Annotated in this window: 86 protein-coding genes and 4 tRNA genes (2 of these 90 cut by a window edge); 63 read left to right on the top strand and 27 right to left on the bottom strand. The window is 65.3% G+C overall.

Annotated elements, in window-relative coordinates; all coding sequences use genetic code 11:
- On the top strand, window positions 1-701 hold the 3' portion of the coding sequence (locus QW845_RS07885) for a lytic transglycosylase domain-containing protein (RefSeq protein ID WP_315801042.1). The gene continues 325 nt to the left of window position 1, outside the view; only the last 701 of its 1,026 coding nucleotides appear in the window; its start codon lies off the left edge, out of view; its stop codon occupies window positions 699-701.
- 289 nt (window positions 702-990) lie between these two features.
- A complete protein-coding gene (locus QW845_RS07880) occupies window positions 991-2,166 on the top strand; it encodes a DUF2336 domain-containing protein (RefSeq protein WP_315801041.1) in 1,176 nt (391 codons plus the stop codon).
- A 170-nt stretch (window positions 2,167-2,336) separates the two neighbouring features.
- Here QW845_RS07880 and QW845_RS07875 read toward each other — a convergent pair whose 3' ends face one another.
- The 5 genes from QW845_RS07875 to QW845_RS07855 form a co-directional block, all read right to left on the bottom strand.
- Window positions 2,337-2,921 carry an Hpt domain-containing protein gene (locus QW845_RS07875; protein ID WP_315801040.1) on the bottom strand — a complete coding sequence of 195 codons (585 nt, stop codon included), beginning with the start codon at window positions 2,919-2,921 and terminating at the stop codon, window positions 2,337-2,339.
- Window positions 2,922-3,045: 124 nt separating this feature from the next.
- Window positions 3,046-3,591 (bottom strand): response regulator, encoded by a 546-nt coding sequence (locus QW845_RS07870; RefSeq protein ID WP_172107934.1) that lies wholly within the window; start codon window positions 3,589-3,591, stop codon window positions 3,046-3,048.
- A 123-nt stretch (window positions 3,592-3,714) separates the two neighbouring features.
- Window positions 3,715-4,494 (bottom strand): NAD kinase, encoded by a 780-nt coding sequence (locus QW845_RS07865; RefSeq protein WP_315714654.1) that lies wholly within the window; start codon window positions 4,492-4,494, stop codon window positions 3,715-3,717.
- A 161-nt stretch (window positions 4,495-4,655) separates the two neighbouring features.
- Window positions 4,656-6,803, bottom strand: a complete 2,148-nt coding sequence (locus QW845_RS07860; RefSeq protein ID WP_315801039.1) for an adenylate/guanylate cyclase domain-containing protein — start codon at window positions 6,801-6,803, stop codon at window positions 4,656-4,658.
- An 18-nt stretch (window positions 6,804-6,821) separates the two neighbouring features.
- Window positions 6,822-7,505 carry a hypothetical protein gene (locus QW845_RS07855; RefSeq protein ID WP_315801038.1) on the bottom strand — a complete coding sequence of 228 codons (684 nt, stop codon included), beginning with the start codon at window positions 7,503-7,505 and terminating at the stop codon, window positions 6,822-6,824.
- 238 nt (window positions 7,506-7,743) lie between these two features.
- On the opposite strand from QW845_RS07855, the gene QW845_RS07850 reads away from it, so the two are divergent.
- Window positions 7,744-9,336 carry a S10 family serine carboxypeptidase-like protein gene (locus tag QW845_RS07850; protein ID WP_315801037.1) on the top strand — a complete coding sequence of 531 codons (1,593 nt, stop codon included), beginning with the start codon at window positions 7,744-7,746 and terminating at the stop codon, window positions 9,334-9,336.
- Between the two features lie 17 nt (window positions 9,337-9,353).
- Here QW845_RS07850 and QW845_RS07845 read toward each other — a convergent pair whose 3' ends face one another.
- Window positions 9,354-10,742: a serine hydrolase domain-containing protein gene (locus tag QW845_RS07845; protein ID WP_315801036.1), complete on the bottom strand. Its 1,389-nt coding sequence runs from the start codon at window positions 10,740-10,742 to the stop codon at window positions 9,354-9,356.
- Window positions 10,743-10,888: 146 nt separating this feature from the next.
- Entirely contained in the window at window positions 10,889-11,434 is a 546-nt protein-coding gene (locus tag QW845_RS07840) for a tetratricopeptide repeat protein (protein WP_315801035.1), read from the bottom strand.
- A gap of 290 nt (window positions 11,435-11,724) precedes the next feature.
- On the opposite strand from QW845_RS07840, the gene QW845_RS07835 reads away from it, so the two are divergent.
- From QW845_RS07835 to QW845_RS07820, 4 genes are all read left to right on the top strand, one after another.
- Window positions 11,725-12,066 (top strand): hypothetical protein, encoded by a 342-nt coding sequence (locus QW845_RS07835; RefSeq protein ID WP_315801034.1) that lies wholly within the window; start codon window positions 11,725-11,727, stop codon window positions 12,064-12,066.
- 161 nt (window positions 12,067-12,227) lie between these two features.
- The gene (locus QW845_RS07830; RefSeq protein WP_315801033.1) at window positions 12,228-12,674 is read left to right on the top strand and encodes a hypothetical protein; all 447 of its coding nucleotides are present in this window, start codon (window positions 12,228-12,230) and stop codon (window positions 12,672-12,674) included.
- Window positions 12,675-12,957: 283 nt separating this feature from the next.
- Window positions 12,958-13,671, top strand: a complete 714-nt coding sequence (locus QW845_RS07825; protein ID WP_315801032.1) for a porin family protein — start codon at window positions 12,958-12,960, stop codon at window positions 13,669-13,671.
- A gap of 218 nt (window positions 13,672-13,889) precedes the next feature.
- Window positions 13,890-14,129, top strand: coding sequence for a DUF6719 family protein (locus QW845_RS07820; protein WP_315737532.1), 240 nt, complete (start codon window positions 13,890-13,892; stop codon window positions 14,127-14,129).
- Window positions 14,130-14,356: 227 nt separating this feature from the next.
- Here the strand turns inward: QW845_RS07820 and QW845_RS07815 are convergent, their stop codons facing one another.
- Entirely contained in the window at window positions 14,357-14,602 is a 246-nt protein-coding gene (locus tag QW845_RS07815; RefSeq protein WP_315801031.1) for a hypothetical protein, read from the bottom strand.
- Between the two features lie 180 nt (window positions 14,603-14,782).
- Between QW845_RS07815 and QW845_RS07810 the strand changes: the two genes are divergently transcribed.
- Entirely contained in the window at window positions 14,783-14,890 is a 108-nt protein-coding gene (locus QW845_RS07810; protein WP_041750859.1) for a hypothetical protein, read from the top strand.
- 67 nt (window positions 14,891-14,957) lie between these two features.
- On the opposite strand, the gene QW845_RS07805 is transcribed toward QW845_RS07810, so the two are convergent.
- Complete coding sequence (locus QW845_RS07805) at window positions 14,958-15,470, bottom strand: hypothetical protein (RefSeq protein ID WP_316237696.1); 513 nt, start codon at window positions 15,468-15,470, stop codon at window positions 14,958-14,960.
- A gap of 319 nt (window positions 15,471-15,789) precedes the next feature.
- Between QW845_RS07805 and QW845_RS07800 the strand changes: the two genes are divergently transcribed.
- The 3 genes from QW845_RS07800 to QW845_RS07790 all read left to right on the top strand — a co-directional run bounded on the left by QW845_RS07800 (window position 15,790) and on the right by QW845_RS07790 (window position 17,942).
- Window positions 15,790-16,377, top strand: a complete 588-nt coding sequence (locus QW845_RS07800; RefSeq protein ID WP_315801029.1) for a TetR/AcrR family transcriptional regulator — start codon at window positions 15,790-15,792, stop codon at window positions 16,375-16,377.
- 211 nt (window positions 16,378-16,588) lie between these two features.
- Window positions 16,589-17,251 carry a DUF3313 domain-containing protein gene (locus QW845_RS07795; protein ID WP_315801028.1) on the top strand — a complete coding sequence of 221 codons (663 nt, stop codon included), beginning with the start codon at window positions 16,589-16,591 and terminating at the stop codon, window positions 17,249-17,251.
- A gap of 94 nt (window positions 17,252-17,345) precedes the next feature.
- Window positions 17,346-17,942 carry a DUF2147 domain-containing protein gene (locus QW845_RS07790; protein WP_315801027.1) on the top strand — a complete coding sequence of 199 codons (597 nt, stop codon included), beginning with the start codon at window positions 17,346-17,348 and terminating at the stop codon, window positions 17,940-17,942.
- A 53-nt stretch (window positions 17,943-17,995) separates the two neighbouring features.
- Here QW845_RS07790 and QW845_RS07785 read toward each other — a convergent pair.
- Both QW845_RS07785 and QW845_RS07780 read right to left on the bottom strand, forming a co-directional pair.
- Window positions 17,996-18,070: transfer RNA gene (locus QW845_RS07785), tRNA-Thr, on the bottom strand.
- Window positions 18,071-18,263: 193 nt separating this feature from the next.
- Window positions 18,264-18,728 carry a hypothetical protein gene (locus tag QW845_RS07780; protein ID WP_315801026.1) on the bottom strand — a complete coding sequence of 155 codons (465 nt, stop codon included), beginning with the start codon at window positions 18,726-18,728 and terminating at the stop codon, window positions 18,264-18,266.
- 370 nt (window positions 18,729-19,098) lie between these two features.
- On the opposite strand from QW845_RS07780, the gene QW845_RS07775 reads away from it, so the two are divergent.
- Complete coding sequence (locus QW845_RS07775; protein WP_315801025.1) at window positions 19,099-19,560, top strand: hypothetical protein; 462 nt, start codon at window positions 19,099-19,101, stop codon at window positions 19,558-19,560.
- Between the two features lie 67 nt (window positions 19,561-19,627).
- The gene (locus QW845_RS07770) at window positions 19,628-20,086 is read left to right on the top strand and encodes a hypothetical protein (RefSeq protein ID WP_315801024.1); all 459 of its coding nucleotides are present in this window, start codon (window positions 19,628-19,630) and stop codon (window positions 20,084-20,086) included.
- Between the two features lie 57 nt (window positions 20,087-20,143).
- Here the strand turns inward: QW845_RS07770 and rlmB are convergent, their stop codons facing one another.
- Window positions 20,144-20,974 carry a 23S rRNA (guanosine(2251)-2'-O)-methyltransferase RlmB gene (rlmB, locus tag QW845_RS07765; protein WP_315801023.1) on the bottom strand — a complete coding sequence of 277 codons (831 nt, stop codon included), beginning with the start codon at window positions 20,972-20,974 and terminating at the stop codon, window positions 20,144-20,146.
- Window positions 20,975-21,191: 217 nt separating this feature from the next.
- Here rlmB and QW845_RS07760 point away from each other — a divergent pair.
- From QW845_RS07760 to QW845_RS07730, 7 genes are all read left to right on the top strand, one after another.
- Window positions 21,192-21,277, top strand: a tRNA-Tyr gene (locus QW845_RS07760).
- Window positions 21,278-21,851: 574 nt separating this feature from the next.
- The gene (locus QW845_RS07755) at window positions 21,852-23,381 is read left to right on the top strand and encodes a TolC family outer membrane protein (protein ID WP_315801022.1); all 1,530 of its coding nucleotides are present in this window, start codon (window positions 21,852-21,854) and stop codon (window positions 23,379-23,381) included.
- 251 nt (window positions 23,382-23,632) lie between these two features.
- Window positions 23,633-25,816 (top strand): type I secretion system permease/ATPase, encoded by a 2,184-nt coding sequence (locus tag QW845_RS07750; protein WP_409997890.1) that lies wholly within the window; start codon window positions 23,633-23,635, stop codon window positions 25,814-25,816.
- Between the two features lies 1 nt (window position 25,817).
- Window positions 25,818-27,152 (top strand): HlyD family type I secretion periplasmic adaptor subunit, encoded by a 1,335-nt coding sequence (locus tag QW845_RS07745; RefSeq protein WP_315801020.1) that lies wholly within the window; start codon window positions 25,818-25,820, stop codon window positions 27,150-27,152.
- Between the two features lie 601 nt (window positions 27,153-27,753).
- Window positions 27,754-28,434 carry a transglutaminase-like cysteine peptidase gene (locus QW845_RS07740; RefSeq protein ID WP_315801019.1) on the top strand — a complete coding sequence of 227 codons (681 nt, stop codon included), beginning with the start codon at window positions 27,754-27,756 and terminating at the stop codon, window positions 28,432-28,434.
- Window positions 28,435-28,514: 80 nt separating this feature from the next.
- Window positions 28,515-28,865: a hypothetical protein gene (locus tag QW845_RS07735; RefSeq protein ID WP_315801018.1), complete on the top strand. Its 351-nt coding sequence runs from the start codon at window positions 28,515-28,517 to the stop codon at window positions 28,863-28,865.
- A 411-nt stretch (window positions 28,866-29,276) separates the two neighbouring features.
- Complete coding sequence (locus tag QW845_RS07730) at window positions 29,277-44,333, top strand: VCBS domain-containing protein (protein ID WP_315801017.1); 15,057 nt, start codon at window positions 29,277-29,279, stop codon at window positions 44,331-44,333.
- Between the two features lie 110 nt (window positions 44,334-44,443).
- Here QW845_RS07730 and QW845_RS07725 read toward each other — a convergent pair whose 3' ends face one another.
- Window positions 44,444-44,923: a hypothetical protein gene (locus QW845_RS07725; RefSeq protein WP_315801373.1), complete on the bottom strand. Its 480-nt coding sequence runs from the start codon at window positions 44,921-44,923 to the stop codon at window positions 44,444-44,446.
- Window positions 44,924-45,157: 234 nt separating this feature from the next.
- On the opposite strand from QW845_RS07725, the gene QW845_RS07720 reads away from it, so the two are divergent.
- Window positions 45,158-47,056, top strand: coding sequence for an acyltransferase family protein (locus tag QW845_RS07720; protein ID WP_315801016.1), 1,899 nt, complete (start codon window positions 45,158-45,160; stop codon window positions 47,054-47,056).
- Here QW845_RS07720 and QW845_RS07715 read toward each other — a convergent pair.
- The gene (locus tag QW845_RS07715) at window positions 47,053-48,954 is read right to left on the bottom strand and encodes an acyltransferase family protein (protein ID WP_315801015.1); all 1,902 of its coding nucleotides are present in this window, start codon (window positions 48,952-48,954) and stop codon (window positions 47,053-47,055) included. The genes QW845_RS07720 and QW845_RS07715 overlap by 4 nt on opposite strands.
- Window positions 48,955-49,326: 372 nt before the next feature.
- Here QW845_RS07715 and QW845_RS07710 point away from each other — a divergent pair, with 372 nt between their 5' ends.
- The 3 genes from QW845_RS07710 to QW845_RS07700 all read left to right on the top strand — a co-directional run bounded on the left by QW845_RS07710 (window position 49,327) and on the right by QW845_RS07700 (window position 51,401).
- Entirely contained in the window at window positions 49,327-50,133 is an 807-nt protein-coding gene (locus QW845_RS07710) for a hypothetical protein (protein WP_315801014.1), read from the top strand.
- 159 nt (window positions 50,134-50,292) lie between these two features.
- Window positions 50,293-50,904, top strand: coding sequence for a TMEM175 family protein (locus tag QW845_RS07705; protein WP_315801013.1), 612 nt, complete (start codon window positions 50,293-50,295; stop codon window positions 50,902-50,904).
- Between the two features lie 423 nt (window positions 50,905-51,327).
- A tRNA-Gly gene (locus tag QW845_RS07700) sits at window positions 51,328-51,401 on the top strand.
- 137 nt (window positions 51,402-51,538) lie between these two features.
- Here the strand turns inward: QW845_RS07700 and QW845_RS07695 are convergent.
- Complete coding sequence (locus QW845_RS07695; protein WP_315801012.1) at window positions 51,539-51,862, bottom strand: hypothetical protein; 324 nt, start codon at window positions 51,860-51,862, stop codon at window positions 51,539-51,541.
- A gap of 83 nt (window positions 51,863-51,945) precedes the next feature.
- The gene (locus tag QW845_RS07690) at window positions 51,946-52,902 is read right to left on the bottom strand and encodes a LysR family transcriptional regulator (RefSeq protein WP_315801011.1); all 957 of its coding nucleotides are present in this window, start codon (window positions 52,900-52,902) and stop codon (window positions 51,946-51,948) included.
- Window positions 52,903-53,009: 107 nt separating this feature from the next.
- On the opposite strand from QW845_RS07690, the gene QW845_RS07685 reads away from it, so the two are divergent.
- The 8 genes from QW845_RS07685 (at window position 53,010) to QW845_RS07650 (ending at window position 62,402) form a co-directional block, all read left to right on the top strand.
- Window positions 53,010-53,891, top strand: coding sequence for an NAD(P)-dependent oxidoreductase (locus tag QW845_RS07685; protein ID WP_315801010.1), 882 nt, complete (start codon window positions 53,010-53,012; stop codon window positions 53,889-53,891).
- A gap of 10 nt (window positions 53,892-53,901) precedes the next feature.
- The gene (locus tag QW845_RS07680; RefSeq protein ID WP_315801009.1) at window positions 53,902-55,431 is read left to right on the top strand and encodes an aldehyde dehydrogenase family protein; all 1,530 of its coding nucleotides are present in this window, start codon (window positions 53,902-53,904) and stop codon (window positions 55,429-55,431) included.
- A 75-nt stretch (window positions 55,432-55,506) separates the two neighbouring features.
- Window positions 55,507-56,463: an N-carbamoyl-D-amino-acid hydrolase gene (locus tag QW845_RS07675; protein WP_315801008.1), complete on the top strand. Its 957-nt coding sequence runs from the start codon at window positions 55,507-55,509 to the stop codon at window positions 56,461-56,463.
- Window positions 56,464-56,688: 225 nt separating this feature from the next.
- Window positions 56,689-58,290 carry an ABC transporter substrate-binding protein gene (locus QW845_RS07670; protein WP_315801007.1) on the top strand — a complete coding sequence of 534 codons (1,602 nt, stop codon included), beginning with the start codon at window positions 56,689-56,691 and terminating at the stop codon, window positions 58,288-58,290.
- A gap of 12 nt (window positions 58,291-58,302) precedes the next feature.
- On the top strand, window positions 58,303-59,244 hold the full coding sequence (locus QW845_RS07665; RefSeq protein WP_315801006.1) for an ABC transporter permease: 942 nt from the start codon (window positions 58,303-58,305) through the stop codon (window positions 59,242-59,244).
- Window positions 59,241-60,158: an ABC transporter permease gene (locus tag QW845_RS07660; RefSeq protein ID WP_315801005.1), complete on the top strand. Its 918-nt coding sequence runs from the start codon at window positions 59,241-59,243 to the stop codon at window positions 60,156-60,158. Before QW845_RS07665 ends, QW845_RS07660 begins: the two co-directional genes overlap by 4 nt.
- A gap of 283 nt (window positions 60,159-60,441) precedes the next feature.
- On the top strand, window positions 60,442-61,431 hold the full coding sequence (locus QW845_RS07655; RefSeq protein ID WP_315801004.1) for an ABC transporter ATP-binding protein: 990 nt from the start codon (window positions 60,442-60,444) through the stop codon (window positions 61,429-61,431).
- A complete protein-coding gene (locus QW845_RS07650) occupies window positions 61,428-62,402 on the top strand; it encodes an oligopeptide/dipeptide ABC transporter ATP-binding protein (protein WP_315801003.1) in 975 nt (324 codons plus the stop codon). Before QW845_RS07655 ends, QW845_RS07650 begins: the two co-directional genes overlap by 4 nt.
- A gap of 600 nt (window positions 62,403-63,002) precedes the next feature.
- Here QW845_RS07650 and QW845_RS07645 read toward each other — a convergent pair.
- Window positions 63,003-63,410, bottom strand: coding sequence for a hypothetical protein (locus tag QW845_RS07645; protein ID WP_315801002.1), 408 nt, complete (start codon window positions 63,408-63,410; stop codon window positions 63,003-63,005).
- A gap of 329 nt (window positions 63,411-63,739) precedes the next feature.
- On the opposite strand from QW845_RS07645, the gene QW845_RS07640 reads away from it, so the two are divergent.
- The 5 genes from QW845_RS07640 (at window position 63,740) to QW845_RS07620 (ending at window position 69,126) form a co-directional block, all read left to right on the top strand.
- Window positions 63,740-63,958 (top strand): hypothetical protein, encoded by a 219-nt coding sequence (locus QW845_RS07640; RefSeq protein ID WP_315801001.1) that lies wholly within the window; start codon window positions 63,740-63,742, stop codon window positions 63,956-63,958.
- 188 nt (window positions 63,959-64,146) lie between these two features.
- The gene (locus QW845_RS07635) at window positions 64,147-65,121 is read left to right on the top strand and encodes an AraC family transcriptional regulator (protein ID WP_315801000.1); all 975 of its coding nucleotides are present in this window, start codon (window positions 64,147-64,149) and stop codon (window positions 65,119-65,121) included.
- A gap of 236 nt (window positions 65,122-65,357) precedes the next feature.
- Window positions 65,358-66,269 (top strand): AraC family transcriptional regulator, encoded by a 912-nt coding sequence (locus tag QW845_RS07630; protein WP_315800999.1) that lies wholly within the window; start codon window positions 65,358-65,360, stop codon window positions 66,267-66,269.
- 509 nt (window positions 66,270-66,778) lie between these two features.
- Window positions 66,779-67,150 carry a tRNA-binding protein gene (locus tag QW845_RS07625; RefSeq protein ID WP_315800998.1) on the top strand — a complete coding sequence of 124 codons (372 nt, stop codon included), beginning with the start codon at window positions 66,779-66,781 and terminating at the stop codon, window positions 67,148-67,150.
- Window positions 67,151-67,170: 20 nt separating this feature from the next.
- Window positions 67,171-69,126, top strand: a complete 1,956-nt coding sequence (locus QW845_RS07620) for an alpha amylase C-terminal domain-containing protein (protein WP_315801372.1) — start codon at window positions 67,171-67,173, stop codon at window positions 69,124-69,126.
- Between the two features lie 85 nt (window positions 69,127-69,211).
- Here the strand turns inward: QW845_RS07620 and QW845_RS07615 are convergent, their stop codons facing one another.
- Window positions 69,212-70,141, bottom strand: a complete 930-nt coding sequence (locus QW845_RS07615; RefSeq protein ID WP_315800997.1) for a sugar kinase — start codon at window positions 70,139-70,141, stop codon at window positions 69,212-69,214.
- Window positions 70,128-71,165 carry an SPFH domain-containing protein gene (locus tag QW845_RS07610; protein ID WP_315800996.1) on the bottom strand — a complete coding sequence of 346 codons (1,038 nt, stop codon included), beginning with the start codon at window positions 71,163-71,165 and terminating at the stop codon, window positions 70,128-70,130. Before QW845_RS07610 ends, QW845_RS07615 begins: the two co-directional genes overlap by 14 nt.
- Window positions 71,166-71,272: 107 nt before the next feature.
- Between QW845_RS07610 and QW845_RS07605 the strand changes: the two genes are divergently transcribed.
- Window positions 71,273-72,013: an NUDIX hydrolase gene (locus tag QW845_RS07605; protein WP_315800995.1), complete on the top strand. Its 741-nt coding sequence runs from the start codon at window positions 71,273-71,275 to the stop codon at window positions 72,011-72,013.
- Window positions 72,014-72,151: 138 nt separating this feature from the next.
- Here QW845_RS07605 and QW845_RS07600 read toward each other — a convergent pair whose 3' ends face one another.
- On the bottom strand, window positions 72,152-72,727 hold the full coding sequence (locus QW845_RS07600) for a hypothetical protein (protein ID WP_315800994.1): 576 nt from the start codon (window positions 72,725-72,727) through the stop codon (window positions 72,152-72,154).
- Window positions 72,728-73,097: 370 nt separating this feature from the next.
- Between QW845_RS07600 and QW845_RS07595 the strand changes: the two genes are divergently transcribed.
- Window positions 73,098-74,324, top strand: a complete 1,227-nt coding sequence (locus tag QW845_RS07595; RefSeq protein ID WP_315800993.1) for a CaiB/BaiF CoA-transferase family protein — start codon at window positions 73,098-73,100, stop codon at window positions 74,322-74,324.
- 164 nt (window positions 74,325-74,488) lie between these two features.
- On the opposite strand, the gene QW845_RS07590 is transcribed toward QW845_RS07595, so the two are convergent.
- Window positions 74,489-74,734 carry a hypothetical protein gene (locus QW845_RS07590; protein WP_315800992.1) on the bottom strand — a complete coding sequence of 82 codons (246 nt, stop codon included), beginning with the start codon at window positions 74,732-74,734 and terminating at the stop codon, window positions 74,489-74,491.
- 33 nt (window positions 74,735-74,767) lie between these two features.
- Window positions 74,768-75,436 (bottom strand): TetR/AcrR family transcriptional regulator, encoded by a 669-nt coding sequence (locus QW845_RS07585; protein ID WP_315800991.1) that lies wholly within the window; start codon window positions 75,434-75,436, stop codon window positions 74,768-74,770.
- Window positions 75,437-75,662: 226 nt separating this feature from the next.
- Between QW845_RS07585 and QW845_RS07580 the strand changes: the two genes are divergently transcribed.
- Window positions 75,663-76,898, top strand: a complete 1,236-nt coding sequence (locus QW845_RS07580; protein WP_315800990.1) for an acyl-CoA dehydrogenase family protein — start codon at window positions 75,663-75,665, stop codon at window positions 76,896-76,898.
- Between the two features lie 227 nt (window positions 76,899-77,125).
- Window positions 77,126-78,184 (top strand): phosphotransferase family protein, encoded by a 1,059-nt coding sequence (locus QW845_RS07575; protein WP_315800989.1) that lies wholly within the window; start codon window positions 77,126-77,128, stop codon window positions 78,182-78,184.
- A 114-nt stretch (window positions 78,185-78,298) separates the two neighbouring features.
- Here QW845_RS07575 and QW845_RS07570 read toward each other — a convergent pair whose 3' ends face one another.
- Window positions 78,299-78,577, bottom strand: coding sequence for a hypothetical protein (locus tag QW845_RS07570; protein WP_315800988.1), 279 nt, complete (start codon window positions 78,575-78,577; stop codon window positions 78,299-78,301).
- Window positions 78,578-79,637: 1,060 nt separating this feature from the next.
- Window positions 79,638-80,423 carry an SDR family oxidoreductase gene (locus QW845_RS07565; RefSeq protein WP_315800987.1) on the bottom strand — a complete coding sequence of 262 codons (786 nt, stop codon included), beginning with the start codon at window positions 80,421-80,423 and terminating at the stop codon, window positions 79,638-79,640.
- A 145-nt stretch (window positions 80,424-80,568) separates the two neighbouring features.
- On the opposite strand from QW845_RS07565, the gene QW845_RS07560 reads away from it, so the two are divergent.
- Both QW845_RS07560 and QW845_RS07555 read left to right on the top strand, forming a co-directional pair.
- Window positions 80,569-81,276, top strand: coding sequence for a histidine phosphatase family protein (locus tag QW845_RS07560; RefSeq protein ID WP_315800986.1), 708 nt, complete (start codon window positions 80,569-80,571; stop codon window positions 81,274-81,276).
- 152 nt (window positions 81,277-81,428) lie between these two features.
- Window positions 81,429-82,196: an SDR family oxidoreductase gene (locus tag QW845_RS07555; protein ID WP_315800985.1), complete on the top strand. Its 768-nt coding sequence runs from the start codon at window positions 81,429-81,431 to the stop codon at window positions 82,194-82,196.
- A 294-nt stretch (window positions 82,197-82,490) separates the two neighbouring features.
- Here QW845_RS07555 and QW845_RS07550 read toward each other — a convergent pair whose 3' ends face one another.
- Window positions 82,491-83,726, bottom strand: a complete 1,236-nt coding sequence (locus QW845_RS07550; RefSeq protein WP_315800984.1) for a serine hydrolase domain-containing protein — start codon at window positions 83,724-83,726, stop codon at window positions 82,491-82,493.
- A gap of 150 nt (window positions 83,727-83,876) precedes the next feature.
- On the opposite strand from QW845_RS07550, the gene QW845_RS07545 reads away from it, so the two are divergent.
- Window positions 83,877-83,952 (top strand) — tRNA-Trp (locus QW845_RS07545).
- A gap of 89 nt (window positions 83,953-84,041) precedes the next feature.
- On the opposite strand, the gene QW845_RS07540 is transcribed toward QW845_RS07545, so the two are convergent.
- Complete coding sequence (locus QW845_RS07540) at window positions 84,042-85,235, bottom strand: ABC transporter substrate-binding protein (RefSeq protein WP_315800983.1); 1,194 nt, start codon at window positions 85,233-85,235, stop codon at window positions 84,042-84,044.
- Between the two features lie 386 nt (window positions 85,236-85,621).
- Between QW845_RS07540 and QW845_RS07535 the strand changes: the two genes are divergently transcribed.
- The 15 genes from QW845_RS07535 to QW845_RS07465 all read left to right on the top strand — a co-directional run bounded on the left by QW845_RS07535 (window position 85,622) and on the right by QW845_RS07465 (window position 110,025).
- On the top strand, window positions 85,622-87,487 hold the full coding sequence (locus QW845_RS07535; RefSeq protein WP_315801371.1) for an invasion associated locus B family protein: 1,866 nt from the start codon (window positions 85,622-85,624) through the stop codon (window positions 87,485-87,487).
- A gap of 288 nt (window positions 87,488-87,775) precedes the next feature.
- Window positions 87,776-87,967, top strand: a complete 192-nt coding sequence (secE, locus tag QW845_RS07530) for a preprotein translocase subunit SecE (protein WP_315800982.1) — start codon at window positions 87,776-87,778, stop codon at window positions 87,965-87,967.
- The gene (gene nusG / locus QW845_RS07525) at window positions 87,967-88,524 is read left to right on the top strand and encodes a transcription termination/antitermination protein NusG (protein ID WP_009031827.1); all 558 of its coding nucleotides are present in this window, start codon (window positions 87,967-87,969) and stop codon (window positions 88,522-88,524) included. The genes secE and nusG overlap by 1 nt, the downstream gene beginning before the upstream one ends.
- A 383-nt stretch (window positions 88,525-88,907) precedes the next feature.
- Complete coding sequence (gene rplK, locus QW845_RS07520; RefSeq protein WP_012045056.1) at window positions 88,908-89,336, top strand: 50S ribosomal protein L11; 429 nt, start codon at window positions 88,908-88,910, stop codon at window positions 89,334-89,336.
- A 6-nt stretch (window positions 89,337-89,342) separates the two neighbouring features.
- On the top strand, window positions 89,343-90,035 hold the full coding sequence (rplA, locus tag QW845_RS07515; protein WP_315754183.1) for a 50S ribosomal protein L1: 693 nt from the start codon (window positions 89,343-89,345) through the stop codon (window positions 90,033-90,035).
- Between the two features lie 76 nt (window positions 90,036-90,111).
- Entirely contained in the window at window positions 90,112-91,062 is a 951-nt protein-coding gene (locus QW845_RS07510; RefSeq protein ID WP_315800981.1) for an NAD(P)-dependent oxidoreductase, read from the top strand.
- A 214-nt stretch (window positions 91,063-91,276) separates the two neighbouring features.
- A complete protein-coding gene (locus tag QW845_RS07505; RefSeq protein ID WP_315800980.1) occupies window positions 91,277-91,741 on the top strand; it encodes a (2Fe-2S)-binding protein in 465 nt (154 codons plus the stop codon).
- A gap of 2 nt (window positions 91,742-91,743) precedes the next feature.
- Entirely contained in the window at window positions 91,744-93,927 is a 2,184-nt protein-coding gene (locus QW845_RS07500; protein ID WP_315800979.1) for a xanthine dehydrogenase family protein molybdopterin-binding subunit, read from the top strand.
- On the top strand, window positions 93,924-94,571 hold the full coding sequence (locus tag QW845_RS07495; protein WP_315800978.1) for an Isoquinoline 1-oxidoreductase subunit: 648 nt from the start codon (window positions 93,924-93,926) through the stop codon (window positions 94,569-94,571). The genes QW845_RS07500 and QW845_RS07495 overlap by 4 nt, the downstream gene beginning before the upstream one ends.
- A 686-nt stretch (window positions 94,572-95,257) precedes the next feature.
- Entirely contained in the window at window positions 95,258-95,776 is a 519-nt protein-coding gene (rplJ, locus tag QW845_RS07490; protein ID WP_315801370.1) for a 50S ribosomal protein L10, read from the top strand.
- A 60-nt stretch (window positions 95,777-95,836) separates the two neighbouring features.
- Window positions 95,837-96,214, top strand: coding sequence for a 50S ribosomal protein L7/L12 (gene rplL, locus QW845_RS07485; protein ID WP_172108050.1), 378 nt, complete (start codon window positions 95,837-95,839; stop codon window positions 96,212-96,214).
- A 548-nt stretch (window positions 96,215-96,762) separates the two neighbouring features.
- Window positions 96,763-100,881: a DNA-directed RNA polymerase subunit beta gene (rpoB, locus tag QW845_RS07480; RefSeq protein ID WP_315800977.1), complete on the top strand. Its 4,119-nt coding sequence runs from the start codon at window positions 96,763-96,765 to the stop codon at window positions 100,879-100,881.
- A 131-nt stretch (window positions 100,882-101,012) separates the two neighbouring features.
- Entirely contained in the window at window positions 101,013-105,212 is a 4,200-nt protein-coding gene (gene rpoC, locus QW845_RS07475) for a DNA-directed RNA polymerase subunit beta' (protein WP_315800976.1), read from the top strand.
- Window positions 105,213-105,550: 338 nt separating this feature from the next.
- Window positions 105,551-107,614 (top strand): FAD-dependent oxidoreductase, encoded by a 2,064-nt coding sequence (locus tag QW845_RS07470; protein WP_315800975.1) that lies wholly within the window; start codon window positions 105,551-105,553, stop codon window positions 107,612-107,614.
- Window positions 107,615-107,700: 86 nt separating this feature from the next.
- Complete coding sequence (locus QW845_RS07465) at window positions 107,701-110,025, top strand: ABC transporter ATP-binding protein (RefSeq protein ID WP_315800974.1); 2,325 nt, start codon at window positions 107,701-107,703, stop codon at window positions 110,023-110,025.
- Here QW845_RS07465 and QW845_RS07460 read toward each other — a convergent pair.
- Complete coding sequence (locus tag QW845_RS07460) at window positions 109,953-111,185, bottom strand: NAD(P)/FAD-dependent oxidoreductase (protein WP_315800973.1); 1,233 nt, start codon at window positions 111,183-111,185, stop codon at window positions 109,953-109,955. The two genes, QW845_RS07465 and QW845_RS07460, sit on opposite strands and share 73 nt — an antisense overlap.
- Window positions 111,186-111,834: 649 nt before the next feature.
- Here QW845_RS07460 and rpsL point away from each other — a divergent pair.
- The 4 genes in view from rpsL to tuf are tightly spaced (at most 39 nt apart) and all read left to right on the top strand, a layout consistent with a single transcriptional unit that may run on beyond the window.
- Entirely contained in the window at window positions 111,835-112,206 is a 372-nt protein-coding gene (rpsL, locus tag QW845_RS07455) for a 30S ribosomal protein S12 (protein WP_006611834.1), read from the top strand.
- 30 nt (window positions 112,207-112,236) lie between these two features.
- Window positions 112,237-112,707, top strand: a complete 471-nt coding sequence (gene rpsG, locus QW845_RS07450) for a 30S ribosomal protein S7 (protein WP_006611835.1) — start codon at window positions 112,237-112,239, stop codon at window positions 112,705-112,707.
- A 33-nt stretch (window positions 112,708-112,740) separates the two neighbouring features.
- The gene (fusA, locus tag QW845_RS07445) at window positions 112,741-114,813 is read left to right on the top strand and encodes an elongation factor G (protein WP_315800972.1); all 2,073 of its coding nucleotides are present in this window, start codon (window positions 112,741-112,743) and stop codon (window positions 114,811-114,813) included.
- Between the two features lie 39 nt (window positions 114,814-114,852).
- Window positions 114,853-115,343, top strand: the beginning of a protein-coding gene (tuf, locus tag QW845_RS07440; RefSeq protein ID WP_006611837.1) for an elongation factor Tu. The gene runs 700 nt beyond the window's last position; only the first 491 of its 1,191 coding nucleotides appear in the window; it begins with the start codon at window positions 114,853-114,855; its stop codon lies off the right edge, out of view.

The following is a 115,343-nucleotide window of genomic DNA, read 5'->3' as shown; positions in this document are numbered from 1 at the left end:
CGATCATGAAGCTGCGCGACGACCCGCAGGCGTCGTCCGCCATGGCCGCTGCGCTCACGCAATCGAACAGCTTCCAGCTCACCGGCAAGATCGGCCGCCGGCCGACCGATGCCGAGCTCTACATGGCGCATTTCATGGGCGTCGGCGGCGCCGCGAAGCTGATCACCAGCGCCCGGGAGACGCCGAACGCATCGGCTACGCAGATGTTTCCCGGTGCCGCCGCGGCCAACCGGCCGATCTTCTACGATCGCGACGGACAAGCCCGCAGCGTGTCCCAGGTCTATGCAGTCCTGAACACGCGCTATGCCGGCGCCGCCAATTCCTCGGCCACCCGGGGCGCGCTTGCGCTCTACGGTGGGACGAATGTCGCGGCCAATGCGGCCGGCGGCGGCGCGCTACCGACGACCGACACCGCAACCTTCCTGTCGATGTTTCCGGATGCGCGCGGCTCATCCCGGGCCGGCGCCTCGACGACGGCCGACGCATCGGCCGTCAACCGTCCGGCGGATCCGATGTTTCGTTCGCTATTCCAGGTCGACGGCCAGTCGAGCCAGGCGGTCTCGCCAACCGTGCGCGAGTTGTGGGGCCATTCATCGGTTGCCAGTGCGACCCCGCCGGAGGGCGGCAGCAACGATGCCAGCGGCAATGGTCAGCGCAGGCTCGACCTGTTCAGCGATCCGCACGGCACCTTCTCGGGCTGATGCGCCGGCGCAGGCGGTCGCACGCGTCGCTGAACCATTGATGAAAAAGAACTATTTTTGACGTCCCGCCGCGGCTCGCACCGTCGGCGGCGGCCGCATTTCCCCCGTCGGATTACGGCCAAATGAGGCGTTGAGTGGTATCATAGTATAGAAATAACCTGTCGCCTTAACAAAACATCAACAAAACCAGCTACTTATGGTGAACGCTTTGTTAAGCGTCGTGGTTTATTTTCGGTGCTGTTGAGGCCCTCGTGGCCTTTGTCTGCAAGTTGCGTAAGCCGGAAAGACCATGATCGTTCGGCAGTTTCTCAGTTGGGTCAGAACCGCACCCGCCGGTGAGCGGGCAGAGGCCACCAGGGCGCTCGCGCGGGCGTGGTTGTTGTCGGATCTCTGCGACGAGGATCGCGGCGCCGCGGAGGGCGCGCTCCTTATGCTGTTGGACGATCCGTCGCCGCTGGTGCGGCAGGCGATGGCGGAGGTGTTCGCCCGCTCGGAGGAGGCGCCGGCCGCCATCGTCCAGGCGCTCGCCACCGACCAGGCTTCTGTCGCCGCCATCATCCTCGAATATTCGCCGCTGCTGATCGATGCCGACCTCGTCGACATCGTCGCGACTGGTAACTCCGAAACCCAATGCGCGATCGCGCGCCGCGTCGGCCTGCCGGCGCCGGTGTGCGCAGCGATCGCCGAGGTCGGCAGCGCCGCTGCAGCGCTCGAGCTGATCGAGAATGCTTATGCCGAGCTGGCGCCGTTTTCCTGGGACCGCATCGTCGAGCGTCACGGCCATCTCGCCGCCATCCGCGAAGCGATGCTGGTGCTGGACGATCTGCCGGCCGCGACGCGCGCGGCGCTGGTCGACAAGCTCTCAGAGACACTGGCGCAGTTCGTGGTCGCCAGGAACTGGCTCAGCGCCGACAGGGCAGGGCGCATCACCAATGAGGCGCGCGACCGCTCGACCATCACCATCGCGGCGCGCTCGCGCGGCGAGGAGCTGCGCGGGCTGGTCCAGCATCTGCGCGCAACCTCGCAACTCACCGCGGGTCTGATCCTGCGCGCGCTGCTCTCCGGCAATGTCGAATTGTTCGAGATCGCGCTGTCGGAGCTCGCCGACATGCCACGGGCGCGGGTGGCGGCGCTGCTCAACGATCGCGGCCGCGCCAGCCTGCAGGGGCTGCTGCGCAAGGCGGGCATTCCCGACACCACCTTCGACGCCTTCAGCATCGCGCTCGAGGTCTGCCGCGAGAACGGCTTTGCCGACACCTTGAGCGGGGCAGCGATCCTGCGCCGCAAGATGGTGGAGCGCGTGCTCACCCATTGCGCCACCGACCGCGACGCGGCGGCGCCGCTCTTGATCCTGCTGCGCCGCTTCGCCACCGAATCCGCGCGCGACGAGGCCCGTGAGTTCTGCGACGAGGTGATGGCCGAGGATTTCGTCGCCGGGCTGGAGTTCGGACTGATCGCGGCGTGAACCGTGTGCGCTGCCGTAGGGTAGGCAAAGGCGCGTCGCAGATATTGCCACGTTCGAGCGCGCGGGGGCGTCGTGCCCACCGACTTGCTGCAAAGACTGCCGATCCATGATGGGCACGCGACCGCCGCTTTGCGGCGGCGCTTTGCCCATCCTACGTGATCGCCATCCGATTACGGCTGATCGCTCGGCACGAGGCTCGGCGCCAGGATCGCTTCGAGATGCTCCGGCCGGTTGCGGTTGACCTGGATCAGATAGTCGTCCGCCACGCGGCGCAGCCGGCGGCTCAGTTCGCCTGCGACCGTCGCGCTGTCATACTTCGTATGATCATGCACGATCGCCTGGATCGCGTTGACGTGATGCTCGAACAGCTCGGCCGGGACCTTTTCGAGATCCGGCGCGTGCTCGATGATCCGGCAAAGGCTGTCGGCAACCTCGGCGGCGGCGGGATAGCCGAAGGTCGCGGCGTCGCCCTTGATGTCGTGTGCCGCGCGGAACATCTCCTCGCAGGCATCGTCGTCGAAGCCGGTCTTGAGGACTGCTGCATAGGCTTTCGTCAGGCGATCGGCCTCGGTGTCCATCCACGACTTGAACTCGCCGGACAGCCCTTCGAGCGCGGCTTCGGCACGCGCGATCGGATCGTCGAGATCCTTCTCTTCGGCGCGACGCAGCACCTTCTTCAGCGGATTGGGCTGGGTGATGACGTGATGCGAGGCGTAGGTCTTGACTTGGATCGCCGGGGTCTTGTCTTTTGCCATCTCGATATCCCCTGATGATGCCGACCAGCGCACTTCGACGCATCGCCCCGATTCATATCCGAGGAGCTTGGAGCGCTGGGCGCCGATCCCCGGATTGCGTTAACGCCGGCTCACTGCCGCGCCCCTAAACTGCGGAGCGCGCTTTATCCAGAAGTGACGGCTGCTGGAAAATCTCCGCCTCGCCGCCGATCCGGCGCTCGGGCCCGATATAGGCCGTGTTGGTGTTGCGGCGCCGGTCCGGGCCGAAATAGGTCTTTGTCTTGATGAAGGGGCGCGGATTGGCGACCACGTTGAGGATGCGCTGATACAGGCCTTTGGCCGAGATCGGCTTGGCGAGGAATTCCGTCACGCCGGCGTCGCGCGCGACGGTGACCCGGCGCTTCTCCGAATGCCCTGTCAGCATGATGATCGGCGCGTAGGGATTGCCCTTGGCTTCCGGCTGCCGGATCATCTGCGCGAGCTCGAGGCCGTCGAAGATCGGCATTGCCCAGTCGGTGATGACGATATCAGGCGAGAAATGAGTGTACATCTCGAGAGCGGTCGCGCCGTCCTCGGCCTCGTTGACCTCGCGGGCGCCGAACGAATGCAGCAATGTGCGCAGGATGCGGCGCATGTGCGGGTTGTCGTCGCAGACGAGAAAGCGCAGCTTGTTGAAGTCGATGCGATACATTTGGGCCGGCCCGGAGGGATCACCGGTGAAGGTGGTCAACGCGCATTAACCATACGGAGCCGCGGGTTAACAAAGCGTTGCGCGGGGCGGCTGAGGCGCAAAAAGGCGCGGACAACCGAGATGTCAGTAGCCGAACTGCTCGCTCAGGATCCGCTCTTCCAGGCTGTGGCCGGCGTCGAACAGCATCCGCATCGAGATCGTCTTGTCGGAAAGCACCTCGACCCGCTGGACGTTGCGGACCTCGTCATGGTCGGCCACCGCCGCGACCGGCCGCTTGTCGCCTTCGAGCACCTCGATGATCACATAGGCGGTGTTCGGCAGCAGGGCGCCGCGCCAGCGCCGCGGCCGGAACGCGCTGATCGGCGTCAGCGCCAGCAGCGCGGCGTTGATCGGCAGGATCGGGCCCTGCACGGAGAGATTATAGGCGGTGGAGCCCGCGGGCGTCGCGACGAGCACGCCGTCGGCGATCAGCTCCGGCATGCGCTCGCGCTCATCGATCAGGATGCGCAGCCGCGCGGTCTGTGCCGTCTGGCGGAACAGGTAGACCTCGTTGATGGCGTGGTGGATGTGAACGACGCCTGCAGCATCCGTCGCCCGCATCAGCAGCGGATGAATCACCGATTCCTGTGCCGCTTCGAGCCGTCCATGCAGATCGATCGTGCTGAATTCGTTCATCAGGAAGCCGACCGTGCCGCGATGCATGCCGTAGATCGGCTTGCCCGAGCGCATGTGGTCGTGCAGCGTCTGCAGCATCAGGCCGTCGCCGCCGAGCGCGACCACGACGTCCGCCAGGTCCGGATCGGAGTTGCCATAGAGCGCGGAGAGCTGCGTCAGCGCGGCCTGGGCCTCGGCACTCGGACTCGCAACGAAGGCGATCCGCTCATATCGCTTGGACGTGGTCATGCGTCGCAGGGCTCGCTGGTCGGTTGGCCGGTAACAGGCGCCGTGTCGTCTAGCCGACCTTGCCCGTGCTTGTCCATCGCGGCCGGTATCCTGGGGCAATGGGGCCGCGGTGAGGCTGATGTGGCCAGGACATACGCGCACGCGCGGAAGTCATCGGGGCGTCATTTTTCCTGCAGGCTCCGCACGGGATCCCAGGACGAGGAGCCGGTCCCCAGGGTTGCTTTCGCCCGCTCGGCGAAGACGCGGCTCGGAGGATCGCTCGGTGCGCCCCGCGCGAAGCAGTCGGCCGCTTGCGGCAGCTCGCGGGCGCGCCAATGCGCGAGGCCTGTGGCATAGCCGGTCAGGAGGACCTGTTCCTCCGGCCTGAGCTCGGCTGCGCGGCCATGCAGCTCGTAGATCTTCAGCGACTGCTCGCGACCCTTGACCCGGATGGTGTCGAGCTCGCGCCAGGCGAACTCGGTGCCGGCGAGCGTCACCGTGCTCTCGGAGGCGATGATCGTGGTGCCATAGAACTTGTTGGCGCCCTCGAGCCGCGAGGCGACGTTCACGGCGTCGCTCATCACGGAATAGTTGAAGCGGCGCTGCGAGCCGAAATTGCCGACCAGCGCGGCGCCGCTGTTGATGCCGATGCGCTGTGCCACCTTGATGCCCTGGAACGCCGTCGACGTATTGTTGAGCTCGGCGAGCTTCGCCTTGCAGTCGAGCGCCGCGCGCGCCGCGCTGCGCGCATGATCGGGATCGTCGAGCGGAGCGCCGAACACGGCGACCACGGAGTCGCCGATGTATTTGTCGACATAGCCGTCGTGGCTTTCGATGACGTCGGTCATGGCCGAGAGATATTCGTTGGTGAGGGCCATGAGCTGCTCCGGCGTCATCTGCTCGGCGAGGCGCGAGAAGCCCTCGATGTCGGAGAAGAACACGGTGACCTCGCGGGTCTCGCCGCCGAGTTGCGGCAGCCGGCGCGAAGCGAGCATGCGGTCGATCTCGTGCGGTGCGAGGTAATAGGCAAAGCTCTTCTGCAGCAGCCTGCGGTCCTTGTCGGTGACCATGAAGCGATAGCCGGTGGTCGCTGCCAGCGCGAGCACGCCCGCTGCGAGCGGCTCCGCCAGGGGCAGCGCGTAGGCATGGTCGAAGAGAGCGGTTGCGAGCACGGTGTAGAGCAGGGCGACCACGGCCAGGATGGCCGCTGCGGAGGCGGGCCGCAGCAGTCGGGCGAGCAGCGCGGCAAGCAGCGCGATGGTTGCGGCGATGGCGTAGATCGCAGGGCGTCCGAGTTCGGTTGCCGCGTCCTGCCGCACCAGATTGTTCACCGCCGTGGCGTGGATGTAGACGCCGGCAATGGTGCTGCGGGCGAACGTCTCGGCGATCCTGCGCTCGTCCAGCACGCAGCGCGGCCGCCGCGCGCCCTCGGCGCGGGTTGCGAAGCGCTTCGAGGTGAGCCGCCGATCCTCGATCCCGACGGTGCCGAGCAGGACGACCTTGCCGGCGAACTCGCGGCGGAAATAGTCCTTGTCGCCTTTCAGCGCGCAGGCGCGCAAGTCGGCGAACGAATAGGTCGGAATGTCCTGGGCCCCGCCGGCAAAATTCAGGGTCATGGTGCTCGGCACGCTGCCGGGCACCTTGTACGCACCGAGTGTGACGCCGTCAGCGGCAATGAGCGGCGCGGTGCCGGTTGCGCGCCCCGCCAGTTCCAGCGCCATGCTCGGGACGGCCTTGCCGTCGACCGACAGCGTCAGCGGATGGCGGCGGACGACATCGTCGCTGTCAGTATAGGTGTTGAGCGGACGAAGGTTCTGCTGTTGGCGCACCGCGATGCGCTGGCCGGGTGCGGGCAGGATCGGCGGCTCGGCAAAGATCTCGCCCAGCACCACCTTGCCGCCGGCGGCCGCGGCAGCGAGCGCGCGCAGGAAGTCGCGATCGAAGCCGCGCGTCTTCTCGCCGAGGGTGCTGTCGCCGAGCGGAATCTCCGACTGCTCGATCGATGTCTGGAACACGATGTCGAAGCCGACCACCTTGGCGCCGCCATCGAGCACGGCCGTCATCACGCGGCCGATCTCGCCGGTCCATGTCAACAGCGGTGCACCCTTGAAGGGGGGCGCCTGGTAGCTCTCCTCGTCGACCGCGATCACCACCGCCGGACTCGCCGCCGCATCGTGACGGTTGCCGAAGGTCTCGAAGCGCAGCCATGTCAGCGCATCCAGCGACAGGCCACGGCCGCGCTCGAAGACTGGCGACACGAACAGGCCCGCGCACGCCAGCGCGATGGCGATGACGGCAATGGCGTCGCGCGTCCGGCGTCCGATCGCCACCGATAAAAGCCTTCGGTCTCAGTTGAACCGGATCAATCGCCCGACCGCGGGTCCAGGTCCCGCCTTGGCCTGTGCGTCGACCTTGAACACGATCCGCGCGTTGCTGAAGCTCGCAACATAGGTCCCGCCGGGCGTGAGCGGGTGGCTGGTGCCGGCGAAATCGTAGAATCGTCCCTTGTATTGCCGGCCCGAGAGCTCGACCTGCTGGCGCTCGCCGGGCTGGTCGAGGCGCTCGACGACCAGCGTGCCGCGGCCCTTGGCCTCGAAGATGGGCGACGCGCTGTAGATGATCGCCTGCGCCACCGGTGCGCTGTCCGGTCCGACGCTGCGCACGATCGTGGCCGCGACCTCGCTGGTCTCGCGCGAGGTGGCCTGTGCGTGGCTGGCGTCGCAATTGACGATGTCGCTCTTGAGCGTCGCGCCGTCGACCGTGCTTTCGCCGGGTCCCACGGTGACGCTGCCGGCGCCGTTGACCGTCTCGCGCCGGCACGATTTGAGGTAGCTCATCACCACGGCGCCATCCGGGCCAAGCTTGATCACCTGGCCGGGCGCCACATAGTCCATCAGCTCGGCGCCGGCCACATCCCCCTGGACGTCCTCGACCAGCGCCGCCGGCGGGCCGGCCCAGGCCGCCGGCGGTCCAATCACGACCGGTCCGGCGAGCCCGGTGAGGGCTGCGATGATGAGCGTCGGCAACTTCATGATGAACTCCGTGATCGCGATCGGCGGCGCGCCTCTTGTCCCAAACCTGGGTGTCCCGGTGATGGGACGTCGGAAGCGCTGGAGAGGTTCGAGCCCATAACACACCTGAGGGGACCAGGCACGGGTGCTGATGTGACCTGGATCACGGAAGAGTTGCTTGAGCTTGCTCCCAAGCCGCGGTTCATGCGCTTGCAGAAATGGCGGGTTACGCCAACCGCCTGGTCGAGGGAGTGAGCTGATGGCAGGTTTGAGATCGTCCGTCGCGTGGCCGGGACTGATGGCGTTGGCCTTGACGGCAGTGCTCGCCGGGCCGGCCCTGCACGCCGAGGACGCGCCACCGGCGGCGCAGGACGCCGCGGCGCCGGGGTCACATCGCACCGGCTCGGCTGGAAATCGCGCCGCGAGCCCGCCCGGCTCAGCATCGACCGCCGAGCAGCACAAGCTGCCGCCGGACTCCACCACGACGCAGAAGCTCGAACTGCCCGGCCGCACGCTGTCGTTCACGGCGACTGCCGGTTCGATCCGCCTGTTCGACGACAAGAGCGAGCCGCAGGCCGACATCGCCTACACCTCCTATCAGCTCGATGGCGCCGATCGCGCCAGCCGCCCGGTGACCTTCTTCTTCAACGGCGGCCCTGGCGCCTCATCCGCCTATCTGCAACTCGGCAATGCCGGTCCGTGGCGGATCGGAATCGATGCGGCCAGCGTGACGCCCTCGTCGAAGCCGGAGCTGATGCCGAATGCAGACACCTGGCTCGACTTTACCGATCTCGTGTTCATCGATCCCGTCGGGACCGGCTACAGCCGTTTCGTCGCGACCGGCGACGAGGTGCGCAAACGGTTCTTCTCGGTCGATGGCGACGTGCGTTCGCTGTCGCTCGTGGTGCGTCGCTGGCTGGAGAAGCACGACCGTCTCGCATCGCCCAAGTTCATCACGGCTGAGAGCTATGGCGGCATTCGCGGTCCGAAGATCGTCAACAACCTGCAGCATGACCAGGGCATCGGCATCAGCGGCCTGATCCTGCTGTCGCCGCTGATGGATTTTCGCGACTATTCCGGCTCGAGCCTGATGCAATATGTCGCGAGCCTGCCGAGCTATGCCGCCGTCGCCAAGCAGTTGAAGGGGCCGGTGACCCGCGCCGATCTTGCCGACGTCGAGCGTTACGCCAGCGGCGAGTTCCTGCTCGACCTCGTCAAGGGCGAGGCCGATGTGGAAGCAACCAATCGGCTCGCCGACAAGGTCGCGAGCCTGACCGGCATCGACCAGGCGGTCAGCCGCAGGCTGGCCGGGCGCTTCGACGTCTCGGAGTTTCGCCGCGAGTTCGACCGCAAGAACGGCCGCATCACCGGCCGCTATGACGGCTCGGTGCTCGGCATCGATCCCTATCCGGATTCGAGTCGGTCGCGCAGCTCCGATCCATCGGGTGACGTACTCACTGCGCCGCTGACCAGTGCGGCGGTCGAGCTGACGACGCGCAAGCTGAACTGGCGCCCCGAGGGCTCCTATGAGCTGCTGAGCGGAGCCGTGAACCGGTCATGGGATTTCGGCCGCGGCACCAGCCCGCCGGAGTCCACCGCCGAGCTCCGGCAGATCCTCGCGCTCGATCCCAAGCTTAAGCTCCTGGTCGGCCACGGCCTGTTCGATCTCGCCACGCCATATTACGGCTCGAAGATCCTGCTCGACCAATTGCCGGCTTTCGCGCGGCCGCCGCGGGTCAAGCTCGTGGTCTATCCGGGCGGCCACATGTTCTATTCCCGCGACGACGCGCGCAAGGCCTTCCGCGGCGAGGCCGAGGCGCTGATGAAGGAGGGCAGGGAGGAGGCCCGATGAGTGCAGCGACGTCCGGGCTATGAGTCTTTCTTGCGCCGACCCTTCGGATATTTCCGCTCCATCTCGGCCTTCACCACGCGCTCGGGCCTCACCCGTGCGCCGGCGAGCCAGATCTCGCTCGCGCCGGATTTGGTACGGACGCGCCTGACCGCCTCGCCATGGCTGGCATAGCCGGCGGCGTGCACGATGCGCCCGGTGTCGCGCCCAGTCACCTCGATGCGGGCGGCATCGAGGAACGGGTTGATGAACACCGGATTGGCGACCATGACCTTGTCGCCGAAGGGGACGAGATCGACGGCGCCCCACAGCGTCCACCAGCGGCCGGTCCAATCGCGCGTCCTGCGCGACGGTGCGCCATGGGTGGCGAAGGCCTGCAGGATGAACTTGACCCCATTGGCCCAGCCGGGCGCCCAGCCGTCGACGGCATTGGTCAGCACGGTGATCGTGATGTCGCGCGCGGGAATGACCGAGGTGCGTGAGATGTAGCCCTGAAAGCCGCCGCCATGGCCGAACCAGTCGAAGCCGGCGGTCGTCCCGCTCATGAGCGCCAGGCCGTAATAGGCCTCTTCGACGTCTTGGGGCACGCGCCATTGCCGCCGGATCATCTCGCGCCGGCTCGCGACCGACAGCAGGCTCTTCTTCGCGTTCGGGGCGAGCTGGGCGAAGAAGCGGGCGGTGTCGGCTGCCGTCGCGACCACGCCGGCCGCGGCCATGATCGCGTTGGTCGGATTGTCGCCGGGAATCACGACGCGGCGGCCCACGGGGACGGTGCGCGAATGACCGCGCGCGAACGGGACACCCTTGCCGAGCAGCGTCATGTCCGGCGCGCTTTCACGCAAGGCAAGTGGCGTCATGATCTCGCGCTGGAGCCAGGTCGGGTAGGGCTCGCCGGTGATCGCCTCGATGACCAGGCCGAGCAGGCCGTAGCCGTGGTTGGAATATTTGAAGCGGCTGTTGGGATCGATCGCCGGCGGCAGCTTCAGCTCGGCCAGCAGCTCATCCTTGTCGAGATAGGAGCGGCCGTCGGTGAACTGGCCGGAATCCTTGCCGTCGCGGATCAGGCCCGCCGTGTGCGACAGCAGCTGGTTCAGCGTGGCCGCGGCGACGTCCGGATACAGATCCTTGACGTATTGTCCGACGGTGTCGTCGAGCTTCAACCGCTTCTGCTCGCGCAGGCGCATGAGGGCTGCGGCGGTGAACGCCTTGGTGTGCGAGGCGATGCGGAAGCGGTGCCGCGGCGTCAGCTTCTCGCCGCTGTCGAGATTGGCGTGGCCGTAGGCCGCCTCCAGGACGATCTCACCGCGATGGGCGATCGCAAGGATGCAGCCGGGCTGCTCGGAGACCGCGACCTGAAAGGCCAGCCAATCCTTGATGTAATCGAGTGCTGCGCCAAGCCAGGGCTCCACGAGGCAATCTCCTGTCCAAAAGACGTGATGAAAATGAACTGCGAGACATCCTATCCTTAGCGGACGAAGGGCATGGGACAAACGAAAATGGCGCAACCCTTTCGGGTTGCGCCACTGTCGAGATCGGAGCTGCTCCGATCGCGCCGTCAGTAGACGAGGCCGGTGCCCGGCTGTTTCTCCAGCGCGTCGGCCAGCGAACGATATTCGGGGCTGTTGGTGCCGGCGAGCTGTGCGACCTTGTCGAGGTGGTACTTGGCCTGCTCGCGGTTGCCCTGTTCGAGCTGCCACAGGCCGTAATACTGCCAGGTGCGCACGTGGTTCGGATCATCCGCCAGGGCCTGCTCGTAGTACTGCTTGGAGGCCTGGTAGTTGCCGAGCTTGCGGTAGGAGTAGCCGATCAGGTTGGCGACGTCGGCGACGTCCTCGCGGTTCAGCGCCTTGAGCTGCTGGATCGCGGTGGTGTAGTCGCCGCGATCATAGATCGAGGTGTAGGCCGTGCGATAGGCCGCCAGGAACTTCGGATCTTCGATGCTCGAGCTCTTGTCCTTCTTCTTCTTGCCCGAATCCGACGCCGGCGGCGCAGACGGGGTATCGCTGCCCGCGGCATAGGCCTTCGACAGAAGCAGCGGCCCGGAGGCCACGGCCATCGAGAACAGAGCCAGCGTGGCAATCCTGATCGCAGACTTTTTCATTCGTATCTCCCGAGTTGTCGATCCAACAGGTGACTGCGTACGGAGAAGAACTCCCGCAGCTGCGAAATATTCCCGGCCATTTGCGCGGATTTTGCGCCGCGATCGGTGCATTATACGGACGACATGATGACAGACCAGTCACCTCGATGACTATCCCTTCATGTCCATGAACTGAAAACACCGCTTTACTTCAGGGTGGGTTCAGTGCCGGTTCCCTATCGTCGTCTCCATGATCACGAGCCTATCCGGACTGGATGGTGCCTCCAGATCTTCACATCACGGAGATGACCATGCTGAAGTCAATGTCTGTTGCGCTGCTCGCCGCGTCGATCCTGGCTGCGCCCGCGTTCGCCGCTGGTCCTGCAAAAACCGATACGTCCGCGAAGTCCAGCCAGACCACTGGCACCGCGAAGACCGATGTGAGCAAGACCGATGCGGCCAAGACCGACGCCACCAAGCCGGGCGCGATGCAGGCCGGCGACAAGGCCAACGAGATGAAGCCCACCGTCGGCAAGACGAAGACCAAGCCGCATGCCTCGCTTGTCCGCCACAAGCATCGCCACGTCGCGCATCTCAGCCATCACAACAAGGTGAGCCTCAAGCGCGTGACGCCGGCGACCCGCCGCGGCTGATCCGGCCACGGCCTGGCCAAGCCAGATCTGATCGTCGACCGCCGGAGCGCCAGAGCGCTCCGGCGGTCGCGGCTTGACGAAGGCGTGAGCCGGTACGGATTTCCCGGGTGTCGGCTTTGAGCTAGAACGACCGCGGGATTGGCTTGCAAGAGTTGGGCGCCGTGGGGATGGGGAGATCGAGCTGGTGGCCGGCGACCGTGCTGGCGCTGCTGTTGGCCGGCTGCGCGAGCGGCGGTCCGGCCGCGTTCATGAGCGAGGACAATCGCGGCATCGCCTATACCGGTGATCGTGGCGTCGGCAGCCAGCCGTTTCCGACCAACCACCGCAGCGAGATCCTGTCCTATCTGAGGACCTACCTGAACAATCCGGTCGGGGTGCGCGACGGCGTCATGGCGGAGCCGGTGCAACGGACGGTCGGTGGCCGGCTGCGTTATGTGAGCTGTCTCCGCTATGCGGCGCGCGAGTCCGACGGCAGCTACCGTCCGGCGCAGGAGCGGGCGGCGGTGTTCGTCGACGGCCGGTTCGACCGCCTGGTCGAGGATGCCGGCGAGCTCTGTGCCGGGTCGACCTACACGCCATTCCCGGAGCTGGCCGGCCTCACGCGTTAGGCCGCGGCGTTTTCGACGGCCTGCCACGTCGTCGCAGCGCCTTGCCAAGCGGTTCGTCCGATCACAAATCAGGGACGGGCCGAACGCTTTGTCGCCTTGCGGCGACCAAATGTCGGGCGAGGCGTCAGCTTCACGAAATATTCGGGAAGCCTATGGAACAAAAGGCCTTTGTTGCCCTCTGGTGACACCGCAGCAGCAATCACAGCTGCGTCACCGCCACCGGGCAACCCAAATGCGGCCATGATGTTCGATAGATGTCGCAAACGAATAACGGGGACGTCCCATGAAGCGGTTTTTGATCAGTGCAGTGGCCTTGACCACCTTGGCTGCCCCGGCTTTCGCCGCCGACATGCCTCCGCGCACCTACACCAAGGCGCCGGTCTACACGCCCCCTCAGGCGATCTACAACTGGACCGGCTTCTATCTCGGTGGTCACCTCGGCGGTGCCTTCGCCGGCAACAACAGCCTGGAAGGCAACAACGGGCGCTTCCTCGGCGGCGTGCAGGGCGGCTTCGACTACCAGTTTGCCCCGAACTGGGTGCTCGGCATCGAGGCCCAGTACAGCTGGATGGACCGCAACACGACCAATTTCGGCTTCCCGGGGGCGACGGTTGTCACCTCGACCGGCGCCAACCAGCTCGGCTCGGTCACCGGCCGTCTCGGCTACACCTGGGGACCGGCGTTGCTCTACGCCAAGGGCGGTTACGCCTGGCGGGACGGCAACAATCTCGGGGTGAGCGTCGCCGGCGTGCCGACGGGCTTCACCACGTCCGGCAATACCAAGGACGGCTACACCGTCGGCGCCGGCCTCGAATACATGTTCGCGCCGAACTGGTCGGCCAAGGCTGAATACCAGTACTACAATTTCGGCAATACGACCTTCACGGGCGGACCGGCTCCGGTCGTGGGCAGCCGCTTCAACAGCGACGAGCATACGGTCAAGGTCGGCGTGAACTACCGCTTCGGCTGGGGCGGGCCGGCCGCCAGCAAGTACTAAGCGAGGTCGCGAGCCCCTGGCCGACGGCTTCCGGGTCGAGCGTATCGCGCCTCAATTCCAACACGCCCGCGCCGTCTGGTGCGGGCGTGTTGCTGTCCGGCGGGTGGCCGGCGATGGTTTCGAGGACGCTCACGCGGTGCGAAAAAATTTTCAAACCTTCGTGAAACTTTCGCCATCAGTTGATATTATCAGTCCGCCGGTTTGATGGATCATCCCACATGCGTATCTTGGTGTCCGTGCTGTTGTTGTCGGCGGCTGTTTTGCCGTGCTCCGCCCAGACCGTTCTGAAGTCCGAACCGTTGATGCTGGCCCCCTACGAGGTGGCGCTGGTGCAAACCGCGTCCTGCCCGTCGGGCAAGGTGCTGAAGGTGACCGGCGCGATCCGCGGCGTCAGCCGCAAGCGCGCATGTGTCGCCCTTCCGGCCGAAACGGTATCGCTGGCGACGGCGACGCCCTGAGAACGGGCTTCATGGCGACCTTCCAGCGGGCAGCTCCGGCTGCCCGCTGATCGCGGGTCCGTCTGTCGAAAAATCCTTGATCAAGGCAAGTCGTCCGCGGGAGCGGACGGGCATGAATGCGTGAATGTCTTCTGCCGGCGGCTTCGGTCTGGGCACGCCGAGGCTCGGGGATCAGCCGTACACAGAGCCAATGGTATCATCCAAGGCGCGCTTCCCGCCGCAGCCGCTCAGGATGCGAACGGGATGTTGAACTCCTGCTCGGCTTCGACACGGTTCTGCCAGGGATCTTCCTCGGGCTCGGCGGCGCAGGGCCGGATCTCGTAATCATTGTCGAGCTGCAGATGCGCGGTCGATCGCGCATTGATCATCACGTCCACCACCAGCCCACTCTGCCGCGCCAGCCTCCAGACGTCTCCCTCGGTCGGATAGGCCTTGCTCAACTTGGCGTCGTTGCAAAACAGCGCGTAGGGCATTCCAAACAGCTCCGGAGAAGCGAAGGATGAACCGAGAATGAACGGCACGTGCAGCGAGACACTGGCGCGCCTGAGGCAGGAAAGGGGCCTTTTCGGGCGGCCGAGTCGTAAACGAGTCCTAAATTTTTGAAAAAAGAATCCGTGGGACTCCGGGGCTAGAATCGCCAGATGGTTAAGCCCATGGGAACCGATCTCCACATCTTCTGCGGGCGGATCCAGCTGACGCTCGCCTTTGGGCTGCTGCTCGCCTTCGTCGCCAATGTGGCGCTGCTGTGCGCCTGGCTGTGAGCCGGCGTGTCGATTGCGGATACGTTTGTGCACCCTCGGCCATTTTAGATCCTTGGCGCGGTCGCCTTTAGTCCTCAGGGAGGGCGCTCCGTCCGGCCGATGCTTTCAGGCGCGCGAGTGTCGCGCTGAAATATTCCTGACGCTCCCGATTGAAGCGCTCCTGATGGGCCCGGAAGCGCGCGACGCGGGCGCGAATCTCCGCCTGCATGTCGCGCTGGAGATCGAGCTGCGAGGCGATGCTTGTGAAACGCTCCGCAGGGACCGGGCTCGCGGTGGCGAACGAAGCCTCGGACGCGACGGCGTCGGGCGCTCTCGGCCTTGCAGGCTCCCCCACAGCATCGGGGATCTCAACTTGCACGTTGCCGCCGCGACGTGTCTCGGTTTCGACGGTGTTGGCCATCACGTGCTCGACAGCGGCATGCGTCGGGCGACCGGCCACGGCCTGCTGCGGTGTGATGGGGGTGCCGACCGGAACGGTCGGCAGCTCGAACTGGGCGAAGTCGGCGGGCTTGCCGGTGACCGACTGCACGAAGGCCATGGTCTGCGCGATCAGCGCATCACGCTCTTCCTTCCACGTCATGACGCTTGTCCCCCGATGCCTCAATTGCAACAAAAGCGGCTGACGAAATCAAGTTGAAGACCAGTGACTTCTGGGGATAAGCAGGAGTTCTAGGTGAGATGTGACAACAATATTGCCACAGTCTGAACCCGTTTCGTCCCCACCCGCCAAAGGCGATACCGGAAATCCAGTCGCGTACAAATGGTTCCTAAGCGGCGGGTTTTTCCGGAGCTCTTCTTGACAGAGGAGGGCGGCTCGCCCCTATGACCGAGCCGCCCCGGACTTCGGGGATCATCTGCTCGCAACCTTCGTGCACCGTCCGGGCACTTCGCAGTCTTCGATGGACAACCCTTCACGCTCCGAGCGGTCGCGCAAGGCCGCGCTCACCGCCGCCCTCACCATCATCGCCCGCGATGGTCCGGGGCGGCTGACGCTCGACGCCATCGCCCGCGAGAGCGGGCTGAGCAAGGGCGGCCTGATGCACCAGTTTCCCAACAAGGAAGCGGTGCTCAAGGCTCTGCTGGAACAGCAATTCCTGCATTTCGACGAATTCGCCAGCAGGTACAGGGCTGAAGCCGGCAAAGCGGCTGAGCAGCCCGAGCTCGCGACGCAGATCGCGATCTCGCGGGAGCTGATCGCACAGCAATATTCGGTGGCGCAGGCCATGCTCGGGGCGCTCGCCCAGGAGCCGGGATTGCTGGCCGATGCCCGTGCCAAGGATGCCGAGAGAGTAGCCGAGATCCGCGGCGAGGCCGATGACGCCGATCTCGCGGTTCTGCGATGGGCGGCGGCACGTGGGCTTGCCTTGATGACGATGCTGCGCGTCTCGCCGCTGGAGCAGCCGGACCTGGACCGTCTGTTTGCCCGCCTGCTCGACGACCAGCAATGGACTGCATTCCGGCAGGCCGGGACGACCGGGGAGCGGTGACACCCTTGAGCTCGGCGCCATCTCCAGCCTTGGACGGTTCGATCTGAGCGAAGTCGGGCTGGCTTGCGTCCGATGGCGCTCGATGCCGCCGGAAGTCCCTGTCGACCGCGCATTCCTTCTCATTCGATTTGCTATTTACAAGCCGTCTAGTCGGTTTATAAAGATGATCATGTGAGGCGCTGGCAGCGGCGCCGCAGTCGTGGAGAAGGGGATGAGGAGTCGATTTCGGATGTCCGGCTTCGCTGCGATCGCCGCCGCAGGCCTCTGCGCGGGGTGCAACACGGTGACGCCGGTGGCCTATACCGGAGTGGCGTCGGCGCGCTATCTGGCGCCCAACACATCCGATCCCTCGGGCCGGGTGCCTTACCGCTACGCGGCTGCCGCCGACTGGCGCAGCTATGACAAGGTGACGGTCGATCCGGTCGTGATCTATCGCGGCGCGGATCACCAGTTCGGCGACATGTCCGATCGGGACAAGGCTGCGCTTGCCGCCTACATGCAGCAGCGTTTCCTGGAAAGTCTCTCGACACGCTTCCAGATCGTCCATCAGCGTGGGCCGAATACCCTGCGCCTGCGGCTGACCCTGACCGGCGCCGTCGCCAACACGCCGGTGCTCGGCGTCGCCTCCCGCTTCGATCTCGCCGGAGCCGTCTACAACGGCGTGCAGAGTGCACGCGACGGAGAAGGACTACTGACCGGCTCGGTGTTCTATGCGGCGGAGATTTTCGATGCCGCGAGCGGGCGACTGCTCAGCGCCTTCGTCAGCAAGCAATATCCCTCGCCCTACGACATCAAAGCCAGCGTTGGTGCGCTCGCGGCCGCCGAGGCCGGAATCGACAAGGGCGCCGAGGCCCTGGTCGCACAGCTCCAGTGAGCGGGCCGTGCGAACGATCGCGCCGCGCGGGCAGATGGCACCGCATCGGACGAGCGCGTGGCTCGAGGCCATGGAGACAATGAGGTCCCTGGACATGACATTGAGATTCGTTCTGCGCGTCGGGTTGCGCATCGTCGTCAGTCTGCTGCTGTCGATGGCGGAGGGCCGTGGTCACGCCGCTCCCGTCGGCGATCCGGTCGGCACATGGTTGACCGAGGACGGCCGCGCCCGCGTCCGCATCGAGCGCTGTGGCGCGATGGCCGACCGCGTCTGCGGCTACATCGTCTGGATGAAGGAGGTGGCGGATGCCAAGGGGCAGCCGTTCCGCGACCGGCTGAATCCCGATCCGGCCAGGCGCGGCCGTCTGCTGCTCGGCCACCAGATGCTGCTCGGCCTGAAGCTGAACGCCGACGGCCGCCACAGCGGCGAGGTCTACAACGCCGAGGACGGCAAGACCTATGCTGTCTCGATCTGGCGCGATGGCCCGAAGATTCTGGCGGTCAAGGGCTGTCTGCTCGGGCTGTTCTGCGCGACGCAAGGTTGGGCGTTGGTCACTGATCAGGTGCCCGGCCAACTCATCGGAGCGACCGGCGAGGGCGGCGGGCCGTTGCCGGATCCAGAGTGGACTGCGCCCAGGCCGCCGTCGGCGAGCGGCATCGCCAAGCCAGCCGTCAGGACGAGGGCGAATTGACGCCTAAAGCCGGTGACAGCCATTGCCGCAGCAAATCCCAACTGCACGGAAGCTGGTGCCGGCTGAGGGGATTGAACCCCCGACCTTCGGTTTACAAAACCGCTGCTCTACCGCTGAGCTAAGCCGGCGAAGGCACATTGGTGGCGCAGATCTCGTCGTCAGTTTGCGACGAGGTCTCGCGAAGCGCGGTGTTCCTACCAGAGTTGATGCAGTCCGGCTACTCCCCGCGTGAGCGCCGCTTCTCCCATCAGCCCAGCAAAAAGGGCGGCCGTTGGGCCGCCCCTGTCGGAGCCGATCGTCGAAGCCGCTCCGGCTCGATCTTTACTGGCAGATGTGCATCAGCCCGTCGCTGCCCTTGAACATGGTGCCGGGGCGGCAGACCAGGCCGTTGCGGGTCGCGTAACTGTTCCAGTCGCCATAGTAGCCGTTCGGGCCGCGATCATAGCTCGGTTGGCCGTAAGAGGGGCCGGGACCGTAGGCATAGGCGTCGGCGGTGCGGAACGGCGCGGTGGCGATGGCGCCGGCGGTTCCGATGGCTGCGCCAGCAACACCCGCGGCGGCGCCGACGGCACCGGCGGCGACGTCAGCCGGCCAGAAGCCGGTGCCGCGGCGATTCCAGTCGTTGTTCCAGCCATTGTTGGTCCAGCCGGCGTCGGCGCGCTGCTGCTGCATCATCGCGCCGTCGTGGCGGGCCATGTGGTGGCGGTGGTGCATGTCGCGCGCCATGGCCGGGCCGGCCAGCGCGGTCGCGAGAACAGTAGCCCCGAGAATTGCAGATCTGATCATGGGTGACTCCGTCGTTGCGCCCCAACTCCTAAGTTCCTCCGGCCGCCGCCGTTCCGCGGTCACGCCGTTTTTCACGACGGCCGGCGGCGCGCGTTGTCCACACTGATCGCGATCGTCGCGTGCGGGGCTAGCGGGCCAACCGGGCGGTTGAGGGAGCCGTCGGGCTGGTGACTCCACGATCGGGCTGCGCACGATGGTCGCGACCGCGCGGGCTGATGATCAGGCATTAACCCTCACGCGTGAACCCGACCGGAGCTTTAACCCGGAATGATGGCTCGCGCGTTAGTCTTACCGGCAGATTGATGTGCGCGTTTAACCCATCAGGGCGCGCGTTGCGGTATTTGTAGGACGGCAACCGGGGCGTGAATTCATGCGTATTGCAACGGCTTTTGTGATTGTGATCGGGACCTCTTCCGCCGCGCTCGCGAGCGAAGGCTTCGAGATCGTCATTCCCCAGCGACCCGGCGTGCCCGTCGTCATCGACGGCATCGATGCCTCCTATGCTGTCGTCGAAGGCCAGTCCAGTCTCGGCAAGGGTCAATACATGCAGCCCACGATCTATGGCGGCCGCACGGTCCCGCCCGAGCCATATGTCGGCCATTACTATCCGACCCTCGGAGCGAGGCCCGGCTATGGCCGGATGGAGATCGAGCCGCCGGCCGATCGCAAGCTGCCGAAGCCCGCCGAGAGCTATTCCCGCTCGTGGGGCGCTCAATCCCAGATGCAGCCCCCGGAGCCGGCGGTGCCGATGTATCCGCCTGCCGTCATCCTGGCTCCGCCCGATGGTGATCCACGCGGCTATCCCAATCGGCCGCCGGCCTACCGCCGCTAGCGAGCAACTCACCATCGACAGCCAAACACAAGCAAGACAAGCAAGAACAGATCAACAGGAGAGAGTTATGCGTGGAGTAATTTCAGGACTTGTCGCGATTGCCGGTCTCGCCGTCGCCGGCGGCGCACCGGCCGCGGCCTGCGGCGCCACCGCCTGCGGCCCGTGCGGCTATGCCACCCCCTGCGCGCCGCAGGTCACCTATCAGCCGACGGTCACCTATCAGCCGACCGTGACGTACCAGCCGACGGTGACGTATCGGCCGCAATATTTCTATCAGCCCGGCTACACCTATGGCCACGGCTGCGGCGCCTGCGGCGCGAGCTATGAGCGGCTGTCCGAGCCGACCCGGCAGTATTATTACGTCAACCAGGGGCCGACCTACAGTGGTCCAGGCGCCTTCGCGCCGTATCCGGCCTATGAGGAGCAGGCGCTTCCGGTCTACAGCTATCACCACCGCCGCCACGCCTATCGCTGGGGCGCTTCGCCTTATTATCACGGGCAGCGCGTGCTGCGCCGCTACTACTGATCAGCCGGACATTCGCTCACGCCAACGCCCGTGCGCCTCGTGCGCGCGGGCGTTTCGTCATTTTGTCATCAATCCGATCCGGGTCGCGCCGATATAGAGCGCGAGCACGGCGGCATTGGAGACGTTGAGGCTCTTGATGGCGCCGGGCATGTCGAGCCGTGCCACGACGCTGCAGGTCTCGCGCGTCAATTGCCGCAGGCCCTTGCCCTCCGCGCCCAGCACCAGCGCGAGCGGCTCGCGCAAGGCGACCGCCGCGATGTCCTGCTCGCCCGCGCTGTCCAGCCCCACCGTTTGGAAGCCGCGCTCGTTCAGGCGCGTCAGGGCGCGAGCGAGGTTCTGCACCGTGATGATCGGCACCAGTTCGAGCGCACCGGAGGCTGATTTGGCCAGCACGCCGGTGGCCTCCGGGCTGTGGCGGGCGGTGGTCACGATCGCCTTCACGTCGAATGCTGCCGCCGAGCGCAGGATGGCGCCGACATTGTGCGGGTCGGTGATCTGGTCGAGCACCAGGATCAGCCCCTCGGCCGCGAGCGTGTCGATGTCCGGCGAGGGCAGGGGATCTGCCTCCGCCAGCAGGCCCTGGTGCACGGCGTCCGGACCGAGCCGCTGGTCGATCTGGCTGGGGCGCACGATCTCCGGCGTCACCCTTGTTTCGATCCGCTCGTCGGCGAGCCGCCGCGCAGCGTTCTCGGTCAGGTAAAGTTTGCGAATCCTCCGCTTCGGATTGGCCAGCGCCAGGGTCACGGTGTGCCAGCCATAGAGAATGACGGGGCCATCCGAGCCGTGGTCGCGTTCACGCCACGGCTGCGGCCGCTCGAATCCGCGCGGTTTGCCGGAGAATTTGCCGCCCGGACGGCGAAAAGGGGGCTTTCGGTCGCGTTCGCTCATGGCACGAGCTTCTGTCACGGCCTGCGGATTCTGGCAATTTGGCACCGCTCAGGCGGGAAAATTCGTCGTCCCTTGGTTGACTTCGAGGGGCGGGTTCGATCATAAGGGCCCCGGCCGCGCGCGCCCGCTCATCCGGGCCCCGCGGTCTTACCGTCTCCATGGCGCTGATGGTCCCCGACGCCGCTGTTCCGCGGCCGGCCCGAATTGCCATCGATACGGGGGAGTGTCCCGAGTGGCAAAGGGAGCTGACTGTAAATCAGCCGCCTCATGGCTTCGCAGGTTCGAGTCCTGCCTCCCCCACCATCTACTGCCTTTCAGCTCGACGAGATTTTTCGAGGGCAATGGACCCCCTTAGCCATTGTTTCGCTGCAGACCGTGCGTCGAAATATATGCCTCGCATCTCGGGCCCGGCGGTCGGTCGCGATATTCATTGGATCCTTCGTTGTTCCTTGATGCCGGGGCGGCGATTGCTCACGGCCGTCGTGGCGGGCCGGCGTGGCAATGGCGTGCGACTGATCGCCTGTTGCCGTTCCGCTGTGTCGCCTGAGGGCCCATCTCACTTAATGCCGCGGAAGCGGTCCATATTGAAGACAAACACGAAAAACTCGACATTCTCCGAGGCGAGATTTTTCTTTGTGAAATAAATAGCTGACTTTAAATCACCGCCTCGGCTTTACTTCATTCCCACTGCTTTGATTTTGCTTCAGATTCTGAAATCTCCGCTCCGGAGAATATGGCGGAGCGTAGCTATTCTGCCACAACCGGTCGATTTTTCGCCGCAACTGTGGCGAGTCACATTGCGAGCCGATCTCGGGTTTGTTATCGGTTCCCTATGTTGAAGATCGTATATACACCCATTTTCATATGTGTTGTGGGAATGAGCTTCAGCCCGGCATTGGGCGCTGAGCCGTTCACCATCCAGGATGCCATCAACCAGGCGGTGAAGACCAATCCCGGTGTCGGGGAGGCCGCCGCCAACCGGCGGGCCACCGAAGCCGAGCTTCGCCAGTCCCAGGGTACGCTGCTGCCGCAGGTCCGGCTCGACGCGAGCGCCGGGCCGGAGATGCTCAAGCAATATGTCTCGCCGGCTCCGAGCAATAATGGCCGCTACCTGCGCGGCCGCGAGGCCGGCGTGGTGGTCCGTCAATTGCTGTTCGATGGCTTTTCGTCGATCAATGAAGTGTGGCGCCAGGCGGCGCGGGTCGATGCCGCCGCGTACCGCGTGCTGGAGCGAACCGAGCTGATCGGTCTCGATGCCGCCGAAGCCTATGTCGACGTGGTGCGCTACTCCAGGCTGGTCGCGCTGGCCGACAAGAACCTCAAGGTTCATCTCGAACTGCGCAAGAACGTGCTGGCCCGTTTCCAGGGCGGCCGGGCCGGCGAGGGCGACACGCAGCAGGCGGAGGAGCGGGTCGCGGCGGCACAGGCCGTTCTCGAAGAATTCCGTCTCAGCCTCGAAGTGGCGCGGGCGAAGTACCGCAAGGTCGTCGGCGTCGAGCCTTATAACCTGCGCTTCCCAGGCCGGCTGTCGGACATGCCGCGCGACAAGGCGGAATCGCTCGACATCGCCTACAAGTTCAATCCGACGCTGCGCGCTGCCGCGGCGGACGTGACGGCCGCCAAGCGCGGCTTCGATGCCACCACCGGCACCTTCCTGCCGACGCTTTCGCTGGAAGGCCGCGCGACGACCGGCAAGGAATCGATCACCTACAACAATCGTTACGACGAGGTCAGCGGCAAGGTCGTTGCGTCCTGGGATATCTTCAACGGCGGCCAGAACAGCTGGCGCCGCGAGGAAGCCGCGCAGCGGATGATCCAGGAGCAGCAGAAGCATGCTCGCCTGCAGCGCGATGCGCTGGAGTCGATCGACAAGGCCTGGGCGGCCCGGATCATCACCGCTGATCGCGTCTCAGCTCTCGTCCGCGATGTCGAAGCGGCCCGCCGCACCTTCGTCGCCTACAACAAGGAGTATGAGCTCGGCCAGCGCACGTTGATCGATCTCCTGAACTCCCAGAACCAGTATTTCAACGCCAACGTGTCGCTGGTGTCGGCGCGCGGTGTGGTGGTGTTTGCGGACTACCAGCTGCTTGCCGCGATGGGCCAGATGCTGAACTACCTGAAGACCGGTCACCCCCCGGAGACCGAGCCGGTGGACACGCCGAGCGGCTTCATCGGCTACAGCCTGGCGCCCATTCGACTGCGCGCGCCGGCGCCGGGACCGCAGCCGCTGAGCTCTGCCGGCCCGGTGCCGCTGTTCGGACTGAATGATGGGACGCCGAAGCATCCCGCGCCGATTACCTTTGGCGATCGGTGGGCCTCGAGCGATCCCGAGGATGCGACGTTGTTTGTTACCTCCGGAAAGTACGGCGGATTTGCCCAGAGCCCCAACGGGCCCGCGTCGAAATAGCTGCAACTAACAAGAGCCGGCGCATCTCGCGCCGGCTTTTCACCATATGCATTTACTTTGCGCTGAGATTGTCGCGAAACACCCGTAAAAGTCTCGAAAAAGTCGGGTGCAGGCCAAAGAACTGGGCTAGAGCAAATTATTAGCAAGAAGCGATGGGTGCAGGCCCGCCTGGGTCGTTCGGCCAAATGGATTCCGAGGCGTTGTTGAATATTCGTCCGACAAGGTTCGAGCTCGAAGAGACGGCGCACGTGATGCCGCAGATGAGCACAGCCGCACCGGCAGCTGATCCTCTCAGCGACAGTCTGCTCTACCTCGCAGCTCATCATGGCCGCGCCTTGAGCCGTAGCGCGCTGCTGTCCGGATTGCCGCTCGACAGCGGCGTGCTCAGCATCGCGCTGTACGAGCGCGCCGCGCAGCGCGCCGGGCTCGAGGCGCAACTGGTCGAACGGCCGCTGAGCGAGATACCCGCGCTGGTGCTGCCCTGCGTGCTGATGTTTCACGACGGCACCACGCGCATCCTGCTGACGATCGACGAGGCCGCCGGCCGTCTCACCATCGTCGATCCCTCGCGCCGTGAACAGCCGGCGATCGAGCGCTTCGACGCGGTCGCGGCGCGATATGTCGGCTTCGCCTATCTGGTGCGGCCCGCCGCAGTCGTCGATCCGCGCGTGGCGGCGGCCGGCGAGGTGTCGAAGACGCACTGGTTCTGGTCGGTGGTCAGCCGCTTCGGCGCCAACTACGGCCATGTCGCGATCGCCGCATTCATCGTCAACATCCTGGCGCTGGCGGCGCCGCTGTTCACGATGAGCGTGTACGACCGGGTGATTCCGAATGGCGCGATCCCCTCGCTGGTCGCGCTCGGCGTCGGCCTCATGCTGGCCATCGGATTCGACTTCCTGCTCAAGGTGGTACGCAGCCGCATCATCGACATGACCGGAAAGAAGATCGACGTGGTGCTCGCCGCCAACATCTTCGAGCACGTGATGTCGCTGAAGATGGACAAGCGGCCGCCATCGGTCGGCATCCTCGCCAACCAGCTCCGCGACTTCGATTCGGTGCGCGAGTTCTTCACGTCCGGTACCGTGGTCTCGGCGACCGACATGCTGTTCGCGGTCGTTTTCATCATCGTGTTGTTCATCATCGCGGGTCCCATCGCCTGGATTCCGCTGCTGATGCTGCCGGTGATGATTGCCGTCGGGCTGCTGATCCAACGGCCGCTCGAACGCGCGATGCGGCAGATGCAGGCGCAATCCGCCGCGCGTCACGGCATCCTGGTGGAATCGCTCAACGGGATGGAGACGGTCCGCGCGGTGGCCGGCGAGAGCCGGGTGCAGACGGTCTGGGAGCGTTCGGTGGCGGCGCAGGCGCGCTCCAGCGAGGACGTCCAGTTCTGGGCGTCGATGGCGATGACCGCGGCGAGCGTCGCGAGCCAGTTCTGCAGCCTTTTGCTGGTCGTCGTCGGCGTGTTCCTGATCCTCGACGGCAAGCTCTCGGTCGGCGCGCTGGTGGCGGCCAACATGCTGTCGGGTCGCGTGCTCGGTCCGATCGCAGGCATCGCCGGACTGATGACGCGCTTCACCCAGACGACGTCGGCGTTGCGCTCGATCGACCGGCTGATGTCGCTGGACCGCGAGCGTCCGCCGGAGAAGATCTACGTCGCGCGCGAGATCAACCAGGGCCGCATCCAGTTCAAGAATGTCAGCTTCTCCTACCCGGGAAGCCAGACCAAGGCGCTCGACAACGTCTCCTTCGACATCAAGCCCGGCGAGAAGATCGGCATCATCGGCCGCGTCGGCTCCGGCAAGACCACGGTGGGGCGACTTGCCACCGCGTTCTATCCGCCGACCGAAGGCAGCATCCTGATCGACGGGATCGACATCCAGCAATACGACCCCGCCGATCTGCGCGCCGGCATCGGCTTCGTGCTGCAGGATACCGACTTGTTCTACGGCAAGCTGCGCGACAACATCACGCTCGGCCGTCCCGCCGCGACCGATGAGGAGGTGCTGGAGGCGGCGCGGCTCGCCGGCGTCGAGACCTTCATCGCCGGCCACCCGCAGGGCTATGAGATGATGATCGCCGAAGGCGGCCGCAGCCTGTCGGGCGGGCAGAAGCAGGCGATCGGGCTTGCGCGCGTCCTGATCCGCAAGCCGCGCGTGCTGTTCCTCGACGAGCCGACCGCGCATTTCGACGTCCGCAGCGAGGGCGAATTCCTCGAGCGCCTGAAGTTGCTGGCCAAGGGCGAGATGTCCATCATCGTCTCGACCCACCGGCCGTCGTTGTTGTCCCTCGTCGACCGCATCCTGGTGTTCGACTCCGGCAAGATCGTCGCCGACGGGCCGACCGCGCAGATCCTCACCATGCTGCGTCCGCAGCCGCCCGCGGCGGCGCCGGCGGCGAGCCACACCGCGAAGCCGGTCCAGGGGACGAGGTGACATGGCGCACAGCGATTTCGCGTTCTCCAACGACATCCGCGCTGCCGTCGAGCTGCGCACGCCGAAGACAGCGCGGATGCTGCTGCTCGCTTCGCTCGGCCTGTTCTTCACCTTCCTGATCTGGGCGCATTTCGCCGTGCTCGACGAGGTCAAGCGCGGCAACGGCAAGGTCGTGCCGTCGCGCCAGACCCAGGTGGTGCAATCGCTGGAAGGCGGCATCATTGCCGATCTCCTGGTGCAGGAAGGCGCGATCGTCGACAAGGATCAGCCGCTGGCGCGGATCGAGGACACCAATTTCGCTTCGCAGTTCGGCGAGATCCGCGAGCGCCGCGGCGCGATGGCCGCCCGGGTGATCCGGCTCGCGGCGGAGACCGAGGGCCGCAGCCCGGTCGCGTTTCCCGATGACCTCGTCGCCGACGCCCCGCGCGCGGTCCAGAGCGAGCGCGCCGTGTTCGATGCGCATGCGCGCAAGCTCGCGCAGGACGTCGACGTGGTGCAGCAGCAGGAGCAGCAGAAGAGCAAGGAGATCGACGAGCTCAGGGCGACCGAGAAGCGCTTCTCGGAGACGCTGGCGCTGCTCAATCGCGAGCTGGGTCTGACCCGCAAGCTCTATGACCAGAAGGTGGTGCCCGAGATCGAGATGTTGCGTGCCGACCGCCAGGCCACCGACATGCGCGGGCAGCTCGCGGTGGTGCAGGCGAGCATCGTGAAGACCGAGGCCGCGGTGCAGGAGGCGCGCTCGCGCCGGCTCAACATCGTCACCGCCTTTCGCGCCCAGGCCGAAGACGATCTCGCGAAATCCCGCGGCGATCTCGCCGTGCTCGACGAGAACATCAAGTCGGCGCAGGACCGGGTACGGCGCACCGAATTGCGCTCGCCGGTGCGCGGCATCGTCAACAAGCTCAACGTCACCACCATCGGCGCCGTGGTCGCGCCGGGCGCCAGCCTGATGGAGATCACGCCGCTCGACGACACGCTGCTGGTCGAGGGCCGCATCCGTCCGCAGGACATCGCCTTCATCCGCCCGAACCACGAGGCGGTGGTCAAGCTCAGCGCCTATGATTCATCCGTGTACGGCTCGTTGCACGGGCGCGTCGAGCGCATCAGCGCCGACACGATCACCGACGAGAAGGGCGACAAGAACGAGCGCGGCGAGACCTTCTATCGCGTGATGGTGCGCACCGAGAAGAACCATCTCGGCACCGCCCAGCAGCCGCTTCCGATCCTCCCGGGCATGGTCGCGACCGTCGAGATCCTGACGGGCAAGAAATCGGTGCTGGACTATCTGGTCAAGCCCGCCCGCATGCTGCGCGACGAGGCGCTGCGCGAGCGCTGAGCAAGGAGCAGGGTGCCCGCGCTGGGTACGGGCTCCGCGAAGGCATGCGTGCCACCGGCGCCGCTGCGCTCATCCGGGCCCGCCCCGAGCGGCGGGCAGCGTTACCAGAATCTGAATCGTTCAAATGCGACACGGTTCGGTTGGCCTTGATTAGTCGCGTTCGCAGCTTGGCGGCGAACATCATTGCGGTTTAACCGGCCCGAAGCAGCGCCGGCCCTATCCCTGATCCGATAACGACCGGGACAGGGATCGACGCGATGACGTCGGCCGATGCCCCGGAGCATACGGGGCGTCACTGATGTTGCGGATCGATCGGCCGCGGGTTCTCCCGCGTGCGCTGGGGCTTGTGCTTGCCTTGTCGGTGGGGGCCGGTTGCGCCGGCGCCGCATTTGCCGAGACTTCAAACCGCAGGTCTGCGCAGGGCACTGCGGATAGCGCGCTGCCGGTGCCGCCGCCCGTCCGTTTCTTCACAATCAATGCCGTGCTCGCCAAGCATGACGGCCTGCGTCGCTCCGCCTCTGGACCCGTGGAAGTCGCATCGACCGATGCATCCGGGCGCGCCGGAGTCGTCAGCGACGCCCCGCAGGCACCAGCGGTCGCGATGCCAAGCGACGAGCCGTTCGGCCTGATGACGTTCCGTGCCCCCGAGGGCGTGCTGTGGGTGAAATGGCGCGGCATCCAGGGCGCGATGGCAAGCGAGCGGATCTCGGTCGAACGTTGCAACGGCGACGACGCACGCTGCTCGGCGTCGGAGCGGATATTCGTCGCGCTGACGCGGTCGGCGGCTGCGGCTGGCGACGGCCGCGCGCGCGCGGAAATGATCAATCGCGGCGTCAACCAGGCGGTGCGCTACGTCAGCGACGACCAGCAACACGGCGTGCCGGACGTCTGGAGTTCGCCATTGCAGACCTTGCGCAGCGGCCTCGGCGACTGCGAGGATTACGCGATCGCCAAATACGCGCTGCTGCTGGCGGCGGGAACGCCCGAATCGGATCTCAAGCTGCTGCTGGTCCGCGACCTCGCCGTGCGGCAGGATCACGCCGTCGTCGCCGTGCGGCTCGACGGCAAATGGTCCGTGCTCGACAACCGGCGGGCCGCGCTGATGGAAGGCCGCGATCTGCAGTCGTTCATGCCGCTGTTCGCCATCGATCACCGCGGCGTCAGCCTGTTCGCGGCGCCCTATGCCGAGCGTCCGCACCACGAGAGCGAGAGCGACGTCACGCCGGCGGCGGAAGCCGATATCGGCGGCGGCCGGGATCCGGGTCGGCCGCTGCTGCTCTGAATGTCGCAGGCGGACGACTTGTAGCCGAGATCATTTACGGTCTTAATGCGCGCAGGGAAGCTTGCGAGCAGGGGGCCGGGGTGAATATCAAACAAGTGATGATTTGCGGGGCATTGGCTCTGGCGGCGATCGGTGGATTCATCGGCCGCGCGCAGGCTCACGCGGTGATGCTGCCGGGCGCGGCGTTTTCGATCGCCTGCGAGAATGGCGGCAGCTACATGCTGCGCTCACGCCCCGTGCTTGCGCCGGGCGAGATCGTCACCGCACAGCTCTACCTCCATCCCCATCGCGCGATTCCAGTTCGTCTCGTCCCGATGGGCGACGGCTATCGCTATGCGGGCCGCGGGGTGTGGCTCGATGGCATCGGTGACCAGGCTTTGTTGTATTTCCGCAAATACGAACCGGTGGCCTGCGTCGTCAGTCGCATCTGAGGCAATCTGCCGCGACTTCAATCCTCTTCAAGAATAATTCCTGCCTTTCGCAAATAATTCGCGAGAGGCCGGTTCCATTTCGGCCGTTTGATGGCGGCAAGCTCTTATTCCCAACAGCGTGCGTGTTGTTCCCCGAGTATTGCGCGATTGAATAACTGCGAATTGGCAGTAATTCTGCAGGCCTCGCCTCCATTTATTCTTGTCGTTCAGGCAGCTCCGCCCCTTAGGCGGAAGCATAGGCACAGCCTTGTTTACCTTCGCAAATGCCGCTGCACTTGACTGCATTTACCCAAAGTCCCTAAAGTCTGATTAACAAGAACCGGTAATATTGACCCGTATTCTCGTTTAATAATAGTTTAACGATAGAAATGGGGCGCCACCAAAGCGCCCCATATTTGGAGGTTTTGGCGCATGAATGCTCCTGTCCTGCTGGCCCAGTTGACCGGCACGTCCACGCAGCCATCCAGCGCCTCGGCCAAGCACCTCAAGATCGGGAAGCCACAGGGCAACCAAGCCGTCACGGTCCATCTCGACGGCCCGAACCAGATCGATTTCAGCGACATTGCCAGCGAGCGGCTGACCTTCGTCAAGATCGGCAACCGCCTGATCATCCTGTTCGATAATCAGTCGACGGTCTCGATCGACCCGGTTTTCGACACCAACGGCGCCCCGCTGAAGGACGTCAGCTTCGAAGTCGGCCCCGATCGAATCATCAATGGCGATCAGTTTGCCGAACTGTTTCCGATCACCACCGACCAGTCGGTGCTGCCGGCCGCGGGGACGCCCGGAGCGCCGGGCGTGCCTGCCGGCGCGAACTTCGGAACGTTCAAGGTCGACCCGCTGACTGTCGGCACGCCGCTGGGGCTGCTGGGAGCCGAAGACATCGGCGCTCAATTCGGCGACAGGCCGGTCACGCCGAATCCGACGCCGATCGCCGGCGTTGCCGACAGCGTCGTGCTCAACGAGGACGGATTGTCCGAAGGCCGGCCCGGCGGCAGCGGCGATATCGGCGGCGTGGCGACGAGCTTCACCGGTTCGCTCAACGTCGACTTCGGCACCGACGTGATCGGCCGCGCCTTTGCGTTCGCGGCGTCGCAGCCCGGTCTCGCCGGACTGACCTCCGGCGGCCAGGAGGTGCATTTTGCGATCACCACCGTCAACGGCCAGCCTGAGCTGATCGGCTATATCGGCAGCGATCCATCGATTACCGCCAATCACGTCTTCACCGTCACGCTCGACGCCAACTCGACGATTGCTGGCACCTATACGGTCACGCTGCTGCTGCCGCTCGATCATCCGGTCTTCGGCACCGAAGACACGCTGAACCTCACCTTCAACGTCATCGCCATCGACGGCAGCGGCGACACCGCGCCGGTGACGATCGTGATCGGCATCAACGACGATTCGCCGGTCGCCGGCACCGTCGAGGCGATCAATGTCGCCGAGCACACCGGCGGCGGCAGTGAGGGCGGCGGGGAGAGCGAGCTCGGCGCCAAAATCGTGGGCGACGCCAAGCCCTCGGGCGGCGACGGCTTCGAGCCGACCACCGCGAGCGTGGACCTCCACATCGGCTGGGGTGCCGACAACGGCAACAGCAAGGTCGATGGCGGCTCCAACGGCACCGTGGTCGACGGCGACCGCTCGCTGGTGTTTGACGCGTCCGAGATCGCGACCCTGCAGGCACTGGGCCTGACCTCGAACGGCGAGGCCATCTCCTACACGCTGTCGGCCAACGGCACCGAGATCATCGCGACGGCAGGTGAGGGCGAGGGCGCGCGCACCATCTTCAGCGTGTCGCTGTCCGACACCGGCTCCGGCAGCGCCACCTTCACGCTGTCCGACAACATCGACCACAACGGCGCCAACGACGCGTCGCTGCCGCTGACCTTCAAGGTGGTCGCGACCGACGCCGACGGCGACCCCGTCAACAGCGCCTTCACCGTCAACGTCGCCGATGACGGCCCGAGCTTCGGCGAGAAGCCGAGCTATTCGGTGGTCGACGAAGACGGCCTCGGCAACGCCGGCAACAGCTACGCCGACAGCCACGATGCCTATGGCGAGGACCTGACGGTCAGCGATACGCTCGGAATCCGCTGGGGCTCCGACGACGCCAACAACAATGTCGACGGCGGCATCAACGGCACGCCGGTCAACGGCGACCGCGCCGTCACCTTCGCCGCGAACGTGGTGGCCTCGCTCGAGGCGCAGGATCTCACCTCCGACGGCTTTGCCCTGCGCTATGACGTGTCGGCGAACGGCACCGTGCTGACCGCCTATCGCTACGATGCCGCGCACGAGACCTATGTCGATGCCAACGGCAAGCCGCTGGAAGGCGAGGGTCTGTCGGGCGCCGTGGTGTTCACGGTGTCGCTGTCAGACCAGGGCCACGGCTCCTACACCTTCGCGCTGTCGGGCAACCTGGATCACCCGGTGCACGGCACCGAGGACGACATCACCCTCAACATCGGATTCGTCGCGACCGATTCCGATGGCGATGCGATCACCGACACCTTCACGGTGAAGGTCAATGACGACGCGCCGACCTTCGGCGAGAAGCCGAGCTATTCGGTGGTCGACGAGGACGGCCTCGGCAACGCCGGCAACAGCTACAAGGACGACGGCGACGCCTATGGCGAAGACCTGAAGGTCACCGATACGCTCGGCATCCGTTGGGGCGCCGACAGCGCCAACAGCCATGTCGATGGCGGCATCGATGGCACGCCGGTCAACGGCGACCGCGCCGTGACCTTCGCGGCCGACGTGGTCGCGACGCTCGACGCCCAGAATCTCACATCGAACGGCTTCGGTCTCACCTATGTCGTGTCCGAGAACGGCACGCTGCTGACGGCCTATCGCTACGACGCCGAGCACGAGACCTATGTCGGCGCGGATGGCAAGCCGACGGATTCGGCCCATGCGACGGTGTTCACCGTGTCGCTGTCCGATCAGGACCACGGCTCCTACACCTTCGAGCTGAAAGGCAATCTCGATCACCCGGTGCACGGCACCGAGGACGACATCACGCTCAATATCGGCTTCGTCGCCACCGACTCGGACGGTGACGCGGTCACCGACAGCTTCACCCTGAAGGTCAACGACGACGCGCCGGTGTTCGGCGATGCGCCGAGTGCCGGCGTCGTCGACGAGGACGGCCTCGGCAATGCCGGCGACAGCTATGCGCACGGCAGCGACGTCGTGGGCGCCGATCTGACGGTGACCAGGTCGCTCGCGATCCTGTGGGGCGCCGATAGCGCCAACAGCCATGTCGACGGCGGCATCGATGGCGCCCCGGTCAAGGGTGATCGCGCCGTGACTTTCGCTGCCGACGCCGTGTCCTCGCTCGAGGAGCTGGGGCTGACGTCGAACGGAGCGGCGCTGAGCTATCAGGTTTCCGAGAACGGCACGCTGCTGACCGCCTATCGCTACGACGCCGCCCACGAGACCTATGTCGACGCGAACGGCAAGCCGACGGAGGACCTCGCCAGCGCCACGGTGTTCACCGTGTCGCTGTCGGACCAGGACAACGGCTCCTACACCTTCAACCTCACCGGCAATCTCGATCACGCGGTCCACGGCAGCGAGGATAATCAGGGGCTGAATTTCAGCTTCGTCGCCACCGATTCCGACGGCGATGCGATCCACGGCAGCTTCAATGTCGAGGTCAATGACGACGCCCCGGTGTTCGGCGAGCGCGTCAGCTACTCGGTGGTCGACGAGGACGGTCTTGGCAATCCCGGCAACTCCTATGCGGACGGCAAGGACGCTGCGGGCGCCAATCTGACGGTGACCGATTTCCTCGGCATCCGCTGGGGCGCCGACAGCGCCAACAGCCATGTCGACGGCGGCATCAACGGGGTGCCGGTGAACGGCGACCGCGCCGTGACCTTCGCCTCCGACGTGATCTCGACGCTCACCGCACAGCATCTGACGTCGAACGGCGTGGCGCTGAGCTACACCGTGTCAGCCGATGGCACGCTGCTGACGGCCTACCGCTACGATGAAGCCCATCACACCTATGTCGACGGCCAGGGCCATGCAACCGGCGATCCGGCCAAGGCCGCGGTGTTCACGGTGTCGCTGTCCGACCAGGGGCAGGGGTCCTACAGCTTCACGCTGATCGACAACATCGATCATCCGGGCCACAATACCGAGGACGACGTCACGCTCACCCTCGGCTTCGTCGCCACGGATTCGGATGGCGATGCGGTCTCCGACACCTTCAAGATCAAGATCAACGACGACGCGCCGGTGCTGAACCGGGAGATTGCGACTGGCGTGGTCGATGAGGACGGGCTTGCCACCGGGCTCGCGGGCGGACCTGGCGACGTTCCCGGCCAGAACACCGTCGCAACGGGTGCTCTCGGCATCTCCTGGGGCGCCGACAGCGCCAACAATCTCGGCAATGTCGGGATCACCGGTGCGTCACCGGTGAACGGCGACCGCGCCGTCACCTTCGCCTCCGACGCCACCTCCTCGCTCGCCGCGCAGCACCTGACGTCGAACGGCGTCGCGTTGTCCTACGCCGTCAGCGAAGGCGGCACGCTGATCACGGCCTACCGCTTCGACGGACAGCATTACATCGACGGCAACGGCAACTGGACCAGCAACAAGGCCAATGCCGCCGTGTTCACGGTGAAGCTGTCCGATCTCGATTCGGGCTCCTACACCTTCACGCTGCTCGACAATCTCGACCACCCGGTGCCCAACACCGAGGACAGCATTGCGCTGACTCTGAAATACGTCGCCACCGATTCCGACGGCGATCAGATCGGCGGCACGTTCAAGGTCAGCGTCAACGACGACAGCCCGGAGGCGCATACCGGGACGGCCAAGAGCATCAACGAAGCCGATCTCAACGCCGGCGGCGGCGATTGCGGCCCCGATTTCGGCGGTCATGATGGCGGCAGCCATGATCCCCAGGTGACCGGCGCGCTCAACATCAAATGGGGTGCCGACAACAACGACAACGGCGCAGCCGATCGCTCGGTCCGCTTCACCAACACGTCCAACGCCGCCGCCGACGTCCATGTGACCAACGGCAGCGATGTCGGTCTCAGCGGCCTGACGTCGGACGGTCAGCAGGTGAAATACGCCTTCGATCATGGCGTGCTGGTCGGTTACACCGGCAACAGCCTCAATTCCGGTCAGCGCGTGTTCGAGGTTTCGCTCGATGACGACGGCACCGGCACCTACACATTCAAGCTGCTCGGCAATCTCGATCATCCGGCGGGGCAGGGCAGCAACGTCGTCAAGCTGACCTTCGACTACACGGCGACCGATTCCGACGGCGATGCGAGCAGCAGCACCTTTACCGTCACCGTCGTCGACGACGTCCCGACGATCGGGCACGCCGAGAGCGAGACGGTCAGCGAATCCAACCTGCCGACCGATCTCTACGACGTCTTGTTCCCGGATTCGCCGTACTCGACCGTGCAGACCGGGCATCTCGCGATTTCCTGGGGCGCCGACGACAATGATTCCGGCGCGACCAACAACCGCTCGGTGGCGTTCTTCGACACGACCGCACCGGCAGGGCTGACGTCGAACGGCTATGCAATCAGCTATGTGGTCTCATCCGATGGCACCACGCTGAGCGCGGTCACTACCGATCACCGCACGGTGTTCACCGTCACGCTGAGCGATGACGGCGACGGCAGCTACAAGTTCACGCTGCTCGACAACCTCGACCATGGCAAGTCGGGTGCCGATAGCCTGGCGCTGAGCTTCGGCTTCAAGGCCACCGATTCCGACGGCGACAGCGCCACCAGCAGCTTCACGGTTGCGGTGACCGACGACGTGCCGACCGTCGGCTGCGCCGAGGACGAGACCGTCAGCGAGGCCAATCTGCCGACCGACGGTTACGACACGAGCCACCCGGATGCGTCGAACTCGACGGTCCAGACCGGCAGCCTCGCCATTTCCTGGGGCGCCGACGACAACAATACGGGTGTCGGGCACAACCGCGCGGTAGCCTTTACCACCGTCGCCGGCGCCACGGGCCTGACCTCCGACGGCTCGGCGATCAGCTACACGATCTCCGGCGACGGCACCTTGCTGACGGCGGTCACCGCGGATCACCGCACCGTCTTCACCATCCAGCTGTCCGACACTGGCGACGGCAGCTACAAGTTCACGCTGTACGACAACATCGACCACCCGGCGTCCGGCCAGAACGGCACCAGCCTGCCGCTGACCTTCGGCTTCAAGGCCACGGATTCCGACGGCGACAGCGTCAGCAGCAGCTTCAAGGTCAACGTGCTCGACACCGCGCCGGTGGCGGCGGCCGGCGATGCCAGGACCGTCGACGAGGACGATCTGCCGAGCGGCACCGATTCCTCCAAGGAGCCGACCTCAGTCAGCGGCGACCTCAACGTCAGCTGGGGCTCCGACGACAGCAACAAGACCTCGGGCGCCGGGCTCGGCGACCGATCGGTCACCTTCCGCTACGCGAGCGCGGGCGCGAATGTCGACGCCGAGGACAGCGCGGGCCACAATCTGACGCTGACGTCGGACGGCCAGACGGTGAAGTACAGCTTCGAGAACGGCGTGCTGGTCGGCTACACCGGCAGCGATCTCGCTCACGGCACCCGTGTGTTCGAAGTGTCGCTGAGCGACCAGAACGACGGCTCCTACAGCTTCAAGCTGCTCGGCACCCTGGATCACCCCGCCGGCAGCGGCGAGAACATCGTCAAGCTGTCCTTCAGCTTCACGGCGACCGACGGCGACGGCGACACGTCCAGCAACAGCTTCACGGTCTCGGTCAAGGACGACGTGCCGGTGCTCGGTTCGGCGGCCGCCGCGACGCTGACCGAGAACACCACGGGATCAGCCGGGTCCGAGGTGTTCCAGACCCAGACCGCGGCCAATGTCGCGCTCAACATCAATTGGGGCGCCGACGACAACAATTCGGGCGCGGCCAATCGCAGCGTGGCGTTCGACAGCGCGATCCATACCGGCGATGTGGTCAAGACCACCGGCGCGGGCAGCCCGACCCTGACCTCGAACGGCACGGCGGTGCAGTTCATCCGCGTGTCGGACACCGAGATCTGGGGCGTCGCCAACGACAATGGCGGCCAGCTCACCACGAACGACCGCAAGGTGTTCCACATCACGCTGTCGGACGATGGCTCCGGCAGCTACACTTTCGAGCTTCTGGACAATGTCGATCACGTCGGCTCGGGCCAGACCAACGCGCTGTCGCTGAAGCTCGGCTTCACCGCGACCGACGCCGACGGCGACACCGCCTCCGGCGGCAACTTCACCGTCACCATCAATGACGACAACGGCCGGCCTGCGATCGGCACGGCTGACGCCGGGACCGTCGACGAGGATGGTCTTTCCGGCGGCAACACCGGAGCGGCGACTGGCGACGTCGCCGGCGCCAATGTCACGGCCAACGGCTCGCTGGCGATCTCCTGGGGCGCCGACGACAACAACAGCGGCAGCGTGAACCGCGCGGTCGCGTTCAGCGGCATCACCAACGGCCAGAACGCCACCTCGGACGCCGGTCTGCTGACGGTCGAGGGCGTCCAGGTCAAGCTCTGGGTCGTCGGCAATACGGTCTATGGCTACACCGGCAGCAATCCGACCAACGGCAATCCGCCATCGGCGGCCAACCAGGTGTTCAAGGTCTCGCTCGATGATTCCGGCGCGGGCAGCTACAGCTTCACGCTGCTGAAGCATGTCGATCATCCGGCCGGCCAGAACGAGAACGACGTCAAGCTGACCTTCGGCTTCACCGCCACCGATGCCGATGGCGACAGCGCCAGCTCCTCGTTCGCGGTGACGATCGACGACGACACGCCTGTCGCGACCGCGGTGGTGCTGAGAGCCACTGTCTACGAGAGCGAGCTGCCGAACGGCACGGTGGTGACCGCCACCGGCAACCATGGCGGCGACCTCAACGGGGACGGCAACGGCAACGACTCCTACTTCACAGGCAATCTGAGCTCGCTGGTGTCGTTCGGCGCCGACAAGCCCGGCACCTATACGGTCGAGAAGACCAACCTCGCGCCCGAGCTGCTGTCGCTGACGTCGGGCGGCGTGGCGCTGACCTACAGCATCGGCGTCGACAACACGCTGATCGCCAAGGCCGGCGGGGTTACGATCTTCGAGTTCCAGGTCGACCCCAACACCGGGCAGTATTCGTTCCGTCTGAAGGGCGCGCTGGACCACGTCGGCACCGGCCATGACAACGCGCTCACGCTCGATCTGTCGACCGCGGTGACCGCCACCGATTCGGACGGCGATTCCGTCGCGCTGCACGACCAGATCATCATCACCGTCAACGACGATGCCCCGCAGTCGCAGGATGTCGACATTGTCGCGGTCTCGGAGGCGGCCGGCAATGTCTCGACCGGCGCGGTCGATCTGCGCATCACCTACGGAGCCGACGGCGACAGCTCCGGTCCGTCGGTGACCTTCTTCGGCTCGTCGCCGGTCCGCGTCTACGATGCGGCCAATCACCAGCTCTCCGGGCTGACCTCGCTCGGCTTCGGCCTGACCTATGTGATGTCGGCGGATCATACGACGCTGACCGCCTATCGCATGAGCGGTGGCAGCTATATCGGGCAGAACGGCCAGGTGACGGGCAATGCCGCCGATGCGGCGGTGTTCACGGTGACGCTGTCGGAGGCCGGCACCGGCTCCTACAACTTCATTCTGCTGCAGCCGCTCGATCACCCCGCGCCGATCGGGACCCCGAGCGCGGCCGATCAGTATCTCGACCTCAACTTCGCGTTCGCGGTCGAGGATCGCGACCACGACGTCTTCACCAACAATTTCACCATCCGGGTCGATGCCGCAGGCACCGTGACGACGACGCGCTATGACGCGCCGAATTCGCCGGTGTTCGTCAATCTCGGCGACAGCTCGGCGACGGTCCTCGGCGAGACGGTCGGCGCCCACAGCGTGACCGACCGTGCCTCGGTGACCGACAAGGTCGTCGGCACCGACAAGCTGGGCGGCGTGACCGAGGCCCACGGTTCCGGCGGCGACGACATCCTGGTCGGCGGCAGCGGCGCCGATGCGCTGTATGGCGGTGCTGGCAACGATGTCATCAAGGGCGGGGCAGGCGACGACCGGCTGTTCGGCGGCGCCGGCAACGACACCTTCCTGTACACCGTTGGCGACGGCAGCGACGTCGTCGACGGCGGCTCGGAGTCCGGCGCGGCCTATCCGAACTACGACGTGCTCGCGATCACCGGCGATGCCAATGCCCGCAATTTCACCATCGGCAAGACCTCGACCGGCACCGAGATCAATCCGACGCTGAACGACCCCTCGGCCAGCAACGCCACCGACATTCTGGTGCGCTACGACGGTCCGAACGGCGCGACCATCCGCGCCGACGAGATCGAGCGCATCACCATCACCGGCGGCACCGCCAGCGACACGGTGACGATCACCGATATCAGCGGCACCGCGATCGCGCCGTCGACCATCGTGTTCAACGGCGGCTCCGGCAACGACACGCTGGATCTTGTCCGGTTTGCCGGCAACACCAGCGTCGTGTCCGACGGCGGCGCCGACAGCGACACCGTCAAGTTCGGCTTCAAGTTTGCCGACGCGACCTACACCAAGGTGTTCGCGACGGACGGCGTGACGCTGATCGGCGTGCAGGTCACCCACAACGGTCTGACCGATACGTTCACGAACTATGAAAGCTTCGCCTTCACCGACGGCACGCGCACGCTGACCGGCGTGTTCAACACGCCGCCTGTGGCTCACGACGACACGGTCCAGGCGAGCGAGGACGCTCCGCTCACCATCAATTCCCTGCTGAGCCTGCTCAACAACGACACCGACGTTGACCACAACACGCTGACCGTCACGGGCGTCGGCAATGCGACGCACGGCACGGTTTCGCTCACCAACGGCAACCCGGTGTTCACGGCGGACAAGAACTTCTCCGGTATCGCCGGCTTCGACTACACGGTCAGCGACGGCGATGGCGGCACCGCGACCGCGCATGTCACGGTCGACGTCGCGCCGAAGGCCGACTCGCTGACGTTGAGCTTCATGGACCTCGGCCCGGCCTCAGGCGCCGAGGATCAGACGATCAACCTGAAGCTCATCAGTGCCGCCGTTACCGACACCGACGGCTCCGAAAGCCTGCGGCTGCTGATTTCGGGCTATCCTGCCGGGGCGACCTTCTCGGTCGGCCATGCCGGAACCGGCGCCGACGCCGGCAAATGGGTGATCGACGACGCTGCAGCGATTGCCGCGTTCGACAGCCATCCGCTGCAGGTCACGCCGCCCGCAAACTACAACGGCACGTTCTCACTGTCGGTCGTCGCCGAGGTCACCGATCACGCCACGTTGTCGGACGGCAACGTCCATACCGACGTCGTCGACACCGCGCTGCAGACGATCGACGTCACGGTGACCCCGGTCAACGACGCGCCGCAGATCCACGCGCCGGCGCAGGTGACGACGAACGAGGATACGCCAATCGCCTTTACCGGCGCGAACGCGTTCACCTTCTCCGATGCGGATGGCGATGTCGTCGAGTTCGTGCGGTTCGATATCTCCGGCGGCACGCTCTCGGTGCCGTCGCTCGGCGTCTTCGACGCCAGCCAGACGCTCACGATGAGCGGGTTCAAGATCAGCGACCTGAACACCTACCTGGCGTCGGCCGTGTTCACGCCCTCAGCCGACAACGACACGACGGGATCGGTCACGATCACCATCAACGACAACGGCAATATCGGCAGCGGCGGCAATCTCAGCGCGACGCAGACGATCACCATCAACATCAACCCGATCGAGGATGCGCCCACGGCTGTGGACGACACGGCCAGCGTGAACGAGGACACGACGCTGACCGTGTCCGATCCCGCACAGGGCGTTCTGCACAACGATCGCGACCCGGACACCGGCGACACGCTGAGCGTGGTGGGGGACGACTTCGCGACGGCCAAGGGCGGCACCATCCACTTCAATGCCGACGGCACCTATGTCTACAAGCCGAAGGCCGACTTCTACGGCGCGGACACCGTGGACTACACGGTGCGTGACGCGGCCGGACAGACGGACACCGGCACGCTGACGATCAACGTGGCGCCGGTGAACGATGCACCCGAGGTCCACGCCCCGACGCACGTGACCGCCAATGAAGGTGCCGCGTTCGCTTTTACCGGCGCCAACGCGATCACCTTCTCCGACGCGGACGGCGATGTCGTCGAGTCCGTGAGGTTCGATATCTCCGGCGGGACGTTCTCGATCCCGTCTCTCGGCGTCTTCGACGCCAGCCAGACGCTCACGATGAGCGGGTTCAAGATCAGCGATCTGAACACCTATCTGGCCTCCGCCGTCTTCACGCCGAACAGCGACCATCCGGGGTCGGTCACGATCACCATCAACGACAACGGCAATGTCGGCGGCGGCAATCTGAGTGCCACGCAGACGGTGAGCGTCGAGGTCATCCCCGCCAATCACCCGCCGGTGGCGAACTCCGACACCAACGCGGTGCTCGAGGATGGCACGCTCAACATCGCGGCTGCGAATGGCGTCGTCCGCGGTACGACCGGCGGCTCGGTCGCCGACAGCGACGTCGATAGCGGGACGTCCTCGCTGGTCGTCTCCGGTGTCGTTGCCGGCACCGGCAGCGTGACGCAGGGCACGGGCATCGGCACCTCGATCGAGGGCGCCTACGGCCATCTGACGCTGAATTCGGACGGCTCCTACACCTACGTGGCCGACAAGGCCGACGCGCTGGCCGCAGGCGTCAACGCCGTCGACACCTTCACCTATACCGACAAGGATCCGTCGGGCGCGGTCTCGAACACCGCGACGCTGAAGATCACGGTCACCGGCGTCAACAACGCGGCCGTGATCAGCGGCGACGCCACCGGCACGATCGCCGAGGAGGGCGGCATCGCCAACAGCCAGAGCAGCCCGCTCTACGGCATCGCCCGCGGCGACCTCAACTCGACCGACGTCGACGGTCACAACGACGTGTGGCAGGCGGCCTCTTCGAACACGGCCAATGGCTACGGCTGGTTCGACATCGGCAGCGACGGCAAGTGGACCTACGGGCTCTACAACAACAATCCGACCGTCCAGGCGCTGAAGGAAAACCAGACCACGCTGACCGACAGCTTCACGGTCTACACCGAGGACGGCACCGCCAAGACGGTGACGATCCAGATCATCGGCAACAATGACGCGCCGACCCTGCAGAACGCGCTGGCCGACCGCAGCTCGGCGGAAGACCAGCCGTTCAGCTTCGCCATCCCGTCCAACACCTTCGCCGACGTCGATGGACGCTTCGACGGCAGCAATGGTCCGCTGACCTTGTCGGCGAACCTGAGCGACGGCAGCGCTCTGCCGGCGTGGCTGCACTTCGACGCGACGACGGGCACGTTCAGCGGCACCCCGCCGGCGAATTTCGCCGGCGCGGTCAACGTCACTGTCTATGCCAGCGACGGCGAGTATGCTGCCTCGGACGCCTTCACGCTGACGATCACCCCGGTCAACGACGGCGCGGCGACGGTGACGGTGTCGGGCACGGCGACGCAGGGCCAGACGCTGACCGCCAATATCGGCAGCGATCCGGATGGCGCCGCGTCGAACGTCGTCTATCACTGGCTGCGGGACGGTGCCGTCATCAACGGCGCGACGGGCTCGACCTACACGCTGGGATCCAACGACGTCGGCCACAAGATCTCGGCCAACGTCACCTACACCGACGGCCAGGGCTTTGCCGAGAACGTGACCAGCGGCCAGACCGGCTCGGTCACCGCGCCGAACCACGCGCCGACTTTCGGAGCGGGCACGACCACGGCGAGCGTTACCGAGGACGCCTCGTATGCGGCACCGGCCGGCAACCTGATCCAGAACGGCTCGTTCGGCTACTACAACGGAAACTTCTACACGCTGGATGCGTGGACGGTCGGGGGCGCCCATGCCGTCACCGTCGTGGGCGGCCGCACCGACGGCGGCTCGGCCGATTTCTACGGCGCATCGAGCTCGATGAGCCAGACCATCAGCACCGTCGTCGGCATGACCTATACCGTCGACTTCTACGTGATGACCTACGGCACGGCCGTGACGTCAGGCGTCGACGGAACGACCATTCTGACGACGAGCGCCTGGAACCTCGGCTGGACGGAGCAGACCTACCAGTTCACGGCAACCTCGACGTCGACGACCATCAAGTTCGCGAGCGCGGGCGGCGCGGTCATCGACGACATTTCGGTGCAACCGAGCACGGCCCTGACGCCGGGCGTAGAGAAGGCGTCCGGCGCGATCGCCTTCACCGATGTGGACGGCGACGCCCAGACGGTGACCACCACGACCCCGGCGGGCAGCAACTACTACGGCTCGTTCAACGCCACCGTGGACAACGCCGGCCACAAGGTGAACTGGACGTTCACCGTCAACGATTCCGACATCCAGTCGCTGCGCGCCAGCGACCATATCGATCAGACCTACACGGTGAAGATCGACGACGGCCATGGCGGGACGACCACGCAGACCGTCACCGTCACGGTGAACGGCGTCAACGATGCGGCGTCGATCACCGGCACGGCAAGCGGGACGGTCAAGGAGGACGGCACGCTCACGGCCGGCGGCACCCTGACGGTTGCCGACGTCGACAGCGGCGAAGCCCAGTTCCAGACGCCGGCGTCGCTGGCAGGGACGTATGGCACCTTCACCTTCAATGCGGCGACCGGGGCCTGGGGCTATACGCTGAACAACTCGGCGGCCAACGTGCAGGCGCTCAACAATGGCGACGTCAAGCACGACACGCTGACGGTGAAGTCGGTCGACGGCACGGCCAGCCAGGTCATCGACGTGACCATCAACGGCACGAATGAGCCCGCGCCGCTGTCGGTTGTGGACACCACGAGTGCCGATGGACGCTATGCGCTGTCGAAGAACACCGACTCGCCGAACGTCATCAGCCTGGATGCGGCGACGCTGTTCTCAGGCGGAACGGGGACGGTCACCTACACCTACAGCCTCGTCTACAGCTCGACCGGCGACGACAGCTGGATCCACCGGACCGGCAATCAGTTCACCGGAGATCCGAACAACAACGACGCGGGCCTGTACGTCTACAAGGTCACGGCCACCGATTCGGTGTCGTCCGTGTCGACCTATCTGGCCTTCAACGCGCTCGACAATGGCGCCTTCAATCTCACCATCAACTCGCTGTCGGACAAGTCCTATGTGACCGGCTCGGCACCTTGGCTGTCCGGCTACAGCGCCAATGACGGCGACGCGATCACCGCCACGGTCGACAACCCGCTCGAGGCCAACGCCAACGGTGGCTACGACGTGATGATCGGGTCGAGCGGCGGCAACAACTTCAATGGCGGCGCCGACGATGACGGCATCTACGGCCTCGGCGGCAACGACACGCTGCTCGGCGGCGCCGGCAACGACTACATCAATGGCGGCGCCGGCAACGACTCGATCCGGGGCGGCAGCGGCAACGACGTCACGATCGGCGGCTCGGGCAACGACACCTTCTACTGGGGCGTCAATGACGGCGTCGACATCGTCGACGGCGGCACTGGCACTGATACGTTCGTCATCGAGGGGACGTCGTCGCAGGATCTGATCTACGTCACGTTGGCCGGCGGCGTCATCACCGACGTCAACGGAACCAAGCTCAGCAATATCGAGGCGGTGACCGCCGATCTCGGCGGCAGCAGCAGTGACACGCTGACCTATATCACCAGCGAGGACGTGACGGTCAATCTCGGAGCCGGCACCGCCACCGGCTTCAGCTCGATCGCCAACATCGAGCGCGTGACCGGTGGCTCGGGCGACGACATCCTGATCGGCAGCAGTGCTGCCAACACGATCAATGGCGGCGACGGCGACGACATCATCCGCGGCGGTGGCGGCAACGACACCATCGACGGCGCGGCAGGGATCGACCTGCTCGATTTCTCCGACGCGACGGCCGGCTTTACGTTGACGCTGACTCAGAGCTCGACCGCCACGAACGTGTCCATTCCCGGTCTCGGCACGGACAGCTACAAGAATATGGAAGGCGTGATCGGATCGAACTACAATGATACGATCATCGGGTCGGGCAGCGCTGACGTTCTCATCGGCGGCGCCGGCTCCGACCAGCTCACCGGCAACGGCGGTTCGGATACGTTCAAGTGGAACGCCGGTGACCTGGCCGGCGGCGGCCTCGACACCATCCTGGACTTCCAGACGGGCACCTCCGGCGACGTCATCGACCTCTCCGGCCTGCTGGCGAGCGTGTCCGGCAACCACGCCGACGCGGTGCGCTTCGTCGACGGCGGCGGGCACTCCAGCCTCGCCTCGGCCAATGGCAGCGGCGTGCTGAACAACGGCGACCTGACGCTGCAGGTCAATACCGGCTCCGGCTGGACCAATGTGGCGACCATCAAGGACACCGGCACCAACCTCACGGGCGGCGACGACGTCATCAAGATGATCCTCGACAACAGCCACGCCCAGACGCAGGTCCACGTCTGATCCCGGCCGGCGTCGGACGAGCAAAAGGGCCGCCGATGAGGCTGCCCTTTTTCATGGCTGGAGGCGGCTTCATCGCTGGAGGCGTCGTCGCGCCGTCGATGCGTTGCGGCTCAGATCTTCTGCCCCGCCGGCCCGACGCCGACGTTGATGATGATCCGCTGCACTTCGGTGCGGCCCTGCGGGAACTTGACCTCGAGCGTCACCGTGTCGGTGCCGGCGAAATCGGCCTTCGATTGGTAGAAGGCGATGAAGCCCGGCACTTCCAGGGCGAGGCATTGCTTGTAGTTGGTGGCACTGACCTTGCCGCGCTTGATCGTGACGGTGCCGTTGCCCGGCGGCGTCACCAGGCGGATGGCGGGAAGGGGCCCGGATGAGCAGTCGGACTGGACGTTGAGATAGATGCCGACCTGGATCGGCTTGCCGGCAACGCCCTTGGCGTTGCGCTCGACCGTGGTCTGAGCGGGAGCAGGCGCTGCGGCGCCGGGAGCCGGCGTCTCGGCTTGCGCCGAGGCTGCGGTGGTCGCCGCCAGCAGCGCCGCGACGGCTATTCCCGCGAACGCTGCCCGCCATTCTCTTCGCAACAGGTTCATCACCGCCCTCAGCCCCGCATTGTCCCTCAGCGCCGCCAGATTGCCGTATTCGAGCTGATCGTTCAACGGATTGCCGAACTTGCGGCCGACTTCGGCAAACCTCCTTCACGTCCGCCACGCCGCCGCCGGCGCGGTGTCATCGGATGGGTCCGATGACGTCATGACTGTTTCCTGCTGTTGCCATCCGTGTCTGCGCAACTCGTCCGCCTCGAGGAATGCGCGGAGTGGACGACATTGGAACGCAGTCATCGGGCTGACATCGATGCCCTCCGGGCGATCGCCGTCGTCATCGTCATCCTCTTCCACCTGAGGATCACCGGCTTCGAGGCCGGCTATGCCGGCGTCGACATCTTCTTCGTCATCTCCGGCTATCTCATCACCGGGCAGATCCTGCGCGATGTCGGCGCCCGGCGCTTCTCGCTGTCGGAGTTCTATCTGCGGCGGGCAAGGCGCATCCTGCCGGCGCTGGTTGTAACCATTGCGGCCACGTTCGCGGTCGGCTGGCTGTTCCTGTCGCCGGAAGCCCTGCGCCAGCTCGCCAAGGAGGCGACGCATGGGCTGCTCTCCATCGCCAACATCCAGTATTGGCGCGAGGCCAGCGCCTATTTCGCGCCGAGCGCGGATCAGTTGCCGCTGCTGCACCTGTGGTCGCTGTCGGCGGAGGTCCAATTCTACGCGCTGGCGCCGCTGCTGCTGATGTGGCTCGGCACGCGCCGGCATGTGTTCCGCGCCATTGCCGCGATCGGGTTGTTGTCCCTTGCCGCGGCCGCACTCTGGTCATCGCGCGATCCGGACGCCGTGTTCTTCCTGACGCCATTCCGGGTGTTCGAATTCGCCATCGGCGCGCTCGCCATTCCGCTCGAGGCTCGCCTGGCAGCGTCGCCGCGCGCCCGCTCTCTCGCCGCCGCCTGCGGTGATGTTCTGTTGTTCGGCAGCCTTCTCCTCATCGGCTACTATCAGTCCCAGGCAGGCGTCGCCGCGCTGCTGCCCTGCATCGCCACGGCCGTCATCATTGCGGCCAATGCCCCGACGTCGCTGGTGATGGCTCGCCCGGTGCGCGCCATCGGCGCCGCCTCCTATTCGCTCTATCTCGTGCACTGGCCGGTGATCTTCTTCGTCCGCTTCATCTTCGGCGATGCGGCGCAGACCGCGGCGGGACTGGCAGCGCAGCTCGCGCTGATGGCGGTGCTGACGACGCTGATGTACGTCATCGTCGAGCGGCCGCTGCGGCGGCTGCCGTGGCCGCGCGTCGCGCAGGTGACGAGCTTTGCGACGGTGCTTATCGTCGGTGCCGCGCTCACCCACGTCACGTTCCGCGCCAACGGCGTCGTGTCGCGGCTGCCCGACGATCAGCTCGCGCTGTTCCAGCTGCAGGGCTTCGGCCTCAACAAATGCGGCCGCGCCGTCGGCCGTCTGTGTGCGTTCGGCGATCTCGAGGGTACGCGCGGCGTCGAGCTGCTCGGCGATTCCTACGTTCAGCAATATGTCGCCGCGCTCGATGCGACGCTGAAGGCGCGCGGCATGATCGGGCACGTCTCCACCATGAGCGGATGTCCCACCCTCGCGGGGCTCACCGCCGAGGGACCTCGCGCCCAGGTCTGCGCCGAGCTGCGCGACAGCGAGCTGCCGCGGATCCGGCAGTCGCCGGCCGATTTCGTCGTGATCGGGCAGGCATGGCAGCACTATCTCGATCTCGGTGATGGGCCGGCGGCGCGGACCCGCAACGCCGCGGTCGCCGGTCATCTCGCCGAGACTATCCGTCTGCTCGACCGGCCCGGCCGGCATTTCCTCGTCGTCGGCGGCCAGGTCCGTCCGGTGAATTGCGCCTTCGATCAGTTGCGCATGCTGCCGGGGCCGCGCTGGCACGCGCCCGCCAAGCCGTGCGATGCCGTGCCGAAGAGCGAGGCAATCGCGACCAACCGCGTCATCGACGCCGTCCTGTCGGAGGCGATCAGGCCGCTCGCCAAGGTGACGCTGCTCAGGCCCTCGGAGGTCTATTGCGACCAGGATTGCCCGGTCGTCGAGGATGGCGTGTGGCTGTTCCAGGATGCCGGCCATTTCACCGTGGCCGGGGCCCAGCGCATGGGCGAGCGCGCCGCGCCGGTGTTCGCGAGGTTCCTGTCGGACGACTAGTTGGCGCTGTTCGCCGTCAGTTGCGGCGCGCTTGCGGCCGCGGCCAATGCCGGCGACGCCGCGACGATCCGTGGCCCTGCGAGCTCCGAACCCTGCGCCGTGAGATGGCCACCGTCCCAGGCGAGCGGCGCGCCGTCTGGGGTCTGGAGCGCGCAATCTCCGGCCGGGCACAGCAGCGCGAGCAGCGAGACGTAGTCGGTCCGCGCTGAATCCTTCAGCAGAACACGCATGAAGCCGTCGACCTCGCCGAGACCATCCAGCATGTGCCCGTCGGTCGAGACGCCGAAGCGCTTCGCGGCAATCAGCAGATGCGGCAGTGGGCGGTCGAACTGCGGGCTCGGCCCGACCACCACCACCTTGCTGCCGATGTCCGTGATCGCCTTGATCGTGGCGAGCAGGCTCGCCTGTGCGGCCGGCGTCATCGCGGTGCGCGTCCAATTGCCCGAGAGAACGACGATGTCGGGTGTGAGCTCGCGCACCAGAAGTGGCAGCCGGCGGTTGAAATCCGCACAGGCGGCGGACTGGCCTGCTTCGGCGTGAGGAACGCATTGCGCGAGGCTGGCGCGCAGCAGCGAGGCCTGGGGCAGGGCTCGCTTCAGGCCAGGGATGAGGTGAGCGGCGTGGCTGTCGCCCCACACCAGGATGCGCGGGCGCGGGCCTTTGGCAAGGCACGACGGCTGCAACGCCTCGAAGGTCTGGCCCGGATCGAGGAAGCAGGTGCCGCTCTCATAGGCGGACTGATGGTCGTAGCTGATGAATTCCGCCAGCGTCCGCTCCTGCGGCGAGAAGCGGGCGGGAAATCCAGCAAGCCCGATGATCGCGAGTGAGGCCAGCAGCACGACCGATGCGCTCGCGACCAGCGCGCGCACCGTGACCGGCGACTGCGCCTGCCTCGCCGGCTGCTCGATCAGATAGAAGCTCGTCAGCGCCATCGCGGTGCAGGCGCCGAGCAGCGCCAGCTTGTGCTGAATCGAGCTCGGCGGACCCCAGACCGCCGTCGCCAGCGAGACGACGGGCCAGTGCCAGAGATAGAGCGAGTAGGACCACAGCCCGACCGCGATCATCGGTTTGACCGCGGTCAGCACGGCCTTGCTCGGGGACGGGTTGGCCCAGATCACGGCGGCGGCGCCGAGGCACGGCAGCAGCGCGGCCGTGCCGGGATAGGGCGTGTGCGGCGAGAACAGGTTGACGGCGGCGCCTAGCGCGATCCAACCCAGTGCGGCCACAGTGATCCTGAGCCACTGGCTGTGCGGCGCCGGCGGGGCTTCCATGGCCAGCAGCGCGCCCAGCGCGAGCTCCCAGACCCGGGCCGGCAACAGAAAGAACGCGGCGGCGGGCTGCAGCCGGGTCTGGATCAAGCAGAGCAGGAACGAGGTCGCGCAAAGCCCGGCGAAGCTCGCAAGCATCAGCGGCCGCCGCAGCGCGAAGGCGGCGAGCGCCAGCATGGGAAACAGCAGATAGTACTGCTCCTCGACCCCGAGCGACCAGGTGTGCAGCAGCGGCTTGGTGATGGCGGCGGCGTCGAAATAGCCCTGCTGCGACCACAGCAGGATGTTGGAGCAGAAGACGAGCACGGCCAGCGCCTGCTGCGCCACCGACACCGCGTCCCCAGGCAACAGGATCACGCTGGCGGCGAGCAGGGTCACGCACAGCATCGCCAGGGCCGCCGGCAGGATGCGCCGGGCACGGCGCCGGTAGAACGCCGCGAACGAGAACGTTCCGGTCTGCACCTCCGCATGAATGATCCGCGTGATCAGGAAGCCCGAGATGACGAAGAAGATGTCGACGCCGACATAGCCGCTGCGAAACGGCGAGATGTCGTAGTGGAACGCGATCACCGAGATCACTGCGAAGCCGCGCAGGCAGTCGATGTCGGGACGATAGCCGGTTGCGCTCAAGGGTTCTGTCCGGACGCTCGCATCTGGCGGCGGCCGTCAATCCCCGACGGTCACTGCACGCAGGCGACCCTGGTAGGCTCCGATTGCAACCGCATTGAGGGATTCCTGCGGCACCGTTGGTCGTGCAAACAGGACACAATGCCATCGAATTGAGATCGCAGCGGGAATCCGCGGCTTGCCTTCACAGACTTGCCTCAATGGCGTGATGGCCTTGCCGGAGTTCATGCGTCGAGCGAGCGTGTCATGCGTACATTGGGGCAGAAGGCCGGCCGGGCCGGATTGTTGTGCGGCGTTGTTCTATTTCAGGTTGTGGTTGGCGTTTCGCTTGCGCGAAGCGCCGAGCCGGGCGGCTCCTCACCACCCGCAGGCGAGGTGGCCAAGGATCAGGGCAAGGAGAGCGGGCCGTTCGGCGGATGCGAGCCGATCGGGTTGACGGCATCGGGCGAGCTGGTGTTCCCGCTGGACTGCAAGAAGCTGATCAAGAAGCCGGTCGAGGCGCCCGTCGCCGAGGACAAGACCCCAGCCGACGACAAGACCGCGTCGGTCGATCCCGCGCCATCCGTTCCGAGCCAGGCGGCCAGCGCCGACATTCCGGCCGGTCCCGAGGTCAAGCCTGCCGCGGCTGCGGAAGCGGTTGCGACGATACCCACCGCGTCGGCTGAGCCGAAGCAGGCCGCAGTTACGGACAAGCAGGATGCGGTTCAGAAGGCTGCGGCAGCAGAGCCAGTCGCCGGCAAGCCTTCCCTGACCAAGCCGTCCGTGAAATCGCCATCGATGGCGGCGCCAGCGACCAGGCCGCCCTCTGCCAAGTCGTCCTCTGCCAAGCCGTCCTCTCCCAGAACGGCCGCGGCCAATCCGCCCGCGACGACGCCATCCCCAGCCGGGGCATCATCGGCCAAGCCGTCATCCGGCAAGGCGGCCCAGGCGCAGGCCGTTGTGGTTGCCGCCAGGGATGCAGCGGTCAAGGATGCCGGCAGGACATCGCGGATGGTCGCCAGCCGGCCGATGATCGTGATGGCAAGGCCTGCCACCGCAACCCCGACCTCGGCCCGGCTGCAGGCGGAGGGCAGGCCGCGACTGCGCACCGCGGGACTGCCGGCCTGCGTCCAATTCCGCAGCTACAATCCGGCGACGCACAGCTATCGCGGCTTCGATGGCCACACCTATGCCTGCCGGTGAGCGCTGACGCTCGAGGGCCGGTGGGTCTGGAGGGCGGCGGCGAGTGACGTGACAGCTGCCGCCCAAGGGCGGCAGCGAAGTCGAGCAGCGCGGCGCCGGAGCTGCTATAGAACGTGAGCCTTCATCTCCGTTCCTCGCCGCGGTTGCTTCCGATTCGACATGACAGAGCCTCAGTCCGACCTGTTCGAGATGCGCCGGCTGGAATCGCTCTCCAACACCATCTTCGGTGTTGCGATGACGCTTCTCGCCTACGACCTGCCGAAGCCCAATTTCGCGCATATGCCCGGTTGGATCGACCTGGTGCACACCTATTCCGGGCGGCTCGCCGGGCTGGTCCTCAGCTTCATCATCGCCGGCGTGTTCTGGATCAGCCACCACCGGCGGCTGGCCCGGCAGCCGTTCGCGGGCCGGCCCGTGGTCATCCTGAATCTGTTCTTCCTGTTGTCGATCGTGCTGCTGCCGGTGACCAACGGGCTCTACGGCGGCTACAGGCTGAGCAGCGCGGTGGCCGTCCTCTATGGACTGCATCTGACGATCATTGCGTCGCTGAACGCCGCGCTGTGGTGGCTCGCGCTTCCCAGTGGCCGCCATGCCGAAATCGCCGGCGCGATCTTTCCCGTGATCGTGTTCGTGCCGGGCATCGTCATCGCGGCGATTGCCCCGGAGTACGTGCAGTATTTCTGGATGCTCGGTTTCGGCGGCTTCCTGGCGCGGCGGTTCGTCCGCAGCCCGCGGGCGGCGCCGGCCGGCGAGAAGGCGGAGCTGCCGTAAAAAAACGCGGCGGGCCGTGAGACCCGCCGCGCTTCCGTTCTTGAACTCGCTGGTCCAGGGCCGAGACCGCCCCGTTGCCGAGCCGCGATGGCGCTGAAACGCTGACGAATCATGCGCTCACACGTCGCTCATGAAGAGCCGCTCAGCGGGCGATCCCAGCGAGGTGACAGCGCTTGGTGAAAGACACTGGATCACCTCCTTTCGTTGTTGATGGTGACCGGAATATAGGATGGTCCGGGCCGCGAGGGTAGGGGGGCCGATTACGGAACCCACCAGCCGCCGCCGTCGTGCTGCGCTGCGGCTCGGGTCGCGGATTCCGCTCGATTCCGGCCGTTCCAACCGCGGATCCCGATGCATCCGCCTCCAGACCCCGTGGCGAAGAGGTTGAGAGCCGCCGCGGACCATGTTAGGGAACGCCCCGATGCGGGTGTAGCTCAATGGTAGAGCAGCAGCCTTCCAAGCTGAATACGAGGGTTCGATTCCCTTCACCCGCTCCAAGGCTTCCGCGGCCACTCCGTCATCCGACCAGAAGCGATCCTCGTCATGGGGCGCTCACGCGATGTCGCAGTCCCAATCTTCTGGGGACGTCGGTTTCCCTGGTCGTCGGTGCAGACTCCCCAGCCGGTCCGGCCGATCAGTCGCAAGCGACGCGATTGCCCATCCGCCGGCATGTCCTGCCGTCGCTGAAGTAGGTCGTGTTTCCGATCGTATGCGCCGACGTGCCGTCGCTGTAGTAGGTGTGATTGCCGATCTGCTGCGAGCTGGTGCCGTCGTTGTTGTAGGTGAAGCGCCCGATCTGCTGCGACGAGGAGCCGTCGTTCCAATAGGTATTGGTGCCGATCCGCTGCCCCGACGTCCCGTCGTCGCACAGGATCTGGTTGCCGATGAGCTGGCAGGTCTCGGCCTGAGCTGCTGTCGCTGCCCACAGGCCGAACGCGATCGCGAGAACGTGGCGCATGAGATCGACTCCCGAAATTGCAACATCCAATCTCAACCCCTGGGCCAGCGCAACCGGAAACGATCCGTGATGATCGGCGCGGATCAACGTCCGGCGCCGCGTGTCCTGGTGTTGCCGGCGGCTCCGCCGACCCGGAACGCCCGCATCTGGCCGCTGAGAAAGCGCAGCAGATGGCTGGCGGCATGCGGCAGCTCGCGGCCGCGCCGGGTGATGACGCAGGCTTCGCTCGACGACAGCAGGCGGTTGTCGACCGGCACCGCGGCGAGCGAGCCGTCGGCAAGATCGGCGGCGATCGCGAAGGCGGGCAGGAGCGTCAGGCCGAGGCCGCCCTTGACGAAGTGGCGGAGCACGTTGATCGAGCTGGTGGTGAGCTTCGGCGACAGGGCGACGCGCTCGGCGGCCTCCGCCATCGCCACGACCTGACGCGTGCCGTAGCTTGCATGCATCAGGCCGAGCGGGTGGTCGGCGAGCTCGCGCAGGCGCAAGGGACGGCCGAGCCGCGCCAGCGCGTGATCCGGCGGCATGATCGCGCAGAGCGGTTGGCGGCTCGCGGTGGCGATCCGGATGCGCGGATCGGCTGATGGATTGAACACCATGCCGATGTGATGGCGATCCTCGGCAACGGCATTGACGACCTCGTTGGTGCCGGCGAGGTCGAACGACATCGTGAGGTCGGGATGGCGCTGCCAGAACCGGCTGAGCGGGCCGGACATGAGATCGCTGACGAAACCCTCGCCGAGCACGATGTCGACATGGCCGCGCTTGAGCCCCTGCAATTCGCGCAGCTTGGCGACGGTGTCGGCCTGGTCGGCCTGCCATTGCCGGAAGCGCTCGACCAGCAGCGCGCCGGCCTCGGTGGCGCGGATGCCGCGGCTGAGGCGCTCGAGCAAAGTGAGGCCGAGTTCCTTCTCCAGCAGCGCGATCTGCCGGCTGATCACCGACGCGTTGACGTCGAGGGCTTCGGCGGCGGCGCGCACCGAGCCGAGGCGGATCGCCTCGTGCAGATAGTGCAGGCGGTGGTGATCGAGCAGGGCGGACATGGCTTCGGACAGTGTTGACTAGAGGTCAACACTAGCGGTGGAGGGCGCTGATGTCTGCCCCGGAATCGCGCGGTTACGCTGGCGGGGCAAATCGGGCAGGAGGCTTCGTGACCGCCGTTGGCATCATCGGACTTGGCAAGATGGGGCGCGGCATGGCGCTGACGCTGAAGGGCGCCGGCTTTGCCGTCACCGGCTACGACACGCTCGCCGCGACGCGCGCGGCGCTGGCGGCCGAGGGCATCACTGTTGCCGACGGCATCGGCGGCGTGATCGCCGCAGCCGACATCGTGATCCTGTCGCTGCCGACCGCCGGGATCGTCGCCGATGCCGTGGAAGGCCCCGGCGGCATCCTCGCGCATGCCAGGGCCGGCGTCGTCATCGTCGATACCTCGACCTCGCATCCCGAGACCTCGCGCCGGCTTGCGGCCGTTCTCAAGGCGCGCGGCATGGGTTTTGTCGATGCGCCGGTCAGCGGCGGGCCGAAGGGCGCGGCGGCGGGCACCATGACGATGGTGATCGGCGCCGACGGCGATGATCTTGCGCGCGTGCTGCCGGTGCTGGAGCGGATGAGCGCCAAGCGCGTCCATGTCGGCGGCGTCGGCGCCGGCAACGTTGCCAAGATCGTCAACAATCTGCTCTGCGCCGCGCATCTGCTCACCGCTGCGGAGGCGCTGCGCATCGCCGACGCGGCGGGCGTCGATGCCGGGCGGCTGCTCGAAGGCCTGAATGCCGGCTCCGGCCGCTCCGGCGTCACGCTCGTCAACGTACCCAATTGGATTCTCAACGGCGCCTTCGATTCCGGCTTCACCATGCAGCTGATGCGCAAGGACGTCAGGCTCGCGGCGCAGTTCATCGGTGAGCTCGGACTGTCGCTGCCGATCGCAAGCGATACCGCGCGCATCTGGGCCGACAGCGCCGCCAGCATCGCCGACGCCGATGATTTCAACCGCATCGTCGAGCTGCAGCTCGGCCCGATGCCGAAGCCGTGAGCGTACCGCCATGACCCATTTCATCGATCCCCGCCTGCGCGCCGCAGCGCTGCCGTTCTGGCCGGATCTGAAAGCCGTCGGCTCCCATGTCGGCGGCGACGTCATCGTCGGCGAAGGCGCGACGGTCTCGGTCAACGATCCCGCCACTGGCAGATTGCTGTTCACCTACGCCGATGCCGGCGCCGACGTCGCCGCGAAAGCGGCTTCTGCTGCTGCGGCGGGGCAGGCGGAATGGGCGAAGCTGACCGCCGCGGGCCGCGGCCGCGTGATGCAGGCGGTGGCGCGGGCGATCCTCGCCGCAGCCGAGCCGCTGGCGCATCTGGAAGCGCTGTCCGCCGGCAAGCCGATCCGCGACACCAAAGGCGAGGTCGCCAAGGTCGCGGAGATGTTCGAGTACTATGCCGGCTGGGCCGACAAATTCCACGGCGACGTCATCCCGGTGCCGTCGAGCCATCTCAACTACACGCGCCGTGAGCCGATGGGCGTGGTGCTGCAGATCACGCCGTGGAACGCGCCGGTCTTCACCGCGGGTTGGCAGATCGCACCGGCGATCAGCATGGGCAACGCCGTGCTGCTGAAGCCGTCGGAGCTGACGCCGCTGACCTCGCTGGCGCTGGCGGGGATCGCCGAACGCGCCGGATTGCCGAAGGGCGTCGTCAACGTGCTCGCGGGTCTCGGCCACACCACGGGGCAGGCGGCGCTGGCGCAGCCCGCCGTGAAGAAGGTCGTGTTCGTCGGCTCGGTGCCGACGGGGCGGCTGATCGGCGAGGCCGCGGCGCGCAGGCTGCTGCCGTCGGTGCTCGAGCTCGGCGGCAAGTCGGCCAACATCGTGTTCGCCGATGCGGACCTCGAACGCGCCGCCATCGGCGCGCAGGCCGCGATCTTCGGCGGTGCCGGCCAGAGCTGCGTCGCCGGCTCCAGGCTGCTGGTGCAGAGCGCGGTCTATGACCGCTTCGTCGATCTGGTCGCGCAAGGTGCTACGAAGATCAGATGCGGCGATCCGCTGTCGGCGGAGACCGAGATCGGGCCGATCAACAACGCCAGGCAATATGACCACGTGCTGTCGCTGATCCGCGAGGGCGCCGCCGAGGGCGCGGAGATCGTCACCGGCGCGAGCGGCGGCGTGGGCGAGGGCGGATATTTCGTCAGGCCGACCGTGCTCAAGAACGTCACCAACGCCATGGGTATCGCGCGCAAGGAGGTGTTCGGACCCGTCGTCGCCGCGATCCGTTTCGATACCGAGGCGGAGGCGATCGCGATCGCCAATGACAGCGAGTTCGGCCTCGCGGGCGCGGTGTGGACCAGGGACGTCGCGCGCGCGCATCGCGTCGCAGCACAGGTCAAGGCCGGCACGTTCTGGATCAATGCGTACAAGACCATCAACGTCGCTTCGCCGTTCGGCGGCTACAACAACAGCGGCCATGGCCGCTCCTCCGGCATCGAGGCGCTGTACGAATACACGCAGGTGAAGAGCGTGTGGGTCGAGACCGCGGCCGAGCCGGCGGTGGCGTTCGGCTACGCGCCGGGCTTGCGCGACTGAGCAAGCATGGCATGATCGGTGCAAGAGCTGCGCGCCACGGAACGACCACTTAGTTCCGAAATGAGGAACGGAAACATGCCGCGCTTCGTCAACGTCGCCATTGGTCAGCTCGGCCCGATTGCCAAGAGCGAAACACGGACCGCGGTGGTTGCGCGACTGATGGCGTTGATGCGGCAGGCGCACGCCAATGGCTGCGACCTGATCGTCTATCCCGAGCTCGCGCTGACGACGTTCTTCCCGCGCTGGTACATGGCCGATCAGGCCGAGATCGATCAATATTTCGAGCGCGAGATGCCGGGGCCGGAGACGCAAGTCTTGTTCGCGCTCGCGAAGGATCTGCGGATCGGCTTCTGCCTGGGCTATGCCGAGCTCGCAGTCGAGGACGGCATCGTGCACCGCTACAACACCGCCATTCTTGTCGACAAGACGGGCACCGTCGTCTCGAAATACCGCAAGGTGCATCTGCCGGGACATGCCGAGCACGAGCCGTGGCGCAAGTTCCAGCATCTGGAAAAGCGCTATTTCGAACCGGGCAAGAGCTTTGGCGTCGCCAACGCCTTTGGCGGCGTCATCGGCATGGCGATCTGCAACGACCGCCGCTGGCCCGAGACCTATCGCGTGATGGGCCTGCAGGGCGTCGAGATGGTGCTGATCGGCTACAACACGCCGGTGCATAATCCGCCGGCGCCGGAGCATGACGACCTTTCGCTGTTTCACAACCGCCTCGTGATGCAGTCGGGTGCCTATCAGAACGGCACCTGGGTGATTGGCGTCGCCAAGGGCGGCGTCGAGGAGGGCATCGACCACATCGCCGGCAGCTGCATCATCGCCCCTTCAGGCGAGATCGTCGCGGCCTGCGCCACCAAGGGCGACGAGATCGCGCTGGCACGCTGTGACCTCGATTTGTGCAGATCCTACAAGCAGACGATCTTCAACTTCGACGTCCATCGCCAGCCGCACGCTTACGGCATGATCGTCGAGCGCAAGGGCGAGACGCTGATGGCGGACGGCTCGCCGGTGCGGAAGGCATGATGCGTTCGGCAATCGCGCGCAAGTCCGTAGCCCGCATGAGCGCAGCGACATGCGGGTTCACACGAGGAGTCTCGGAGAACCCGGGGTCGCTGCGCTCGCCCGGGCTTCGATAGGCTTGCGCCCCATGCCTCATTTGCGTTCAAATGAACGCGCTCCACACGCGTGGCATGGGCCTTGCTTACAATTTCGGCAATTGAACTTGGGCATGTTGCATCAGGAGAGAACATGGATCGCAGAACGGTATTGAAGGGATTGGCGGGCGCGGGTGGTCTGGCGCTGACGGGATTTGCGGCGCCGGCGATCGCCCAAGGCGCGGCCGCACGCACCTTGCGTTTTGTGCCACAGGCCAATCTCGCCAATTTCGATCCGATCTGGGGCACCCAATATGTCGTGCGCAACGCAGCCGCGATGGTGTGGGATACGCTGTACGGCATCGACGATCAGTTCGTGCCGCAGCGCCAGATGGTGGAATCGGAGGAGGTGTCCTCCGACGGCCTGACCTGGACCTTCAAGCTGCGTCCCGGCCTCAAATTCCACGACGGCGAGCCGGTGCTCGCCAAGGACGTCGTCGCCAGCCTCACGCGCTGGTCGGCGCGCGATCCGATGGGCCTGATGCTCAAGGCGATCCAGAACGAGCTCACGGCGGTCGACGACAAGACCTTCAAATGGGTGCTGAAGCAGCCTTATCCGAAGATGCTGTTCGCGCTCGGCAAGGGCAACGCGCCGTGCGCCTTCATCATGCCCGAGCGCATCGCGCAGACCGATCCGTTCAAGCAGATGTCCGAATATATCGGCTCCGGCCCGTTCAAGTTCGTCAAGGGCGAATGGGTGCCAGGCGCCAAGGCGGTGTTCGAGAAGTTCGCCGACTACGTGCCGCGCCAGGAGAAGCCGCTGTGGCTCGCCGGCGGCAAGCAGGTGCTGGTCGACCGCGTCGAATGGGTGATCATGCCGGATCCGGCGACGGCCGCGGCCGCGCTGCAGAACGGCGAGGTCGACTGGTGGGAGAACCCGATCACCGATCTCGTGCCGGTGCTGAAGGGCAACAAGAACATCGGCGTCGACATCGGCGATCCCCTCGGCAATGTCGGTGCGTTCCGCATCAATCATCTGTATCCGCCCTTCAACAATGTGAAGGCGCGCCAGGCCATCCTGATGGCGATGAGCCAGGAGGACTACATGCGCGCGCTGGTCGGGGACGACAACGCGCTGTGGAAGCCGCTGCCGGGCGTGTTCACACCCGGCACGCCGCTCTATACCGAGGAAGGCGGTGACATCCTGAAGGGCAAGCGCGACTTGGCGAAAGCCAAGAAGCTGCTGGAGGAGGCCGGCTACAAGGGCGAACCGATCACCTGCCTCGTCGCGCAGGATCAGCCGATCACGAAGGCGTTCGGCGACGTCACCGCGGATCTGCTGAAGAAGCTCGGCATGAACGTCGATTTCGTCGCGACCGACTGGGGCACGGTCGGTGCCCGCCGCGCCTTGAAAACGCCGCCGGCGCAGGGCGGCTGGCACATGTTCCACACTTGGCACGCCGGCGCCGACTGCATCAATCCGGCTGCCTACAACGCGCTGCGCGCCAATGGCGACAAGGCCTGGTTCGGCTGGCCGAACAGCGAGCCGGTGGAGAAGGAGATCACCAACTGGTTCAACGCGAAGTCGCTCGATGAGGAGAAGGTCGTGGCCGGCCGCATCAACAAGGCTGCGATCGACGACGTCGTGTTCGCGCCGACCGGCTTCTTCCTCGGCTACACTGCGTGGCGCAAGACCGTCTCCGGCGTGACCAAGGGGCCGATCCCGCTGTTCTGGGGCGTGTCGAAGACCGCATAGGCACTGACATCCATGCTCGCTTATGCGCTCCGACGCGTGCTGTCGACCTTGCCGGTGATGGCGATCGTCGCGCTGTTCGTCTTCAGCCTGCTCTACATCGCGCCGGGCGATCCGGCCGTGGTGATCGCGGGCGACCAGGCGAGCCCGGCCGATGTCGAGCGCATCCGCGCCAATCTCGGACTGGACCAGCCCTTCCTGGTCCAGTTCGGAAGCTGGGTGTGGCGCCTGCTGCACTTCGATCTGGGCACCTCGATCTTCACCAATCTCCCGGTGGCTTCGATGATCGCCCAGCGCATCGAGCCGACCTTGTCGCTGATGATGGTGACGCTGTGTCTCACCATCATCATCGCCGTGCCGCTTGGCGTCATCGCCGCGTGGAAGGCCGGCACCTGGATCGACCGGATCATCATGGCGTTCGCCGTGTTCGGCTTCTCGGTGCCGGTGTTCGTGGTCGGCTACATCCTCGCCTATGTCTTTGCGCTGAAGTTCGATTGGCTGCCGGTGCAGGGCTACACGCCGCTGTCCCAAGGATTCTGGCCGTGGCTGCAGAACCTGATCCTGCCGGCGGTCGCGCTCGGCTGCGTCTACATTGCGCTGATCGCGCGCATCACCCGCGCCGCGATGCTCGAAGTGCTGCAGCAGGACTACATCCGCACCGCCCGCGCCAAGGGGCTGGGGCAGGGCGGCATCCTGTTCATCCACGCGCTGAAGAACGCCGCTGTGCCGATCGTCACCGTGGTCGGCATCGGCATCGCGCTCCTGATCGGCGGCGCCGTCGTCACCGAGAGCGTGTTCGCCATTCCCGGCCTCGGCCGGCTCACCATCGATGCCATCCTGCGCCGTGACTATCCGGTGATCCAGGGCATCGTGCTCTTGTTCAGCTTCGTCTACGTGCTCGTCAATCTCCTGATCGACATCACCTACACCCTGGTCGACCCGAGGATCCGCTATTGACCGTCACGACATCAACATCGCCGCCGCCGGGCCTCGTCCTCGCGCCTGTTCTGCCGGACCTGATGGTCGCGCCAAAGATCCGGCGCGGCGCCATCGGCTTCCTGCGCAACCATCCGACGGTCGCGATCGGCGGCGCGCTGCTGTTGCTGCTCGTCATCATCGGCGTATTCGCGCCGTTCCTGTTCACCGTCGATCCCACAGCGATCGCGCCGGCCAAGCGCACGCGGTTGCCGTCGGCGGATTTCTGGTTCGGCACCGATGCGCTGGGACGCGACGTCTATTCGCGCGTGCTCTATGGCACCCGGGTCTCACTCACGGTCGGGCTGTCGGTGGCGCTGGCGGCATCGCTGATCGGCCTTTCGATCGGTCTCGTCGCCGGCTTCCTGCGCTGGGCCGACGGCGTGCTGATGCGCTGCATGGACGGGCTGATGTCGATCCCGCCGATCCTGCTCGCGGTGGCGCTGATGGCGCTGACGCGCGGCAGCGTCGGCAATGTCATCCTCGCCATCACCATCGCTGAAATCCCGCGCGTGGCGCGGCTCGTCCGCGGTGTCGTGTTGAGTTTGCGCGAGCAGCCTTATGTCGATGGCGCGGTTGCGTCGGGCACGCGCACGCCGATGGTCATCCTGCGCCACATCCTGCCGAACACCATGGCGCCGATGCTGGTGCAGGCGACCTACATCTGCGCCAGCGCGATGATCACCGAGGCGATCCTGTCCTTCATCGGCGCCGGCACGCCGCCCACCATCCCGTCCTGGGGCAACATCATGGCCGAGGGCCGCGCGCTGTGGCAGGTCAAGCCCTACATCGTGTTCTTCCCGGCCGCGTTCCTGTCGGTGACCGTGCTCGCCGTCAACCTCGTTGGCGACGGCCTGCGCGACGCGCTCGATCCGCGCATGGCCAAATCACCATGAGCAGCGGAGTGAGGCGGGCGAGCCACGAGGTCCGAGCAGGGGCCTGGCCCTTCGAGACACCCGCCTTCGGCGGGCTCCTCAGGGTGAGGGGTGGGAGCATTTCACATGGCGACGCTGCTCATCGCCGATGTGCAGCACCGGCCTCGGCGCTAACGCCTCATGGTGAGGAGCGCCGCGCCGAGTTGGTCGTGATATTCGGCAGTCGCAATGCGCGACGCGTCTCGAACCATGAGGCCCCTATGTCTCCGCATGAGGCCCCAAACCGCGGCCGGGAGCCGATCTGATGCCGCTGCTCGAGGTCGAGAACCTCCAGGTCCATTTCCGTACGCCGACCGGCATCAACCGTGCCGTCGACGGCGTCTCCTTCCACGTCAACCCGGGCGAGACGCTCGCCATCGTCGGCGAATCCGGCTGCGGCAAGTCCGTCACCTCGATGTCGATGATGCGGCTGATTCCGGAGCCGCCGGGCAAGATCGCGGGCTCGATTCTGCTCGAGGGCCGGGACATCCTGACGCTGTCCGACCGCGAGATGCGTCAGCTCCGCGGCAACGACATCTCGATGATCTTCCAGGAGCCGATGACCAGCCTCAACCCGGTGCTGACCGTCGGCCGCCAGATCGGCGAGACTCTGCGGCTGCACCAGGGGCTCGACCAGGCGCAGGCCGAGGCGCGCGCGGTGGAGATGCTGACTCTCGTCGGAATCCCTGAGCCGGCACGGCGCGTGCGCGAATATCCGCACCAGCTGTCCGGCGGCATGCGCCAGCGCGTGATGATCGCGATGGCGTTGGCCTGCAATCCAAAGCTCCTGATCGCGGATGAGCCGACCACCGCGCTCGACGTCACCATCCAGGCGCAGATCCTCAAGCTGATGCTGGAGCTGAAGCAGCGCGTCGGCGCCGCGATCATCCTGATCACCCATGATCTCGGCGTCGTCGCCGAGGTCGCCGAGCGCGTGATGGTGATGTATGCGGGACGCAAGGTCGAGGAAGCGCCGGTCAAGGAGCTGTTCCGCACCCCCCGCCATCCCTACACGCAAGGCCTGCTCGGCGCGCTGCCCAAGCTCGGCTCGTCGCTGTCGGGCGAGACGAAGCGCCTCGCCGAGATCCCCGGCCAGGTGCCGGATTTGAAGCAGCGCATCGAAGGCTGCGTGTTCGCCGGCCGCTGCGCGCTCGCGACCGACCTGTGCCGTCAATATGCGCCGGGGCTGGAGCAGAAGGCCGCGCACCACATCGCCGCCTGTCATTTCGCCGCCAAGGAGCAGGCTGCCGCATGACCATGCCGCTGCTCCAGGTCAACGACCTCAAGAAGCACTTCCCGATCTCCAGCGGGCTGTTCGGCCGCAGCAAGAGCAAGGTGCATGCGGTCGACGGCGTGTCATTCGAGATCGCGCGCGGCGAGACGCTCTCCCTGGTCGGCGAATCCGGCTGCGGCAAGTCGACGGTCGGCCGCGCCATCCTGCGGCTGTTCGACGTCACCGCCGGCCAGATCGTGCTCGACGGCCAGCGCATCGACGATCTTCCCCCTGGCAGCCTGCGCGAGATGCGCCGCCGCGTCCAGGTCGTTTTCCAGGATCCGTTCTCCAGCCTCAATCCAAGGATGCGGATCCGCGACATCCTGGCCGAGCCGATCAACAATTTCGGCCTCGCGAAGACCGCCGCGGAGCGCGACGCGCGCATCGCCGAGCTGATGGAGATCGTGCGGCTGCCGCGCGACGCGGTGAACCGCCGGCCGCACGAATTCTCCGGCGGCCAGCGCCAGCGCATCGGCATCGCCCGCGCGCTCGCCGCCAAGCCGGACCTGATCGTCTGCGACGAGGCGGTCTCCGCGCTCGACGTCTCCGTCAAGGCGCAGATCGTCAACCTGCTGCAGGATCTGCAGCGCGAGTTCGGCCTGGCGCTGCTGTTCATCAGCCACGACCTCGCGATCGTCGAGCACATGACGCACCGCGTGGCGGTGATGTATCTCGGCAAGATCGTCGAGATGGCGCCAAGGCGGCAGATCTTTGCCACACCGGGTCATCCCTACACCAAGGCGCTGCTGTCAGCCGTGCCCATTCCCGAACCCGGCGCCGAGCGCACACCGATCATCCTCAAGGGCGACGTTCCGAGCCCGGTCAACCCGCCCAAAGGCTGCCGCTTCAACACCCGCTGCCCCCTGGCCTTCGACCGCTGCCGCGTAGAGGCTCCCGAGCTGCGGCTGAAAGGCGAGGACCAGTGGGTGGCGTGCCATTTGGAGAATGTGTAGTTACGTCCTTGCGCAGGATTGGCAAAGCGGCCGCCGAAGGCGGCGGCGTGCCCACTAAGCAGGTGCAATGACAGCTTGATGCACGACCGCCGCGCCAATCACGGAGGAGAGACGGTGCGTTTCTCATGCGGATCTCGGTGCGGCGCGTAGCCCGCATGAGCGACAGCCGGCCCGTGGGACACGTCGGCGCCAGCCGACGTGCGGGGCCTCACGTGTCGTGTCGGTGAACCGGGATGTCGCTGCGCCCATCCGCGCTACGTGGCGACTGAACGAAACTTCGATGGCACGCAACATCGCTGCGCCGCGCGCCGTCGCTGCCCATCATGTTTTGAGGAACGGTATCGCAGCCGCGCCCGGTTGCGACCAGGCATCGGCTCACCGGGTACGGCTCTCGCCAGCTTTAGGCTGCAAGCGACCGATTGAATCTCGTCCAACAGAACGTCGCAAAGCGCGATCTGCGACAACAGGTCGGCCTCTAGGGACTGGCACGACGTCGGCCGATCGAGGCGCAGCTTTGCTGTGCGGATTCTACTTAGCGATTTCAATACTGCAGGATTGGACAGGTCGCCGCCTCGAATATTGGTCATCTTTGCACCACGACTACACCAGATCCGCCGCGGCAGGACCGATTTGGTTCGATGCAATCGGTATGCCGCGAATTGGGGCGGGAGCGGACGACGCAACCTTGCGGTACCCTCCGGCGTCTGCAAAGCAGCGGCCAGGGACATCAATTGGCGGTTTACAGTCGTTTCCGAATTTGGAAATTGGCACGGTGTATGCTGGCCTCTGTACGGGTGCTTTGTTGTTGAGTTGACGCGTTGCTTGCCAGATCGGCAACTTATCGCCTTTGGTCGAGCGATTGGCGATCTGCTGATAACGTATTGCAGTGGTGCCAGATTGGAAGATGGTCGCTGTGCCCGGCGAGGGGATGGCATGGTGTACTGCCACTGAACTGGTAATGCCTACAAGATAAGTGATAGAATGCAACGTGACCGTCTTGATAAGCATGACAGAACTCACTCCATACCGACTCATATCGACAGGCGTGTGGACGTTGCCAGGTTCGCGTTGTGACGAAGTCATAAGTCCATCGTCTCGGTGACCTGCTTCGCAAGATCGGGTATCTCAAGCGCCCAGCGTCGACGGTTGGGTGGCGCTTGTCTTGCTCTGCTGATCCCATTGCGCCTCAAAGCCGTCGAGCAGGTGGCGAGCGAGACCGGCTTGAGCTTGAGAGCCAATCATGAGGACTGTGTCCCATGGGAAGTGTGTCAGTGTTCCGAACATCATCGTCTCCCAAAAGTGCCGCGGTTCTCAGCTTGTTCGGGTCACGTGCACCCTTGGCTGCCGCTGCCAGGATGCGCGCAGCGAGCTTTGACTTCATGGTGGAGTTCTGCTCGGCCTTTGCCGCCACGTTCGCCTCCTCGCTTGCCGCCGCATTCTGGAGAGACGGCCGCCTTGCCCCTCTCAACGAGATTGAAGCGCGTCGCGCGGCGATTCTGAAGTCATTCTCAAGTCCAAACTCTGCAAACATCGCTCAGGATTTGCTGCATCATTAGCCAATTACCGCCTTCAAAATAACATGCGATAAATCGGGGACGTGATCGAACTGTTGCGCCCGGCCGCCGGCCGCCCGACGGGAGCTTTTCCGATGTTGACTTGGATCAGTCCGGAAGACTTGCGCTCCAGTATTTTAACACGAGCCTTATAAGCGAGGACTGATCCTTCGATGGACTTGGATCGATCCGTGAGCCCGCTGAGCCGCGCTCCCGTCATTCGTACAGACGATCCGGAGGCGATGGAGCACGCGTTGCGGACGGTCTACGGGGCAACCGGATTCGCAGTCACCAACGCAGATGAATTCCAGGGGGTTGGCAACTATCTTCAGCTCGGGAGCATCGGTCTCGGCTTTTGTGCATATAGCGGGGCAAGGTCGCTCGTCGAGTTCCCGGAGAGCGACTTCGCGCGCCTGCAAATCGGCCTCAAAGGCAGCGCTTTGACCGTTCTAAATCGCACGGCGATCGCAATAAACGAGCGGCAGTCCTGCATAGTTGCGCCGGGCGAAGCCAACAAGATTGTGTTCGAGCCAGGTTATGAGCAGCTCATTCTTCGAATAAGCGCGAGGGCGTTGGAGCAGACATTGACGATGCTGCTCGGTGCAAAGCCAGCCGGTGTTCTCAAGTTTGATCCCATTGCCGCAGCGGTTCAGCCGAACGCTCTGGTCTTGCGCGATCTGGCGATGTTCCTCGCTCATCAGTTGGATGCGGCGGCGACAGAGCTGCCACGCACGGTGCTCGTCGAACTGGAGCAGGCTCTCATCGTTTCCTTCCTGTCGGCTCACCGCCACAATTTCAGCGAGCTGTTGAAGAGAGGCGAAAGAGATGTCACCCCGCGGATCGTTCGACTGGCCGAGGAATATATCGAGGCCTCTTGGGACCGCGCCATCACGATCGAGGAGCTGGCTTCGCAGACAGGCGTCAGCGTCCGCGCGCTCTATGCTGCGTTCAGGAAGAGCCGCGGATATTCGCCGATGGCGTTTGCGAAGACGGTGCGATTGCGTCGGGCAAAACAGATGCTCTCGGGGCCAAATCAGCGTACCTCCGTCTCTGCAGTCGCCTTCAATTGCGGTTTCGGAAATCTCGGACACTTCGCAAGAGACTATCGCGACGTGTTCGGTGAGCTTCCATCCGAAACTCTGTCACGCGCGCGGCGCGCCGCCTAGCTCGCCTGACAGACGCGTCGGCGACACCATTCTCAAGAGCGCTGGGGCGGCCTCAAAAGCTATATCGGCCTTCACGAAGATCGAGCTGCGACACCGCGCCGCTGACCGGGTTTTTCCCAGGTTTGAGTTCGGTCAATCTGAGATACTATCTTTGGATGAACCTTGACCGATCCGTAAGCCTGCTGAGCCGCGCTCCCGTCATTCGTACAGACGATCCGGAGGCGATGGAGCACGCGTTGCGTACGGTCTATGGGGCAACTGGCTTCGCAGTCACCAACGCAAATGAATTCCAGGGGGTAGGAAACTACCTTCAGCTTGCGAATATCGGCCTTGGCTTCTGTGCATATGGTGGGGGAAGGTCGGTCGTAAAGTTCCCGGAGAGCGACTTCGCGCGCCTGCAAATTGGCCTCAAAGGCAGCGCTTTGACCGTCCTAAATCGCACGGCGGTCGCGATAACCGAGCGGCAGTCCTGCATAGTTGCGCCGGGCGAAGCCAACAGGATTGTGTTCGAGCCAGGTTATGAGCAGCTCATTCTTCGAATAAGCGCGAGGGCGTTGGAGCAGACACTGACGACGCTGCTCGGTGCAAAGCCGGCCGGTGTTCTCAAGTTTGATCCGATTGCCGCGGCGTTGCAGCCGAACGCTCTGGTCCTGCGCGATCTGGCGATGTTCCTCGCTCATCAGTTGGATGCGACGGCGACAGAGTTGCCACGCGCGGTCCTCGTCGAACTGGAGCAGGCTCTTATCGTTTCCTTCCTGTCGGCTCACCGCCACAATTTCAGCGAGCTGTTGGAGAGAGCCGAAAAGGACGTCGTGCCGCGGATCGTTCGGCTGGCCGAGGAATATATCGAGGCCTCTTGGGACCGCGCCATCACGATCGAGGGGCTGGCTTCGCAGACAGGCGTCAGCATCCGCGCGCTCTATGCTGCGTTCAAGAAGAGCCGCGGATATTCGCCGATGGCGTTTGCGAAAACGGTGCGATTGCGACAGGCAAAGCAGATGCTCGAGGGGCCTAATCAGCGTACCTCCGTCTCTGCAGTCGCCTTCAATTGCGGCTTCGGAAATCTCGGACACTTCGCAAGAGACTATCGCGACATGTTCGGTGAGCTTCCATCCGAAACTCTGTCGCGCGGGCGGCGCGCCGCCTAGCTCGCCTGTCAGAAGCGCCGGCCAGGACCATCCCAAGAGCGCAAGAGCAGTGAGGCAGCAACGCGCGGTAGGCAGGTTGTGCCTGGCGACGGGTGCTGACGATGTCCGCTATTCGCGGGCAGGCTGAGCCTCCGTGCTGCGTCTGGAGGCAAAAGCGAACGAACTGCGACATTACAGGTGACGTGTCAGGGTCATTGCGCTCGGCGGCGGGCATGCTGCAGGACGGGGAAACGCGCGCATGCGACGATGTGGCGGGTAGCAGCACGCCATGGCGATTCACGGACCTCCGCTCGGCGATGCAGAAAGCCGGTACCCCGCTTGCTCGCCAGAGATTGGAGGCTTCTCAGCCTGCGACCGGCCCGCCACACCAACGCAGCCAATCGTCCATATGCCGTGCCGTCGCCGGGCGGGTGCATTGTCAGGAGCCCGTATGGCCATTAAAGATTCCGGCCCAAACCGCGTCGGGATCGCAAGCCTTCCCGCGCGGTCCCGCGTTTGATGAGGCCGCCATGCATCTCTCCCACGATCCGACAGCACCGGCGGCAGCAGGGATCGGCTTTGACCAGTTCCTGGCCGTCGACATCCGCGTCGGCACCATCGTCGCGGCCGAGCCCTATCCGGAGGCGAAGAAGCCGTCGCTGAAGCTGACGATCGATTTCGGGCCCGGTATCGGCACGAAGCGCTCCAGCGCGCAGATCGCGGCGCTGTATGATCCGGCCACCCTGGTCGGCCGCCAGGTCGCCGGCGTCGTCAACTTCCCGCCGCGTCAGATCGGCAAGTTCATGTCCGAGGTCCTGACGCTCGGCTTTCCCGATGAGCAGGGCAACGTCGTGCTGTTCCAGCCCGACAAGGCCGTGCCGAACGGCGCGCGGCTGTTCTGAGCGGAGGGCCGGCCGTGGATATGCTGCTCGAACCTGTTACGCTGCCGCCGTTTCCCGAAGGCCTACGGATATCGCTCAGGCAGATGCATCTTCTCCAGGCTCCGATGGGTGGCACCCTGGTGACCGGCGGCGCCACCTTCCGCGTGTTCGCGCCGCATGCCAAGGCGGTCTACGTCTCCGGCCCGTTCAACGACTGGGCGCAGGATGCGAGCTGCCGTCTCGCGCCGATCGGCAACGGCCATTGGGCGATCTTCGTGCCGTCGCTCAAGGACGGCGACGCCTACATGTATTTCGTCGAGGGTGAGGGCTCGTCCGGCTACAAGCGCGATCCGCATGCGCGGCTGCTCACCGTGGATCCGCCGTTTCCGCAGGCGCATTCGGTGCTGCGCAATCCCGGCGCGTTTCCCTGGCACGACACCGACTTCACGCCGCCGCCCAACAACGAGCTCGTGATCTATCAGCTCCATGTCGGCACCTTCGACATGAAGGCGGGCAATCCCGACGGCTGCTTCTTCGACGTCATCGAGCGCGTGCCGCATCTGGCGAAGCTCGGCGTCAACGCCATCGAGCTGCTGCCGGTGCAGGAATTCCCGACCATGTTCAGCATGGGCTACAACGGCACCGACCTGTTCAGCCCGGAGACCGAATATGGCGAGCACGAAGAGGCGCATCTCGCCGCCTATTTCGCACGGACCAACGAAATCCTGACGGCTGCCGGCGCCGCGCCTTACGCCGATATCGGCGCGGTGCGTCATTGCGACGACCAGCTGCGCGCGCTGATCGATGTCTGCCATGTCCATGGCATCGCCGTGCTGTTCGACGTCGTCTACAATCACGCCGGCGGCGGGTTCGACGAGAGCAGCATCTGGTTCTTCGACCGTCAGGCCTATGGCGACCCCAACCGCAGCCTGTATTTCACCGACCAGGGCTGGGCGGGCGGTCAGGTTTTCGCCTATTGGAACGCCGACGTGCGGCAATACCTCGTCGACAACGCCATCATGCTGTACCGCGAGTACCACGCCGACGGCCTGCGCTTCGACGAGGTCAGCGTGATGGACCGCTTCGGCGGCTGGGCGACCTGCCAGCAGCTCACCGAGGCGCTGCGCGCGGAGAAGCCGGATGCGATCCAGATCGCCGAATACTGGCCTGTCAACCCGTGGGTGGTGAGGGACATCGCGCAGGGCGGCGCCGGCTTCGACGCGACCTGGAGCGACGGCCTGCGGTTGTCGGTGCGCGGCGCCATCGCGAGCGCGGCCGGCGGCGCGGGCGCTGTCGTCCCGATGCAGCCGATCGCCGCGGCGATCGCCGATCTCAGCCTCGACAAGCGCTGGCGCGCGGTCAACTCGATCGAGAACCACGACATCGTCTATGCCGGCCGCGAGCCGCGCATTCCGCGCCTCGCTGATCCCGTCGACAGTCGCTGCTGGTATGCGCGCAGCCGCAGCCGCGTCGCCACCGGCCTGTTGCTGACCGCGCCGGGCATCCCGATGCTGTTCATGGGCCAGGAGCTGTTCGAGGACAAGCAATGGAGCGACACGCCGAGCCCGGACACGACGATCAGTTGGGCGCTGCTCGACGGCGAGGACAAGATCACCGCGGATGCGATGCGCTTCACGTCAGAGCTGACCGCGATCCGCCGCACCCATCCGGCGCTGACCGCGGAGGGCTGCGCCATCGTCCACGTCCATGACGGCAACCGCGTGCTTGCCTTCCACCGCTGGGATGGCCAGGGCGACGACGTCATGGTGATCGTGAGCCTGAGCGAGACGCCATGGCGCGACTACGCCATCGGTTTTCCGGCAGGCGGCACCTGGCTCGAGGTGTTCAACAGCGACGTCTACGACAACTGGGTCAACCCGGGCGTCGTCGGCAACAATGGCTCCGTCACCGCCGGCGGCCCGCCGCTGCACGGCCAGCCGAGCTCGGCTGATGTGACGATCCCGGCGAACGGCGTGCTCGTGTTCGCGAGGAAATGAGGATCGTAGGGTGGGCAAAGCGGCCGCCGAAGGCGGCGGCGTGCCCACCATCCAGCAGCGAACTGCAGCGGCGTTCGGTATCGGTTCACACGATCAGCCGTCCCTGCCGCTCCGCAATCCCGATCACCGCTTCCGTTCCGGCATTGAAATCGAGATTGTCCGCCTCGATGCCGTCGGAGAAGATCACGCCGTTCTCGGGCATCAGCGAGCGCAGGCGCAAGGTTTCGGCGCCGTTCAGCCCGCCGCAGACCAGGGAGGTCTGCGACGTCCTGCTCGGAAACGGCTCGCGCACGGCGAAGCGCAAGCTCCGGGCGTCCCAGGGCAGGGCGGTGTAGTCGCCGTCGCCGTGGCCGCCGTAACGGCCGGCTATGGCCAGCGCGCCGGTGACGATGCTCTTGAACCAGGCGGTCGAGCCGAGCCCGGTGGCGACGATCAGTCCGCTCGACGACTGCCGTTCCCGACCGTCGCGCGTTGCGATCTCATAGCGGGCGGAAACGTGGGTACGTGCGCCGATGAAGAGGTCGTTGACCGCATGGAGCACCTGGCCGTCGGCGAGACTCGCGCGCGCCATGGTCACGGCCTTGGCGGCGCGCTTGTCGGCGGCGACCTCGGGCAGCAGGCTCGCGAGATCGGTCGGCGCGAACGGCAGCAGCACGCCGTCATGGCGCTGAGCGTCGGGGTTCAGTCCGAGCAGCGGCTGGCCGTCGAGATATTTCATGGTGTTGGCGACGAGCCCGTCGGGGCCGAGCGCCGCGACGATGTCGGCGGGGCCGAAGATGAAGTTCGGCAGGAAGCCGCGGTCGACGATCTGGTAGCGGCCCCAGCGCTCCAGCGTCTGCGTCGCCGTGGCGCGCGCGGCCTGGTAGGCCGCGTGCTCGCGCTCGTAGTCGGAGAAGTCGGCGCCGAGATGCTCGACATAGAAGCGGGCCTGGTCCGCGGTGAGGAACCTTGCGATCAGCTCCTCGAGCCGCGTTCTCCGGACGACCAAGACCACCTTGCGGTCATTGCCGGACACGGGGCGCCTCCGCGGGCTTCTGCATCAGGCTGTTCAGCAGCTCCGGCGAGACGTTGAGCTGCCCGATCTTCTCGGCCTTTTCGGCGAGGCCCGAGAACGCCTGCGCGATCAACTGGCCCGGCTGCATGCCGGTCGCGGCCAGCGCCTGGATCACGCGGGTGTCGACGCCCTCGAAGATCTTCATCAGCGCGCCGACGCGATAGGCTTCGGCATCCGCCAAAGTGCGGGTGTTCGCCGCATTCAGCGACACGAAATCCTTGCGCTTGGCCTCGAGCCCGATATCGGCGACCATGCCGGCCTCGCGCAGCTCGTTCTTTTTTGCGGCGACGCTGGCCTCGGCATCCATCTGCGTCTCGCGGATCGAGCGCTTCTTCTGCTCGACCGCGATCTCCGTGTCGAGCTCGCTCTCGCGGATCGCCCGCTCGCGCTCGACGGCGAAATTGCGCCGCGCGAAGATGGCTTCGTCAGCGGTCTTCAGGATCGCCTCGCGCGCTTCGGCCTCCAGCGCCTTGGCAGTCTCCGGCGTCGGCTTCACCGCGCGCACGGCGACGCCGAGGATGTCCAGGCCCAGCGCATCGATGTCGGCGCGGCGCTTCAATCCGGCCGCGATCGCCTCGGCGATGCGGTCGGAGGCGCGCAGCGCTTCCTTCAGGGTCATGTCCTTGACCGCCTGCTGCGCCAGCACCTCGACCGCGCCGAGCACGCGCTGCGGCAGCTCCTCCGGGTCATCGGACTCGTAGGTCTTGCCGTCGCGCTTGAGCGTGAAGTTCAGCATCGCGGCCGCCTTCCTCGGCTCGCCGATGCGGTAGGTCACCTGGCCCTGGATCGTCAGCGTCTGAAAGTCGCGGGCGATCTGCTGGAAGATGAAGGCGGCATCGCGGCTGCCGATCGGAATCGCGACCAGCGAGGTCGCGGGCCCATAATAGAAGGTGGAGAGCCCGGCGCCTTCCTCGACCACGCTGCCGGCGCGGTACTTGAGGAGATAGGTGGTGGGTTGGGCCTTGATGAAGCGTAAGCCGAACATGGCGGCCTCCTGACGTTGAATGGCATAAGTGTGTCACGCCAACTTAGTAAGTTGGACAGTACAACTAAGTATGCTAGTGTCAAGGGACGAATTCGGGGGCGGGCGGTATGGCAACACGGCAGGGGCAGGGCGGCGGAGCGGCCGCGAGAGCGGGCGGACTGGATTTTCCGCGGCCGCTGACCACGGTGGACATCGTCATCTTCACGATCCGGCTGGAGGCGCTTCACGTGCTGCTGGTGCGGCGTGGCCAGGGCGAGGGGGAGCCGTTCCCGGACGCCCTTGCATTGCCAGGCGGCTTCGTCGACGTGGCCAAGGACGCCGATCTCGAAGCCTGCGCGCGGCGCAAGCTCGCCGAGAAGACCGGCGTCGTCAGTCCCTATCTGGAGCAGCTCGGCAGCTGGGGCAGCGCGCACCGTGACCCGCGCGGCTGGTCGGCGACGCACGCCTATTTCGCGCTGATCCCGGCGTCAGCAGCGGAGGCCGCGCTCGCGGCCGATGCGCAATGGTTTCCGCTCGCGGGCATGAGCGTGAAGCCGAAGCTCGCCTTCGATCATGCCGAGATCCTGCAGGCCGCCGTGCGGCGGCTGCGCAACAAGGTCGAGTACACCTCGCTGCCGGCCTATCTGATGCCGGAGGAGTTCACTCTGCCCGAGCTGCAGCGGACCTACGAGATCGTGCTCGATCGTCCGCTGGAGAAGAGCGCCTTCCGCACCCGCATGCTCTCGGCCGACCTGATCGAGCCGGTCGCCAAGATGCGCAAGGGACCGAACCGGCCGGCCCAGCTCTACCGCCTGAAGGCGGCGGCCGCGCCGGTGTATTTTGCGCGGACATTCAACGCGCCGGAGTGAAGCCCCGTAGCCCGCATGAGCGTAGCGACATGCGGGGCTCACGCGCTGGCTGGGAGAACCCGGCTGCCTCGCAATGACCAGGATGAGAAGACGGTGCGCCACGAGGCCGTGCGGACTACGCGGCGCGTCTTCGTTCGGTCACGCCGAGAAGTCCACCACCAGCGACTTGCTGGTCGAGCTCGACGAGCTGGTGCCGCTGGCGCTGTAGGACGATGTCGTGCTGCTGTTCGAGCTCTGCAGCGCCTCGAGCAGCTTCTTCAGGAGCTCCTCGACCTGGGACGAGGACGATGACGACGACGAGGACGAGGTGCTTGAGGTGGTGTCGCTGCTGCTGTCGTCGCTCGGCGGCGGACCGGGTGGCGGGCCACCGGCACCACCCGCGCCGCCCGGGCCGCCGGAGAAGGCGTTGGCGAACACGTTCTTCAGCTCGCTTGCCTGGTCCGACGTCAGCTTGCCGCTGTCGACCTCGCTCTGGATGAGATCGTCGATCTTCGACTGCATCTCCTTGGGCGAGGGCGGTGTGCTGGAGGTCGATGACGAGGACGAGCTGCTGCTGCCGCTCTTCAACGCGGAATCGATGTCGTCGAGCGCCGACGACAGGGCGGTCTGGTCGGTCGAGCTGACCTTGCCGGCCGAGACTTCCTTGGTGAGCTCCTGCTTGAGCAGGTCGAGCGGGGAAAAGCCGCTCATCGAGGAGGCAGAGATCGACGTCATGGCGTGCTCCAGAGGGTAAGACATCAAACCTGCCTCCAGCTGTGGCTGTAACGCTTAACGGCTCCTTGTTCCCTGTGTCCGGATGTGTCTGGACTCCGGTCGCACACAAAATGAAGCAAGAAAGTGGCCGGCCGTCGCGAATCCGGCAATGTCCGCGCCGGAGCGGCCGTCTTGGAGCGGCGACGAGTTTCCACCGCCCAGGATTTGGGTCGCCCGGGGCGCGGTGCTCGGGGTGACGTCCTGTGCCGGGCAAGGCGGCATGCCGCCAGCGCAGTGCTCCGAGTTGCGAAATGGTGTATCGGCGGGTGACGGGCGGGGCCCTCGCTAGGGCATGTCCGCGCCAAGGAATAAAAACTCCCGGAGGAACTCCATGTCGGCCCTGCCGCTTTCTGGCATCAAGATTCTCGATCTGACCCGCGTCCTGGCCGGACCGCTGTCGGCGCAGATGCTGGCCGATCTCGGCGCCGAGGTGATCAAGATCGAGCGGCCCGGCACCGGCGACGACGCGCGCGCGTTCGGTCCGCCCTACCTCAGGGATCCCGACGGCAAGGCCAACAACAACAATTCCTTCTACATCTGCGCCAACCGCAACAAGAAGTCCGTCACGGTCAACATCGCCTCGCCGGAGGGGCAGGAGATCATCCGCGCGCTCGCCAAGGACTGCGACGTGTTCATGGAGAACTACAAGGTCGGCGATCTCAAGCGCTACGGCCTCGACTACGAGGCCATCAAGGCGATCAATCCCGACGTGATCTACTGTTCGGTGACCGGCTTCGGCCAGACCGGGCCGTATTCACCGCGCGCCGGCTATGATGCGATCTTCCAGGCCATGGGCGGGCTGATGAGCGTGACCGGCCACATGGACGGCGAACCGGGGGCGGGGCCGATGAAGGTCGGGCCCTCGATCGTCGACTACATGACCGGCATGAACACCTCGATCGGCATCCTTTCGGCGCTGTATCACCGCGACGTCAATGGCGGCGGCGGCCAGCACATCGACGTCTGCCTGTTCGACACCGTGATCGCGTCGCTGTCGCACTACGCCCAGATCTTCCTGGTCAACGGCAAGTCGCCGCCGCGCCGCGGCACCTGGGGCAATGGCGGCATGCCGGCCGGCGTGTTCCGCTGCACCGACGGCGAATTGATGCTGGTGGTCGGCAACGACGCGCAATTCGCGCGCACCTGCGCCGTGCTCGGCTCGCCCCAGCTCGCCACCGATCCGAAATTCGTCAGGAACAACGACCGCGTCGTCAACGGCAAGGAGATCATGGCGATCTTCGCCGGCCTGTTCCTGAAGAACTCGGTGGCGCATTGGCTGGAGGAGCTGGAGAAGGCCGGCGTGCCATGCGGGCCGGTCAACGATTTTGCGCACGTGTTCGCCGATCCGCATGTCCGCTCGCGCGGCATGGAGGTGAAGGTCGAGCACCCGTTCGAGCCGCAGCTGTCCCTGATCCGCAACGCGCTGACCTTCTCCGGCACCCCGATCACCGAATATCGCGCGCCGCCGCTGCTCGGCGAGCATACGCAGGACGTGCTGTCGGGGCTCGGCTATGACGAGGCGAAGATCGCGGCGTTGAAGCAGCAGGGCGTCGTGTAGGGCACCGCTAGTCGCGTCATTCTCCGGTGTCGTCCCGGCGAACGCCGGGACCCATAACCACCGGCCGGCGTGCTGACTCTCGATATCTCTCCGCGTGCCTCAAGACGGATCATGCGGTATGGGTCCCGGCGTTCGCCGGGACGACCCGTGGAGAGAGTTTGCTCCTAATTGTGGCTGTGATGACGGTGCCGCTTCGCCTTGTGCCGCGGCGCATGATAGCGCGGCTCTACAACGTACCGGGCGGGCGGTGGCGCGCCAAGCTGCTGCCGCGATTCCTGCAGGCGGCGCTGATAGCCCGGCGAGTTCATGATGCTGGCGGCGGCGCCGCGGGCCAGCACCGGCTCGCTGGCGGTGACCATCACGAGCGTGGACGCGACGAAGGCGAGTAACAGGTGCGGTCGGTACGTCACGAGTGGACTCCATGGTGGATGGTGGGATCCCGGCTACGGGCTGCGCGCTGCAATCTTGACCTTCGACTTTGCCGCCTGATCGCGCGCGGTCAAGCCGAGCACGGCGCCGCGCACCACCCGCGCGATCACATCCTCGACATCGTCGAGGTCGCATTGACCGTCGGAGAGCTTGGTGAGGCGCTCACTCTCGCGGATGGTGTGATGCGCCATGGCGAGCGCAAAATGCAGGCCCCAGAACAGATCGACCTCGGAGCTGTCGGGCAGGGCGCGCTGCATTGCGCTTGCGAACTTCCGCAGATGGTCGATTTCCTTGGTCTTGATACGGCGAATTGGCGGCACCGATTCGATCGAGGCGCGGATCATGAACTGCGCCACCGCCGAGCGCTGGTTCTCAGGGCCGAGGCAGCCGCGCAGGATCGGGCCGACGAGGGCGCGCAGGATGTCGGAGATGTCGGCGCGGCCGCCGCCGGCATCCTCGGCTTCACGCAATTCGCGCAGGCGCTCGCGGTTGAGCGCGATCGAGCGCGTCACGAACAGTTCGGCGATCAGCTCGTCCTTGGAGCCGAAATGATAGTTCACCGCGGCGAGATTGACGTTCGCCTCCGCCACGATGTCGCGCAAGGTTACGTCGGAGAAGCCGCGTTCGGCATAGAGCCGCTCGGCGGCGATCAGGATCGCAGTCCGGGTCTGGTCGGTCGCCATGCTCGTCCTCCCGAACGATGAAGCGGGGAGTTGCGTTTCAAACAATTGTATGAAACTATTGTTTGAGACGGCCGCAATGTCAATCACGGTTCTTCCGTGGGGCGACATTTCGGCGCTGCAGCGACGGTTCGCGCGGTCGTGTCGCGCAAGATCACACTTGCACGGACGCCGTGGGCGGGCCGACACTGCGGCCAAAATTTCAGAGGAAACACCCAAGGAGAGTCCCATGGACTTCACGATGTCGGCGAAGCAGCAGGAATGGCTGGAGCGTGTGCGCAGCTTCATGACCAAGCATGTCCGCCCGGCGGTGCCGATCTACAAGCAGCAGGACGCCGAGGGCGACCGCTGGAAGGTGATCCCGATCCTGGAGGACCTCAAGGCGAAGGCCAAGGCGGAAGGCCTCTGGAACATGTTCATGCCGCCGTCGCCACATGAGGACGACGAGTTCCGCGGCGCCGGTCTGTCCAATCTCGAATATGCGCTGCTGTCGGAGGAGATGGGCCGCATTTCGTGGGCCTCCGAGGTGTTCAACTGCTCGGCGCCCGACACCGGCAACATGGAAGTGTTCATCCGCTACGGCACCAAGGAGCAGAAGCGCAAATGGCTGCGCCCGCTGATGGACGGCGAGATCCGCTCGGCCTTCCTGATGACCGAGCCGGCCGTGGCCTCGTCGGATGCCACCAACATCGAGACGCGGATCGTGCGTGACGGCGATCATTACGTCATCAACGGCCGCAAATGGTGGTCGTCGGGCGTCGGCGATCCCCGCTGCAAGATCGCGATCCTGATGGGAAAGACCGATCCGTCGGCCGCCAAGCATCAGCAGCAGTCGCAGATCCTGGTGCCGCTCGACACCCCCGGCATCAAGGTCGAGAAGATGCTGCCGGTGTTCGGCTTCGACGACGCGCCGCACGGCCACGCCCAGGTGCTGCTCGAGAACGTCCGCGTGCCCGCGGAGAACATCCTGCTCGGCGAGGGCCGCGGCTTCGAGATCGCGCAGGGCCGCCTCGGCCCCGGCCGCATCCATCACTGCATGCGCACCATCGGCAAGGCCGAGGAGTCGCTGGAGAAGATGGTGCGCCGGCTGATGACGCGCCAGGCCTTCGGCAAGAAGATCATCGAGCATTCGGTGTGGGAGCAGCGCATCGGCGAGGCCCGGACCAACATCGAGATGTGCCGGCTGTTGTGCCTCAAGGCGGCCGACATGATGGACAAGGTCGGCAACAAGACCGCCCAGGGCGAGATCGCGATGATCAAGGTCGCCGCCCCGAACATGGCGCTGAAGATCATCGACGACGCCATCCAGGCGTTCGGCGGCGCCGGCGTGTCGGATGATGCGGGTCTCGCCAAGGACTACGCCAACATCCGCACGCTCCGTCTTGCCGACGGCCCCGACGAGGTGCACAACCGCGCCATCGCCCGGCTCGAAATGAAGAAATACGCCAACGAGCCGCGGCACTGAACTCGTAGGGTGGGCAAGGCCTCCGGCTGTGCGCAAAGCGCGCAGTCGGAGGCGTGCCCACCATTGTCGAGCGCGAAGCAAGAGGGTGGGCACGCTTCGCTTTGCCCACCCTACGTAACTGAGCCCTCTCACGGGCATTGCAGGCGGCGCTCGCAATGACGAAAAAAAACGAGCGACGGCAATCGCCGCGGCTCGTAGGATGAGACGTAACACCAAGGGAGTTCGTCGTGGCCGACGGCGTCAAGAAGGACGAAGAATTCTCCGGCACCAAGCCGGTCGAGGAGCGGCATCGCTTCGACGAGGCCAAGCTCGCGGCCTGGATGGCCGAGCATGTCGAAGGCTATCAGGGCCCGCTGACCGTGCTCCAGTTCAAGGGCGGCCAGTCGAACCCGACCTATCGCCTGAACACGCCGGCGCGTTCCTACGTGCTCAGGCGAAAGCCGTTCGGCAAGCTGCTGCCGTCGGCGCATGCAGTCGATCGCGAATTCCGCGTCATCGCAGCACTCGGCAAGCAGGGCTTTCCGGTCGCCAAGGCCTATGCGCTGTGCAACGACGACAGCGTCATCGGCGCGGCCTTCTACATCATGTCGATGGAGGAGGGCCGGGTGTTCTGGGATCCGACCCTGCCGCATGTCGCAGCGCCCGAGCGGCGCGCGATCTTCACCAGCAAGATCGAGACCTTGGCGAAGCTGCACAGCTATGATCCGGCGGCGATCGGCCTCGGCGAGTTCGGCAAGCCGGGCAACTACTTCGCCCGCCAGGTCGATCGCTGGACCAAGCAATATCGCGCCTCCGAGACCGAGCACCTGCCGGAAATGGAGAAGCTGATCGAGTGGTTGCCGCGCACCTTGCCGGTGCAGCAGCGCGTCTCGATCGTGCATGGCGACTACCGGCTCGACAACATGATCTTCCACGCATCAGAGCCGCGCGTCATCGCGGTGCTCGACTGGGAACTGTCGACGCTCGGCGATCCCATGGCCGATTTCACCTATCTCTTGATGCAGTGGATCATGCCGGGCCTCGACGGGGTCGACCTGAAGGCGCTGAACATCCCGACCATGGAGGAGGCGGCCGCGATCTATTGCGGCGTCACCGGCACCGAGCTGCCGGACCTCAACTGGTACTTCGCCTACAATCTGTTCCGGCTCGCCGGCATTTTGCAGGGCATCATCGGCCGCATCCGCGACGGCACCGCCGCCAACGACAAGGCCATCGAGTCCGTCAAGCGCATGGTGCCGATGACCAAGCAGGCCTGGGCCTACGCGCAAAAGGCCGGAGCGGCGTAGCTTGGCAGTCCGGATGAGCGGAAGCGACATCCGGGTTCTTCACCGGCAGAAGTGCTGAACCCGGATGTCGCTTCGCTCATCCGGGCTCCTCATCAGGCCCGCGTTGGCGCGGGCTCAGCGCCCACCGCCGCCGCCACCACCACCTCCGCCGCCACCACCGGCCGCGGTCAGCGCGTTGCTGTAGCGCGGATCGGTCTGCTTCATGTAGATCGGCGAGGTATCGCGGCTCTGGCGGCGCTGCGATTGCTGCACCTGTGCGTCGGTGCCGCAGGCCGTCCAGGAGACCAGCTCACAGCCCGGCCATTGGGTCTCGCGCGCGCTCGCGCTCGTCATGGCCGCGCCGGCCGCCAGGGCGCCCAAGGTGAGCAGGGCTAGTTTTGACAATCTCGACATCTGATCCATCCTTCGGTTTCGGCGAGGCCGGAATGGTCCGCTTGCGAAGTTCGACGGAGGCTCGAAGCAGGCGGTTCGAAGACGTGGGCTGAAAAAATCGCAGCGAGCGCCGATGCCTGCGCTTGAACCGGACCGCTGTCCGCTGCGACACGACGCGGTCGCGCCGGCAAAGAAAGTTTGCGAGCGTGATCAAGGTGATCGCCTCGTTCAGCCTGGGCAGGCGAAAGATTTTACTTTCGCTTTTTCGGAATTTGTGATTTGATGGCCGCCATCCCGCCTCACTCGGAAGGGGCGTTGCGCGCGATCGTCACGACACGCGAGGCGGGGAGCGATGGCCGCGATGGAGCCGCAGCGTGTCCTTCAAGGATGCGCGGACGAACGGCTCGGCGCGGACGTGAAGTCGCAGCGTGCTGACACCCCGACGCTGGTGTTACGTTCGCGACGGCGCTGACGCGCCGCGCGGATCATGGTGGCCAACAAGCCCGGCGCACCAGGCAGACTGCGTATAAGCGTGAAGACCGTCGCGCAGGGAAGGCCGGGTGTTCTCGGCTGCACCTGTGGTACCTGCCGCCTGCATTTTTTCGCAGGCGGGCCGCAGGCGTCAGCCGACGCCTGGCCTTCCCTGCGCCCTCTGTTTGAGGGCGGTGAATTTCGGGATCACTCGGGCGCGGATGCGTCGCGGGAATGAACGCGCATGTTTGGATATCGTCATTGCGGCCAAGCATCGACAGCGTGAACGCGCTGGCGGTGCGCAGAGCCGGGATCCATACGCCGCAGCAGATGTGTTGGGCCAAAAGCCAACCGTCAGCCTGCCTCAAACCGCTCCCTGGGGGTATGGGTCCCCGCGTTCGCGGGGACGACAGCGGTGGGGATGGCGGGCAATCGTGGTTTAGGGGCCGCAGTCGTGCGGCAACAACAGGTGTCGTCCCCGCGAACGCGGGGACCCATACCGCGTGATCCATCGAGGGATGTCGCTGTCAGTTACCTGCCTCACTCCGGCCGGTGGTTATGGGTCCCGGCGTTCGCCGGGACGACAGCGGAGAGCGAGGCAGCCATTCAATTAGATCGGCTTGCCCGCATACGGCATCGACGCGGTCAGCCCACCGTCCACCGGAAAGGCCTGGCCGTTGACGTAGGAGGCCTCGTCGCTGGCGAGGAACAGGGCCATGGCGGCGATCTCATGCGGCTGGCCGGCGCGCTTCAACGGATTGAGCTGGCCGATCTTGCCTTCGGTGCCGCGCTCCTTGGCGCCGTCGAAGATCGGCTTGGTCATGCCGGTCTCGATCAGGCCGGGACAGACCGCATTGATGCGCACGCCGGTGCCGGACAGCGAGTAGGCCGTGGTCTGCACCAGGCTGATGACGCCCGCCTTGCTCGCCGCATAGGGATGGCCCGAGGCGCCGGACTTCAGGCCCGCAACGGAGGCCGTGCAGACGATGGCGCCGCGCTGCTGCCGAACCATGTGCGGCATCGCGTATTTCACCGCGAGGAACGGGCCGATCAGATTGATGCGCAGGATCTCCTGCCAGTGCTCGACGGTCTGTTCGGCGATCGGGATCAAGCCGCCGGAGATGCCGGCATTGGCCCAGATGACGTCGAGCTTGCCGTAGGTCGCAACGGCGCGATCGATGAAGCCGCTCACGTCGGCTTCCGAACCGGCGTCGGCCATCACGGCCTCCGCGATGCCGCCCTGCTGCTTGACGAGTTCGACCGTCTCCTTGACGCCTTCGCTGCGATCGACCGCGATCAGCCGCGCGCCTTCCCTGGTGAACATCAGCGATGCGGCGCGGCCGATGCCGCTGCCGGCGCCGGTGATGATGACGGATTTGCCTTCGAGGCGGCCCATGTTTCCTCCTGCTTCAATTGTGGTCAGTTGCGTGCCGCGCAACGGAATTCAAACGCCGTTTCAAACGTGCTGAGATCGCCAAGCGGCTTGAGACGATCTGGGCCTTCACGTACAGCGAGAGACGAGCGGAGGGAAGGGTTGAGCGATGTTGGTTGATGGAACGAAACCTTCTGTCGTCATCACGCGCTGGTGGTGGGTGCGTCACGCGCCGGTGCGCAGCGACGGCGGCAATATCTACGGCCAGTCCGACATCGCCTGCGATATCTCCGATCGCGAGGTGTTCGAGGCGGTCGCAAAAATCCTACCGCGCAGTGCGGCGTGGTATGCGAGCAATCTGATGCGCACGCATCAGACCGCCGAGGCGATCTGGGCCGCCGGCTTCCCGCGTCCCGCAGCGATGGTCAGGGAGGCCGCTTTTGCCGAGCAGCATCTCGGACAATGGCAGGGCATGAACCGCGCCGCGTTCCTGGCCAGCCGTCCCGCGGGCAGCCACTGGTTCGCCGCCATCGATGAGCCGGCGCCGGGCGGCGAGAGCTACATGGATCTGTACACCCGCGTCACCGCGGCGATTGCTCGTATCACCGTTTCGGAAGCCGGCCGCGACGTCATCGCCGTCGGCCATGGCGGCACCATCAAGGCTGCGGTGGGCCTCGCGCTCGGCGGCCTGGTCGAGAAGGGGCTGGCTTTCGACATCGACAACTGCTCGGTGACCCGGCTCGACCACATCGTGGCTGGCGACATCAGCACTTGGCGGTTGCCGATGGTCAACCAGCAGCCATGGATCGCCGATGCCGCGCACCGCGCGATGCACCAGCCGGCCGGGCCGGAGGTGACGACGAGCAAGCTGGCGTAGTGAACTTCGTAGCCCGGACGAGCGCAGCGACATCCGGGTTCACCGTTGCAGCGCGTGAGACCCCGGATGTCGCTGCGCTCATCCGGGCTACGCGACCGAGCTCGCGGCTGCCATTCCGCAACTCATAACAACTCAACCCAGGAGGACTCCCCATGACCCTGTTCGACATGACCGGCAAGGTCGCCGTCATCACCGGATCGACCCGCGGCATCGGGCTCGCCATTGCCGAGCGCATGGCCGAGCATGGCGCCAAGGTGGTGATCTCGTCGCGCAAGGCCGATGTCTGCGATGCCGTCGCCAAGGAGCTCAATGACCGCTTCGGTGCAGGCACGGCGGCGGCCGTCGCCGCCAATATCTCCAGCAAGGAGAACCTGCAGAACCTGGTCGACGAGGCCAACCGCATCTACGGCAAGATCGACGTGCTGGTCTGCAACGCCGCCTCCAATCCCTATTACGGGCCGCTCGCCGGCATCTCCGACGATCAGTTCCGGAAGATCCTCGACAACAACATCGTCGCCAACAACTGGCTGATCAGCATGGTCGTGCCGCAGATGATCGCGCGCAAGGACGGCTCGATCATCATCGTGTCGTCGATCGGCGGCCTGAAGGGCTCGACCATCCTCGGCGCCTACGCGATCTCCAAGGCTGCCGACATGCAGCTCGCGCGCAACCTCGCCTGCGAATACGGCCCGCACAATGTGCGCGTGAACTGCATCGCGCCCGGCCTGATCAAGACCGATTTCGCCAAAGCCTTGTGGGACAATCCGGACAACCTCAAGGCCTCCACCGCGCGCTCGCCGCTGCTGCGCATCGGCATCCCCGACGAGATCGCCGGCGCGGCGGTTTTCCTCGGCTCCGCCGCCGGAAATTTCATGACGGGCCAGACCATGGTGATCGACGGCGGCGCGACGATCAGTTGAGGGGAACTATTCGCGTGGCCGGCGTTGCGGCCTCACCCAACAGTGTCGTCCCGGCGAACGCCGGGACCCACAACCACCGGCCGTCATGAGGCAGGCAACTGGCAGTGACATCCCACGACAGATCACACGGTATGGGTCCCGGCGTTCGCCGGGACGACAGTTGTGATTGTCGCTGCATCCGGGCAAACGTCATAGGCCCCGTAGCCCGCATGAGCGGAAGCGACATGCGGGTTCACACGAAGAGTACGGGAGATCCCGGATGTCGCTGCGCTCATCCGGGCTACAAACGCCCCCTCACTCCACCGCGGCATACACCACGTCGCGCACCAGCGTGCGCAGGTAGTCGCGCTGTCCGGGAGCCTGGGCCATGAACACGCAGAACAGCTCCTCCTTCGGATCGATCCAGAAGAACGTGCCGGCGATGCCGCTCCAGAAGAAGGTGCCGGGCGAGCCGGGGAAGGGGGCGATGCCGGCCTCGCGGCGCACGGCGAAGCCGAGGCCGAAACCGTGACCGGGCGACAGCAGGGTGCCCTGCGTCTTCACATGAGGCCCGAGATGGTCGGAGGCCATCAGCTCCAGCGTCTTTCGGCCGACCAGCCTGATGCCATCGAGGCTGCCGCGGTTGAGCAGCATGGCGCAGAACCGCGCGTAGTCCATGGTGGTCGCGACAAGGCCGCCGCCGCCGGATTCCATCAGAGGCTGCTCGGTCATCTTGAACAGGTTGACCGCCTCGCCGGTCCACGGGTCCTTGGCGAACGGCTCGGCGAGCCGGCCGGCATTGACCTCCGCGGTGAAGAAGGCGGTCTCGTTCATGCCGAGCGGCTTGAGGATGCGCGCGGCGAGGAAGGCGCCGAGCGATTGGCCCGAGACGACCTCGATGATGCGCCCGAGAATGTCGGTCGAGCGGCTGTAGTTGAACTCGGCGCCCGGCTGGCAGATCAGCGGCAGGCCGGCGACGATTGTCGCGTGCTCGGCATTGGTGATCTTGCGGCTGCGCACCCGCGACTGCTGGTAGAGCTGGTGCACCGGCCCGGTGCCGGTGTGCTCATAAGCGAGGCCCGAGGTGTGGCGCAGCAGGTCCTGGACCGTCATCGGCTGGGCGACCGGCACCAGCTCCAGCTGGCCGCCGGTCTCGACGCCCACTTTCTGCTCGCCGAATTCCGGGATGAACTTGGCGACCGGATCGGACAGCAACAACTCGCCGTCCTCGACCAGCATCATGATCCCGAGCGAGACGATCGGCTTGGTCATCGAGAAGATGCGGAAGATCGAATCCGGCCGCATCGGCGTGTCGGCGTCGGGCGTTTGCCGGCCGATGGCGTCGAACCAGCCGATCCGGCCGCGGCGGCCGACCAGCAGGGTGGCGCCGGGGATGGTTCCCTTGTCGGCCTCGCGCTTGAATGCATCGGAGGCCCGCTGCAGCCGAGCCTGGGACAGGCCCAGCGCCTCGGGGCGGTCATCCGGCAGCGGCGGCGTCAGCGAGCGGAGCGCGGAAAGGGGCACGCTGGATGCGGCAGTCGGCGGGGTCATGGGCTCTCCCTGAAGTCCTGTTGTCGGTTTGCATCAAGTCTGGCGCGGAAGTTGTGGTCTGACCAGTCGATTTGCCCCATTGCACCCTTGCATTCGGGGGGAGGTCTATGCTTCAAAGCGCGCGAACCGGCGACACTGTCCCGGCTCGCTAGGAGTGTAGCTCAATTGGTAGAGCACCGGTCTCCAAAACCGGGGGTTGGGAGTTCGAGCCTCTCCACTCCTGCCAGCGAGATCAAGCACTTAAGCCAAAAATCGACGAGACAGGTGAGGCCGGGGCCCGCGATGCGCGAGCCCCGAATGCGTTTCGGCGACCTCTTATTGCTTCACATAGGGACAGTTGCCGTCCTTCAGCGGCCGGAACACCTGGTCGCCGGGCACCTCCGCCAGCACCTTGTAATAGTCCCACGGGCCCTTCGATTCCTCCGGCTTCTTCACCTCGAACAGGAACATCGAGTGCACCATGCGGCCGTCCTCGCGCAGCACGCCGTTGTCCGTGAAGGCGTCGCGCACCGGAGTCTCGCGCATCTTCGCGAGCACCGGCCTGGTGTCGCGGGTGCCGGCGGCCTTCACGGCATTGAGATAGTGCAGGGTGGCGCTGTAGGTCGCGGCTTGGTTCATGGTCGGCATCCGCTTCATCCTGTCGAAGAACTTCTTGCCGAAGGCGCGGGTGCGGTCGTTGAGGTCCCAGTAATAGGCCTCCGTGATGATCAATCCCTGTGCGAGCTTCAGGCCGAGGCTGTGGATGTCGGAGATGAACATCACGATGCCGGCGAGGTTCTGGCCGCCAGCGACGATGCCGAACTCGGCGGCCTGCTTGATGGTGTTGATGGTGTCGCCACCGCCATTGGCCATGCCGATGATCTTGGCCTTGGAGGCCTGGGCCTGCAGCAGGAAGGACGAAAAGTCCTGGTTGTTGAGGGGATGGCGGGCGCTGCCGACCACCGTGCCGCCGGCGGCGCGCACGACGTCGCCGGTGTCGCGCTCGATCGAATGGCCGAACAGATAGTCGGCGGTGATGAAGAACCAGGTGTTGCCGCCGTTCTTGACGATGGCGCTGCCGACCGTGTGCGCATTGCCGTAGGTGTCGTAGGTCCAGTGCACGGTGTAGGGCGAGCAGGACTTGCCGGTGATGTCGGAGCTCGCGGCATCCGTCACGATCATCAGCTTCTCGAACTGCTTCGACATCTCCATGCCGGCGAGCGCGGTGGCCGAGGTCGGCATGTCGATGACCATGTCGACGGCCTCGTTCTCATACCATTTGCGCACGATCGCGGCGGCGATGTCGGCCTTGTTCTGCGGATCGGCGCTGATCACCTCGATCGGCTTGCCGAACATCGTGCCGCCGAATTCCTCGATGGCGAGCTTGGTCGCCTCGAGATTGCCCTGGCCGCCAATGTCCGAATAGACCGACGAGAAGTCGCTGAGCACGCCGATCTTGAGCGGCGCCTGGGCGCGGGCGGGGACGGCGGTGAGGACGAGAGTGGCAAGGCCGATGGCCGCAAGGCTCATTACGCCCTTCCGCGGGGCAGACATCATGGATTTCCTCCGGATCATTGTTCTTATGGGCTGCAGCATGCGGGCCCGAATCATCATGAGCAAGCGCGGGCTGCGCATGAACCACGGCATTTCGTCGCGGTGCTCCGCCGTTCTCCCATCGCGCGGAAAGACAGGGTCGGCAGCGGTAATCCGTGGCTAGTCTTCGAGGCCCGCGCGGCCGTTGAGCGAATGCTCGATGTCGGTCGGGCAGGCGCTGTTTTTTCCGTGCCGCGAACCCGGCAACACGGTAGGCTGCCGTTCAACCCTGCATTGAAGGCGCGAAAGAGGTTGGGAGCATGAGGAGTTTTGCTGCGCTGGCGGTCGGGAGCGGCATCGCACTGGCGCTCGGCTTGTTGTCGGTGCTGGCCTCACCCGCGATAGCGCAGACCAAGCCCGCGCAGGAGATCAAGCTGTCGTATTCCCCATGGGCGAAGGCCTGTACGCGCGAAGCAGATGTTGACGGCAAGCAGATCTGTTTCACCACCAAGACAGCGCGGTCCGCCGAGAACGAGCGAGTTGTCGTGGCCGTGCTCGTCGAGAGAGACGGGGAGGCCCGTAAGGTCTTAAGGGTGGTTCTCCCGCTCGGTCTGCAAACCGTTCACGGAACGCGGATCATCGTCGACGCGGAGAAGCCGATCCAGAGCACCTATTTGTTCTGCGGCGCAGACGGCTGCGTCTCGGACTACAATGCGACGCCTGAGCTGATCGAAATGCTGAAGAACGGCAAGAGCCTGGTCGTTCAAGCCATCAATGCGAATGGCGCACCGCTGTCGCTTCCGCTTCCGCTCGCCGATTTGGCCCAGGCGCTCGGTGCCAAGGCAGGCAACTGGAATGCTGTCGACGAGCAGCAAAGAAAGATGTTCGTGGCTCTGTTCAAGATCAGGAACAACAAGAGCCTCCCGATTTTGAAACCGAATCTCTCTGTCATGGCGCCCTGGACCAAGTTCTGCCTGAAGGGCAAGGACGCCGATGCCAAGTTGGTCTGCTTCACGGGCAAGGACGGCCGGATCGAAACGGGCCAACCCTTGCTCGCGGCCGTGGTCATCGAGCCCGAAGCCGACCCGAAGAGGCTGCTGCGGATCACGCTGCCGTTGGGCATGGATTTCGCCGAAGGCACCCGGTTGATGATCGACAGCGAGCGGAGTCTGCAGAAGCCGTTCATCATCTGCTTCAAGAACGGTTGTATGTCGGACTACGAGCTCACCCCGGAACTGTTGGGCAGCCTGCGCCGCGGTCAGACCATCAACGTTCAGGCCACGATGAATACCGGGCAGGTGGTTTCGATGAGCCTGCCCTTGCGTGACTTCAACAAGGCCTATGACGGGCCTCCGACGGACCCAAAAGCGTTCGAAGCCCAGCAGAAGAAGCTGCAGCAGGAGCTGGCGCAGCGCGCGAAGGGATCCAAGACGGGGCAGCAGGCCAACATCGCCGACGCCATCGGCGCCGACGCTGCGCCGCCCGCCCAGACCAAGCCGGCTGCCCTCGGTGCCGTTCTTGCTTCCGGCCACTCACCCGGCAAACGGATCGCTCTGGTGATCGGCAATTCGGCCTATCAGAACGTTCCGACGCTCCCCAATCCTGGCCGGGACGCCGCTCTGGTGGCGGACGCGCTACGCCGGGCGAATTTTCAGACCGTGATGCTGGAGAACGACCTGGGCAGAGATCAACTCGTCGGTGCGCTGCGCGAGTTTGCACGGCAGGCCGAGTCCGCCGACTGGGCCGTCGTCTATTACGCCGGACATGGCATGGAGGTCGCAGGAGTCAACTATCTCATCCCGGTCGATGCCAGGATCGCAAGCGATCGCGACATCAGCCTCGAAGCGGTCTCGATCGATCAGGTGCTCAACTCTGCGGAGCGGGCCAAGCAACTGCGCCTGGTGCTGCTGGATGCATGTCGCGACAATCCCTTCGCCAGTCAGATGAAGCGAACCATGACGGTGGCGTCCAGGTCCGTCAGCCGCGGTCTGGCGCAGATGGAGCCCGATCCCGGGACGCTGGTCGTGTTCGCCGCAAAGCATGGCGAGACCGCTCTCGACGGCGATACAGCGAACTCGCCGTTCGCCACGGCCTTCGTCAAGAACATGCAGGTTCCGGGTCTCGAGGTTCGCCGCCTGTTCGACAACGTGCGCGACGACGTGATGGACATGACCGAACGCCGGCAGCAGCCGTATACCTATGGCTCGGTGCCGGGGCGGGTCGACTTCTATTTTGCGACGCCGAAGTGAAACGCGTCGGCCGCACGCGCCTGGGGCAGATCCACCAACCGACCGGGCCGGAGGGCCGTAGGAGCGTCGTTCACCTCGGTACCTTGACCTTCGGCCGGGTCGACAGTAGATATCGAGGACCTGCAGCCGGCCCGCTACACGCGGATATCCGGCGCGGCTTTTCACTCCCCGAACAAGCGAGCCCGTGGATTCGGCTCATCTCTCCGACAAGAGGGTGGGCCACGGTCGGCTGTTCGGTTTTCCCAGTCAACTCTTCAATCGTCCGATGACGGACGAGGACCCCTGACGATGGCTACCAGCCCGTTCAAATTCCTGCAGGAAGTGCGCTCGGAGACCGCCAAGGTCTCGTGGCCGAGCCGTCGCGAGGTCACCATCACCACGATCATGGTGTTCGTGATGGTGGCGCTGGCCTCGATCTTCTTCTTCGCCGCCGATCAGATCATCCGTTATCTCATCACCCTCGTGCTGGGCATCCACTGATGGCAATCGCAACGCAAAGCTCCGACAAGCGCTGGTACATCGTCCACGCCTATTCGAACTTCGAGAAGAAGGTCGCGGAGTCGATCCGCGAGCAGGCCAAGCAGCGCAATCTCGAGGATCTGTTCGAGCAGGTGCTGGTGCCGATCGAGAACGTCACCGAGGTGCGCCGCGGCCGAAAGATCAACGCCGAGCGCAAGTTCTTCCCCGGCTACGTGCTGGTGAAGATGAAGCTGACCGACGAGGCGTTCCACCTGATCAAGAACACGCCCAAGGTGACCGGCTTCCTCGGTGCCGAGAACAAGCCGATGCCGATTTCCGAAGGCGAGGCGATGCGCATCCTGAACCAGATGCAGGAAGGCGTGGAGCGGCCGAAATCGTCGGTGTCGTTCGAGATCGGCGAGAACGTCCGCGTCGCCGACGGCCCGTTCGCCTCGTTCTCCGGCGTGGTCGAGGAAATCGATGAGGCCCGCTCGCGCCTCAAGGTCGCGGTGTCGATCTTCGGCCGCGCCACCCCGGTCGAACTCGAGTTCAACCAGGTCGAGAAGGTCGTCGGCTGAGGCCGGCGATCCACGCTTTCTCCGCCGTCAGAGCTGAGCCCGGAATCCATAGCCTCGATCGGGAATGGGACGGCGAAGTGCCAGCTCCAGCGTGCCTCACGCGGCACCCTGTGGCTATGGAGTCCGGGCTCGCCCTGCGGGCGCCCCGGAATGACGGGAGGAGGGAGCTTTGCCCTCAACCCTTTCCTTTTCGTCCGATCTCGTGTATCGGGCGCGCTTCGCTCCCCGGACGGGGGGCGATTTCGTTCGTGGGAGGCGTGACCGGCTTTGCCAGCCGGGCCAAGCGCGCCGGACCACGGTCCCAAACCTCGCCTGACGGGTTTTGTCGCCCCAAGGCGTTGCGTTCGCATCAGGCAAGGTCGCGAGCGCATTGGAGAATCCCAATGGCAAAGAAAGTAACCGGCTACCTGAAGCTTCAGGTGCCGGCCGGCGCGGCCAACCCGTCGCCGCCGATCGGCCCGGCGCTCGGTCAGCGCGGTCTCAACATCATGGAGTTCTGCAAGGCGTTCAACGCGCAGACCCAGAAGGAAGAGAAGAACACCCCGATCCCGGTGGTCATCACCATTTACGCGGACCGGTCCTTCACCTTCGAGATGAAGACCCCCCCGATGTCCTACTTCCTCAAGCAGGCCGCCAAGATCCAGTCGGGCTCCAAGGCCCCGGGTCGCGACAAGGCCGGCAAGGTGACCAAGGCGCAGGTGCGCGAGATCGCCGAGAAGAAGATGAAGGACCTGAATTGCGACTCGATCGAGTCGGCCATGAAGATGGTCGAGGGCTCCGCCCGCTCGATGGGTCTGGAAGTTGCGGGGTAAGCGGCCATGGCACTCGGAAAGCGTTTGAAGAAGGCCCGCGAGGGTATCGACCGCACCAAGCTCTACCCGCTTGCTGACGCGATCAAGATGATCAAGGAGCGGGCCGTGTCGAAGTTCGACGAGACCATCGAGGTCTCGATCAACCTCGGCGTCGATCCGCGCCACGCCGACCAGATGGTCCGCGGCGTCGTCATGCTGCCGAACGGCACCGGCCGTACGCTGCGCGTGGGTGTGTTCGCCCGCGGCGCCAAGGCCGAGGAAGCCAAGGCCGCCGGTGCCGACGTGGTTGGCGCGGAGGACCTGGTCGAGAAGGTGCAGAACGGCAACATCGACTTCGACCGCTGTATCGCCACCCCCGACATGATGCCGCTGGTCGGCCGTCTCGGTAAGGTGCTCGGTCCGCGCGGCATGATGCCGAACCCGAAGATCGGCACCGTGACCATGGATGTCGCCGGTGCCGTCAAGGGCGCCAAGGGCGGCTCGGTCGAGTTCCGCGTCGAGAAGGCCGGCATCATCCAGGCTGGCGTCGGCAAGGCCTCGTTCGCCGAGGACAAGCTGGTCGAGAACATCAAGGCGCTGGCGGATGCGGTGGTGAAGGCCAAGCCGGCCGGCGCCAAGGGCACCTACGTCCAGCGCGTCGCGGTGTCCTCGACGATGGGCCCCGGCGTCAAGGTCGAGCCGGGCACCGTGCTCGCGTAAGCGGCCGGGCATAGGTTAGTTAGAAGGGCGGGATCGTTCATCGATCCCGCCCTTCGCATTTGGAGTGCCTGCCGTCATGCCCGACAAGGTCCTGATCTATTCCCGCCTGCCGAAGTCGCTGACCCAGCGCTTTGCCGACCGCTTCGAACTGCTCGACAGCGGCGGCAAGTCGGCGCACGAGGTTTTTGCGGCGGACGAGGTCGCGCGGATCCGGGCGCTGATCACGGCCGGCGGCACGCCGCTCGGCGCAGTCGACATGGACAGGCTCCCGGCGCTCGGGGCGATCGTCTGCTATGGCACCGGCTATGACGGGGTCGACCTGAAGGCGGCCGCGGCCCGTAACATCGCCGTCGCACATAGCCCGGGCGCCAATGCCGCGGCGGTCGCGGACGTCGCTGTGATGCTGATGCTGGCGAGCACGCGGCGGCTGATGGTGGCAGACGCTTACGTCCGCGACGGGGGCTGGGCGTCCGCAAAACCATCGCCGCTGATGAAGCCGCCGCCGAGCCTCGCCGGCTGCAAGGTCGGCGTCTACGGCATGGGCGAGATCGGCCGCAAGATCGCGGCCCGGGTCGCGGCGTTCGAGACCGAAATCGGCTATTTCAGCCGCACGCGCTACGACGACCTGCCGTATCAATATTTTCCGAGCCTCGAGGCGCTCGCCGAATGGTGCACCGTGCTGATGATCGCGGTCCGTGCCAGCACCGAGACCACTCACGTCGTCAACGCCGGGCTCCTGAAGCGGCTGGGGCCCGACGGCCATGTCGTCAACATCTCGCGCGGCTCCGTCATCGACGAGCGCGCGCTGCTGGCGGCGCTACAGGACGGCACCATCGCCGGCGCCGGCCTCGACGTGTTCGAAACCGAGCCGCATGCGCCGGATGAGCTGACCATGCTGCCGAACGTGGTGGTGACCCCGCATATCGGCGGCAACACCAGGGAGGCGCACGTCGCCATGCAGGCCTGCGTGGTCGCCAATCTTACCGCGTTCTTCGCCGGCGAGCCGATGCCGCATCCGGTGAAGTAGCCGCAGGACGCGTGTCGTAGCCCGGATGAGCTTCGCCTTCGCCCTTTCGGGCGCAGCCGTCCGCTCATTCGGGCTACGGATCTCGCTCCGTCGCTGCCGGATCGTTCCGCGCCGGTGCAGAAATATTTTGATGCACTGCACGGCTCTGTGAATTGCGAGCCATTCTCGAATGCATCTAACTCGCGTTGTCGAACGAAAGACAGCGAGGGCGGCAATGGCGGCGTTCACATTGAAGATCAACGGGCGCGAGCATCAGGTCGATGTCGATCCCGGAACTCCCTTGCTCTGGGCCATCCGCGACAATGTCGGGTTGACCGGCACGAAGTATGGCTGTGGCGTCGCGCAGTGCGGCGCCTGCACCGTCTATGTCGATGGCCAGACCGTCCGCTCCTGCTCGTTGCCCGTCTCGGCGGTCGGAAAGAGCGAGGTGACCACGATCGAGGGGCTGACCTCCACTGAAGCCGTCGCCGTGCAGAAGGCCTGGGCCGCGCACGATGTGCCGCAATGCGGCTACTGCCAATCGGGGCAGGTCATGAGCGCGGCCGCGCTGCTCGGCCTCAATCCCAAGCCCACCGACCAGGACATCGATCTGGCGATGAACGGCAACATCTGCCGCTGCGCGACCTATGTCCGCATCCGCGCTGCGATCCATTCCGCCGCCAAGTCGCTGGAGGGCTGACGATGAATGCATATGTGAAGCCCGCTGCCTCAACCGCATTGTCCCGGCGTTCGCTCCTGAAAGCCGGCGCAGGCCTGGTGCTCGCCACCTATGTCGCCCGCAACGGTGTGGCTTACGCGCAGGATGGCGCCGCGGCCAAGTCCGTCAACATCGCGCCGAACACGTTTCTGGTGATCGGCCAGGACGACACCGTCACCGTTCTCTGCAAGCACATCGAGTTCGGACAGGGCCCGTTCACCGGCATGGCCACCCTGGTGGCCGAGGAGCTCGATGCCGATTGGTCGCAGATGCGCGCCGATCACGCGCCCTCGAATCCGGTGCTCTACAAGAATCTCTTGTTCGGGGTGCAGGGCACTGGTGGCTCGAGCGCGATCGCCAATTCCTACGAGCAGATGCGCAAGGTCGGCGCCGCCGCGCGCGCGATGCTGGTGGCTGCGGCCGCCGACGAATGGAAGGTGCCGGCTGAGGAGATCACGGTCGATAAAGGCATCGTCCGACATCCCTCCGGCAAACAGAGCGGTTTCGGCGCGCTGGCCGCCAAGGCGATGCAGCAGCCGGTGCCGTCGGACCCGCAGCTCAAGGATCCCTCCGCCTTCAAGCTGATCGGCAAGGAAGGCGCCGTGACCCGGCTCGACAGCGTGGCGAAGTCGAACGGCTCGGCCGAGTATACGCTCGACATCAAGGATCCGGGGACCTTGACCGTGCTGGTGGCGCGCTCGCCGCGCTTCGGCGGCAAGGTGGCCTCGTTCGACGCATCAGCAGCGAAGGCCGTGCCTGGCGTCGTCGACGTCAAGGAGGTGCCAAATGGTGTCGCCGTCTATGCCGAGGGCTTCTGGCCGGCCAAGACCGCGCGCGACCTGCTCGAGATCTCCTGGGACGACAGCAAGGCGGAGACGCGCGGGACGGCGCAACTGCTGGAGGAGTTTCGCGCGCGCGCAAAGAAGCAGGGCGCGCTGGTGAAGCAGGAGGGCGACGTTGACGCCGAGATCGCCAGGGGCGGCAGGCTGATCGAGACCGAGTTCGTCTTCCCGTATCTGGCCCATGCGCCGATGGAGCCGATCAACGCCTTCATCCACTGGAAAGGCGACACCGCCTCGGCGCGCTATGGCAGCCAGTTTCCGACGCCTGATCACGCCGTGATCGCGCAGGTGCTTGGGCTCGACATCGCCAAGGTCGATCTCAAGACGATTCTTGCTGGTGGCAGCTTCGGCCGGCGGGCGCAGCAGTCGACCCACGTCGCCACAGAGCTGGCGCAGGTCGCCAAAGCGATCGGGCCGGGACGTCCGGTCAAGCTGGTGTGGTCCCGCGAGGATGATATGCGCGGCGGCTACTACCGACCGTTCAGCCTGCACCGGATGCGTGGTGTGGTCCGCGACGGCAAGATCGTGGCGTGGTCGGATACGATCGTCGGGCAGTCGATCATGAAGGGCTCGCCGTTCGAGGCGATGACCATGAAGAACGGCCTCGATTCGACGGCCTATGAGGGCTCCAACGAGATCCCTTACCAGGTGCCGAATTTCCGCTGCGACCTGCATCAGGTCGATGTCGGCGTGCCCGTGCTGTGGTGGCGCTCGGTCGGCCACACCCATACCGGCTACGCCGTCGAGGCGTTTGTCGATCAGTTGCTCGAAGCCGCCGGCCAGGATCCTGTGGAGGGACGACTGGCGATGATGGCCGACAAGCCGCGTCACGCCGGTGTGCTCAAGGCGGTCGCTGAGCTCGCGGACTGGAAGGGCGCCAAGCTCGAAGCGGGCCGCGCCCGCGGTGTGGCCGTGGTCGAGAGCTTCAACACCTACGTCGCCCAGGTGGTCGAGCTGTCGATGGGCGCCGACGGACCGGTCGTGCATAAGGTCTGGTGCGCTGTCGACTGTGGCGTCGCAGTCAATCCCGACATCATCCGCGCCCAGATGGAGGGCGGCATCGGCTTTGCGCTAGGCCACATCCTCTATGCGCAGCAGCCGCTCGACGAGGGACGACCGGTGTCGGGCAATTTCGACACCTACCGCTCGCTGCGCATCCACGAGATGCCGCAGATCGAGGTTGCGATCGTGCCGTCGACCGAGAAACCCTCGGGAGTCGGCGAGCCCGGCGTGCCACCGCTGGGACCTGCCGTCGCCAACGCCATGGCCAGGCTAGGTCTGCCGCGGCCGACCCAACTGCCGATCCGGCCGGGAGACACCGCATGAGCCTGTTCAGAACGGCGACGATGGCGCTGCTCGCTGGCAGCCTGGCTGCGGTTGCGATCGTAGCCCTGCCGGCACTGCGGCGCGCCGATGCGGCGCCCGAGGCGACGCGCGTCGCCGGCGGGCTCAAGCCGGTGGCGGACTTCGCCAGGATCAAGAGCAAGGACGAGCGCGCCGTGGCGCTGTTCGAAGAGGCCGGAAAGGTGCTGCAGTCGCCGCGATGCATGAACTGCCATCCGGCCGGCGACCGGCCGACCCAGACCGACAGGATGATTCCGCATCAGCCGCTGGTGGTCCGCGGCGAGGCCGGCATGGGTGCGCCCGGCGGGCTCGCCTGCACGACCTGCCACCACGAGGCCAATTTCGACGCGGCGCGCGTGCCGGGTAATCCCAAATGGCAGCTGGCTCCGATCGAGATGGCTTGGCAGGGCAAGTCGCTCGGCCAGATCTGCGCACAGATCAAGGATCCAAATCGCAACGGCGGCAAGACCATGGCGCAGCTGATTCACCATATGGCTGAGGATGAGCTGGTCGGCTGGGGCTGGAATCCGGGAGCAGGGCGGACCCCGGCCCCGGGAACCCAGAAGCAGTTCGGCGAGCTGATCAAGGCCTGGGCCGACGCCGGAGCGGCCTGTCCGAAGGGCTGAGGCGGGATTGCGCCCTGCGCGCGCAATGCCCGGTGGCCCTGATGAGCGCAGCGACATCCGGATCTCCGAACGCGCGTCCAGCGCGCCGGTTGTCGCTCATCCGGGCGACGGGGCTCCTACCCGGCTCCACGGCATGGCCCAACTGGTGCGATTTTTGCTCTTGGGGTCTTGGCAAGTCGCGATCGAGCGGTTAAAGAACCGGCTTCCAGGCGGGCCGGCTGTTGCTGGCGCGCCTGTGCGCGCATTCCGAAAGTTGAGAGGAGCCAGCATTCCTTTTGAGGATATCCGTTTGGATTTCTCGGAAGGAAGAAGGATCTTTCTGCTCTCGAAAATGCCGCAGGGGAGGTCGGTCCGCCGATCACCCCGATCCTGTCCGAGACTGCAGGCGCCGGCGTGGAATCCAATTTCCTCAATGGCTTAATCATCCAGCCTGCATAGACGGGTGAAGACCGGATTTCGGCATGTCCACTGCCTTCGTCGTGGTGGCATGCAGGTTTGGTTCGAACCTCGACACTCCGCGAGCCTCCCAGGGATCCCTGGGGCTTTCGGAAGGGCAGGCTATTCATCGCCGTTTTGCCTTGCGTGTCCTCGGGTTCTTCCGTCCGGAGGTCAGGTTTGGTGGGACGGCGGGTGCAACCCGGCGGTCCCGCTTTCGGGCGAAGGCCGCCAACCGGAGAGAGCTTGCTGTGGAACGAGCGGCAAAAAAAGAGGCGGTCGAGCAGCTGCACGAGGTCTTCAAGACCACGGGCGTTGCCGTCGTCGCTCACTATTCCGGCCTCACCGTGGCCCAGATGCAGAAGCTGCGCATGCAGATGAAGCAGGCTGGCGCGTCGGTGAAGGTCTCGAAGAACCGTCTCGCCAAAATTGCTCTTGAAGGCACGGACGTCGTCGGCATCGGTTCCCTGTTGAAGGGGCCGACCGTGATCGCAACTTCGAACGATCCTGTCGCGGCGCCCAAGGTTGCCATCGAATTCGCCAAGGCGAACGAAAAGTTCGTCATCCTCGGCGGCTCGATGGGCTCAACCGTCCTGAATGTCGACAGCGTCAAGGCTCTGGCCTCGCTGCCGTCGCTGGACGAACTGCGCGGCAAGCTCGTCGGCCTGATCCAGGCTCCGGCGACCAAGCTCGCCCAGCTCGCCAATGCACCCGCGGCCAAGGTCGCGCGCGTCATTCAGGCTCATGCCTCAAAGGGCGAAGCGGCCTGACGCCCTTCGCAAACACTCACAACCTGGTTTCGAACCGAACCAAATCAAGGAACTACTTCAATGGCTGACCTGCAGAAGATCGTCGACGACCTCTCGGCCCTCACCGTTCTCGAGGCCGCTGAGCTCGCCAAGCTCCTGGAAGAGAAGTGGGGCGTGTCCGCCGCGGCCGCCGTGGCCGTCGCTGCTCCGGGTGCCGGTGGCGCCGCTGCCGCTCCGGCGGAAGAGAAGACCGAGTTCACCGTTGTCCTGGCTTCGGCTGGCGACAAGAAGATCGAGGTCATCAAGGAAGTCCGCGCCATCACCGGCCTGGGCCTGAAGGAAGCCAAGGACCTCGTCGAGGGCGCTCCGAAGCCGGTCAAGGAAGGCGTCAACAAGGACGAGGCCGAGAAGATCAAGGCTCAGCTCGAGAAGGCTGGCGCCAAGATCGAGCTCAAGTAGTCGCTTCGATTACGCGAACGAAGTCCCCGGGCTGCCATGGGCAGGTCCGGGGCTTTCGAGAGATTATGATGGCCGGGTGGTAACATCGCCCGGTCATCATGTGGACAAGGAGTTTTGCAGGGGTATTGGGCGCGGCTCGGAATCACTGCAAAAGGCGTGCAACGGAACCGTCTGTTGTGGGCTGAACACGGAAAAGTGTGGAGATTTGGGGGCTTCGCTCTCGAATCTCGATTATTGTCAACCCATATTGGGTCGGCAGCACGAAAAGCCGGTTGATCGGTGGAGTGGCGTCTCCGTCCGTAAGCCGCTGGGAGATAGGCAATTTCGGGCTTTTGCAGTCCGTGACGAGATGGTTGTGACGAGCGGGTGCGTCCTCGCGCCTCGCGCGTCGTTTTGCGTTTTGCTGGTCTGAAGAACAGATCTGGGACGTTTCCGTTCCGGCTTTGAGCCTCAGATCCTCGAAATGGATCGAAATTCAACCCGAAGGGGCGGTGGCAGCCGCTGTTTCGGAAGGTTCGCCCCTCCGGGCGACGAAATGAGAGGCCACGATGGCGCAGCAGACATTCACCGGTCGCAAACGCGTTCGCAAGTTCTTTGGACACATCAAGGAAGTCGCGGAGATGCCGAACCTCATCGAGGTTCAGAAGGCGTCCTACGACCAGTTCCTGATGGTGGACGAGCCCACGGGCGGGCGGCCGGATGAGGGCCTGCAGGCGGTGTTCCGCTCGGTGTTCCCGATCTCCGACTTTTCCGGCACCTCGATGCTGGAGTTCGTCCGCTACGAATTCGAGCCGCCGAAATATGACGTCGACGAGTGCCGTCAGCGTGGCATGACCTTCGCTGCGCCGCTCAAGGTGACCTTGCGCCTCATCGTGTTCGATATCGACGAGGAGACCGGCGCGAAGTCGGTCAAGGACATCAAGGAGCAGGACGTGTACATGGGCGACATCCCGCTCATGACCATGAACGGCACCTTCATCGTGAACGGCACCGAGCGCGTCATCGTCTCGCAGATGCACCGTTCGCCGGGCGTGTTCTTCGACCACGACAAGGGCAAGACCCATTCGTCGGGCAAGCTGCTGTTCGCCGCCCGCGTCATCCCGTATCGCGGCTCCTGGCTCGACATCGAGTTCGACGCCAAGGACATCGTGTTCGCGCGCATCGACCGTCGCCGCAAGCTGCCGGTGACGTCGCTGATGTTCGCGCTCGGCCTCGACGGCGAGACCATCCTGTCGACCTTCTACAAGAAGCTGATCTACAAGCGCATCAAGGAAGGCTGGCGCGTTCCGTTCGACGCCAACCGCTTCCGCGGCTATTCGACCGTCAACGACCTGATCGACGCCGACACCGGCAAGGTCGTGCTCGAAGCCGGCAAGAAGCTCACCGTCCGCGCCGCCCGCCAGCTCCAGGAGAAGGGGCTGAAGGCGCTGCGCATGTCGGACGAGGAGCTGCTCGGCAACTACATCGCCGAGGATCTCGTCAACCCGAAGACCGGCGAAATCTACGCCGAGGCGGGCGAGGAGATCACCGACAAGCTGTTCAAGGTGCTGAACGAGCAGGGCTACAAGGACCTGCCGCTGCTCGACATCGACCACGTCAATGTCGGGCCCTACATCCGCAACACGCTCTCGGCGGACAAGAACATGACGCGTGAGGACGCGCTGTTCGATATCTACCGCGTGATGCGTCCGGGTGAGCCGCCGACGCTCGATTCCGCGCAGGCGATGTTCCAGTCGCTGTTCTTCGATGCCGAGCGCTACGACCTCTCCGCGGTCGGCCGCGTCAAGATGAACATGCGCCTCGAGCTCGATGCGCCGGACACCCAGCGCACGCTGCGCAAGGAAGACATCCTGGCGGTCATCAAGACCCTGGTCGATCTGCGCGACGGCAAGGGCGAGATCGACGACATCGACCATCTCGGCAACCGCCGCGTCCGCTCGGTCGGCGAGCTGATGGAGAACCAGTACCGCATCGGTCTCTTGCGCATGGAGCGCGCCATCAAGGAGCGCATGTCGAGCGTCGACATCGACACCGTGATGCCGCAGGACCTGATCAACGCCAAGCCGGCCGCGGCCGCGGTGCGCGAGTTCTTCGGATCGTCGCAGCTGTCGCAGTTCATGGACCAGACCAATCCGCTGTCGGAGATCACCCACAAGCGCCGCCTGTCGGCGCTTGGACCGGGCGGTCTGACCCGCGAGCGCGCCGGCTTCGAGGTGCGCGACGTGCATCCGACGCATTACGGCCGCATCTGCCCGATCGAGACGCCGGAAGGTCCGAACATCGGCCTGATCAACTCGCTGGCGACGTTCGCCCGCGTCAACAAGTATGGCTTCGTCGAGACGCCGTACCGCAAGGTCAAGGACGGCCGGGTCACCGACGAGGTGGTGTATCTGTCCGCGATGGAGGAGGGGCGCTATCGCGTCGCGCAGGCCAACGTGCCGCTCGATGCCAAGGGCCGCTTCACCGAGGACCTCGTGGTCTGCCGTCATGCCGGCGAAGTCGTGCCGATGACGCCCGACAAGGTCGACTACATGGACGTGTCGCCGAAGCAGCTCGTTTCGGTGGCCGCGGCGCTGATCCCGTTCCTCGAGAACGACGACGCCAACCGCGCGCTGATGGGCTCGAACATGCAGCGCCAGGCGGTGCCGCTGGTTCGCGCCGAGGCGCCGTTCGTCGGCACCGGCATGGAAGGCGTGGTCGCCCGTGACTCGGGCGCCGCGATCGCGGCGCGCCGCTCGGGCGTGATTGACCAGATCGACGCCACCCGCGTCGTCATCCGCGCCACCGAGGATCTCGATCCGACCAAGTCGGGCGTCGATATCTATCGGCTGATGAAGTATCAGCGCTCGAACCAGTCGACCTGCATCAACCAGCGCCCGCTGGTGAAGGTGGGCGACATCGTCAAGAAGGGCGACATCATCGCTGACGGTCCGTCGACCGATCTCGGCGAGCTCGCGCTCGGCCGCAACGTGCTGGTCGCGTTCATGCCGTGGAACGGCTACAACTTCGAGGACTCCATCCTGCTCTCCGAGCGGATCGTGAAGGAGGACGTCTTCACCTCGATCCACATCGAGGAATTCGAGGTGATGGCCCGCGACACCAAGCTGGGTCCGGAGGAAATCACGCGCGACATTCCGAACGTGTCGGAGGAGGCGCTGAAGAACCTCGACGAAGCCGGCATCGTCTACATCGGCGCGGAAGTGCGCGCCGGCGACATCCTGGTCGGCAAGATCACGCCGAAGGGCGAGAGCCCGATGACGCCGGAAGAGAAGCTGCTGCGCGCCATCTTCGGCGAAAAGGCCTCGGACGTCCGCGACACGTCGCTGCGGGTGCCGCCGGGCGTGCAGGGCACGATCGTCGAAGTCCGCGTGTTCAACCGCCACGGCGTCGACAAGGACGAGCGTGCGCTGGCGATCGAGCGGGAAGAGATCGAGCGTCTGGCCAAGGACCGCGACGACGAGCAGGCGATCCTGGACCGCAACGTCTACAGCCGTCTCGCCGACATGCTGGATGGCCGCCAGGGCATTTCCGGTCCGAAGGGCTTCAAGAAGGACACCAAGATCACCCGCGCGGTGCTCGACGAGTATCCGAAGTCGCAGTGGTGGCTGTTCGCATCGCCGAACGACAAGCTGATGGCCGAGATCGAGGCCATGCGAAAGCAGTACGACGAGTCGAAGAAGGGGCTGGAACAGCGCTTCCTCGACAAGGTCGAGAAGCTGCAGCGTGGCGACGAGCTGCCGCCCGGCGTGATGAAGATGGTCAAGGTCTTCGTCGCCGTGAAGCGCAAGATCCAGCCGGGCGACAAGATGGCCGGCCGTCACGGCAACAAGGGCGTCGTGTCCAAGATCGTGCCGATCGAGGACATGCCGTTCCTCGAGGACGGCACCCATGCGGACATCGTGCTGAACCCGCTGGGCGTGCCCTCGCGCATGAACGTCGGGCAGATCCTCGAGACCCATCTGGGCTGGGCTTGCGCCGGCCTCGGCAAGCGTATCGCCCAGACGGTCGATGCCTACCTGTCGAAGCAGGACGTCAAGCCGCTGAAGGAGACCTTGAAGCGGATCTACGGCGACGACGAGACCATCAAGTCGCTCAACGACAACGAGTTGATCGAGCTTGGTCACAATCTGAGCCGCGGCGTGCCGATCGCCACGCCGGTGTTCGACGGCGCCAAGGAGGCCGACATCGAGGAGATGTTGAAGCTCGCCGGCCTCGACGCATCCGGTCAGTCGACGGTCTATGACGGCCGCACCGGCGATGCATTCGATCGCAAGGTGACGGTCGGCTACATCTACATGCTGAAGCTGCACCATCTGGTCGACGACAAGATCCATGCGCGTTCGATCGGCCCGTACTCGCTGGTCACCCAGCAGCCGCTGGGCGGCAAGGCCCAGTTCGGCGGCCAGCGTTTCGGCGAAATGGAGGTGTGGGCGCTCGAAGCCTACGGCGCGGCCTACACGCTGCAGGAGATGCTGACGGTGAAGTCGGACGACGTCGCCGGCCGCACCAAGGTCTACGAGGCGATCGTGCGCGGCGACGACACGTTCGAGGCCGGTATTCCGGAATCGTTCAACGTGCTGGTCAAGGAAATGCGCTCGCTCGGCCTCAACGTCGACCTGCACAACTCCAAGCTCGGACCGGCGCCGACGTCGGAAGCCGCCGAGTAGGTCAAGAGATCAGGCCCGGCCGTCTCGGACGGCCGGGTGCCGGCGCCTTCCCCCGCGGGTCAGGACAAGGCGCCCGTTGAGAGATTTTCGAATTTGCGGCCGACCCCCGATCGGCCCGCGAGGAGAATACGATGAACCAAGAAATTATGAATCTCTTCAATCCGACGACGCCGGCTCAGGTCTTCGACCAGATCCGGATCTCGATTGCGTCTCCGGAGAAGATTCTGTCCTGGTCCTACGGCGAGATCAAGAAGCCGGAAACGATCAACTACCGTACCTTCAAGCCCGAGCGCGACGGCCTGTTCTGCGCCCGCATCTTCGGGCCGATCAAGGACTACGAGTGCTTGTGCGGCAAGTACAAGCGGATGAAGTACAAGGGCATCATCTGCGAGAAGTGCTCGGTCGAGGTGACCTTGTCGCGTGTCCGGCGCGAGCGCATGGGCCATATCGAGCTCGCCGCTCCGGTCGCGCACATCTGGTTCCTGAAGTCGCTGCCGTCGCGCATCGGCCTGCTGCTCGACATGACGCTGAAGGATCTCGAGCGGATCCTGTACTTCGAATACTACGTCGTCCTCGAGCCGGGTCTGACCGCGCTCAAGGACCGTCAGCTGCTGTCGGAGGACGAGTACCTCAAGGCGCAGGACGAATACGGCCAGGACAGCTTCACCGCCATGATCGGCGCCGAGGCCATCCGTGAGCTGCTGCGCGGCCTCGAGCTTGAGAAGCTCGAGCAGACGCTGCGGGCCGAGATGCAGGAGACCGACTCCGACATCAAGCACAAGAAGTTGGCCAAGCGCCTGAAGATCGTCGAGGCGTTCCGCCACTCCGGCAACAAGCCGGAATGGATGATCATGACCGTTGTTCCGGTGATCCCGCCGGATCTGCGGCCGCTGGTGCCGCTCGACGGCGGCCGCTTCGCGACCTCGGACCTCAACGACCTCTACCGTCGCGTCATCAACCGCAACAACCGCCTGAAGCGGCTGATGGAGCTGCGCGCGCCGGACATCATCATCCGCAACGAGAAGCGCATGCTTCAGGAGGCGGTGGATGCGCTGTTCGACAACGGCCGCCGCGGCCGCGTCATCACCGGCGCCAACAAGCGTCCGCTGAAGTCGCTCGCCGACATGCTGAAGGGCAAGCAGGGCCGCTTCCGTCAGAACCTGCTCGGCAAGCGCGTCGACTATTCCGGCCGCTCGGTCATCGTGGTCGGTCCCGAGCTGCGCCTGCACCAGTGCGGCCTGCCGAAGAAGATGGCGCTCGAGCTGTTCAAGCCGTTCATCTACTCGCGGCTCGACGCCAAGGGCCTCTCGACGACCGTCAAGCAGGCCAAGAAGCTGGTCGAGAAGGAGCGCCCCGAGGTCTGGGACATCCTGGACGAGGTCATCCGCGAGCATCCGGTGCTGCTGAACCGCGCGCCGACGCTGCATCGCCTCGGCATCCAGGCGTTCGAGCCGGTGCTGATCGAGGGCAAGGCGATCCAGCTGCATCCGCTGGTCTGCTCGGCGTTCAACGCCGACTTCGACGGCGACCAGATGGCCGTGCACGTTCCGCTGTCGCTCGAAGCGCAGCTGGAAGCGCGCGTCCTGATGATGTCGACCAACAACATCCTGCATCCGGCCAATGGTCAGCCGATCATCGTGCCGTCGCAGGACATCGTGCTCGGTCTCTACTACGTCTCGATCATGCGCGAAGGCATGCCCGGCCAGGGCATGGCGTTCGGCAACATGGCCGAGCTCGAGCATGCGCTGCACGCCAAGGCCATCCATCTCCACAGCAAGATCAAGTACCGCTGGGAGGGGATGAACGAGGAAGGCAAGATCGCCAAGCGCTGGATCGAGACCACCGCGGGCCGCGTGATGCTCGGCAACCTGCTGCCGAAGCATCCGCGCGTGACGTTCGAGGTCATCAACAAGCTGATGACCAAGCGCGAGATCTCGGGCGTGATCGATCAGGTCTATCGTCACTGCGGCCAGAAGGAGACGGTGATCTTCTGCGACCGCATCATGGCGCTCGGCTTCTACAACGCCTTCAAGGCGGGCATCTCGTTCGGCAAGGACGACATGGTCGTGCCGGCGGGCAAGTGGAAGATCGTCGACACCACCCGTACGCTGGCGAAGGATTTCGAGCAGCAGTACAATGACGGTCTGATCACCCATGGCGAGAAGTACAACAAGGTCGTCGACGCCTGGTCGAAGGCCTCGGAAGAGATCGCCAAGGAGATGATGAAGGAGATCTCCGTCACCAAGAAGACGGCGACGGGGGCGGATGCCGACATCAACTCGATCTACATGATGTCGCATTCCGGTGCCCGCGGTTCGCCGGCCCAGATGCGTCAGCTCGCCGGCATGCGCGGCCTGATGGCCAAGCCGTCGGGTGAGATCATCGAGACGCCGATCATCTCGAACTTCAAGGAAGGTCTCTCGGTTCTCGAGTACTTCAACTCGACCCACGGCGCCCGCAAGGGCCTCGCGGACACCGCGTTGAAGACCGCGAACTCGGGCTACCTGACCCGCCGTCTGGTCGACGTGGCGCAGGACTGCATCATCACGCAGGACGATTGCGGCACCCATCTCGGCATCAAGATGCGCGCCATCGTCGATGCCGGCACGGTCGTGGCCTCGCTCGGCTCGCGCATCCTGGGCCGCGTGCCCTGCGACGACGTGCGCGATCCCGCGACCAACGCGGTGCTGGTCAAGGCCGGCACCTTGATGGAGGAAAGCCACATCGACGCCATCCAGCAGGCTGGCGTGCAGGAGGTGAAGATCCGCTCGGCGCTGACCTGCGAGCTGGTCAACGGCATCTGCAAGATGTGCTACGGCCGCGATCTGGCGCGCGGCACGCCGGTCAACCACGGTGAGGCCGTCGGCGTCATCGCCGCGCAGTCGATCGGTGAGCCCGGCACCCAGCTGACGATGCGCACGTTCCACATCGGTGGTGCGGCGCAGCTGAACGAGCAGTCCTTCGTGGAATCGAACTTCGAAGGCAAGGTGGTCATCAAGAACAAGGCGATCGCCCGCAATAGCGAGGGTCACCTGATCGCGATGGTCCGCAACATGGTCGTGACGATCGTCGACCCCGACGGCACCGAGCGTGCGACGCACCGCATCCAGTACGGCGCGCGCATGCATGTCGACGACGGCGACATGATCAAGCGCGGCCAGCGCATCGCCGAGTGGGATCCTTATACCCGTCCGATCCTCACGGAAGCCGAGGGTACGATCGGGTTCGAGGATCTGACCGAGGGTCTGTCGATCTCGGAAACGCTCGACGAATCCACCGGTATCGCCAAGCGCGTGGTCATCGACTGGCGTGGAACGCGCGGTGGCGCGGATCTGCGTCCGGCAATCGTGATCAAGGGCAAGGACGGCAAGGTGCTCAAGCTCGCCCGCGGCGGCGATGCCCGCTACATGCTGTCGGTCGACGCGATTCTGTCGGTCGACGTCGGTTCGACGGTGAAGCCGGGCGACATCCTGGCGCGTATCTCGACGGAAAGCGCCAAGACGCGCGACATCACCGGCGGTCTGCCGCGGGTGGCGGAGCTGTTCGAAGCGCGCAAGCCGAAGGATGCCGCGATCATCGCCGAGATCGCCGGCACCATCCGGTTCGGTCGCGACTACAAGAACAAGCGTCGCATCTCGATCGAGCCGGTCGACAAGACCGAGGAGCCGCGCGAGTACCTGATCCCGAAGGGCAAGCACATCCATCTGCAGGATGGCGACATCGTCGAGAAGGGCGACTTCATCGTCGAAGGCAACCCGGCGCCGCACGACATCCTGGCGATCAAGGGCATCGAGGAGCTCGCGGCCTATCTGGTCAACGAGATCCAGGAGGTCTACCGGCTGCAGGGCGTGCTCATCAACGACAAGCACATCGAGGTGATTGTCCGTCAGATGCTGCAGAAGGTGGAGATCACCGACCAGGGCGATACCGACATGATCTCGGGCGAACAGGTCGACAAGATCGAGTTCGACCTGCTCAACGCGAAGGCCGTGGAGGAGGCGAAGAAGCCGGCCACGGGCACTCCGGTTCTGCTCGGCATCACCAAGGCGAGCCTGCAGACCCGGTCGTTCTTCTCGGCGGCCTCGTTCCAGGAGACCACCCGCGTCCTCACCGAGGCGGCGGTCAACGGCAAGATCGATCCGCTCGAGGGTCTCAAGGAGAACGTCATCGTCGGCCGTCTGATCCCGGCCGGCACCGGCGCCTCGATGGCCCGCATCCGCGAGGTCGCCTTGAAGCGCGACAAGCTGATTCTCGACGAGCGCGAGAAGCAGGCGGCGATCGTGCCGGCGCAGCCCGAGCCTCAGCCGCTCGCGCTGCCGCCGGCAGAGTAACGGACGGTTGCGGCATGACCCTGACGGTGTCGGGGTCTGCCGTGCGTTCATCACGCGTAGAAAAGGCCGGCGTTTGCCGGCCTTTTTTTGACATTTTCTTCTCCTGTTGCCGCGCTGCTGCCCCGTTGTTCATCTTCCCTTCAGGGACAGAGGCGCTTTTGGAAGCATCAGATCCGCTGAGCTGATTTCCGTCGACTCCCGTGGCGATGCGCCGATTTGCTCCGGCGCAAACCTTCTGCGGGCCGGGTAGGCTATGGCCGATCGAGCCCCGAGGGTGGCAGGACCCCTGATATGGACGACCGGCAACGTCGCTGACAGCCGGAGATGGCGGAACTTCGATGCTTGACCTTGCGATTGTTGGTGGCGGTCCGGGTGGCCTGATGAGCGCCTGGTATCTGAGGCGCAAACTCGGCGATCTCTGCAAGGTGACGATCTACGAGGCATCCGACCGGCTCGGCGGCAAGATCGTGACGCGCAAGTTCGATACCGCTCCGGCGATGTACGAGGCTGGTGTCGCAGAAATCTACGACTACTCGATGACCGGCCCTGATCCGCTGCGCGAGCTGATCCAGCATTTCGGGCTGCAGACGATCCCGATGGATGCGCTGCAGGTCCAGCTCGACGGCGAGCTGCTCGACGACGTGCCGGGGCTGCGCCGCAAATACGGGCCGAAGACGGCTGCCGCGGTCGAGGCGTTCCGCAAGCGCTGCACCGACGTGATGTCGCCGGTCGAATATTACGAGGGCGTCGGCGCCCACGACAACGAGCACCCCTGGGCCTACAAGACCTGCGAGGAGCTGCTCGATGAGGAGGTCGAGGATCCCACCGCCAAGCGCTTCTTCAAGGTGATGTCGCGCTCCGACCTCGCGACCGAGGCCCACAACACCAACGGCCTCAATGCGCTCAAGAACTTCGTGATGGATATCGACGACTATATCGGCCTGTACTCGATTCAGAACGGCAACGAGCAACTGATCGAGTGCCTGCGCTCCGAGGTCGATGCCGACATCCAGCTCAATCATCGCGTGCTCCGCATCGGCAAGACGGAGGCGGGCCGCTACCGGCTCAACATGATGAACGGCAAGGGGCCGGAGACGCGCGAGTTCGATCTCGTGCTGGTGTGCCTGCCGCATTCCTGGCTGTCGACGGTCGGCTGGGAGGGCGAGAAGCTGCGCCAGTCGATGATCAAGCACATCGCCTATTTCGATCGTCCCGCGCACTACCTGCGCGTCTCGATCCTGTTCGACGAGCCGTTCTGGGGCGAGAAGATTCCGGGCTCCTGGTTCATGTCTGAGGCGTTCGGCGGCTGCTGCATCTACAACGAGGGCTCGCGCCACGATGTCGGCAAGCACGGCGTGCTCAACTGGCTGATCGCAGGCTCGGATGCGCTCGCCTTCGCCAACCTGTCGGACCAGGAACTGATCGATGCCGCGCTGAAGTCGCTCCCGGCGGCGCTCGGCGACGCGCGCGCGCACTTCATGGAAGGCAAGATCCATCGCTGGCTGTCGTCCGTCAACGCGCTGCCCGGCGGTCTGCCGGTACGCGACGTCATGACCAATCACCGGCCTGAGCCGAAGGAGCACCCCGGCATCGTCGTGGTCGGTGACTACCTGTTCGATTCGACCTTGAACGGACTGCTCGATTCCTCGGACGCCGCCACCGACATCATCCTGACCGAAATGATGCGGCTGCGCCGCGTCCGCTCGCAGGCCGAGATGCCGCTGTCGGACAAGATCGACCGAGACTATTTCGACAATTATCGCGGGCAGGGGCCGTACAGCGAAGCGTGGTCGCAGTTCACCGATCCGGACTATCTGACCAGCCTGATCAAGATCGTCTGGAACCGGGCCGGCAAGGGCAAAGGCTACAAGCTCCTGGTCGCCGGCTCCGCGAGCGGTGAGCTGGTGGGAGCGCTCCGCGAGCGCGGCATCGATGCCTGGGGCATCGAAAACAACCGCTACATCCACGGCAAGACGCCGAAGGCGCTCAAGAAGTACAACAAGCTCGGCTCGATCACGGACATGCCGTTCAAGACCGGCGAGTTCGATTTCGTGTTCGAGACCAGCCTCTGCCACCTCGGTGACAAGCAGGTTGCGCGCGCGATTCGCGAACTGAACCGCGTCGTCAAGACCGGCCTCGTGTTCGGCTCGATCACCTCGGACATGGCTCCGGCGCTCGTCGACCGCTACGACCTGCTGCGCGGGGTCAAGAAGCTCGGCACCTGGTGGGAGTGGTCGGAGCTGTTCTTCGGCAACGGCTTCGATCTTGCCATGCATCGCCGCGACTGCACCGACGAGGTGTGGGCCGCGACGCTCGCGGCCAACAAAGGCCCGGGCCAATGGTACGCCGACGCGGACAGCCTGCGTTACTCGTTCTTCGACAAGGTCGAGGACGAAGACTGAGGACGCTGGCCGCGGCGCCGTGCAGATGTTAAAGGCCTGACGCGCAAGGCTGGCGCGTCGTCGGCCACGCTGCTTCGGTTGGTTGCATGGCGCCCAAGAAACCAGAGTCCAAGTCAGGGTCGGGTCCGGCCTCCAAATCAGGCTCGAAGCGAGGCTCGAAACCCGGTTCGGCCTCGGCTGCGCCCGGTCAGACCGAAGACGATCGGATCGCTGGCGAACGAATTGCGGCTGCCGCCGGCGCCGCTGCCGAGATCGCAAAGCGGCTTTCCGGAACCGCCGCGACGCCAACGACACCCGAATCGCCGCCGGCAACTCAAGCACCGGCCGCCGCCCTGCCGCCGACCACCGAAGCGCTGCAGCCCTCCGAGCCGTTACTGGCCGGCACGCCGCCGGAGGCGACCAAGCCGGCACAGCCGCCAGAGCCGGCGCCGCCTTCAAAGCCGGCGCAGCCCTCAAAGCCGCCACAGGCCAGCAAGCCTGCGCCGTCGCCTTCCGACGATGATGGCGACGAGGACGGCGAGGACGAGGACGACGATCTCGACGACGACGATGACGACGAGGACCTCGTCGTCTACACCGCGCGCGAGGCCGCCGGCGCGCTCGCCACCATCTACGGCTTCGTCTCGCCGCTGCTCGCGAAATACAAGAAGATGCTGGCCTTCGTGTCGATCGGCGTGCTGATCGAGACCCTGTTCAACGTCATCATGCCGCTCAGCCTCAAGTTCCTGATCGACGATGCGCTCGGCGAAGAGGATTTCGAGGCGCTCTATCGCATCCTCGGCGTGCTGGCGGTTGCAGGCATCGTCACCTCGATCATTGCCGTGCTCTACGAGCGCTGGGATGCGCGGCTGGCGGCCTGCGTCATCTCGGATGTCCGCACCCGGCTGTTCGACCACGTGCAGAACCTGCCGGCGGCCTATTTCCAGCGCACCAAGCGCGGCGAGATCCTGTCGCGCTTCTCGGTCGACATGTCGGCGTTCGAGAACGTCGTGAAGAGCTTCGCCAACAGCGCCGTGCTGCCGTTCCTCGAGCTGATTGCGGGCATCATTCTGATGCTGTTCCTGAACTGGCAGCTCGCTGCGATCGCGCTGCTGGTGTTTCCGATCACCCTGATCGGCCCGCGCATCCTGACGCCGAAGGCGGTTCAGGCCAATTACGAGCAGAAACTGAACGAAGCGTCGCTGCTCGGCGTGATCCAGGAGAACATCGCGGCGCAAGCCGTCATCAAGGCCTTCAGCCTGCACCGCAAGGTGTTCGGCTGGTTCAGCTTCCGCAACGACGCGGCGCGGCGCAAGATGGCCGATGCGATGTTCCTGTCGACCATGGTCGAGCGCACCGTCACGATCTCGGTGCTGCTGCTGCATCTCGTCGTGCTCGCTCTCGGCGCCTATCTCGCCACCAAGGGCCAGATCACGATCGGCACCTTCGTCACCTTCGAAAGCGCATTCTGGGAGGTGTCCTACAACATCGCCCATGTGATGCACTTCGTGCCGGTGTCGATCTCGTCGGCGGCCGCGATCCGGCACATGCAGGAGCTGCTGGACGAGCCGACCCGCGGTGCCGACCGGCCCGGCGCGCCGGATCTGCCCCGCATCAGCCACGACATCACCTTCGAGCGCGTGACCTTCCAGTACGAGGGTAGCCAGACGCCGGTGCTCGACAATCTGAGCCTCAAGCTCGACGTCGGCAAGCGGATCGCGATCGTCGGTCCGTCGGGCTCGGGCAAGAGCACGCTGCTCAACCTGATCCTGCGGCTCTATGTGCCCGATGAAGGCCGCGTCACCATCGACGGCGTCGACATCCGCAAGGTGACGCGCGATTCGCTGCGCGGCAGCATGGCCGTGGTGTTCCAGGAGAACATGCTGTTCAACATGTCGCTGCGGGAAAACATCCGGCTCGGCAAGGAGGGCGCCACCGACGCGGAGGTGGAGGAGGCGGCCAAGAAGGCCGAGATCCACCGCTACATCATGAGCCTGCCGCAGAAATACGACACCATCGTCGGTGAGCGCGGCGACACGCTGTCCGGTGGCCAGCGCCAGCGCATCGCGATCGCCCGCGCCATCATCCGCAACCCGTCCGTGCTGCTGCTCGACGAGGCGACCTCGGCGCTGGACCAGACCACGGAAGCCGCGATCAACCGCACCCTGCTGAAGGTCGCCAAGGGCCGTACCATGATCTGGTCGACCCACCGCCTGACCTCGGTGGTCGAGATGGACGAGATCATCGTCATCTCCGGCGGCCGGGCGATCGAGCGCGGTAGCCACGCCGAGCTCCTGGCGAAGAATGGGACCTATCGCAAGCTCTGGGACGACCAGGGCCATCAGCCGAGCCGGCTCGATCAGGCCGACGACGACAGCGATGATGAGGAGGATGACGACGACGAGGAGGATGATGACGATGACGAGGAATAGACGTTGAGCGGCGCATTGGTCTTCGTCAGCCGCTGCTGAATCCCGCGGCCGAGCGAGACCGCAAAGCGCGCCCAGCGTTGTGCCTGCCAATAGGGGCTGGCCCCGATCGAGACCGATCGGAAATTCCAGGCCTTGTCGAGCGACCACGCATCGCAGGCGATCTTGACCGGGTCGGCATAGAAGGCCGCGATCTTGGCCTCGCCCATGCCGTCAGTCGCCAGCCAGCGCGGAATGTGGACGTTGCAGAGGCGCTCGACGTCGGTGAACACCTTGTCGGAGCCGGTGCCGGTGACGGGGCAGGTGGTGCAGAAGGCATCGCCGATGAGCACGACGCCCGGCATGCGGTATCCAGTGTTGATGGTGAGGTCGGCGGGGCGGACCTTCACTTCCCCCCTCACGGCGTACGGGCCGGTGATCCGCCGCAGGCCGGGCAGGGCGGCCATCAGCGTTTCGACCGGGGCGCGCCGGATCGCCCGCAGCCAGGGGTCGTCCACCTCGCGATAGGCGAACAGGTTCGCCCGCATGCGCTCGCCGATCGGGAACAGGGTGATGTAGGGCACCCGCGCGTCGGCCCGCTCCTGGAAGTAGGTCATGGCCGGGAACGGGAAGGCGGCGCGGCCGGCCGGCGTCAGGTCGAACCCGATCGAGATCGAATGGGCGGGGCTGGTGATCTTGCGGGTGATTCCCAGCATGTGCCGCAGCCCAACGTTCAGCCCGTTGGCGAGCACGACGAGACGGGCGGAGATCGTCTGCCCGTTGGACAGCACGACCGACTGGCGATCCTCGCCTGGCGTGATCGCCACGGCCTTGGCGACGATTCGCGTCACGCGGCCGCGGATCTCGTCGCGCACGGCCGTCACCAGCGTGTCGTAAAGGATGCCGTATTGCGGGACCGGAGCCCGTTCGAGCACGTAGCCGAATCGGGCGATCCAGTTCTCCGGGGTCAGGGTGGCTTGGGTTAACGCCTTGTCGGCGATCCCGGTGCGACGGAATCGGCCGATCTGCCCGGCACCGGAGATCTTCTCGATTCGAAAGTCGGGCGGGGAGATCGCGTGGGGATCGACCAGAATCGCCGGGATGCCGGCACGCCCGAGCATGGCGGCCGTGATCGAGCCGGCCAAGCCGCCGCCAATGATCGCAATATCGGTATAGTCTGTCACGGGGCGCCTCGTCGTGGGCGCCATCCTTGTCGGCCAAAGCCAAAAAAAGCCTTATCTTCAATGTCTCTGGATATGTCCCTGGGTTGGAGAGGGGCTGGGCCGGCGCGGGCAGGGCTCTGCGGTCTACAGATACCTTAGGATGTAGGGGCGCGGTCGGAGCGGAAACTGCAGCGGCCAGAAGCGCTTCTTTGCGCGTCCTGCGGCGTCGTTTTGCTTGACTTGGATATTTACCGCTTATAAAAGGCCGGCACTCAACGACAGGCGGTGAGCTTCGCCAACGTCGGTACGGATCACCCAGACCACCCGGAACAGGGCGGGACGGGCACCACCCTCGACGAATGCCGCTCAAACGCTGTCGATCATAGCTAGGCAATGCCAAAACGATATTAGATCTCTCGAGCTCGTTCTCCTGAGACCAATTTCGGATGCATGACCTCGGTAGGCCGCAAGCCAGCGCAAGCTGACTGGTGGTGATCGCGGTCCTCTGTGGCGTCAAGCGCTTTCCGTTCAGCGATGAACGGTTGGCGCGATTTCGTTTTGCGTGGGTTTTGATCGCGCGAAACGGCCCGGTGAGGCGGGGAACCTCGAACAGAATTTGCGGAAGCCGGTCGCGGTCTCCGTGCGAACGTTGAGAAGGGTGAAGGCCAAGATGCCGACGATCAACCAGCTGATCGCAAATCCGCGCGAAGTGCAGAAGTCGCGCAAGAAGGTGCCGGCGCTGCAGCAGTCGCCGCAGAAGCGTGGCGTTTGCACGCGCGTCTACACCACGACCCCGAAGAAGCCGAACTCGGCGCTTCGTAAGGTCGCCAAGGTGCGCCTGACCAACGGCTTCGAGGTGATCGGCTACATCCCGGGTGAAGGCCATAACCTGCAGGAGCACTCGGTGGTCATGATCCGTGGCGGCCGCGTCAAGGACTTGCCGGGCGTGCGCTACCACATCCTCCGCGGCGTGCTGGATACCCAGGGCGTCAAGAACCGTAAGCAGCGCCGTTCGAAGTACGGCGCGAAGCGTCCGAAGTAAGACGTTCGAGAGAAGCGGGAACAAGATCACATGTCGCGTCGCCATTCAGCCGAAAAGCGTGAAGTGCTTCCGGATCCGAAGTTCGGGAACATCATCGTCACCAAGTTCATGAACTCGGTGATGTACGCCGGCAAGAAGTCGGTCGCCGAAGGTATCGTCTACGGCGCGTTCGGCATCATCGAGGCCAAGACCAAGCAGAGCCCGCTGACGGTGTTCGAGCAGGCCCTCGAAAACGTCATGCCGACCATCGAGGTCCGCTCCCGCCGCGTCGGCGGCGCGACCTACCAGGTGCCGGTCGAGGTTCGTTCGACCCGCCGGCAGGCGCTGGGCATCCGCTGGCTGATCTCGGCCGCGCGCGACCGCAACGAGAAGACGATGACCGAGCGGCTTTCGGCGGAGCTGCTCGACGCCTCGAACAATCGGGGTAACGCCGTGAAGAAGCGTGAAGACGTGCACCGGATGGCGGAAGCCAACCGCGCCTTCTCGCACTACCGCTGGTAACAGCGGCCCGAACGGAAATCAGGGAACACCTTCATGCCCCGCCAACATGCCATCGAGGACTACCGTAACTTCGGTATCATGGCGCATATCGACGCCGGTAAGACCACGACGACCGAGCGCATCCTCTATTACACCGGCAAGAGCCACAAGATCGGCGAAGTGCACGAAGGTGCCGCGACGATGGACTGGATGGAGCAGGAGCAGGAGCGTGGCATCACGATCACCTCGGCTGCCACCACCGCGTTCTGGAACGGCAAGCGCCTGAACATCATCGACACCCCTGGCCACGTCGACTTCACCATCGAGGTCGAGCGTTCGCTTCGCGTGCTCGACGGCGCCGTGTGCGTGCTCGACTCCAACCAGGGCGTCGAGCCGCAGACCGAGACCGTCTGGCGCCAGGGCGACAAGTACAAGGTGCCGCGCATCGTCTTCGCCAACAAGATGGACAAGACCGGCGCCGACTTCTTCAAGTGCCTGGCCGACATCGTCGACCGCCTGGGCGCGAAGCCGGTTGCGATCCAGCTGCCGATCGGTGCTGAGAACAACTTCAGGGGCTGCATCGACCTCGTGACCATGAAGGCGATCGTCTGGAACGACGAGGCGCTCGGCGCGAAGTTCGACTATGCCGAGATCCCGGCTGATCTGGCCGATCAGGCCAAGGAATATCGCGAGAAGCTGGTGGAAGCCGCCGTCGAGCTCGACGACGACGCGCTCACCGCGTTCCTGGACGGCAAGGAGCCGGACGAGGCGACTCTGAAGCGCCTGATCCGCAAGGCGGTGCTGACCGGCGCGTTCTATCCGGTGCTGTGCGGCTCGGCCTTCAAGAACAAGGGCGTGCAGCCGCTGCTGGACGCCGTCGTCGATTATCTGCCGTCGCCGCTCGACGTTCCCGCGATCAAGGGCACCGACGACAAGGGCAACGAGGTCGTGCGCAAGGCGGACGACAAGGAGCCCCTGGCGCTGCTGGCGTTCAAGATCATGGACGACCCATTCGTCGGCACGATCACCTTCTGCCGCATCTATTCGGGCATCCTGACCTCGGGCACCGGCGTCGTGAACTCGACCCGCGAGAAGAAGGAGCGCATCGGCCGCATGCTGCTGATGCATGCGAACAACCGCGAGGACATCAAGGAAGCCTATGCCGGCGACATCGTCGCCCTCGCTGGCCTCAAGGAAGCCCGCACCGGTGATACGCTGTGCGATCCGTCCAACCAGGTGATCCTGGAAAAGATGGAATTCCCGGAGCCGGTCATCGAGATCGCGATCGAGCCGAAGTCGAAGGCCGACCAGGAGAAGCTCGGCGTCGCCTTGGCGAAGCTGGCCGCGGAGGATCCGTCCTTCCGCGTGTCGACCGATCACGAGTCGGGGCAGACCATCCTCAAGGGGATGGGCGAGCTCCATCTCGACATCAAGGTCGACATCCTCAAGCGCACCTACAAGGTCGATGCGAACATCGGCGCGCCGCAGGTGGCGTTCCGTGAGCGTATCACCAAGCCGGCAAATGTGGACTACACCCACAAGAAGCAGACCGGTGGCACGGGCCAGTTCGCGGCCGTGAGCCTCGTGGTCGAGCCGAACGAGCCGGGCGGCGGCTACGTGTTCGAGTCCAAGATCGTCGGCGGTGCGGTTCCGAAGGAATACATCCCCGGCGTCGAAAAGGGCATCGAGAGCGTGCTCGGCGCGGGCGTTGTTGCCGGCTTCCCGGTGGTCGACGTCAAGGTGGCGCTGGTCGACGGCAAGTATCACGACGTCGACTCGTCGGCGCTGGCCTTCGAAATCGCCTCTCGCGCGGCTTTCCGCGAGGCGCTGCAGAAGGGCAAGTCGGTTCTGCTCGAGCCGATCATGAAGGTCGAGGTGGTGACCCCGGAAGACTACACCGGCTCGGTCATCGGCGACCTGAACTCGCGTCGTGGCCAGATCCAGGGCCAGGACATGCGCGGCAATGCCAACGTCATCAACGCGATGGTGCCGCTCATGAACATGTTCGGTTACGTGAACAACCTGCGCTCCATGAGCCAGGGCCGCGCGACCTTCACGATGCAGTTCTCGCACTACGCTGAAGCGCCGGCCAACGTGTCGGCCGAAGTCCAGAAGAAGTTTGCCTGATTGTCGTTAGCTCAAGTTAGCGACTGAACGGAGAGTCAAATGGCCAAAGCTAAGTTTGAACGTAACAAGCCCCACTGCAACATCGGCACCATCGGTCACGTCGACCACGGCAAGACCTCGCTGACGGCTGCAATCACCAAGATCCTGGCCGAGACGGGCGGTGCGACGTTCACTGCCTACGACCAGATCGACAAGGCGCCGGAAGAGAAGGCTCGCGGCATCACCATCTCGACCGCTCACGTCGAGTACGAGACCAAGAACCGCCACTACGCGCACGTCGACTGCCCCGGCCACGCCGACTACGTGAAGAACATGATCACCGGCGCCGCGCAGATGGACGGCGCGATCCTGGTCGTGTCGGCCGCTGACGGCCCGATGCCGCAGACCCGCGAGCACATCCTGCTCGCCCGCCAGGTCGGCGTGCCGGCGCTGGTCGTGTTCCTCAACAAGTGCGACATGGTCGACGATCCGGAGCTGCTCGAGCTCGTCGAGCTCGAGGTCCGCGAGCTGCTCTCGAAGTACGAGTTCCC

The sequence above is a fragment of the Bradyrhizobium sp. SZCCHNS3002 genome, from assembly GCF_032377435.1.
GTDB lineage: Bacteria > Pseudomonadota > Alphaproteobacteria > Rhizobiales > Xanthobacteraceae > Bradyrhizobium.
This window is presented reverse-complemented; position numbering and strand designations above follow the sequence as displayed.

Excerpts from the sequence above, each read along its gene's own strand:
- QW845_RS07880 (WP_315801041.1), top strand. The coding sequence starts at position 991 with ATGATCGTTCGGCAGTTTCTCAGTTGGGTCAGAACCGCACCCGCCGGT.
- QW845_RS07875 (WP_315801040.1), bottom strand. The coding sequence starts at position 2,921 with ATGGCAAAAGACAAGACCCCGGCGATCCAAGTCAAGACCTACGCCTCG.
- QW845_RS07870 (WP_172107934.1), bottom strand. The coding sequence starts at position 3,591 with ATGTATCGCATCGACTTCAACAAGCTGCGCTTTCTCGTCTGCGACGAC.
- QW845_RS07865 (WP_315714654.1), bottom strand. The coding sequence starts at position 4,494 with ATGACCACGTCCAAGCGATATGAGCGGATCGCCTTCGTTGCGAGTCCG.
- QW845_RS07855 (WP_315801038.1), bottom strand. The coding sequence starts at position 7,505 with ATGAAGTTGCCGACGCTCATCATCGCAGCCCTCACCGGGCTCGCCGGA.
- QW845_RS07850 (WP_315801037.1), top strand. The coding sequence starts at position 7,744 with ATGGCAGGTTTGAGATCGTCCGTCGCGTGGCCGGGACTGATGGCGTTG.
- QW845_RS07840 (WP_315801035.1), bottom strand. The coding sequence starts at position 11,434 with ATGAAAAAGTCTGCGATCAGGATTGCCACGCTGGCTCTGTTCTCGATG.
- QW845_RS07835 (WP_315801034.1), top strand. The coding sequence starts at position 11,725 with ATGCTGAAGTCAATGTCTGTTGCGCTGCTCGCCGCGTCGATCCTGGCT.
- QW845_RS07825 (WP_315801032.1), top strand. The coding sequence starts at position 12,958 with ATGAAGCGGTTTTTGATCAGTGCAGTGGCCTTGACCACCTTGGCTGCC.
- QW845_RS07820 (WP_315737532.1), top strand. The coding sequence starts at position 13,890 with ATGCGTATCTTGGTGTCCGTGCTGTTGTTGTCGGCGGCTGTTTTGCCG.
- QW845_RS07815 (WP_315801031.1), bottom strand. The coding sequence starts at position 14,602 with ATGCCCTACGCGCTGTTTTGCAACGACGCCAAGTTGAGCAAGGCCTAT.
- QW845_RS07810 (WP_041750859.1), top strand. The coding sequence starts at position 14,783 with ATGGGAACCGATCTCCACATCTTCTGCGGGCGGATCCAGCTGACGCTC.
- QW845_RS07805 (WP_316237696.1), bottom strand. The coding sequence starts at position 15,470 with ATGACGTGGAAGGAAGAGCGTGATGCGCTGATCGCGCAGACCATGGCC.
- QW845_RS07800 (WP_315801029.1), top strand. The coding sequence starts at position 15,790 with ATGGACAACCCTTCACGCTCCGAGCGGTCGCGCAAGGCCGCGCTCACC.
- QW845_RS07795 (WP_315801028.1), top strand. The coding sequence starts at position 16,589 with ATGAGGAGTCGATTTCGGATGTCCGGCTTCGCTGCGATCGCCGCCGCA.
- QW845_RS07790 (WP_315801027.1), top strand. The coding sequence starts at position 17,346 with ATGACATTGAGATTCGTTCTGCGCGTCGGGTTGCGCATCGTCGTCAGT.
- QW845_RS07780 (WP_315801026.1), bottom strand. The coding sequence starts at position 18,728 with ATGATCAGATCTGCAATTCTCGGGGCTACTGTTCTCGCGACCGCGCTG.
- QW845_RS07775 (WP_315801025.1), top strand. The coding sequence starts at position 19,099 with ATGCGTATTGCAACGGCTTTTGTGATTGTGATCGGGACCTCTTCCGCC.
- QW845_RS07770 (WP_315801024.1), top strand. The coding sequence starts at position 19,628 with ATGCGTGGAGTAATTTCAGGACTTGTCGCGATTGCCGGTCTCGCCGTC.
- rlmB (WP_315801023.1), bottom strand. The coding sequence starts at position 20,974 with ATGAGCGAACGCGACCGAAAGCCCCCTTTTCGCCGTCCGGGCGGCAAA.
- QW845_RS07755 (WP_315801022.1), top strand. The coding sequence starts at position 21,852 with ATGAGCTTCAGCCCGGCATTGGGCGCTGAGCCGTTCACCATCCAGGAT.
- QW845_RS07750 (WP_409997890.1), top strand. The coding sequence starts at position 23,633 with ATGCCGCAGATGAGCACAGCCGCACCGGCAGCTGATCCTCTCAGCGAC.
- QW845_RS07745 (WP_315801020.1), top strand. The coding sequence starts at position 25,818 with ATGGCGCACAGCGATTTCGCGTTCTCCAACGACATCCGCGCTGCCGTC.
- QW845_RS07740 (WP_315801019.1), top strand. The coding sequence starts at position 27,754 with ATGCCAAGCGACGAGCCGTTCGGCCTGATGACGTTCCGTGCCCCCGAG.
- QW845_RS07730 (WP_315801017.1), top strand. The coding sequence starts at position 29,277 with ATGAATGCTCCTGTCCTGCTGGCCCAGTTGACCGGCACGTCCACGCAG.
- QW845_RS07725 (WP_315801373.1), bottom strand. The coding sequence starts at position 44,923 with ATGAACCTGTTGCGAAGAGAATGGCGGGCAGCGTTCGCGGGAATAGCC.
- QW845_RS07705 (WP_315801013.1), top strand. The coding sequence starts at position 50,293 with ATGACAGAGCCTCAGTCCGACCTGTTCGAGATGCGCCGGCTGGAATCG.
- QW845_RS07695 (WP_315801012.1), bottom strand. The coding sequence starts at position 51,862 with ATGCGCCACGTTCTCGCGATCGCGTTCGGCCTGTGGGCAGCGACAGCA.
- QW845_RS07690 (WP_315801011.1), bottom strand. The coding sequence starts at position 52,902 with ATGTCCGCCCTGCTCGATCACCACCGCCTGCACTATCTGCACGAGGCG.
- QW845_RS07680 (WP_315801009.1), top strand. The coding sequence starts at position 53,902 with ATGACCCATTTCATCGATCCCCGCCTGCGCGCCGCAGCGCTGCCGTTC.
- QW845_RS07675 (WP_315801008.1), top strand. The coding sequence starts at position 55,507 with ATGCCGCGCTTCGTCAACGTCGCCATTGGTCAGCTCGGCCCGATTGCC.
- QW845_RS07670 (WP_315801007.1), top strand. The coding sequence starts at position 56,689 with ATGGATCGCAGAACGGTATTGAAGGGATTGGCGGGCGCGGGTGGTCTG.
- QW845_RS07665 (WP_315801006.1), top strand. The coding sequence starts at position 58,303 with ATGCTCGCTTATGCGCTCCGACGCGTGCTGTCGACCTTGCCGGTGATG.
- QW845_RS07655 (WP_315801004.1), top strand. The coding sequence starts at position 60,442 with ATGCCGCTGCTCGAGGTCGAGAACCTCCAGGTCCATTTCCGTACGCCG.
- QW845_RS07650 (WP_315801003.1), top strand. The coding sequence starts at position 61,428 with ATGACCATGCCGCTGCTCCAGGTCAACGACCTCAAGAAGCACTTCCCG.
- QW845_RS07645 (WP_315801002.1), bottom strand. The coding sequence starts at position 63,410 with ATGCTTATCAAGACGGTCACGTTGCATTCTATCACTTATCTTGTAGGC.
- QW845_RS07625 (WP_315800998.1), top strand. The coding sequence starts at position 66,779 with ATGCATCTCTCCCACGATCCGACAGCACCGGCGGCAGCAGGGATCGGC.
- QW845_RS07620 (WP_315801372.1), top strand. The coding sequence starts at position 67,171 with ATGCTGCTCGAACCTGTTACGCTGCCGCCGTTTCCCGAAGGCCTACGG.
- QW845_RS07610 (WP_315800996.1), bottom strand. The coding sequence starts at position 71,165 with ATGTTCGGCTTACGCTTCATCAAGGCCCAACCCACCACCTATCTCCTC.
- QW845_RS07605 (WP_315800995.1), top strand. The coding sequence starts at position 71,273 with ATGGCAACACGGCAGGGGCAGGGCGGCGGAGCGGCCGCGAGAGCGGGC.
- QW845_RS07600 (WP_315800994.1), bottom strand. The coding sequence starts at position 72,727 with ATGACGTCGATCTCTGCCTCCTCGATGAGCGGCTTTTCCCCGCTCGAC.
- QW845_RS07595 (WP_315800993.1), top strand. The coding sequence starts at position 73,098 with ATGTCGGCCCTGCCGCTTTCTGGCATCAAGATTCTCGATCTGACCCGC.
- QW845_RS07585 (WP_315800991.1), bottom strand. The coding sequence starts at position 75,436 with ATGGCGACCGACCAGACCCGGACTGCGATCCTGATCGCCGCCGAGCGG.
- QW845_RS07580 (WP_315800990.1), top strand. The coding sequence starts at position 75,663 with ATGGACTTCACGATGTCGGCGAAGCAGCAGGAATGGCTGGAGCGTGTG.
- QW845_RS07570 (WP_315800988.1), bottom strand. The coding sequence starts at position 78,577 with ATGTCGAGATTGTCAAAACTAGCCCTGCTCACCTTGGGCGCCCTGGCG.
- QW845_RS07565 (WP_315800987.1), bottom strand. The coding sequence starts at position 80,423 with ATGGGCCGCCTCGAAGGCAAATCCGTCATCATCACCGGCGCCGGCAGC.
- QW845_RS07560 (WP_315800986.1), top strand. The coding sequence starts at position 80,569 with ATGTTGGTTGATGGAACGAAACCTTCTGTCGTCATCACGCGCTGGTGG.
- QW845_RS07555 (WP_315800985.1), top strand. The coding sequence starts at position 81,429 with ATGACCCTGTTCGACATGACCGGCAAGGTCGCCGTCATCACCGGATCG.
- QW845_RS07550 (WP_315800984.1), bottom strand. The coding sequence starts at position 83,726 with ATGACCCCGCCGACTGCCGCATCCAGCGTGCCCCTTTCCGCGCTCCGC.
- QW845_RS07540 (WP_315800983.1), bottom strand. The coding sequence starts at position 85,235 with ATGAGCCTTGCGGCCATCGGCCTTGCCACTCTCGTCCTCACCGCCGTC.
- secE (WP_315800982.1), top strand. The coding sequence starts at position 87,776 with ATGGCTACCAGCCCGTTCAAATTCCTGCAGGAAGTGCGCTCGGAGACC.
- nusG (WP_009031827.1), top strand. The coding sequence starts at position 87,967 with ATGGCAATCGCAACGCAAAGCTCCGACAAGCGCTGGTACATCGTCCAC.
- rplK (WP_012045056.1), top strand. The coding sequence starts at position 88,908 with ATGGCAAAGAAAGTAACCGGCTACCTGAAGCTTCAGGTGCCGGCCGGC.
- rplA (WP_315754183.1), top strand. The coding sequence starts at position 89,343 with ATGGCACTCGGAAAGCGTTTGAAGAAGGCCCGCGAGGGTATCGACCGC.
- QW845_RS07510 (WP_315800981.1), top strand. The coding sequence starts at position 90,112 with ATGCCCGACAAGGTCCTGATCTATTCCCGCCTGCCGAAGTCGCTGACC.
- QW845_RS07505 (WP_315800980.1), top strand. The coding sequence starts at position 91,277 with ATGGCGGCGTTCACATTGAAGATCAACGGGCGCGAGCATCAGGTCGAT.
- QW845_RS07500 (WP_315800979.1), top strand. The coding sequence starts at position 91,744 with ATGAATGCATATGTGAAGCCCGCTGCCTCAACCGCATTGTCCCGGCGT.
- QW845_RS07495 (WP_315800978.1), top strand. The coding sequence starts at position 93,924 with ATGAGCCTGTTCAGAACGGCGACGATGGCGCTGCTCGCTGGCAGCCTG.
- rplL (WP_172108050.1), top strand. The coding sequence starts at position 95,837 with ATGGCTGACCTGCAGAAGATCGTCGACGACCTCTCGGCCCTCACCGTT.
- rpoB (WP_315800977.1), top strand. The coding sequence starts at position 96,763 with ATGGCGCAGCAGACATTCACCGGTCGCAAACGCGTTCGCAAGTTCTTT.
- rpoC (WP_315800976.1), top strand. The coding sequence starts at position 101,013 with ATGAACCAAGAAATTATGAATCTCTTCAATCCGACGACGCCGGCTCAG.
- QW845_RS07470 (WP_315800975.1), top strand. The coding sequence starts at position 105,551 with ATGCTTGACCTTGCGATTGTTGGTGGCGGTCCGGGTGGCCTGATGAGC.
- QW845_RS07465 (WP_315800974.1), top strand. The coding sequence starts at position 107,701 with ATGGCGCCCAAGAAACCAGAGTCCAAGTCAGGGTCGGGTCCGGCCTCC.
- rpsL (WP_006611834.1), top strand. The coding sequence starts at position 111,835 with ATGCCGACGATCAACCAGCTGATCGCAAATCCGCGCGAAGTGCAGAAG.
- rpsG (WP_006611835.1), top strand. The coding sequence starts at position 112,237 with ATGTCGCGTCGCCATTCAGCCGAAAAGCGTGAAGTGCTTCCGGATCCG.
- fusA (WP_315800972.1), top strand. The coding sequence starts at position 112,741 with ATGCCCCGCCAACATGCCATCGAGGACTACCGTAACTTCGGTATCATG.